Annotated in this window: 94 protein-coding genes and 8 pseudogenes (1 of these 102 running past the window's edge); 34 read left to right on the top strand and 68 right to left on the bottom strand. The window is 52.3% G+C overall.

The genetic code is table 11. The features are described from left to right. The first annotated feature begins 223 nt into the window (after positions 1-223). Together istA (RGU75_RS23320) and istB (RGU75_RS23325) are read left to right on the top strand one after the other, a co-directional pair. Complete coding sequence (gene istA, locus RGU75_RS23320; RefSeq protein WP_322240175.1) at positions 224-1,747, top strand: IS21 family transposase; 1,524 nt, start codon at positions 224-226, stop codon at positions 1,745-1,747. An 11-nt stretch (positions 1,748-1,758) separates the two neighbouring features. After that, positions 1,759-2,529, top strand: coding sequence for an IS21-like element helper ATPase IstB (gene istB, locus RGU75_RS23325; RefSeq protein ID WP_322232626.1), 771 nt, complete (start codon positions 1,759-1,761; stop codon positions 2,527-2,529). Positions 2,530-3,066: 537 nt separating this feature from the next. Here the strand turns inward: istB (RGU75_RS23325) and RGU75_RS23330 are convergent. Next, positions 3,067-3,357: pseudogene (locus tag RGU75_RS23330) on the bottom strand (ATP-binding cassette domain-containing protein); the annotation flags it as partial. Positions 3,358-3,427: 70 nt separating this feature from the next. Between RGU75_RS23330 and RGU75_RS23335 the strand changes: the two are divergent. Further along, complete coding sequence (locus RGU75_RS23335; protein ID WP_322240808.1) at positions 3,428-3,967, top strand: hypothetical protein; 540 nt, start codon at positions 3,428-3,430, stop codon at positions 3,965-3,967. Between the two features lie 503 nt (positions 3,968-4,470). Here the strand turns inward: RGU75_RS23335 and RGU75_RS23340 are convergent. Next, positions 4,471-5,370: a glycine betaine ABC transporter substrate-binding protein gene (locus RGU75_RS23340; protein ID WP_322240810.1), complete on the bottom strand. Its 900-nt coding sequence runs from the start codon at positions 5,368-5,370 to the stop codon at positions 4,471-4,473. Positions 5,371-5,419: 49 nt separating this feature from the next. Continuing rightward, on the bottom strand, positions 5,420-6,358 hold the full coding sequence (locus RGU75_RS23345) for an NAD(P)-dependent oxidoreductase (RefSeq protein WP_322240812.1): 939 nt from the start codon (positions 6,356-6,358) through the stop codon (positions 5,420-5,422). Between the two features lie 110 nt (positions 6,359-6,468). On the opposite strand from RGU75_RS23345, the gene RGU75_RS23350 reads away from it, so the two are divergent. After that, positions 6,469-7,386 carry a LysR substrate-binding domain-containing protein gene (locus tag RGU75_RS23350; protein WP_322240814.1) on the top strand — a complete coding sequence of 306 codons (918 nt, stop codon included), beginning with the start codon at positions 6,469-6,471 and terminating at the stop codon, positions 7,384-7,386. A 134-nt stretch (positions 7,387-7,520) separates the two neighbouring features. Here the strand turns inward: RGU75_RS23350 and RGU75_RS23355 are convergent. Further along, positions 7,521-7,814 (bottom strand): annotated as a pseudogene (locus tag RGU75_RS23355) (IS3 family transposase); the annotation flags it as partial. 38 nt (positions 7,815-7,852) lie between these two features. Continuing rightward, positions 7,853-8,545, bottom strand: coding sequence for an IS6 family transposase (locus RGU75_RS23360; RefSeq protein WP_322240816.1), 693 nt, complete (start codon positions 8,543-8,545; stop codon positions 7,853-7,855). Positions 8,546-8,604: 59 nt separating this feature from the next. On the opposite strand from RGU75_RS23360, the gene istB (RGU75_RS23365) reads away from it, so the two are divergent. After that, the gene (gene istB, locus RGU75_RS23365; protein ID WP_322240818.1) at positions 8,605-9,348 is read left to right on the top strand and encodes an IS21-like element helper ATPase IstB; all 744 of its coding nucleotides are present in this window, start codon (positions 8,605-8,607) and stop codon (positions 9,346-9,348) included. 369 nt (positions 9,349-9,717) lie between these two features. Here the strand turns inward: istB (RGU75_RS23365) and RGU75_RS23370 are convergent, their stop codons facing one another. From RGU75_RS23370 to RGU75_RS23425, 12 genes are all read right to left on the bottom strand, one after another. Beyond that, positions 9,718-13,590 carry a response regulator gene (locus RGU75_RS23370; RefSeq protein WP_322240820.1) on the bottom strand — a complete coding sequence of 1,291 codons (3,873 nt, stop codon included), beginning with the start codon at positions 13,588-13,590 and terminating at the stop codon, positions 9,718-9,720. A 163-nt stretch (positions 13,591-13,753) separates the two neighbouring features. After that, positions 13,754-14,794, bottom strand: a complete 1,041-nt coding sequence (locus RGU75_RS23375; protein WP_322240822.1) for an HD domain-containing phosphohydrolase — start codon at positions 14,792-14,794, stop codon at positions 13,754-13,756. 371 nt (positions 14,795-15,165) lie between these two features. Beyond that, entirely contained in the window at positions 15,166-15,288 is a 123-nt protein-coding gene (locus RGU75_RS23380) for a hypothetical protein (RefSeq protein ID WP_322240824.1), read from the bottom strand. Between the two features lie 557 nt (positions 15,289-15,845). Beyond that, the gene (locus RGU75_RS23385; RefSeq protein WP_322240826.1) at positions 15,846-16,475 is read right to left on the bottom strand and encodes a hypothetical protein; all 630 of its coding nucleotides are present in this window, start codon (positions 16,473-16,475) and stop codon (positions 15,846-15,848) included. After that, positions 16,475-17,470: an ATP-binding protein gene (locus RGU75_RS23390; RefSeq protein ID WP_322240828.1), complete on the bottom strand. Its 996-nt coding sequence runs from the start codon at positions 17,468-17,470 to the stop codon at positions 16,475-16,477. Before RGU75_RS23390 ends, RGU75_RS23385 begins: the two co-directional genes overlap by 1 nt. 39 nt (positions 17,471-17,509) lie before the next feature. Then, positions 17,510-19,522 carry a transposase gene (locus RGU75_RS23395; protein ID WP_322240830.1) on the bottom strand — a complete coding sequence of 671 codons (2,013 nt, stop codon included), beginning with the start codon at positions 19,520-19,522 and terminating at the stop codon, positions 17,510-17,512. A 7-nt stretch (positions 19,523-19,529) separates the two neighbouring features. Then, the gene (locus RGU75_RS23400; RefSeq protein ID WP_322240832.1) at positions 19,530-20,138 is read right to left on the bottom strand and encodes a hypothetical protein; all 609 of its coding nucleotides are present in this window, start codon (positions 20,136-20,138) and stop codon (positions 19,530-19,532) included. A 516-nt stretch (positions 20,139-20,654) separates the two neighbouring features. Beyond that, complete coding sequence (locus RGU75_RS23405; protein WP_322240834.1) at positions 20,655-20,897, bottom strand: hypothetical protein; 243 nt, start codon at positions 20,895-20,897, stop codon at positions 20,655-20,657. A 13-nt stretch (positions 20,898-20,910) separates the two neighbouring features. Then, positions 20,911-21,099 (bottom strand): hypothetical protein, encoded by a 189-nt coding sequence (locus tag RGU75_RS23410; RefSeq protein WP_322240836.1) that lies wholly within the window; start codon positions 21,097-21,099, stop codon positions 20,911-20,913. A gap of 52 nt (positions 21,100-21,151) precedes the next feature. Then, on the bottom strand, positions 21,152-21,553 hold the full coding sequence (locus RGU75_RS23415) for a type II toxin-antitoxin system VapC family toxin (RefSeq protein WP_322240994.1): 402 nt from the start codon (positions 21,551-21,553) through the stop codon (positions 21,152-21,154). A gap of 8 nt (positions 21,554-21,561) precedes the next feature. After that, positions 21,562-21,792, bottom strand: coding sequence for a type II toxin-antitoxin system VapB family antitoxin (vapB, locus tag RGU75_RS23420; RefSeq protein ID WP_322240838.1), 231 nt, complete (start codon positions 21,790-21,792; stop codon positions 21,562-21,564). Between the two features lie 85 nt (positions 21,793-21,877). Further along, positions 21,878-22,765: a DNA-binding protein gene (locus RGU75_RS23425; protein WP_322240840.1), complete on the bottom strand. Its 888-nt coding sequence runs from the start codon at positions 22,763-22,765 to the stop codon at positions 21,878-21,880. 432 nt (positions 22,766-23,197) lie between these two features. Here RGU75_RS23425 and RGU75_RS23430 point away from each other — a divergent pair, with 432 nt between their 5' ends. Beyond that, positions 23,198-24,379, top strand: a complete 1,182-nt coding sequence (locus tag RGU75_RS23430; protein WP_322240842.1) for a tyrosine-type recombinase/integrase — start codon at positions 23,198-23,200, stop codon at positions 24,377-24,379. 55 nt (positions 24,380-24,434) lie between these two features. Here RGU75_RS23430 and RGU75_RS23435 read toward each other — a convergent pair whose 3' ends face one another. The 8 genes from RGU75_RS23435 to RGU75_RS23470 form a co-directional block, all read right to left on the bottom strand. Continuing rightward, positions 24,435-24,905, bottom strand: coding sequence for an RES family NAD+ phosphorylase (locus RGU75_RS23435; protein WP_322240845.1), 471 nt, complete (start codon positions 24,903-24,905; stop codon positions 24,435-24,437). Beyond that, positions 24,902-25,393, bottom strand: a complete 492-nt coding sequence (locus RGU75_RS23440) for an antitoxin Xre/MbcA/ParS toxin-binding domain-containing protein (RefSeq protein ID WP_322240847.1) — start codon at positions 25,391-25,393, stop codon at positions 24,902-24,904. Before RGU75_RS23440 ends, RGU75_RS23435 begins: the two co-directional genes overlap by 4 nt. Positions 25,394-25,577: 184 nt before the next feature. Continuing rightward, complete coding sequence (locus RGU75_RS23445; RefSeq protein WP_322240849.1) at positions 25,578-25,763, bottom strand: hypothetical protein; 186 nt, start codon at positions 25,761-25,763, stop codon at positions 25,578-25,580. 506 nt (positions 25,764-26,269) lie between these two features. Beyond that, the gene (locus tag RGU75_RS23450) at positions 26,270-27,298 is read right to left on the bottom strand and encodes a tyrosine-type recombinase/integrase (RefSeq protein WP_322240851.1); all 1,029 of its coding nucleotides are present in this window, start codon (positions 27,296-27,298) and stop codon (positions 26,270-26,272) included. Between the two features lie 329 nt (positions 27,299-27,627). After that, positions 27,628-28,992, bottom strand: a complete 1,365-nt coding sequence (locus RGU75_RS23455; protein ID WP_322240853.1) for a replication initiation protein — start codon at positions 28,990-28,992, stop codon at positions 27,628-27,630. A gap of 1,032 nt (positions 28,993-30,024) precedes the next feature. Further along, positions 30,025-31,053: a ParB/RepB/Spo0J family partition protein gene (locus RGU75_RS23460; protein WP_322240855.1), complete on the bottom strand. Its 1,029-nt coding sequence runs from the start codon at positions 31,051-31,053 to the stop codon at positions 30,025-30,027. Beyond that, the gene (locus RGU75_RS23465; protein ID WP_322240857.1) at positions 31,050-31,733 is read right to left on the bottom strand and encodes a ParA family protein; all 684 of its coding nucleotides are present in this window, start codon (positions 31,731-31,733) and stop codon (positions 31,050-31,052) included. The genes RGU75_RS23460 and RGU75_RS23465 overlap by 4 nt, the downstream gene beginning before the upstream one ends. A 1,404-nt stretch (positions 31,734-33,137) precedes the next feature. Beyond that, positions 33,138-33,422: a hypothetical protein gene (locus RGU75_RS23470; RefSeq protein ID WP_322240859.1), complete on the bottom strand. Its 285-nt coding sequence runs from the start codon at positions 33,420-33,422 to the stop codon at positions 33,138-33,140. A 33-nt stretch (positions 33,423-33,455) separates the two neighbouring features. Between RGU75_RS23470 and tnpB the strand changes: the two genes are divergently transcribed. After that, positions 33,456-33,806 carry an IS66 family insertion sequence element accessory protein TnpB gene (tnpB, locus tag RGU75_RS23475; protein WP_322240861.1) on the top strand — a complete coding sequence of 117 codons (351 nt, stop codon included), beginning with the start codon at positions 33,456-33,458 and terminating at the stop codon, positions 33,804-33,806. A 183-nt stretch (positions 33,807-33,989) separates the two neighbouring features. After that, a pseudogene (tnpC, locus tag RGU75_RS23480) lies at positions 33,990-35,510 on the top strand (IS66 family transposase). Between the two features lie 245 nt (positions 35,511-35,755). On the opposite strand, the gene RGU75_RS23485 reads toward tnpC, so the two are convergent. From RGU75_RS23485 to RGU75_RS23495, 3 genes are all read right to left on the bottom strand, one after another. After that, positions 35,756-38,224, bottom strand: a complete 2,469-nt coding sequence (locus tag RGU75_RS23485; protein ID WP_322240863.1) for a DUF4238 domain-containing protein — start codon at positions 38,222-38,224, stop codon at positions 35,756-35,758. Between the two features lie 415 nt (positions 38,225-38,639). Further along, complete coding sequence (locus tag RGU75_RS23490) at positions 38,640-39,398, bottom strand: hypothetical protein (RefSeq protein ID WP_322240865.1); 759 nt, start codon at positions 39,396-39,398, stop codon at positions 38,640-38,642. A gap of 12 nt (positions 39,399-39,410) precedes the next feature. Next, positions 39,411-41,132, bottom strand: a complete 1,722-nt coding sequence (locus tag RGU75_RS23495; protein ID WP_322240867.1) for a P-loop NTPase fold protein — start codon at positions 41,130-41,132, stop codon at positions 39,411-39,413. A gap of 479 nt (positions 41,133-41,611) precedes the next feature. Between RGU75_RS23495 and RGU75_RS23500 the strand changes: the two genes are divergently transcribed. Then, positions 41,612-41,944, top strand: coding sequence for a hypothetical protein (locus RGU75_RS23500; RefSeq protein WP_322240869.1), 333 nt, complete (start codon positions 41,612-41,614; stop codon positions 41,942-41,944). 958 nt (positions 41,945-42,902) lie between these two features. Here RGU75_RS23500 and RGU75_RS23505 read toward each other — a convergent pair. Beyond that, on the bottom strand, positions 42,903-43,388 hold the full coding sequence (locus tag RGU75_RS23505; RefSeq protein WP_322240871.1) for a superinfection immunity protein: 486 nt from the start codon (positions 43,386-43,388) through the stop codon (positions 42,903-42,905). Between the two features lie 134 nt (positions 43,389-43,522). On the opposite strand from RGU75_RS23505, the gene RGU75_RS23510 reads away from it, so the two are divergent. Next, positions 43,523-44,002 carry a hypothetical protein gene (locus RGU75_RS23510; RefSeq protein WP_322240873.1) on the top strand — a complete coding sequence of 160 codons (480 nt, stop codon included), beginning with the start codon at positions 43,523-43,525 and terminating at the stop codon, positions 44,000-44,002. 674 nt (positions 44,003-44,676) lie between these two features. On the opposite strand, the pseudogene RGU75_RS23515 reads toward RGU75_RS23510, so the two are convergent. Further along, positions 44,677-44,934, bottom strand: a pseudogene (locus RGU75_RS23515) (SOS mutagenesis and repair protein); the annotation flags it as partial. 23 nt (positions 44,935-44,957) lie between these two features. Continuing rightward, a complete protein-coding gene (locus RGU75_RS23520; RefSeq protein ID WP_416186897.1) occupies positions 44,958-45,404 on the bottom strand; it encodes a LexA family protein in 447 nt (148 codons plus the stop codon). Between the two features lie 1,003 nt (positions 45,405-46,407). Between RGU75_RS23520 and RGU75_RS23525 the strand changes: the two genes are divergently transcribed. Then, a complete protein-coding gene (locus tag RGU75_RS23525; protein ID WP_322240877.1) occupies positions 46,408-46,875 on the top strand; it encodes a hypothetical protein in 468 nt (155 codons plus the stop codon). Between the two features lie 504 nt (positions 46,876-47,379). Here the strand turns inward: RGU75_RS23525 and RGU75_RS23530 are convergent. From RGU75_RS23530 to RGU75_RS23540, 3 genes are all read right to left on the bottom strand, one after another. Next, positions 47,380-47,808, bottom strand: a complete 429-nt coding sequence (locus RGU75_RS23530) for a DUF3293 domain-containing protein (protein WP_322240879.1) — start codon at positions 47,806-47,808, stop codon at positions 47,380-47,382. Between the two features lie 152 nt (positions 47,809-47,960). After that, entirely contained in the window at positions 47,961-49,223 is a 1,263-nt protein-coding gene (locus tag RGU75_RS23535; protein ID WP_322240881.1) for a HipA domain-containing protein, read from the bottom strand. Further along, positions 49,210-49,509 (bottom strand): helix-turn-helix transcriptional regulator, encoded by a 300-nt coding sequence (locus RGU75_RS23540; RefSeq protein WP_322240883.1) that lies wholly within the window; start codon positions 49,507-49,509, stop codon positions 49,210-49,212. The genes RGU75_RS23535 and RGU75_RS23540 overlap by 14 nt, the downstream gene beginning before the upstream one ends. Positions 49,510-49,740: 231 nt before the next feature. Here RGU75_RS23540 and RGU75_RS23545 point away from each other — a divergent pair. Next, positions 49,741-49,854 (top strand): annotated as a pseudogene (locus RGU75_RS23545) (IS6 family transposase); the annotation flags it as partial. 207 nt (positions 49,855-50,061) lie between these two features. Here RGU75_RS23545 and RGU75_RS23550 read toward each other — a convergent pair. Continuing rightward, positions 50,062-50,487: pseudogene (locus RGU75_RS23550) on the bottom strand (helix-turn-helix domain-containing protein); the annotation flags it as partial. A gap of 475 nt (positions 50,488-50,962) precedes the next feature. Here RGU75_RS23550 and RGU75_RS23555 point away from each other — a divergent pair. Together RGU75_RS23555 and RGU75_RS23560 are read left to right on the top strand one after the other, a co-directional pair. Continuing rightward, entirely contained in the window at positions 50,963-51,853 is an 891-nt protein-coding gene (locus RGU75_RS23555) for an ArdC family protein (protein WP_322240885.1), read from the top strand. Between the two features lie 249 nt (positions 51,854-52,102). Further along, positions 52,103-52,597 carry a hypothetical protein gene (locus tag RGU75_RS23560; RefSeq protein WP_322240887.1) on the top strand — a complete coding sequence of 165 codons (495 nt, stop codon included), beginning with the start codon at positions 52,103-52,105 and terminating at the stop codon, positions 52,595-52,597. Between the two features lie 326 nt (positions 52,598-52,923). On the opposite strand, the gene RGU75_RS23565 is transcribed toward RGU75_RS23560, so the two are convergent. Genes RGU75_RS23565 through RGU75_RS23575 form a run of 3 tightly spaced genes read right to left on the bottom strand, consistent with a single transcriptional unit; the run spans position 52,924 to position 54,419 of the window. Beyond that, entirely contained in the window at positions 52,924-53,307 is a 384-nt protein-coding gene (locus RGU75_RS23565; protein ID WP_322240889.1) for a hypothetical protein, read from the bottom strand. Between the two features lie 9 nt (positions 53,308-53,316). After that, a complete protein-coding gene (gene stbB / locus RGU75_RS23570; protein WP_322240891.1) occupies positions 53,317-54,030 on the bottom strand; it encodes a StbB family protein in 714 nt (237 codons plus the stop codon). Then, a complete protein-coding gene (locus RGU75_RS23575; RefSeq protein WP_322240893.1) occupies positions 54,027-54,419 on the bottom strand; it encodes a hypothetical protein in 393 nt (130 codons plus the stop codon). Before RGU75_RS23575 ends, stbB begins: the two co-directional genes overlap by 4 nt. Before the next feature lie 416 nt (positions 54,420-54,835). Here RGU75_RS23575 and RGU75_RS23580 point away from each other — a divergent pair, with 416 nt between their 5' ends. From RGU75_RS23580 to mobF, 3 genes are read left to right on the top strand one after another with little or no spacing between them, the layout of a single operon-like run. After that, entirely contained in the window at positions 54,836-55,228 is a 393-nt protein-coding gene (locus RGU75_RS23580; RefSeq protein WP_322240894.1) for a conjugal transfer protein TraA, read from the top strand. A gap of 3 nt (positions 55,229-55,231) precedes the next feature. Further along, a complete protein-coding gene (locus RGU75_RS23585; RefSeq protein ID WP_322240896.1) occupies positions 55,232-56,794 on the top strand; it encodes a type IV secretion system DNA-binding domain-containing protein in 1,563 nt (520 codons plus the stop codon). Next, positions 56,791-59,829, top strand: a complete 3,039-nt coding sequence (mobF, locus tag RGU75_RS23590) for a MobF family relaxase (protein WP_322240899.1) — start codon at positions 56,791-56,793, stop codon at positions 59,827-59,829. Before RGU75_RS23585 ends, mobF begins: the two co-directional genes overlap by 4 nt. Positions 59,830-59,868: 39 nt before the next feature. On the opposite strand, the gene RGU75_RS23595 is transcribed toward mobF, so the two are convergent. The 15 genes from RGU75_RS23595 to RGU75_RS23665 are packed head-to-tail and all read right to left on the bottom strand — an operon-like array spanning position 59,869 to position 71,401. After that, positions 59,869-60,144, bottom strand: coding sequence for a hypothetical protein (locus tag RGU75_RS23595; protein ID WP_322240901.1), 276 nt, complete (start codon positions 60,142-60,144; stop codon positions 59,869-59,871). A 57-nt stretch (positions 60,145-60,201) separates the two neighbouring features. After that, positions 60,202-60,756: a phospholipase D family protein gene (locus tag RGU75_RS23600; RefSeq protein ID WP_322240903.1), complete on the bottom strand. Its 555-nt coding sequence runs from the start codon at positions 60,754-60,756 to the stop codon at positions 60,202-60,204. Between the two features lie 9 nt (positions 60,757-60,765). Then, a complete protein-coding gene (locus RGU75_RS23605; RefSeq protein WP_322240905.1) occupies positions 60,766-61,389 on the bottom strand; it encodes a hypothetical protein in 624 nt (207 codons plus the stop codon). Continuing rightward, entirely contained in the window at positions 61,382-62,224 is an 843-nt protein-coding gene (locus tag RGU75_RS23610) for a lytic transglycosylase domain-containing protein (protein ID WP_322240907.1), read from the bottom strand. Before RGU75_RS23610 ends, RGU75_RS23605 begins: the two co-directional genes overlap by 8 nt. Then, positions 62,211-63,236, bottom strand: coding sequence for a P-type DNA transfer ATPase VirB11 (virB11, locus tag RGU75_RS23615; protein WP_322240909.1), 1,026 nt, complete (start codon positions 63,234-63,236; stop codon positions 62,211-62,213). Before virB11 ends, RGU75_RS23610 begins: the two co-directional genes overlap by 14 nt. 12 nt (positions 63,237-63,248) lie before the next feature. Next, on the bottom strand, positions 63,249-64,475 hold the full coding sequence (locus tag RGU75_RS23620; RefSeq protein ID WP_322240911.1) for a TrbI/VirB10 family protein: 1,227 nt from the start codon (positions 64,473-64,475) through the stop codon (positions 63,249-63,251). Further along, complete coding sequence (gene virB9, locus RGU75_RS23625; RefSeq protein ID WP_322240913.1) at positions 64,475-65,251, bottom strand: P-type conjugative transfer protein VirB9; 777 nt, start codon at positions 65,249-65,251, stop codon at positions 64,475-64,477. The genes RGU75_RS23620 and virB9 overlap by 1 nt, the downstream gene beginning before the upstream one ends. A 27-nt stretch (positions 65,252-65,278) precedes the next feature. Next, positions 65,279-65,953, bottom strand: a complete 675-nt coding sequence (locus RGU75_RS23630; RefSeq protein WP_322240915.1) for a type IV secretion system protein — start codon at positions 65,951-65,953, stop codon at positions 65,279-65,281. Continuing rightward, a complete protein-coding gene (locus RGU75_RS23635; RefSeq protein ID WP_322240917.1) occupies positions 65,953-66,813 on the bottom strand; it encodes a type IV secretion system protein in 861 nt (286 codons plus the stop codon). Before RGU75_RS23635 ends, RGU75_RS23630 begins: the two co-directional genes overlap by 1 nt. Before the next feature lie 3 nt (positions 66,814-66,816). Next, the gene (locus RGU75_RS23640) at positions 66,817-67,173 is read right to left on the bottom strand and encodes a hypothetical protein (RefSeq protein ID WP_322240919.1); all 357 of its coding nucleotides are present in this window, start codon (positions 67,171-67,173) and stop codon (positions 66,817-66,819) included. Next, entirely contained in the window at positions 67,166-67,381 is a 216-nt protein-coding gene (locus tag RGU75_RS23645; protein ID WP_322240921.1) for a hypothetical protein, read from the bottom strand. Before RGU75_RS23645 ends, RGU75_RS23640 begins: the two co-directional genes overlap by 8 nt. 34 nt (positions 67,382-67,415) lie before the next feature. Next, positions 67,416-68,075 (bottom strand): type IV secretion system protein, encoded by a 660-nt coding sequence (locus RGU75_RS23650; RefSeq protein ID WP_322240923.1) that lies wholly within the window; start codon positions 68,073-68,075, stop codon positions 67,416-67,418. Positions 68,076-68,077: 2 nt separating this feature from the next. Further along, on the bottom strand, positions 68,078-70,741 hold the full coding sequence (locus RGU75_RS23655; protein ID WP_322240925.1) for a type VI secretion protein: 2,664 nt from the start codon (positions 70,739-70,741) through the stop codon (positions 68,078-68,080). Further along, positions 70,728-71,027, bottom strand: coding sequence for a VirB3 family type IV secretion system protein (locus RGU75_RS23660; RefSeq protein WP_322240927.1), 300 nt, complete (start codon positions 71,025-71,027; stop codon positions 70,728-70,730). Before RGU75_RS23660 ends, RGU75_RS23655 begins: the two co-directional genes overlap by 14 nt. Continuing rightward, a complete protein-coding gene (locus tag RGU75_RS23665; protein WP_322240929.1) occupies positions 71,024-71,401 on the bottom strand; it encodes a TrbC/VirB2 family protein in 378 nt (125 codons plus the stop codon). The genes RGU75_RS23660 and RGU75_RS23665 overlap by 4 nt, the downstream gene beginning before the upstream one ends. Positions 71,402-71,943: 542 nt before the next feature. On the opposite strand from RGU75_RS23665, the gene mnmH reads away from it, so the two are divergent. Then, positions 71,944-72,969, top strand: a complete 1,026-nt coding sequence (gene mnmH / locus RGU75_RS23670) for a tRNA 2-selenouridine(34) synthase MnmH (RefSeq protein WP_322240931.1) — start codon at positions 71,944-71,946, stop codon at positions 72,967-72,969. On the opposite strand, the gene RGU75_RS23675 is transcribed toward mnmH, so the two are convergent. Both RGU75_RS23675 and RGU75_RS23680 read right to left on the bottom strand, forming a co-directional pair. Beyond that, a complete protein-coding gene (locus RGU75_RS23675; RefSeq protein WP_322240933.1) occupies positions 72,931-73,638 on the bottom strand; it encodes a fatty acid desaturase in 708 nt (235 codons plus the stop codon). The genes mnmH and RGU75_RS23675 overlap by 39 nt on opposite strands. A gap of 278 nt (positions 73,639-73,916) precedes the next feature. Next, on the bottom strand, positions 73,917-74,657 hold the full coding sequence (locus tag RGU75_RS23680; RefSeq protein ID WP_322240935.1) for an autoinducer binding domain-containing protein: 741 nt from the start codon (positions 74,655-74,657) through the stop codon (positions 73,917-73,919). Positions 74,658-75,453: 796 nt separating this feature from the next. Here RGU75_RS23680 and RGU75_RS23685 point away from each other — a divergent pair. The 3 genes from RGU75_RS23685 (at position 75,454) to RGU75_RS23695 (ending at position 79,009) form a co-directional block, all read left to right on the top strand. Then, positions 75,454-76,602: a Fic family protein gene (locus RGU75_RS23685; RefSeq protein ID WP_322240937.1), complete on the top strand. Its 1,149-nt coding sequence runs from the start codon at positions 75,454-75,456 to the stop codon at positions 76,600-76,602. Between the two features lie 524 nt (positions 76,603-77,126). Further along, positions 77,127-78,143, top strand: a complete 1,017-nt coding sequence (locus RGU75_RS23690; RefSeq protein ID WP_322234666.1) for an IS30 family transposase — start codon at positions 77,127-77,129, stop codon at positions 78,141-78,143. Positions 78,144-78,181: 38 nt separating this feature from the next. Beyond that, on the top strand, positions 78,182-79,009 hold the full coding sequence (locus RGU75_RS23695) for a DUF932 domain-containing protein (RefSeq protein WP_322240939.1): 828 nt from the start codon (positions 78,182-78,184) through the stop codon (positions 79,007-79,009). 934 nt (positions 79,010-79,943) lie between these two features. On the opposite strand, the gene RGU75_RS23700 is transcribed toward RGU75_RS23695, so the two are convergent. Beyond that, positions 79,944-80,438: a carboxypeptidase-like regulatory domain-containing protein gene (locus tag RGU75_RS23700; RefSeq protein ID WP_322240941.1), complete on the bottom strand. Its 495-nt coding sequence runs from the start codon at positions 80,436-80,438 to the stop codon at positions 79,944-79,946. Between the two features lie 777 nt (positions 80,439-81,215). Between RGU75_RS23700 and RGU75_RS23705 the strand changes: the two genes are divergently transcribed. From RGU75_RS23705 to RGU75_RS23715, 3 genes are all read left to right on the top strand, one after another. Further along, positions 81,216-82,058 (top strand): hypothetical protein, encoded by an 843-nt coding sequence (locus tag RGU75_RS23705; protein ID WP_322240943.1) that lies wholly within the window; start codon positions 81,216-81,218, stop codon positions 82,056-82,058. Positions 82,059-82,468: 410 nt separating this feature from the next. Then, positions 82,469-83,608, top strand: coding sequence for a glutathione-independent formaldehyde dehydrogenase (locus RGU75_RS23710; RefSeq protein ID WP_322240945.1), 1,140 nt, complete (start codon positions 82,469-82,471; stop codon positions 83,606-83,608). A 200-nt stretch (positions 83,609-83,808) separates the two neighbouring features. Further along, positions 83,809-85,047, top strand: a complete 1,239-nt coding sequence (locus RGU75_RS23715) for a DUF2252 domain-containing protein (protein WP_322240947.1) — start codon at positions 83,809-83,811, stop codon at positions 85,045-85,047. A gap of 113 nt (positions 85,048-85,160) precedes the next feature. On the opposite strand, the gene RGU75_RS23720 is transcribed toward RGU75_RS23715, so the two are convergent. The 5 genes from RGU75_RS23720 to RGU75_RS23740 form a co-directional block, all read right to left on the bottom strand. After that, entirely contained in the window at positions 85,161-86,813 is a 1,653-nt protein-coding gene (locus RGU75_RS23720) for a bifunctional metallophosphatase/5'-nucleotidase (RefSeq protein WP_322240949.1), read from the bottom strand. A 65-nt stretch (positions 86,814-86,878) separates the two neighbouring features. Continuing rightward, a complete protein-coding gene (locus RGU75_RS23725) occupies positions 86,879-87,529 on the bottom strand; it encodes a MotA/TolQ/ExbB proton channel family protein (RefSeq protein ID WP_322240951.1) in 651 nt (216 codons plus the stop codon). 169 nt (positions 87,530-87,698) lie between these two features. Beyond that, positions 87,699-90,014, bottom strand: a complete 2,316-nt coding sequence (locus tag RGU75_RS23730; protein ID WP_322240953.1) for a TonB-dependent receptor — start codon at positions 90,012-90,014, stop codon at positions 87,699-87,701. Continuing rightward, the gene (locus tag RGU75_RS23735) at positions 90,007-90,768 is read right to left on the bottom strand and encodes an energy transducer TonB (RefSeq protein WP_322240955.1); all 762 of its coding nucleotides are present in this window, start codon (positions 90,766-90,768) and stop codon (positions 90,007-90,009) included. The genes RGU75_RS23730 and RGU75_RS23735 overlap by 8 nt, the downstream gene beginning before the upstream one ends. A 6-nt stretch (positions 90,769-90,774) precedes the next feature. Beyond that, a complete protein-coding gene (locus tag RGU75_RS23740; protein WP_322240957.1) occupies positions 90,775-91,182 on the bottom strand; it encodes a biopolymer transporter ExbD in 408 nt (135 codons plus the stop codon). 266 nt (positions 91,183-91,448) lie between these two features. On the opposite strand from RGU75_RS23740, the gene RGU75_RS23745 reads away from it, so the two are divergent. Next, the gene (locus tag RGU75_RS23745; RefSeq protein ID WP_322240959.1) at positions 91,449-92,645 is read left to right on the top strand and encodes a YbfB/YjiJ family MFS transporter; all 1,197 of its coding nucleotides are present in this window, start codon (positions 91,449-91,451) and stop codon (positions 92,643-92,645) included. 35 nt (positions 92,646-92,680) lie between these two features. Here RGU75_RS23745 and RGU75_RS23750 read toward each other — a convergent pair whose 3' ends face one another. Both RGU75_RS23750 and RGU75_RS23755 read right to left on the bottom strand, forming a co-directional pair. Then, a complete protein-coding gene (locus RGU75_RS23750; protein WP_322240961.1) occupies positions 92,681-94,219 on the bottom strand; it encodes a cryptochrome/photolyase family protein in 1,539 nt (512 codons plus the stop codon). A 67-nt stretch (positions 94,220-94,286) separates the two neighbouring features. Then, positions 94,287-94,436, bottom strand: coding sequence for a DUF2256 domain-containing protein (locus tag RGU75_RS23755; protein WP_322240963.1), 150 nt, complete (start codon positions 94,434-94,436; stop codon positions 94,287-94,289). Positions 94,437-94,914: 478 nt separating this feature from the next. Here RGU75_RS23755 and RGU75_RS23760 point away from each other — a divergent pair, with 478 nt between their 5' ends. The 5 genes from RGU75_RS23760 to RGU75_RS23780 all read left to right on the top strand — a co-directional run bounded on the left by RGU75_RS23760 (position 94,915) and on the right by RGU75_RS23780 (position 101,078). Further along, a complete protein-coding gene (locus tag RGU75_RS23760; protein WP_168056805.1) occupies positions 94,915-95,838 on the top strand; it encodes a LysR substrate-binding domain-containing protein in 924 nt (307 codons plus the stop codon). An 82-nt stretch (positions 95,839-95,920) separates the two neighbouring features. Continuing rightward, on the top strand, positions 95,921-97,351 hold the full coding sequence (tcuA, locus tag RGU75_RS23765; protein WP_168056804.1) for an FAD-dependent tricarballylate dehydrogenase TcuA: 1,431 nt from the start codon (positions 95,921-95,923) through the stop codon (positions 97,349-97,351). After that, entirely contained in the window at positions 97,338-98,477 is a 1,140-nt protein-coding gene (gene tcuB / locus RGU75_RS23770) for a tricarballylate utilization 4Fe-4S protein TcuB (protein WP_322240967.1), read from the top strand. The genes tcuA and tcuB overlap by 14 nt, the downstream gene beginning before the upstream one ends. A 99-nt stretch (positions 98,478-98,576) precedes the next feature. After that, entirely contained in the window at positions 98,577-99,896 is a 1,320-nt protein-coding gene (locus tag RGU75_RS23775; protein WP_322240969.1) for an MFS transporter, read from the top strand. A 606-nt stretch (positions 99,897-100,502) separates the two neighbouring features. Then, the gene (locus tag RGU75_RS23780; RefSeq protein ID WP_322240971.1) at positions 100,503-101,078 is read left to right on the top strand and encodes a hypothetical protein; all 576 of its coding nucleotides are present in this window, start codon (positions 100,503-100,505) and stop codon (positions 101,076-101,078) included. 197 nt (positions 101,079-101,275) lie between these two features. Here the strand turns inward: RGU75_RS23780 and RGU75_RS23785 are convergent, their stop codons facing one another. Continuing rightward, positions 101,276-103,861 (bottom strand): PAS domain S-box protein, encoded by a 2,586-nt coding sequence (locus RGU75_RS23785; RefSeq protein WP_322240973.1) that lies wholly within the window; start codon positions 103,859-103,861, stop codon positions 101,276-101,278. 167 nt (positions 103,862-104,028) lie between these two features. Continuing rightward, positions 104,029-104,643 carry a recombinase family protein gene (locus tag RGU75_RS23790; RefSeq protein ID WP_322240975.1) on the bottom strand — a complete coding sequence of 205 codons (615 nt, stop codon included), beginning with the start codon at positions 104,641-104,643 and terminating at the stop codon, positions 104,029-104,031. Between the two features lie 157 nt (positions 104,644-104,800). On the opposite strand from RGU75_RS23790, the gene RGU75_RS23795 reads away from it, so the two are divergent. Then, positions 104,801-107,788 carry a Tn3 family transposase gene (locus RGU75_RS23795; RefSeq protein WP_322240977.1) on the top strand — a complete coding sequence of 996 codons (2,988 nt, stop codon included), beginning with the start codon at positions 104,801-104,803 and terminating at the stop codon, positions 107,786-107,788. A gap of 98 nt (positions 107,789-107,886) precedes the next feature. Here RGU75_RS23795 and RGU75_RS24025 read toward each other — a convergent pair. Then, positions 107,887-108,136, bottom strand: a pseudogene (locus RGU75_RS24025) (transposase domain-containing protein); the annotation flags it as partial. Positions 108,137-108,213: 77 nt separating this feature from the next. Further along, positions 108,214-110,466, bottom strand: a complete 2,253-nt coding sequence (katG, locus tag RGU75_RS23805; RefSeq protein ID WP_322240979.1) for a catalase/peroxidase HPI — start codon at positions 110,464-110,466, stop codon at positions 108,214-108,216. A gap of 812 nt (positions 110,467-111,278) precedes the next feature. Between katG and RGU75_RS23810 the strand changes: the two genes are divergently transcribed. Further along, the gene (locus tag RGU75_RS23810) at positions 111,279-112,010 is read left to right on the top strand and encodes an SDR family oxidoreductase (protein ID WP_322240981.1); all 732 of its coding nucleotides are present in this window, start codon (positions 111,279-111,281) and stop codon (positions 112,008-112,010) included. 191 nt (positions 112,011-112,201) lie between these two features. Here the strand turns inward: RGU75_RS23810 and RGU75_RS23815 are convergent. After that, positions 112,202-112,909, bottom strand: a pseudogene (locus tag RGU75_RS23815) (DDE-type integrase/transposase/recombinase); the annotation flags it as partial. 206 nt (positions 112,910-113,115) lie between these two features. Between RGU75_RS23815 and istA (RGU75_RS23820) the strand changes: the two are divergent. Both istA (RGU75_RS23820) and istB (RGU75_RS23825) read left to right on the top strand, forming a co-directional pair. Next, entirely contained in the window at positions 113,116-114,639 is a 1,524-nt protein-coding gene (istA, locus tag RGU75_RS23820; protein WP_322240175.1) for an IS21 family transposase, read from the top strand. Between the two features lie 11 nt (positions 114,640-114,650). Further along, positions 114,651-115,343, top strand: the 5' portion of a protein-coding gene (istB, locus tag RGU75_RS23825; protein ID WP_322232626.1) for an IS21-like element helper ATPase IstB. Its footprint extends 78 nt past the window's final position; only the first 693 of its 771 coding nucleotides appear in the window; the start codon lies at positions 114,651-114,653; its stop codon lies off the right edge, out of view.

The raw sequence follows: 115,343 nt of genomic DNA on the forward strand, positions 1-115,343 counted from the left end.
TGGCCGATCGTGACCACCGATTCTGGTCTATCGTGACCGACCATTCTGGCGCATCGTGACCGCTCATTCCGGTCTATCGTGACCGATTTCAAGCCCGACCAGAATCGGCGGTCACGATAGCAGAATCATCGGTCACGATACCGGAATGGTGTCGTACAGCACCGTGATGATGTTACGCATAGAGCAACCGAACGGGTACGCTTCCAGTTTGTCTGGAGACAACGTGCCCGTACAAAGGATCACTATGCGTAAGATAAAAGACGTATTACGTTTAAAACTGGATGCCAAACTATCGCACCAGCAGATTGCCGCAGCACTGGGGATTTCAAAAGGAGTCGTCACCAAGTATGTCGGCCTGGCCGCCGTTGCCGGTTTGGACTGGTCGGCGGTGCAAGATGTAGACGACACCGAGTTGGCGCACCGGCTTTTGGTCACGCCAGAACGGACCCGAGACCATGTCCAGCCAGATTACGCCAGGCTGCATCACGAACTGCGGCGCAAGGGGATGACGCTGATGTTGCTATGGGAAGAGTATCGTGCCGATTATGCCCAGCACCAGACCTATGCCTACTCACAGTTCTGCGTGAATTACCGGCAGTTTGCCAAACAGCTCAAACGCTCTATGCGCCAGATTCACCGGGCTGGCGAGAAACTGTTCATTGATTATGCTGGTCCGACTATCGGTCTCACTGATGGTAGCCGTGCCCACATCTTCGTCGCTGCTCTGGGCGCATCGAGCTACACCTATGCCTGTGCTACGCCGCGTGAGACGATGGCCGACTGGCTCACTTCGACAGCGCGTGCGCTGCGCTTCTTCGGCGGGGTACCGCAGTTGATTGTTCCCGATAATCCGAAGGCTATGATCGCCGACGCCAATCGCTACGAACCACGCAGTAACGACACCGTACGCGATTTTGCGCGCCACTACGGCACCTCCATCTTGCCAGCCCGTCCGCGTCATCCTCAGGATAAAGCGAAGGCCGAATCAGCAGTGCAGATCGTCGAGCGCTGGATCATGGCGCGTCTGCGACATCAGCAATTTAGCAGCGTCCACGAGGTCGATGTCGCCATCGCACCGCTGCTGAGCGTACTTAACGATAAGCCGTTTCAGAAGCTACCCGGTAGTCGCGCCAGTGCGTTTGCCCAACTCGATGTCCCGGCGCTACGGCCTTTGCCATTGCAATGTTATGAGATGGCGCATTTCAAGACTGTCAGGGTGCATAACGATTACCACGTTGAGATCGGCCGCCATCACTACAGTGTGCCGCAAGCCCTGGTCGGTCAGGTGCTGGAAGCCCGGATGACAGCGACGACAGTGGAAATCCTGCATCGCGGTCAACGTGTCGCCAGTCATCCGCGCAACAGTGGCGAAGGCGGGTTCACCACCGACACCCTGCATATGCCGGTGGCGCATCGTGCGCAATTGGAATGGACGCCACAGCGACTGATTCACTGGGGACAGACCATCGGTACGGCGACAGCGGAGGCGGTGACGCGTCTGATGGCCGAGAACAGACATCCCGAGCACGGCTACCGTGCCTGTCTTGGTCTGCTGTCATTGGCCAAGCGCTACGGCAAGCCACGTCTTGAAGCAGGATGCATGCTGGCCTTACAGCTCGGTGCCTGCCAATACCGCCACGTCCGTGACATTCTCAAAAATAACCGTGATCGCACACCGTGTGCCCCAGTTGGCGATTGGGTCAGTCCTGACCATGCCCATGTGCGTGGCCCTGATTACTATCAATGAGGATGTCAACGATGATGATGCATACCACTCTGGCCCAATTGCGGACCTTAAAACTCGATGGCTTAGCGACCGGACTGGAGGAACAATTGACGCAGGCCAGTATGGCGGCGATGAGTTTCGAGGAACGTCTGGCACTCTTGGTTGATCGCGAAGTCCATTGCCGCAATGACCGCAAGCTCCTGCGCCTGCTTAAGAACGCCCACCTGAAATACGCACAAGCGGCGATTGAAGACATTGATGCCCGCTCGGGGCGTGGCATCGACCGCCGTGAAGTGATGAGTCTGGCGCTGGGAGATTGGGTCAGTGCTGGCCACAGCATTCTCATTACCGGACCGACCGGTGCTGGCAAATCGTGGCTGGCCTGCGCACTGGCACAGTACGCCTGTCGGCGCGGATACTCTGCTGTTTATCAACGCGTACCCCGTCTACAGGAAGAACTACGCATCCGGCACGGCAGCGGCAGCTTTGGGAAATGGCTGCTCCAACTCGCCAAGATCGATGTCTTGGTACTTGATGACTGGGGCATGGGCGCGATCGACAGCACGACCCGTTCCGACTTGCTGGAGATGATTGACGACCGGGCGGCAAACAGAGCGACGATTATTACCAGTCAACTTCCTGTTGACCATTGGCATGCCTGGATTGGCGACGCCACTATTGCCGACGCCATCCTGGACCGCATTCTGCAGCGCAATCATCGGCTGACACTGACCGGCGATTCACTGCGTGGCGCAGAACGACCTAAAACCAGCAAAAAGGAGAAAACTATCGACCCATCGTGACCGCAGACATTACAATTTAACCGCGTAACAACATCGCAGGCGCAGCGGTCACGATCGGCCAGAATGAGCGGTCACGTTGACCAGAATACGCACCTATCGTTCGGTGACGCGAAAATACTTTGATTCCAAAGCTGTTTTCGCCTGTTACTCATTTACGTAGGAATCCTTACGGTCCCCCAATATGGTCGAACGGATCTGGTCGAAAGTGGTGGTGGCGATACGCGGCCTACGGACCTCGGTAAAAAGGAAGAAATCTGCGTATATCTTACATGCATTTCTAACGTTATAAAACGAGCTTTCGTTATATTTAAATTGCGCAATAATGGATAACTGCTATTTTTTTGCTATAACAATGCAAGAACGTGATTGGAAATCGGTTTCGGCCGATTGACAGCCCGAAAGGCTACTGAAAATGCCGGCTGCGACCCAGACAGCAAGTGATTGATTTATAAGGGGATTACTGGAGCGACCCCGCTGAAACCCGCATGGATACTAGGGGTGCCTATCGTCGTATATTGCAAGGGAATCAAAAGGACCCCTCATCGCAGCGACGTCTTGACCATCCACCCAGACGCTGCCCGCGCTCGGATCAACTAGGCGATTGATCAGACGGACCAGGGTTGATTTACCCGAACCGGAGAGCCCCATCAGCACAAAAATTTCGCCCTCTTTCACCTCGAATGAAACATCCTGGACACCGACGATTTGCCCTGTTTCAGCAAAAATCTTGTCCTTTGAGTATCCTTTTTTAAGCATACTCAAAGCCGCCCCTGGATTATTCCCAAAGACCTTGTATAGGTGGTCAACCACCACTTTTCCTGATTTCATCAACTGTCTCCTGATTGATCTAAGTCCCAAATATACCGATGCTTATAAAACAATTTCTGTAAAACAAGAAATGCGACTTCAAGACAGCGATTTTCAAGTTGAATCGGGCACTTTATTGCCAGATTTACGGCATCCAAGTGGGATGCCTCGCACGCTGGACGTATTCACCGATTTCCGCGACCCGATGTTGATCAGCATCGGCATGGTTGCCGATTTTGGCGAGGAATTTTATGCGGAAGTGCCCTTTACCGCCGCCGCGTGCAGTGCCTTTGTGCGGGAAGCGGTCATTCCGCTGTTGAACCAGTATCCACATGCCTACTGTCCGGTTACAGAACTTGGTATGCGCATCACGGCATGGATGAAAATCGTCAAGCGCAACAGTGAAGGCGTTGAAATTTGCATCGACTATCAAACCGATTGGGATTTGTTCGCCGACGCGTTAGACAATCGCGTGCCGCCATGGTGCAAGCCGCGCCATGGCGGACGCAATATTAACGAGTTGCTGCGTTACGCGTATCACAAGAAAAATGGTTTGCCAGAACACCACGCGCTCTACGACGCGCAGGCCGCACGCTACGCATTTCGTGAGCGCCCGCCTGTCACGATATAAGAGAAGTCATGCTGATCTCTTTAGACACCGAATTCACGGGACTCAGCCCAATTTTGAACCAGGAATAGCTGCGTCTATCGCCCATCTCAAACCAGAGATGTAAGAAGGCTAAAAACCAGCCCCTATTTGTCGCGACCTGCGTTTGAAAACGGTCCGACCTGCATTCAGCGGTTTTTTCGACCAGAATTAGCTGCGGCCAGCGTCCACCTCAAACCAGAGATAACTGCGAATGAACCTGCAATCAGCCGCGCCGACCTGTATTCCATCGCAGCGAACCAGCAAAAATTGCGACTGCGGCGCGGCCATAAACTCGTTGGTAGAACCAGTTCCTGGACGAGTTTCTTGGATTGAGTTCTTGGACGTTGCGTGCCGGGCATGGCAATCAGCGTGCACTGGCGGCTACCACGTCCAAGAAACCTCCGGTTTTTGCACTTTATCAAGCATGGCGCAGAATGTGTTCAGCAATCAGCTTGATCCGAAGCGATGGCTCATCGTAGTCGAGATCAGTTGCCGTAAAGCGGGAGCTTCCTTGCACCTGTGGTCCATTCAGCAATTTTCTCCGGGTGGGCTTTAAGATAGCGGCTAATCGCGCCATCGTAATCCGAACTCGCGTTGGCCTCAGCCATAATCGTCTGCAGGTCGGACAGCGGCAGCTTGTAGTGTTCAAGGAAATCCGCTGCGCGCGGGAAATCTTTGCGGAAACCTTTGCGAGAAAGCGCGTGTACGCCTTCGGCCCCACCCAACGAGGCCTTTGGATCCTCCAGATACCGTAGCTTCCATTTTCCGAACATCCAGTGAGGGGTCCAGCCCGTGACGACGATCCAGTCATTTTTTCGCATAGCGTGATCAAGTGCGATGGTCATCGCGGCCGCACTGCTGGGGACTAGCTTATAGTCCGCCAAATTGTAGTTTTTGATCGTTTCCTCGGACTTGCGCATCAGGCCAGTGCCGGCGTCGATACCCTGAATTTTTTCATTAAGCTTGCGCCGTACTTCGGGCTTCGCCAGGTCGGCGATGGTTCTGACTTCGTTCAAAGGAACATAGTCGGGTACGACCCAGCCGAGACGGCCCTCGTAGATGACGCCGAGATCATCGACACGGTTTTTGAACTTATCCCAATAGGCTGCTTGGGTATTCGGCAACCAGGCCATCAGCATCGCGTCAAGCTTACCTGTAGCAACGCCTTGGTACTGCAGTCCGAGCGCGACAGCCGACATGTCAACTTTGTAGCCGAGTTGCTGTTCGAGAACTTCCTTGGCCATTTTTGTGACAACCTCAGAGTCGGGCTCGGCAAACCAGCTCAGTCGCAAGGCCGTGCCCTCCGCCGCTTGGACGCCGAATGACATGAGCAGCACGCTAGCCAGCGTCAATCCCTTTAGGGAACCTATAAGTTTGAGTATCATTTCATCATCCTTTAGTTAGAAATTCGAATTTCTTGGGTGCTAGCCGGTGTTAGGCTAGTAACTGAGACCGTGTCGGCGTCACTTCCCATGGCGGGATCCAGTCGCCTGCAACGCGCAAAGCCACCCCAGCGTCCTCCTCGATGAGTCGGCAGACGCTCATTTCGCCAGCACGCTCACCGTAACGCTGCTTCGCTTCTTCGAAGCGCGCGTGTGTCGCACGGGTCAGCTCGCAACGTGTGCCGGTTTCATGCAACAATTCTTCGATCAGACCGAGATCTTTGAGACACAGCGCGAGCGGGAAGGACGGATCGTAGTGGCCAGCAAAGATCGATGGTACGTCATGTTGCATCACGAAACTATCGGCGGCACCGCCCTTCATCGCTTCCCACCAAACTTCGGGTTCCAGGCCAGCGACCTTGGCCGCAACCATGGCTTCTCCGATCGCAGCGGCGTGGATCTTCCAGAGTTGATTGTTGACCAGTTTAGCGACGTAGCCGTTGCCGTAGCGGCCGACCTTACGCACCACACCCATCGCCTCAAGCACGGGACGCGTTTTTTCAATGTGTGAATCATCTCCACCTACAAACAAGATCATGTCACCACGGATTGCTGAATCAACAGAACCAGTAACTGGCGAATCAATCGGAAATCCACCAAGCGCGATGAACTCGTCGGCAAGTTTCCGCATCAGAGAGGGACTGCTGGTGGTCAGATCGATCCAGTGCTTGCCTTTAACATCGGTTTCGAAAAAACCACCCACTCCGCGAACCACTTGCTCAATCTGCACCGGTCCGAAGACCATACTCACCACGACATCGACGCGCTCGATCAATTCGCGCGGGCTGTCTGCCCAAGCCGCTCCGTTAGCCAACAAGGTTTCAGCAGCTTCCCGGCGCAGGTCATACACGACCATCTCGAAACCTCGCTCCTGTATATTTCTGGCGGCTGGGAGTCCCATGGTTCCTAAACCTATAAATCCTACCTTCATAACATCTCACTCCTCTGGTTGACAGGCCAACATATGCCTAGGAATCAATATAGAATGCCGCTTTGTGACAAGCAAACGAATTGTTGTTATGCTGACGATCACGAAACGTGATGATGGGTGCCATGTTGAAATACCTTGATCTGACCTTACTCCAAGCTTTTGCAGCTGTCGTTGACAGCGGTAGCTTTACGCGCGCGGCCCGCTACCTGTGCCGTACTCAGTCCGCCGTGAGCATGCAGTTGCGCAAGCTGGAGGAGTTGATTGGCAAGCAAGTGCTCCAACGAGATAACCGTCACATAAGATTGACTGAAGAAGGCGAGGTGCTACTTGGCTATGCGCGCCGCATGATCCGCCTGAACGATGAGGCCCTTGCTGCGCTCGGTCAACCGTTCGCCGAAGGCCACGTCAGGCTCGGCATGCCAGACGATTACGCGCAATTTTTTTTACCTGCCGTCCTGACGAGCTTTGCCCATGCTTATCCACGTGTGCAACTGGAAGTAATCGGAGCGCTAAGTGGCGAGTTACTCGACAAAATTGAGGCTGGCGACCTCGACGTGGCCCTCATCACGCGACAGTCGAACCGCAGCTGCGGCCAAATATTGCGCAGAGAGCAACTGGTATGGGCCGGCTCACGTCAACATCTGGTGCACGATGAGGCGCCGGTTCCACTGGCTCTGTTTCCAGAGGGATGCGTATTCCGCGAACATGCGCTGGCTGCACTCGACGCCCACGGACGCCCTTGGCGTGTCGCCTACTCCAGCCAGAGCTTTGCTGGAGGAAAGATCGCCGTATCTGGAGGATTGGCTGTGACCGTGATGGCGCAGAGCATGGTACCGGTTGAGTGGCGGACTTTCGGGCTCGAGGAAAATTTTCCCCCGCTGCCCGAGGTCGAAATCGTTTTGCACCGAGCACCAGGCACGCTACCCACTGCGACGGCACTGTTGGAGGAACAGTTGATCAAAAGCGTTCGGACAGAATTCTGTGGAGCAGCCCCTGAAACATCGGACGCAGTCTGCCACTTGCCGTAGACGAGAGCAGTTAAAACCGGAGGCAGCCATTCGAGCAGATTTGGCGATATATTTATTGTCTCGCGAACAATCAGGGAGGCAATGATGCGGATGTGTGGTGGTCAAGTAATTTCGGACACAACAATAGGTTTTTTTTATGCCATTTTTCGCTCGTAGGCGACGGGCGACAGATTTCCCAATACTGAATTGAATCGCTCGGTGTTATAGAAGCCGACAATGTAAGCAGTAATGTCTTTGCTGGCCTCCGCGTGGTTGGCATATTGGCGTTGCCAGACGCGTTCCATCTTGAGATTGAGGAAGAAGCGTTCAGCAACGGCATTGTCCCAGCAGTTTGCACGGCGGCTCATACTGCAAACAAAGCCATGTTCATCGAGAAGGCTCTGGTAAAGCTGGCTGGCATATTGACTACGGTTCTGTCGCGTTAGCAAGGACAGATCGGATTTTTGGCTGGCTCTTGCCCCGGCCTTCAAACTGGACGGATTTGTCCTGCCAAAGCATAAAACTGGTCGGCAAAAGACATCGCATCGGAGTCTTCCATCATGAGCTGTCCTTTGCGGATCATGTGCATGAGTTCGATGCCGGCCAGGACGTTTCGGGTGGACCGAAATGATTTAAAGTTGAGCATCGGCTTGGTCACACGCTTGACGGCACGATGGTCTTGTTCGACGACATTGTTGAGGTATTTGACCTGCCGAACTACCATTGGCGTGTCCATGCCGGCATTGATCTTATCGATCGCCGCTTTGTTGGCACCGCTTTTATCCATCGTGACTTTTTCCGGGATACCGTTGGTCTGCATGGCCTTGTCGAAAAAACGTGTGGCTGCCGCCTTGTCCCGTCTGGCCGTCAAAAGAAAATCGACCGTCTTGCCCTCCTTGTCCACGGCCCGATAGAGATACTTCCAGACCCCTTTTACGCTAATAGACGTTTCGTCCATTCGCCAGCTGCCGCCAACCGGACGCTTGTATTTGCGGAATACTTTTTCCAGCAGCGGCAAGAATCTGATAGCCCAACGATTGATCGAAGAATGGTCGACAACCACACCACGCTCCTCCATCATTTCCTCAAGATGCCGGTAACTCAAGGGGTAGGCCGCGTACCAGCGGATACACACCAGAATCACGTCGATCGGAAATCGCATCCCTTTGGTATCCAGCATCTCGGTTCGCCTTTTTTCAAAGGAAGAAGTCTACTCGAATGCTTTGATGACTGCGCTTAATGCGACAGAATCAGTATGAGAAGGTCGGCGCCGACTGCGCGCGTGAAGGCGTAGATTACCCACGCTATTTATTACGGTTGTGCGAACTCGAACGTATCGACCGTGAACGCCGCACGATGGAGCGGCGCATCCGTCTGGCCAGGTTTCCGGTGACCAAGAGTCTGGATACCTTCGACTTCATGGCGATGCCAACCTTAAACAAATCCCTGGTGCTCGAACTGACACGCTGTGAGTGGATTGATAAGCGCGAGAACGTCATCGCGTTAGGACCTTCGGGTGTTGGCAAGACGCATACTGCGCTGGCACTAGGATTAGCTGCCTGTCAGAAAGGACACAGCGTTGCCTTTACGACGGCCGCCGCCCTGGTCCATGAACTGATGGAAGCGCGTGACGAGAAACGACTGCGTGCCTTGCAAAAGCAACTGACTAACGTGAAGTTACTGATTGTCGATGAACTGGGCTATGTGCCGTTCACAGCGGTCGGTGCGGAATTGTTGTTTGAGGTCTTTAGCCGACGCTATGAGCACGGTGCCACGCTGGTGACCTCGAATTTACCGTTTGACGAGTGGACCAGCGTCCTCGGTTCGGAGCGGCTGACTGGCGCCTTGCTTGACCGGCTTACCCATCACGTCCACATCCTGGAAATGAACGGCGAATCGTATCGATTGGCCACCAGCAAGAAACGGCAACAGCGCAATGTCAAACCAAACAGCACTGCTGAAAAAGGAGGGGCCAACCCGTAAAAGCAACGACTTGAGGGAACGGGCTACGCTGCGCTGCGCCCGCCACCCCAACTCTGCAGAGTATAGAAATGTGCATTGAAAAGAGAACAATTCAGGGCCTCAACGGCTCTATTTATTAACCCGGATTGGTACACTTTTAACGCGCCATTTGGTACATCTTTACTCCGGCATTGACAACTCAACACATTGACGGCCAATATCACTGCGAAAGCACCGACCTGCAAAAGTATCGACCATCAGGGGAGCCCACACTGCGAATAACAAGGTCTATGACGGCACCACCGCGGAAACCCTCAGCGGTGGTTCATTAATGGGCGTGCAAGCTGCCAATATTGGAAATGTCGCCTTGAACCAGATAACGCGGATGATTTACCAATGATACGACCGCATCGTCTGCACCAATTCTGCCAGCGCGATATCGAGTTCTTTGATAGGCTCATCGATATCCGCTTGGTCGGCTAATCGCTCAATATTCTGCACTGCCTGTATAGTACGTTCGGCTGAAAAAATACCTAATATTCCTCGTAATGTATGTGTACTACAGCGTACTTTGTCGACGGAATGCTGCGTTACTCCGTCCTTTATATGCTGCACGTGAATGGCTGCTTCCACCAAAAATAGCTGCACGACCTTGTCAAAAATTACGTGGTCATCATCAACATCTTTTCGTGTCTTAGCGAAATCTGCAACAGTGAGCGTCCTGACTGTAATTGCGGGCTTATCAATATGAACAGGCCGGCCTAATTTATTCAACTCACGCCATAATGCTTCGGTGTTAATTGGTTTTGACAGATAACTATCCATGCCCGCTTCCAAGCATTTTTCACGGCTGCCTTGCACCACATGAGCCGTCAATCCTATGATAGGTACACGTCCCTGCCTCTGCTGCTCAAGTTCACGTATTCGCATGGTCGCCGCGTACCCGTTTAGTAAAGGCATATCAACATCCATTAGAATCAGATCATATTGCCCGACTTGCCATTTGTCGACGGCCATAAGACCGTTCTCTGCGATATCGATGCTGTGCCCGAATTTTTGTAATAACACTGTGATCAAAGTTTGGTTAACACTATTATCTTCTGCCAGTAGCACATTGATTTTGTGTTTCTTTTCGCGCAAAGAGTGGCGCGGGAGCAACTGCGGTACTTTTCCATATGCTAGCCCGAGGGCCTTCATAATCGCGTCAAGTAAGTCAGATTGCAAATATGGTTTATTTAAATAGGCGACAACTCCCAACTCACTACAACGTATCGCATCGCCCCGCTGCCCATCGGAAGTAAGCATCATGACCGGTGCAATGGCATCTTCATGTTGAGCACGCAGATGTTCAATGACCGCAAAACCATCCATGTCTGGCATTCGGACGTCGAGTAACAGCAACTTATACGGCTCACCAGCATGTTTGGCACGAGCCAGTTCATCTAGCGCCTGCTGTCCGCCAGATACTGAAGTCGGGTGCATTCCCCACAGCCGAGCAATCTCCACTGTAAGTTGACGATTGGTCGAATTGTCGTCAACCACTAACATCCGCATATCCTTCAAATCCACTATTTCATCAGGCAGTAGCGTCTCATGCGGGGTGCTCCCAAGCATGATATTGACAAAAAACGTGGAGCCCTGGCCAACTTTGCTCACTAGTGTGATGGTCCCGCCCATCAGTTCAACGAATCTGGACGATATCGAAAGTCCTAGCCCTGTACCACCGTAGTGGCGTGTGGTCGAGCTATCTGCCTGTGAGAATGAGTCAAAGATTGCCTTGAATTTTTGGTTGGAAATGCCGATGCCGGTGTCGCGAATACTGATGCACAACGACAGCCTGTTGCGATTTGCCGATTGTGTATCCATCGTGACCTTGACCACTATTTCGCCGTGTTCTGTAAATTTGATCGCATTTCCAATTAAATTTACAATAACCTGTCGCAGTCGTCTCGGATCGCCAATCAGTATTCGTGGAATAGCAGGATCAATATCGAGGAGTAACTCCAAATTTTTTTGATGAGCTTGCAAGGCAATCGAACGTGCGGTTTGCGATAGCATGTCACGCAAATCGAATTCAATCTCATCAATATCCATCTTCCCGGCTTCAATTTTGGAAAAATCAAGAATGTCATTGATGATATGGAGTAACGCATCCGCGGAGGACTTGACCAACCCAAGATACTCCTTTTGTTCCTGATTTAACTCAGTATCGAGCGCAAGTTCGGTCATCCCGATAATGCCATTCATTGGCGTACGAATTTCATGGCTCATGTTGGCTAGAAAACTGCTCTTGGCAACGCTAGCGTCCTCGGCAACTTGCTTGGCCTGCCGCAATTGTTCTAAAGATTGATTACGCTCAGTGATATCGCGTGACGAATTGATCAACACAGGCTGTCCGTCCAGTTCATGCGCCATACCGTTAACCTCAACATCAATGAAGGCACCGTCTTTTCGCCTGTGACGTGATAAAAACTGGAATCTCTTGTTAACTTCGAACTGATTCTTTATTACCAGCGTAAGCTCTTCAACAGATAATTGCACATCCCAATGGCAAACATTGCATCCGATGATTTCATCACGCTGATAGCCAAGCATGGCAAAGAAGGAATCGCTCGCCGTGATCAAATTTCCATCAACATCAAGGATATGTATTCCATCGCTGGCATTACGTAAGATCGCCAGATTCTTTTCATTCTGTCTTTCCACATCCTTTTTCGATTGTTCCAATTGCTTGGTTCTTTCTTTGACCTCCTCTTTGATCCTCGATGTATACCCAGTACCAAGCAATAGCAGCGATCCCAGTAATCCGCTACCAAACGTACCCACGGCGAGTAAGGCCCAGCTTTGCCAGTTACGATGCAAAGTCCAATATTTTGGGGTTGGTGCGGTTGCCAGCTTGTAATGGCGGGAACCAAAATTGAAGAAGTAGTCGATTAATTCAGGATGACTTTCCTGATCAAAGTTATCGTAAATAATTTGTTTTTCATCAAGGTCGACAAGCCGGGTGTACAACATAGGACGGGTGTACTGGAGCAGCCTCTCCATAAAATCGCTTATCCGCAAAACGGTTAAAACGATACCTGATTTTGAATCATTTGGCTCTACTGATAACAGTAACAGAACACCTATCTGGTGCTGACGCTCCTGCACCAGTTTTAACGGTGCAGAAATAATTAACGCTCCCGACTGATTGGCCTTACGTATTGCCTGCAATCGTGTCTGACTTGAAGAAAGATCAAATCCTAATGCCAACTCATTACCGGCAAGTGGCTCAACGTAGGTAACCGGATAATATTGGCTGCGTTTTTTTGCTTGCTGCATCGTTCCTTGATCATCACGCTCGCAAATCCTAAACGTTGGTGATTCCTGGCGTTGCGTATCTTCAAAAGACTGACGGTGTATTCCACTGACTTCCGGTGCCCATTCGATTGCCTGTATCATCGGAAAACGGATCAACGACCTTGCCACGAAACGATGAAAACCTCCCCGTGTAATTGGGCTTTTTTGATCATGAGTCATTAAACCTGCCACTTGTTCCAGCAACGATTCCTGCTCCTCAAGTTTGGTTTGAACCTGGCTGTTGACCTGCTGGGAAAGTTGCCGAAAATCATTTAATGAATCGTGATATTCCCACTGACTCGTTTTGAGAAATATCGCGACAAAAATCGTAAATATAAACAGCATAGGTAGCGCCACTGTACCTAAACGTTTTTTCCAAAGAACACGCGGTTCACCGGCCAAGATCATAACCAGAGGGAAAAACACTACGACACCGAGCGTATCGCCTAGCCACCAGCTAGCCCAATTAATGAAAATGCTGCTTGAACCAAAAACACCAAAAGCAAACAGACTGCTCACGGATAGACTGGCACTGATGAGACAAATAGCTGGAGCCAGAAGCATAAAGCGTAAGATTTCCCGGACACGATCAAGGCTAAGCGGGTAACCTATAACTTTCCTGAGCAAACAGCTCCCCACACTAGCCTGCACTACTGACGCAGCGGCAATCGACGCAGCGAGAATCAACTGCATTCTGTCCATGGATTGACCGGCCGAATACGCAATCCATATATTAAGCAGAAGTGCTCCCAGAAAAACGGACGGTAACTGCCGTTTTCCAGCAATAAACAGGACAGCCAGAGCAATTCCGGCAGGAGGGAAAATGGTTGAGGCATAACCGACTGGAAGCGTCAGCAGCATTGCCAATTTACCGCTGATCACATAGGTGACCGTTATTACACAAAAAATAAATAGTGCTCTCATTTTTTCGATAACTTCTTCTGCTGGTTAGGCCAACCGCAATAATCACTCAGGTAAATGATTGAAGGCCGGTCTGTTGTGCGGGTCTCTGTAGCGATTTACGCGCAGAGTCAGCATACATTCGCTTGGTCAAGTCGTTAGACAATGCCAGTCTCGCCCTGGAGAGTTATTCTTCCTTGAAACGAGTGCGTATCGCTACCACTTCATCCCAGTTAAGTAAGAAGGCATCCACGCATGCGGGATCGAAATGATGGCCGGAACCCTCACGTAACAATGCTACGGCACGTACGTCGTCCCAGGCTTTTTTATAGGGGCGTTCGGACGTCAGGGCATCGAACACATCGGCCACAGCGCATATGCGGGCAAAGATTGGAATGGCATCACCGACCAAGCCTTGGGGGTAGCCACTGCCATCGTATTTTTCATGATGTGACAAGGCAATTTGGGCTGCCGCCTGTAAGATAACGGATTGGCTACCATCAAGTATGTTGAAGCCTAAAATCGCATGCTGTTTCATGATTTCAAATTCTGCGGCATCCAGCCGGCCAGGCTTGAGCAGAATGTGATCAGGAATACCTACCTTGCCAACATCATGCATCGGTGTAGCGTTGAACAACATTTGTTGATCCTGCTCCGACAACCCCATATTGGCTGCTATTAGTTTGGAGAAATGGGACACGCGTAAAATATGCGAACCGGTTTCAGGGTCGCGGTAATCAGCCGCCTTCGACAAGCGGATAATAGTTTCCCGCTCGCGCGCTCTTATCTCGGCCGTGGCCTTTTCTACTTCTAAGGCCAAGCAGGTTGCGTTGTCTATTAAGTTTCGCTGACTACGCCGCAACGACAGCATATTGCGAGTACGCGCTACAAGTTCGACCTTATCTATCGGTTTTGAAAGAAAGTCATTGGCACCTGCCTCCAAGGCACGATGGCGGGTTTCGACCTGATCGTTGGCCGTCACCATCAATACAGGGATGTCTTCACGTCCCGGGAAAGCGCGAAAACGACGGATAAACTCAATGCCGTCCATTTCGGGCATCATATAATCAATGATAATTAAATCTGGAACATGTTCAGCACACCATGCCAGACCATCTTGCGGGTTGGTAAATGATTTTGGAACACACCCATCAAATTTACTGATCAAGTGCGATGTCAAAAAAAGATTGACCGAGGTATCGTCGATAACAATGACGTCTAATTTCATGTACTTGTCTCCAGATTTGGAACATTACAAAATAAAGTCTCGGCTAGAGCCATCGGCAGCGATCTCAGTTCAGCGGCCTCCGAATGGCCATCAACATTCCAATAACAGCAGCTCCTACAAGTACGAATACGAGCACAAACACCAGTGACTTTGTCGCGTTATTAATCACAAGGTGAAAATTTTCACCAAAGAAATTGTGTATCTCAAACTAAGGGGTCCCGTTGAATCGGGGCATAAACTGGTCGGCGAATAATATTGCATCCGCGTTATCGGTCGTGTACTGACCCTTGCGGATCACAAACTCGCCATCGGCACACAGCTAACCGGCGCTGGAGGGCGATTTCGCCTCGAGCATCGGCCGGGTGACCCGCTTAATAGCGCGATAGTCCTGCTCGATCCACCAGGTGTTTGTAGCTCAACGGACCAACCACGTAACAGCAGATACAGAGCAGAATCACATTGAGCGGAATACCCATCCCTTCAAAGTTGGGCATATTGATCCGTCCTCACACGGATCAATAGCCGAACACCTAACCAAGTGTATTTTTTACATCTTTTGCAATATTCTATAACAATGCCGTATGGAAATATATCCTTAAATAATTATGCCAATACGAAATACTAAAAACGACATTTTTTTCATGATGTCGATTCAAAAAAGGTTGGCTAGTTATATTGGCAGACCAATATCAGCCAAGAAAGGGGACTGCATCAGAGTCAAGCTACAGACGACTTGATGCTCAGGAGGCTGGCAAGAATAAATTTAGCCGAATCCATCTGGATTCTATCTATGGCTCGGTGGTGGTGAGTGATAAGACAGATTAGATTAGATTAGATTAGCGTAGACGAAAGCAAATTTGTCCAAATTGTGACGGTAAATTTGTCCAAATCCTGATTTTTTCCGAAGCATCAGAAATTTATCCAATAAATTCAATGCGTTATCGGTTTTAGAAAGTAAATTTGTCCAAAATTAATTTCGCGCATTGCGGAAAGCAAATTCGTCCATCTGTTTTAGCTGTTTTTTTGATAAAAATTCACCGAAATGAACAATTCAATGTGCGAAATAATGCAACCGCATGCGCGTGATGGCGACCCGCGCCTTTAAATTTAGTGGTGTTCTTTCTAAAAAACGTGGATGACAGGTGCCGTAATAGCTTCGGCAATATCCGCATCGAAATGGCGCATCCAACAGAATGACATTGAGCCGATATAGTGTTTTGCTGTCGCAGCGAACGCATGCGTTTTGCAAGGCGTTGCCATGTATCGGACAGTGCGTGACCAGCGCTATCTGAGGCACCACACTGTGATAGCCGCGGCGCATGCAGCGTGGACAATAGCGAAAGTCGGGGCAACCCAACCCATCTGGCAGCAATGCATTGCGAATCAGCTTCGATGGCAAGCACAGCATCTGATGTACGCGCCGGATGTCAACTTCACTGCTACTGGGATTAATTCCCTCATAGGGATCTACCACCGTTCTGGAAATTTGCCCTGCAATGAGATGGCCAGCGATCAGATTCATCCGCGCAAACTTCCAGAGCATGGATACGATAGATTCCTGCGGATCCAGCCACGTCGAATTAAAGACGTATCCCAGTGCAGGGGTTAGGGCATGCGTATCGACCAGCATAATCGGATACGCAGTAAACGCGGGAATCTTGATCTCGCCGCGCTCTCGCACTAAGCCTCCCGCAGCGCCAGTTTAAGACGACTGGTAGCGATCCTGATTTGGGTATAACCGGAGTGTCGTATTGCTTGTTCCCAGAGCGCAGGCGGTGGCCGATAAGCCGGTGCATCATGAATCGCTGCGTCCTTAAGGACGATCTCGACGGCGCGGGTAAACGATTCCATCGGAATATCCATCGCCCCGCTGAATCCGGCTTTGTTATGGATGTTCTCGAAGGTTGTCCAAATTAACTGCGCATCATCAGTGAGGACATAGCCAGCATCCACCGCTTGCTGCAAATAGAATCGGGTAAAACTCCATTCCGAGCCGCGTGGATAGAAGGTCTGGCCGTATCCCGCCAGGCAGGTGGCCACTTCATTGACATCGCGCACGCCATAAAATGCCAGCTCTTCGACCATCAGACGGGCCACAATTTGCATCTTCCCGCTACGCTGGAAATTGGTTTTAATCGACAGCAAATCCTGCTGGCCGACTAGAAATGTGAACAGCTTGATTTCCATGCGATCCAGATGATCGTGAATGTCGCGTAACCACTCATATTCGTTTTCATCGAAGCGCTGGGCTTCATCGCAAAACAAGATGACGGTACCGCGCCCGGCCTTGATACAGGCTTCGCGAATTTTATTGATCAGGCGTTGCCGCTTGGCAGAATTCGATCCGCCTGACGCATCAGGGTAACCAACGGCTTCCAGCAGATTGGCGAAGAGCGGGCCTTCTGCATGGCGCGGCTTATGTTCAGCTTGCACATGATAGGTGGTGATGGTCGGCACTTTTTCAGCGAGTAACAAGCGGATGTATTCAATCGCTTTAGTCTTGCCTATTCGCGGTGGACCATAAATTAATGCACCGGTAATGCGGTAGCGTAAACAGCGAGAAATAAGTTCGTAAAACGCCTGGATGGCCGGGGTAGCGATCCGGTACTGGCCGGTAGCGAGTGGATGTAATTCCTTGCTGATGGGACGGGTCAGGCGGTTGTTATGGCTAGACAAAGGATCTCTCCTTGATGCAAAAAATCAGCATTCGACTTGCTAAATACTGGGTCCATATCCACTGCCGATGGTGAGTGGTATCGGGACGATTTTTTTGTTGATGTCGGTCGGTATCGTCGGTGTTGTGGTTGTTGCTTCACCTAAATTGCATAGAGCCTCAGTTTTGATTGGGGCGCTACCATGCTCGCACGGTGGTCCAGGCGGCGTCGCGGAAGTCGGGGCTTTCGCCAGTATGCGCATGGTTCTTTCCAGATCACTGGCCGCACGCCGACTGCGCTTGGCTTTGATTTTTTTATCCGCAATAAAATCATCAATAAACACATGATCGATTGTGACCTTGAGGCGCTTGTTACCGCGCTTCTTCATGATCTCGCGCCGCAGAGTGATATCGTGGCTGACCTCGCCCCATGCTCCCTGGGCTTTGAGTATGCCGAGCTCAGACCCATCGGCCAGAAATGCACGCACGGTGCGTAAATCATCGCTGTTGTAATACACGCGTAAATGACTTCCCAACAAAGAGCCGCTGCTGGCCAGCACCGCGCTGGTATAGCGCACCTGAAACAAATTGATATGCGGACGTGTGCCTTGTTGCAGATAACCGCGCACTGGGCAGCGACGCGCCTGTTGCATCAGGCACAGCGTGCGCCGTTTCGCTTCCGGTAACCAGGAGATCATGGCGGCTTTGCCGCGCACGTGATAGGTCATCGCTTCCAGTGGCGTGCGGCCATTTAAGCCGGAATGCGGCGTGGCATTGTAGGTCGCCAGCGACGCCTCCATCAATTCTTCCAACTCAGCAAGCGACAGGAATAACCGCAGGTCGCCTTTCGCAGAACTTAATGCACGTCGCACATCGTCCGGCCCGGACCCGGTGTAATAACCGGGCAAGCGTGACGATACCGTGTTGGCGATCGTGCCAAAGAAGCGCTCGATATACGGTCGGTCATCGGGATGGTACGGTGGTCCGGCATCCACGGCACAACCAATAAATTCACAGAGCGCAGCGATGGTTTCATTGGCGAGATTGGCTTTGGCGTTATCGAGTTTGATCCGTTGCCAGATGGCATAGCCAAGTTCTGGCAACTTCCCCGACGGAAATCCGCCAGCGCCGCCATAGCCCACACCCTGCAAGGTAAAACTGCGTGGCTGGTGCGGTGTCAATGCTTGCTCGATGGTTTTGATCACATCGTAGCGACTATATTCTCGCGCAATCACCAGGTGATAACCGAGTACGGCGCGGGTACACACGTCCAGAATCACCAGCAACCATATGCGTTCGATCTCCAGTTCTTGTTCATAGCCGAGCGGATCGCGAATCACAATTTTTAAGCGCAGGTCCAGTCGATGCCCATCAAATTCAACTGCCTGGAATGGACGCACAATCGCCGTAGCTGATGCGAGTGAAGTTGGTAAGCCTTTGAGGTGATGCGCACCGGCAGCACGCGCAGCAGCACCGAAATTCTTGAGTATTTCTGACTTGACATAGGCAGAGAGGGAGCGAATGCCCATGCGATCAGTATTTAAAGGATATTCCATTGCGGTGATGCCGGCTCTGCGACATTGCCGTAGGAATGATTCCTGTAATGCGACGATCCCGCTCAAGCGCGTTTTTAAACCCTCATCAGTGCTGATCTGGTTCAGAACAACAGCATGCTCATCAATCTGTTTGTGTAACCATTGCATGAGTGCCGGATAGCGTTCTAGCAGGGCACTGAACGCGCCCACAAAACCCTGGCCTGTTACGCTACAACCCGGTGCCAATGCGGCGGTTCGCATATACGATCCGATGCGTTGGTGCTTGAGCAGCCCACGCAAACCAAAGATTCTGCCATCGTCATCCACGCTCAAACAACGCTGAATCAGATGATAGAGTTGGCGACCACTAATGCCTGTTTGGGCATGGATTTTATGCAGCAATTCCCCACCTGCATACAACACGATCGCTTGATGGCGCGCTTGAAATACCTTGCGCTTGTCTTCTGAAAGAGCATTCACATCAATGCTCGACCACGTATCGATATCCATCCCCTGCAGAGTGTATCGACGAGGAATCATAGGAAACTCACACAGGTTCGAAGGGCGTCAAAAATGATAACGGTTCCAGCATTAACTGCGGTGCTGTTAATCGCCCTTGATGCAATAAGTGATACACGGTTGCACGCACCAAGGTCGGGTCACCCACCACTAATTCACGTTCTATGCGGGACAACTGCATCGGTTCCGTTACACACCGCAGTACCGAACGGATGAGCGGTTCTGTAATCAATCGCTGACACGAAACGATGCTCACTATCATCAACTCCCAGTTGCTAACCCACATCCGTGCTGCAGCGAGTTCCGCCAACGGAATTGCACGCACTACTACGCTGGTATCACCGACCATCACCGATGAAGATGCATGCTCTTCGCCAACGATCAGAAACATTTCAGCATCGGCTTGACGCACCCAATAATCAGCGACGCGATACTTGCCAGCAAAATCGATCATCGCAGGTCGCTCGCAAAACGTCTGCACGACAGGATCGGATTCCAGACGCAACCATTGTTTAAAGGCATGCTCGCCAAAACACTGTAAGCGGCGACCCAGTTTCGGGCTGCACGCTTCGATCAAACGTTCGTCACGCGACCTTTTTGATAACATCGCAGAGCGATATCGCGAAAAATTGTCCATGAATTCAACAGCATAGAATACTTTTTAGGCTTTTCAAGCTGCGTAAGGACAGATTTACTTTCTCATGCTGCCAAAGGACAAATTTGCCCACACAATTTAAAAAGTAAATTTGTCCAAATGTGTGAGTACTCTCCTATGAAAGCAGGGTGAAAAATTTGGACGAATTTACTGTTGTCTACGCAGGAGGACTGGTAAAAAGGCTGGGGTTTTAGGGAGCCGCTCGGCGTAAGCCCGTCCAAAAATTACGTTATTTGTGTTGAATACTGCAGCCCTTTTAACAGCCCCCTTTCTGATGCTTAAAAAACCATGATTTGGATGAATTTACCGTCACAATTTGGACAAATTTGCTTTCGTCTACGAGAGTCCAGTTAAAACCGGAGGCAGTCGCCATGACCATCGTCAATTCATGCCTCGATGATCGCCCGCATGACAATCTCCACAGTGGATCGTGAGGCAACAAATATATCGCTAAAGCTTTTTTATCGGCTGCCTCCGGTTTTAACTGCACTCTATAAATCAGTTTTTTGGTTGTGAATCTGAGCGCCAAACGAGAAGCATATGGTTCATCCATTCGGTGCCGACACGGTCAACCGCATAGGCGATGGAGTCGCTGGGAGCGAGTTCCCGCATACGACCGGAAGCGAGAGCTACGTACAGCACTTCACCCGTTGAAAGGACACCCACGCGGTCATATTTTCCCAACCAGGCTTCGCGCGCGATTTCGTCCAGGTATTCTAGTGATGATATTTGCGAACTCATTTATTTTCCTCGGTTAGCGATGTGAGAGTTGTTTCGGCCAATCGCGGACGTTAGCGAGCGAATTATCCCCGTCCGACGAGTGCGCGCCGAGCGACTTCAACTCATCTATGATCGATTCCAATTTCGGCCAGTGCTTGCCCGCTTGTTCGTGTAGCACACGAATCCGGTTGTCACGATCATCTTGAGTCTTGATATTTGCCATGATTTTATTTTCCTTTGCTGTATGTCGACGAGTTGTGAAGACAGAGTTTTCCTTAGTGAACCCAATCTTCATAAGACAGACCAGGAACGCGACTAAATTCACGCACATTGTTTGTGACCAGCACACAATCCGCAGCAATCGCGTGACCGGCTATAGCGGTATCATTTTCGCCGATTACGGATCCTGCCTTGGTGAGTTGAATCTTCACCTCTACCGTCGTGTCAACAGCGGCCTGGTCCCACGGCAAGATCTCATCGAGACGCTTCACGAATTCGTCAACCAGCGTTTTATGCTTGGGCGATGCCTTCTTGCCGATTTGCCCGTAACGCATTTCGGCGTAGGTAATGGCAGAAATGACGATCCGATTATTTTGCGCAACCTCTTCGGCTAATCGCTGCAAAACAGACACTGGGTGCTCGCGCATGATAAAAGAGCAAATGCAGGTATCCAGCATGAACGTGGTCACAGATTAAACCTACCTTCATCGCTAATAATGCTCTGACGTTCTTGCAGAAAGTCCACATCTGCCTTGGGCAATTCAACCAGCGATAGCCAACTCGGGCGCACAGGGCGAAGAGTGATGGTGTCACCGCTGCGCGTAATTTCCAGCTCCCCTACATTCTCGTAAGACATGTCCGTGGGGAGGCGAATTGCTTGATTCTTACCGTTTTTGAAAATGGAGACAGTACGCATAATCTCACTCCTACTATGGTTAACATCTTCAATGTAGCAGTCCCTACAGGCATATGCAAGACATATGTTTTTATGGTCATCGCGACTAACGTCGTTTAATTAATCCCCCAGCGCGCACTTTGCGCGATACCGAGGAGGCAGCATCATTGGCCGGACGCACGGTCATAGCCGCGGCTTCCAGTTGCAAGCAGCGCTGGCGTGATGCTGCCAGCGACTCTTCCACAGCACCCAGGCGCCCACGCACACCCGCGAGCTCGGCATCGAGCGCAGAAGCGCGCTGGCGATACGTCACGACGCTCGATTTGTTTTCAGCGTCGACCCGATCAAATTCCGCTTTCCAGTGGCGCGACTCAATGCGTGCTTCATCAATCTGCAGTAAAGCATGCTTGCGAACACCATCAAGCTCGGTGATCCGTGCAGCATATTCCGTTTCTTTCCGTGCGAAATCGGTACTCAGTGCGCTGATGCGCTCATCGCGCGCGAGTAGCTGGCCAGCGTGACGTTCCTCGATCGCGGCCGCGGTGGTGCGCATTTCAGTCAGTGACTCTTCCAGGCGCCGGATTGCTTCGCGGGCGACGTCGCATTCATGCTCCACCTGTTCAGTGCGCTGATTGGCTTTTGTGATCTGCGCGGCGGCCATCGCCACTTTTTGTTCTGCGGCGGTGACCAGGCCTTGATTTTCTGCGCGTTCGGTGTTTAAGTTCTCTGCCGCTGATTCACAGGCTTTGATCCACATCGCGCGGGCCAGGGCAGCGACTTCGTCTGGAAGGCCGGATACCACCAGTTTTTCCTGCTTTAACGCGAGGAGCTCCTGGAACCAGGCGTTGATGTCGCCCTGGACATCCGTATCAGAACCCTGTTTTTTGCCCTGGTTCGCCAGGGTCCATTCCCGTACGCTGGCGATCGAGGGCTTCTTGCCTGCGATCGCGATCGCGTCGCAGGCGGCATAGGTGAGGGTGCGACGGTCGCTCATGGCAACTCCTTATTCTGAAGCAGGTAGCAGCGTGCTGACACGCTATCCCTAAAGTGCGACTGGCCACCGACCAAATTGGTTTTATTCAGATCCTCGACCATGGCCATAACGTTTGTCTTGCCATTTTCGCAAGAAGCCTGGTTGGCGAACTGCTGCATAGAAATTTGTGGATCTCACGAATTTCCGCCCAAGTACGTTGCAACGATCAGAACCAGGCATTTTGGCTTCTCCAGAGGAGGGAAAACGCAGTTTAAGGGCGCCAGCGGCTACATTATGGCATTAATCGCGCCATTAGTAAAAATAATGACGTCATAATAAAATCATAATTATGACGTTAATAGTCTCTCATTCGACATTATGTTATATATTGTCGAATTAGGTGGCGGAGTGATAAAATGCCTGTATGGAGACTTTATATAGTGTGGAACATTGATGATTACCTTTGACCTGATCGATCTGACACCCGCGCCAGGACTGGCGCCGCCGGTGTTGGACGACACCTCAGAAAAAAATGAAATGTTCCACGGGCCGGCGCCGGACGCGATTACCGCGGCCCGTACCGATGCCGAAATCGCCAAAGAATTCCTGGGGCGTGGCGAGTTGTCGGCCGCCAGTCTGGCCAATACTCAGAAAGAACTGTTCCGCTTTCTGACCTGGTGTCGGGAAGAGGTCAATAAGCCGCTGCGGGCGTTGCGTGTGGCCGATCTGAACGCTTATAAAGCATTTTTGAAACACCCTCCTCCCGACTGGGTGTCGACGACCCGCTGGCCGCGCAGCGACGCGCGCTACCGGCCGTTTAGCGGGCAGCTGGCGGACGGCTCACGGCGCCAGGCGTTAGTCGCCGTCAAGGGCTTGCTGGCCTACGCCGAGAAAAGCGGCTACCTGCGGCGTGACCCCGGAGCGCTGGTCAAAAACATCAAGGCGCAGTCTGGCGCAAGGATTACCCGGTATTTGCACCAGGAGGCCATTGCGCTCGCACTGGCGACGATTGCGGCCCGGGTGCCTGGCTGTGAGTCGGAAATCAAACGGCAAGCGCTGGATCGCTTCCTGCTGACCGCTTACGCCTCAACTGGTGCACGGCTCTCGGAAATCGTTGGAGCGACGATGGGGGCGATCTATAACGAAGGGGATGGACGCTGGTGGCTGGATGTCGTTGGAAAAGGTAACAAATTGCGCCGGCTGCCGGTGTCAATCGGATTGCTGGAGGTGTTCAGGGCGTATCGAGTGGCATTTGGGCTGACGCCGCAGACTAACCGGACCGATGCGACGCCGCTGGTGTTATCGATCAGGCGCAAAGATTTGTCTGGTGTGACGAACGAGACTGCCGGTAATGCATTGAAGGGGATTTTTGCTGAGGCGGCAAACGCCGCTGAAGAGGATGGGGATCTTGATACCGCTGCAACGCTGAGAAACGCGTCGGCGCACTGGTTGCGGCACAGCATGTTGACTAATCACGCGAATAACGGGGTGCAGTTAAAGACCCTGCAGGACACCGCAGGGCATGCGAATATTGCGACCACGGCGCGCTATCTGCACAAAAGTGATCACGAGCGGCATGATGAGATCATGATCTCAACGAACAATCAGACTGCGATCCCAGAGGTTAAAAAATAATAGCCACTTTTTATCGATTACTTACGATGCCACCCACGCGTTCGAAGTTTGCCTGTCAGACAAAAAGCCGCCGGTCCAGAAGAAATGGTTGCTTATCAAAGACACCGACAAGCCGCATATCGGGATGTGAGGGATTCAGTATCAGATTGTTGTCGCTTGGGCAGACTACCGATGGCACGCACATCGCGAGCTGCTTTCCTGCATTGAGCCAGCTTCTTGCAATGTCGACGGTAGAAACAGGATCGCGGTCCAGCGCATCCCAGTCGGTGGGCAGTTCGGGAACGTAAGCAGTGGAAAAAATATCCTCTGGCACTTGTAATGTCACTAAAAAGAAGTTCGCAACGGGTAACAAACCGGATGCATGGACGCGTGCTTCAAGTACGGCTGTGGAGGCATGGCAGCACGTGTAGAGAGCCGCCATACCCCGCGGATTCCAGCGGCCACCGGCCAATGCTGCACCATTTCCGCTCAGATCATCTGCACGATATTTGCCTGGTTTTTCTTTTGCAAGACGAAACAACTTCATACACCGACGCCATGTTCGAGGCGGACCAGAACATCTCGCACGCGGTCAAAACCAGTCTGGGTGTCGAGCATGTCCAGCGGGCGTTCGCCGCGTAACTCAACGCTTGCGAGCTGGAGCCATTTGGCGGCAAGCTTGCCATCTTCCAGGACATCCCTAGCCTGTTCGTAGATGAGAATGGTGCGCGCAGCACGATCTGATTCGCTCGCACTCAGCCGCTCGCCAGAGGAAATTTTGCGGTTGATGGTACTGCTTGGAAGTCGTAAACTGGCGAGCAACGATTGCAATGGAATATTGAGCAGCTCGCTTGCGATACGACTGATAATAATGGCTTCCATGCCATCACGAATCTGGTGCGCCTGCCCGATTTGGTCCATGCCCATGAAAATTTCAAAATCATTCTTTGCCGCGCCTGATCCATTCGTTCCAACGGGCGTTGCCTGGATGGATTTAGCTTTTCGCTGAGATTGCCGCGTTTCAGTAATGCTCATGGCCTTATCCCGAATGAGAGTTTGTATTGGCCCATTATAGCAAAAAACCAAATGGGTATCAAACTCATCCCATTTGACTGACGTGTTGGCGCTTAATAGCTGTCAATATTATCGATGCTGTTTGCGCGCTGGGAATCGGAATGCTGTTTAATGTTCTGAAAAATGCCTGCCGGGTCCATGCACTTTAGCTTGGATCTATCATCTTTCTGTTTCGCGTGCCGTGTCTGCCGCCATCGCCTGATAGCCAGCGTCCAGCGAGTCTTCTTTCAAGACATAGGGAGGTGCCAGCTTTCAGAAACTGACTGATATTGCCGCGTCCAATGACTTTATGCAGACCGGCATAGACGGCCTCATCAATAGTAATTGTCATTTTGCGATGCATAGTTTCCCCTATTCTGATATGAGTACGTGTACATATTGCCCCTTTGCACACTCCGATACCTCCAGGATTGCACTTGATATTTTTCAACACAGTTTCCCTCCCGCACATAATCGTTTGGAAGGCTTGAATTCGCGGACGATTACAGCGACGATGACATCGGCAGCGATTCGTTCTATCAAGGAAGGAGTCACGTCCTCCAGTAATAAAAACAGGTGGTCTGCCAGCCACGTTTTTTTCCTGGCTGAACTTGATGTCATAAATTGTCTACGCGATGAGTAGACAATTGAGCTGGAGCCATTTCCGCAGCTTGATTTACATTGAGGACCCCTTAAACGCACGCTCTATCTGGAAATGTGTCGTAGAGAAGGCTGCGGGTGGTTAAAGAGTTGTTTGTGATTTGCAGGACAATGCTATACGTGTTTTAGTGATCCTAATCAGCAACCGGCGCGAGGTTTATTGTTATCACGAGCTTTTTCCGCGCTGCAATGAGAAACTCAGGGCTCGATCATGCCCTTATCAGGGCGATGATTCTTTGGAACTTCCAGAACATAATATTCTGTCGAACGCCGCTGTCGATGGCCCAGCAACTCTCCTACCTGTTCGATCGTTTCGGTTTTCAGTTCCCGGATGGCATAGGTATTCCTGAGGGTGCGCCCTCCTTTGCGCGGGATTGTAATATTTGCAAGCGCAAAAGTTTTTTTGACATTGCGGTACACAGTGGCTGGATTTAACGTGTCGCCTTGCCGGTTGGCAGGAAACAGTAAGGTCCCTGTTATTCCGAGCGCGTGGCGTTCGTCCAGCCAGTCCTGCACTTCGGTCACCGCGAACGCGCGTAGCATAGCGCAATGGGTCCGGGTGGTGCCACCCGTTATGGCGGTAATGGTAATCGGAATTTCGCCCGCTTCCGGCTGGCCGATCTGATGCACACGCAAATGGATGGTTTCAGACACCTTTAATCCGGCCCCGAGCATGATTGCCTGCATGGCACGGTCACGCCGGCGCTTCCAGTTCTCTGGTGCCGGCAACGCCTGCATGAACGCGTCTTGCTGCGAGTCGTTTAGGATCACTTTATCACCATCTTTTCCCAGAGGGGAGGAAATGCCTTCTTTCCATACATCAAACATGGCATTGCGTGCCGGATTGACCGGAACCTGCATGTATTCGTAGACTCTTTCGAATATTCTCAGGTATCTGAGCTTGATCAGACTTGCGCGCTCTGCCCTCCCCTGGTCGTCGCGGTCGTTAAGAAACTCGCGTAGCTGGGTACTACTTACCTCGAGCAGGCCCAGCTGCCGGGCAGCCAGCCATCGCAGGTATTTGGCCCACATGGCACGATAGACTTTGACCGAGCTGTTCCGAATCGGTGGCGGCACTGGCCTCTCCTGACCGGCCGGGGTCTGGTGTGTCCGGCGGCTGAGAAGCTGAAATTCTGGCAATGTCAAAAATGTTGCGAATGCCTTGTCAGGATCATTCTGCCAGTCATGTTGCGGATTGACGGGAACTGTCATTGGGTAAGTTTTCATTATGTCATCGTTATTGGTTACATTTTCAAAGCGTTCAAACTCGTTAGAGCTGCGCAACCGGTGCCGTTAACCGCTCCATGGAAACGAAGAGATTTTTAAAATGCAATTAACCATCGGTTAATAACAACCTACATGAACAGGTACTTGAAAAGTAGTTTGGCTTGAACTACCAGCTATATTAACAAAACCTGCTCCCAACACAGGCTTTGCCCTGTCAGGTACATCGTAAAGCTAATAATTTTAAATAGATGGTTAATTGCATTACTAAGGCTTTCATTTCCACTTTTCAACGCATGCATTTCAGATAGCGATTTTTGTGCTACCAATGATTATTCTTTGGAAAATGATTTGGGATTGGCAATCGCAAATTTGATCAGTTCGTTGGAAGCCGGTTCTTGCCATTGCTGCTGGGCAAACCAGTGATTGAACTCATTTCTGAAAATCGCTGAGCTCAGATTGTCGGTCTTTTCCACACGCGGTTTTTTTCTGCCGCTCTTGAACAACGTCAGCCAATGTACCTGCTCTGCATCTGTCATCTCCAAATAGAGCGAATAGGCTTCCTTCGCTCTTGATGCCAGATATCTGGCCGCCAGTTCTTCCGGCGTTTCCAGATTGTCTTGCTCTTTTTCCCGCTTTTCTATCGATTTCTTGATGATGGTTTCTGGAGCTGCATAGCCATTTTGCAGCGCTTTCTTGAAATAGGCTGCGGGCGACTCAATTTTTGATTTGCTAATACTGCTGACACGTTCTTCTACCAGGGCCAGATTGGCATCCAGTTTCGCTTCATCAGTCGTTGCCAGAATATTGGATGCTTCTTCCTGTGCAATGCCCAATCCCATCACACGTGCTAGCAAGGCACTGTCGATTACCGGCGGTGTCGGAAAATTCATGGTGGTCTGCTTGGCCTGAAACACTTTGAACTGAATTCCGACCACTTTGCGTCCCTGGGTATGTTCGATCATTTCGACATTGATGTCGGTAACCAGGTTGATTTCGGCAATGGAGGTTTTCAGCACGTCGCGCTTGAAATACTTGTACTGAGGAATGGCCTCGGTAATGGGATTACCGGTCAAGGCACCATACCACCACTGCCACTCCTGCCGGTTGGTCAGTTTTGATGGATTGGTCAGATATCGCCGGCAGATCTCATAGAGTGCCAGGCTGGCACCACTTCTGAGTAAAGTTTGATAATAGATTGCTAATTTTGTATATGAGCCCGGACTCATGACCAGGGTCTCTACTTCAGGAGGAAATGCAAAACCGAACCACAACTGCCCGCCTTTTTTCTTCAGGCCAAGCGGATTGACCAGCGTGACGGCTGAGACCAGACGCTGGGAGGTCCACTGGATGCCATCCTCCATGTGCACTCTAATGTTCTGTAATTCTTCGAGATGTATTTTCAGCTTTTCGGTATCGTTGCTGTCGTAGGCGGCATCGCGCGCTACTTCGGCAAGGGGCACCCAAAAATATTTTTTTCCGGCTTCAGTTGCTATCGGGGCGTTTTCGCCAGGCACTTTCATCTGCTGTGCATGGTAGACCATCACGTTAAAGAGCTTCCGGGACAGGAGTGACAGCCGCCCTTCCGATACACGTAGACCGATCGCCTCGTTGGTTTTCCGAAACTCTTTGAGCTCTCCGCCTTTCGATGACCCGGAGCGCGATTTTGCAGTAATTAATGTCTTTTTATCTACCATTTTGCAAGCATCAATAAATGTCTGATGCCATCATGCTCTAAAGGTGAATACTTTGCAATCACCATAGCATTAGCGATTGCTTAAGTTTTTTGTTCACCACCATCATCCGGTTCCCGCTAAAGCTCACCTTTGTGTCAGGAGCGACTATTAGGTTCCTGCTAAAGCTCACCTTACGCGCCAGTGACTTAAATGCAGACATTTGACTGTTCAAAGACCTTCCCGCGGAAGCTCACCATAGCAAATAAAGTGGTTCCTGCAAGTACTCACTTTGGTTCCTGAATCCACTCACTTCAGTTCCTGTAGAATCTCACCGAAATCTGCTTTGGTTCCCGTAGTAGCTCACCTTCCTTCCTGCAACAGCTCACCTTTCTTCCTGCAATAGCTCACCTCACCCTTCGGAGAGCAGCGCCAGCCGGGCTTCTGCAGTACCGTTAACTGTTTTAAGGGTTTTAAGGTGTTAACTTTAATTCTCTCAAGACGAAATGAGAGATGACAAAGATAAATTCCGACACCAAGTTCTATACCCCGAGCTGCCAACATGCATATTGACCCTGGTTCCTGTTTAAGCTCACCATGTAGTACATAGATTGATAAGAACAAGGCTATAAAAACAAAAATGCCCCTATTTTGTCAGCTCTGCTCTGAAAAGACCCTTACCCTGCTATGCGGATCATACCAGCGACATGTTTTACCCCCCGGTGCTGACCAGTTCCCGTAAAGGTTCACCTTATTTTTTGTTGAGTTCCTGCATTGTCTCACCATAGCCTGGGAAAGTTTTTCTGAATTATTCAGATGTCACTACTTATATGCCTAAAACAGTGAGCGAGTACTTACATTCGATGAAGTTCGCTTCCCGTAAAAGCTCACCTTAAGAATAAGCTGGTGATGTGCTTAGCTATTGACGTTCACGTAATACATGAACTTTTCTGACGTAGCCTGATAAGACAATCACTCATGTTTTCTGCGAGTTGCAAGGTTCCTGCTAATGCTCACCTTACATGTATATTTCTTCAACGGGATGGCTCAGCCATTTTAATTGGCTGGCGTATCGATCAAATTGAACCGCCGCTTGAGTTCTTCGACAAGTACTTCCCGCTCCTGGTGATTGACCATGTTGACCTCAAACACGACTTTACCGCTGTCCCATTCCTTGATAAAACCAATCTGTGTGATTCCGGAAGTGATTTTGTATTGGCGGCTGACTTCCTTTTTCTTGCGCGGTTTTGACTCTTCCAGTTTGGCCCGCATCTGTTCCAATGCCCTGGAACTCAGATCTTCGTTGACGATGCGTTCCATGAGACTGAGCAAAGGCCGCTCTTCCATGAACTTCGAAAATCGATATACTTCGTAACCAATGGCAACGCCGAACTTTGCGGGATTTTCGCGTATCCTGGCGATGGCGGCTTCCGGCAATTTAATGAAACTCAAGGTCTTCGCAATAGCGCTGGGTGATAGTCCGGTCAATTCTGCCACGCCCTCCCCGTCCAGTACCTTGCCGTCTTCCAGCATTTTTCCCCAGGCCAATGCGTTATCCAGTGGTGACTGACTATTACGTTCTTCATTGATGAGGTATGACATGCGATACATGTCCAATTCACTGCTTACCTCATGAATGATGACCTCTATCTCAGTTTTCCCTGCTGCAAGTAATGCCCGTTTCCTGTAATGGCCATCGATCAGTATGACTTGGCCGGGAAGCGTGGGGTGACTGACCGCAGGTGCCGGTACAAGCTGTCCGCGCGTTGCAATGGAGGCAGCCATCGACTTGATGACTTCGCCATCGTAAATCTGCCTGGCATTCATCGGATTGTCATGGGCGTGATCTATCGCTACCCTCAAAACCGTTCTCTGTTTATTGGAAAGTTTGATTTCCGCGCGGAAATCGGGAGCGACAATGTCGTGTGCAGGTCCGACCAGGCCTTGTGGGCGCCCTTCCAGAGCGTCTTCTGCATTGGCATATCGTTTATTTACGTCAGCTGCCGGAAATCGCTTTTCCACTGATACCGCTTCACTTTTTATTGACGACCTTAAAAGTGCTTTACGATCTGTTTTTGCGTTCATTTAGTGCCCCGTGATTTTGAAGTTACGCCTAATATTGTCAGCACTTCACTCACAAGGGCATCGATCTCTTGTGCCGCGACACTGGATTTTGAAAGACTATGCACGGTTGAACCCGTCAGCTGGCATTCCCTGAATGCGGATCGGGAACCGACATGCGATTTCATCACCGGTATTTCTTCGTCTTCCGCCAGTACGTCTAATGTATCTCTGGCAAGATTTGTTGTCTTTTGCACCATATTCGGAAGGACACGAATTATCAATTCTTCATTGGTCAGTTGTGCCGTTAATGCCAGTTTTTTGGCGGCAACCGATGCCCACATATCGGCTGGTGCGGGCACAATTGGAATGATGGCCAAATCAGAAATGAGCATGGCACTGGAGGGGGCCGGTGACAGTGCTGCGGGCGGACAATCAATAAATATAAAATCGTAGTTATTAAGTTGATTTTTGATTTCTCGATGCATTTTCCCTCCCATCGCCGCGAGATTCATCAAGGCTGCAGGAAAAGGGGCTTCGTCGGATGCTTGGCTTGCCCACCGCGTAGCAGTATTTTGATCATCCATGTCCACTACTAATGTTTTGTGTCCCTGGATTGCAAGCGTGCCAGCTATTTGCATGGTCATGGTCGTCTTACCACAACCACCTTTTTGGTTAAATAAAGTCACCACTTTTGCAACCATTAGTATTCCTCCGTTGGATAAGCTGATTTCCGCGCGGAAATCGCACAGAGACACTATTGCACTTTAGTGCAACTGTTAATACTAATCAAGTTATATTTATAATTTAATAAAAATATTTTATTTATTGAACTTTTTCTTAAAGCCCATTAGAGGATTTTTGCGATTTCCGCGCGGAAATCGCAATTGATTTTTTTGGGGCCGGGTCTGATGTATTGATGCGAAAAATGCATAAGCAACTCTAATGATTTTCAAAAAGCTGTGAAGATATTTCAATTGAGCCGGTTTTTGGAATTTCTGCTTCATATTTGTTGTTAATTGAATCTGGATGATTTTTTTGAACGAATGGAATGTCTGCTAGATCGATGTCCCTTTTCGTTAATTTCGGACCGCGCATTCATTGTTGGTAGTTAAATTAATTTAGTCAAATGTGTTTTCCTGAAACGGGAAAGTTATGTCGATTTCCGCGCGGAAATCACTATGTGGTTACGCGAGTTTTTATGTCGGAAATGCCAGGATTTTTGGCGGTTGCGGGATGTATGACCAGATTGGCTTATTTCGCTGTACATCTTTCCTATTTTTTTTGGTGTGATGCTGTCAATGCACAGGAAGAATTGGACCGGATTTTAAGCCCTTAGGTGGCATTATTTTTAGCTTAACTATCCAATCAGGCAGTTGATGGGTCAGCCAGCAATGACGCCATATCTGGCTGTAGCCTTCAACCTTGATATTTGGCCGAAGAGTAGGGGAGTAAAAATGATTAGCATGCTGCATTTTCTGAATTATGTCATTGGCATGGCAGTGACATCATAACGGCTTACTAGGTAGGTGAAGTAAAAATTATTATTTATGTTTTATTTATTTATTTTAAAATTTAATAAATTTGTATTGTCGAAGCATTTCCAGTTTGCATCTCTTGAAAATCAAGGTTTCCCAATGTTCGCTGATCGATGAAAAGTGTTGAATGCCGTTTGGCATATTTTTGTCCATAAATGGAAATTTTCTGATCTGGCCACTTGCCTGGCAAAACTTATCGGACTATGGTGTTCGGTTACTGCAGCGGTATCACGATGAAAATTGGTAGATCGGCCGATTATGCGCCGGACTCCATCCTGCCGACAAAATGCCAGCGCTCGTAATGTCTGCCTTCTGCACCGTACAAGTCCACAGAATTTCAGTAAAATTAAGTTTGAATTGCTCGATTGGCATATCGTCCGGATGCGTTTGCAACTAGATTTCGCTGATGATTGCATCACGCAAGGCAATGGTGATGATATTGGTCGTCGTCAATATTGAGCATGGTCTGTTCATCTTTGGTACGCGATCATTTGAGCACGTCTGGTAAAGCCAACCCAGAATCGTGATGATGGTGTTCACCTACAATAAGGGGACACCTATGGAAGAGAATCACTCAGGATTATCGTGCGCTTTGGTAATCAAGCGCCTTCGGGATGGTCGTGTCACTATGACCGTCGCGCCAAACGCGACAAACTGGCGTACCAGCATGCCCTGAATGCCAATTTGTTGCGCAAGTAGATTGTGCAATACCACCGCCAGGGTCCAGGCACTGAGTTCTGCATTTATCCCTGTGGTGGCAGCTAAGCCAGTAACGCCCGTACGGATGCCGACGCTGCGCGCCAGATTGCCCAACGGAATTGAAATCGATGTCCCTTGCGCGACCCGCGACGACATCGTGTCACTCCTTCAAATGCTTTGCCAATTGCCATGTTCCGCCTCGACCCGGGACTGAAGGTGCATGTGCACCGGGATGCAGTCGATGGTCGCAAGAGCATTAACGGTCTTGCCGCCATCGTCGAGCAGGCGCCGGGGTTGGATCCGTTTGCCCTGGCCGTGTATGTCTTCTGTAACCGTCGGCGTGACCGCATAAAATTATTACTGTGGGATCGCAACGGCTTCTGGTTAATGTTCAAGCGGCTTGAGGCGGACCGTTTTGCCTGGCCGCGGGAAGCCGCGGTCCTGGCACTGAGCGTCGAACAATTGCACTGGCTGCTCGATGGCATTGACCTGAGCGCCATGCACAAACATCCACAGCGCAGCTATGCGCGGGCGAGCTGATATCAAACAGCGTACTTTTGTCCGGCTGTTGTCGGTAAACAACGGGTAATGCCCTTATTTTGAAATGACGTAAACCTATTCGGCGCGACATTCCGGTATGGTGTCAGTCATGGCACCTACCCAGCTCCACTCCTCCCTTACTGCTGATGCAATGCAGACGCGCATCGCGAGCGCGATGCTGCGTTGGCCGAACGCGATGCGGTACGCGGGGAACTGCGTGTCATGCAAGTCGAGCGCGATTTGCTCAAGGAGCAGCTCAAAGCCTTTCAGCGCCGATTATTCGGTGCCAAAAGCGAAGCGCGTAGCGCCGAGCAACGTGACCTGTTTCTCAATGAGGCAGAGGCGCTGGCCGCAAACACTGCCCTGCCATCGCAAGAGAGCGACGTAGAAATCACCGTTCCCGGTCATTTGCGCAAGAAACCGGGCCGCAAGCCGCTGGACCCGGCATTGCCGCGCGAAGTCATTCGCACCACGCTGCCAGAATCGGCCCGTATCTGCGCGCACGATGGCGCGGTACTGGTGGAAATCGGCGTGGAAGTCAGCGAGCCACTCGATATTATTCCGCAGCAAGTTCGCGTGATCCGGCATGAGCGGGTGAAATATGCCTGACCGTGCTGTGATCAAAGTATCAAAGTCACGCCGGCCCGCTTGCGCATTATTCCCAAGGGATCGTTCACTGAAGTCGCGCTGGCCTGGTTCATTACCGCCAGGTTCATTGACGGCTTGCCGCTGTACCGGATTGCCGCGTTAATCAAACGCTTTGGCGGTGACATCTCGCGCAATACCCTGGCTGCCAGTGTGGTGCGCATTGGGATTGCCGTCCAACCGCTGATTAATTTATTGCACGATCAGTTGCTCGACAGTGAGGTCGTGTTTGGCGATGAAACGGTGGTGCAGGTGCTCAAGGAGCCCGGGCGCGCAGCGCAAACCCAGAGTTATATGTGGATTCAGATGAACGGCGGCGTTGGCCCGCCGGTACGGTTGTTCGGCTATGCGCCGGGACGCAGTACCCAACATGGGGCCGATCTCTGGGCTGGCATACGCGCGGGCGCAGCGTTAATGACCGACGGTTATGCACCGTATAACGCGATATCGGCCGTCAATAACCTTGTCCATTTGGCTTGCTGGGCGCATGTAAGAAGGTATTTTATTGAAGCCGAAGCGGTGCTGCCCAAAGAGGCGCGCAGTGCGCAGCAGCCAGCTACCCAATTCATTACCCTGATCGGTAAACTGTACGCAGCAGAATCTCGTGCCAGCACTTCAACGCCACAGCAACGGCAACGTTTGCGCATGAAATACAGCACGGCAGTATTGACCGCGATCAAAGCTTTGCTCGACCATCATCTGGCAACGACTGCACCGAGCGGATTGCTGGGCAAGGCATTGCAGTATCTGGTAGGGCAATGGCCGAAACTCACGCGCTATGTCGAGAACGGCACCTGGCCGATCGATAATAACGTGGCAGAGAACGCGATTCGACCGTTCGTGATCGGACGCAAGAACTGGTTATTCGCCGATACTGTTGGTGGCGCAAAAGCCAGCGCCAATCTGTATTCGTTGATTGAAACCTGCAAGGCGGGAAATATTGACGCTTACCAATATCTCACCGAAATGTTCACGGCACTGCCTTATGCCAATACTGTCGATGACTACGAAGCGCTGTTGCCGTGGAATCTGCAGCCAACGAGCCAAGCGCCTGCATAAATCAAATTACGCTGCAAGGGATGTGCTTGAATGACCGCTTACGAAACTTTGTGCAATCGCCAAGCAAACAGAACGATCGACCTTAAACAGATAGCCGACCGACTCGGTGAGATCATATCAAACGCCAAACAGGACATTGAGGTTCACGAACTGCATGGACAGCACTTCTGAAAAGACCAGAAGCCGACCGTCGCCGCATCTGCAGACGCGCGCAAGCGTCGTTGTCGTTGGCCGCGGCGTAGCAGCTAGGAAGGATCTTTGGCAGTGGGACTGTCACCCGGCCACGACGCCTCCTGCATATACCCAGCCTGCAAGACCGGTTCAAGGAACAGACCCAGTTGAACCGGCACCACGTCCTCTAGGCGACCGAAGGTCAGGACCAGTCGCGATACGTCGGTGCGTTGGAAGCCGTGCAGTGGCACGGATAATCGCAGTTTGTATGTGAGCGATCCTTCCTCCTCCGGCTGACGCGCGTCCCCTGCGGTGGCCTGCGCATCGACATCAAGCGCCACACCTGCCCTCAGTGCAACCGCCACCCGTCGCAGATGCGCTCGAATTTCACTCGCGCCTGACGGCTCGACCTGGTGTTGATATGTGAATGTGGGGACCGTGATGTAGAGGTTATCCAAACAACGAACGGCTTCCTCGGCTGCTGGATCCGGATCCGGCTTATAGAGATGAACGCCGTCCGTCTCGTGGAGCCGCGCCCACTGCGTGTCTGAGTCTGTATATACGATGGATCCAGTCAACGTGGCTACGTACAGACCAGTCTCGCGGGCAAAGCCCTTTGTTACCTTATACTCACCGCCATCATCAGACGACCGAAGCGGATCCAGCACAGCCAAGGGGTCTTCTTCGACTTCCTTTTTCCATAGGCTGACGACCGAATCAATTTCGGCTTCCGTCAACTGTTCTGCGTCTCCTGGAATGCGTTGCTTTATGTATGCTTTCAACTCGGCCGAGGGGAGCCGCTTGACAGCAAGCATCCTTTCGTCACGCATAAGCGTCCGGTAAAGTGCTTCGTCGATCGGTCCGAGCTTGACCTCGTCGCCGAACCTCTCCGTGATGGCCTTGATCTCATCCCGGAAGCCGGCGTCGTAGTCCAGCGGATCCGGTACGAGGTGAATTCGACCAGCTCTTATACCGGGCTCCAGAACCATTAGCAAGAACACACTGCGCAAGGTCTGATCTCGAAACTGCTCAGGGTGATGAATCGGACTAAACTCTGGCCGTACACTGTTTGCGTTGACGAAGGGGTGGACAAGAACAAGTTCGTCCACATACGCAAGCATGCCCGTAACGTTTGTTGAGAGCGTGCGCGCATCCATCATGCCAAGATACAGCGCGCGGGATCGCTTGCTCTGTGGACTTGGCAGAAGATCGACCAACTGAGTGTCTGTTGGCCAAAGCGCCGCAAAGATTTCGTGAACTCGGCGCACTTGGTCATTAGATAGGTTCCGGCGAACATCCAGCCAAGTTGTCTTCTCCTCGTTTAGCCCGAGGATGCGGTTGACGCCACGCACGAGGGCCAGGTTGCGCTCGCGGATACCCATCGCACTCCAGGAAGGTCTCCTTTGTGGCGCTACCTCCATACAGCAGTCGCGATATGGGATGCCACCGCCACAGCCGCATAAATCGTCTGGCGTCGGTTCCTTCGCTAGTGGTGGCTTCGCTAGGTACTCGTGCGCCTTGGAGGTCCGCCCGAACTTGTCGCGGTATGCCGAAGTGCCGTCCTTATATCCAATATACGTCTCGCCACCGAATCGCCACAGATCCTTACCAGGCAAAAGAATCTTTGCTATGCCCTCCCAAGGAAGGCAGCAGTGCCGCTCTGGGTAGAGCCAAGTCGGATTGGATGACGCCACATATTTCCTCGCGCGAGTCTTGAGCACCAGGTTGATGGCATGGACTTCGGCCTCGCTCAGTTCTCGACTGCGAATCAAGGCGTCGGTACGCACCATGGAGTCGCCGCGGAACCGAGCGTTCGTACGACGTGACAGAAGGGCAGCGTTCTCCGGATCCTCAGCGTATTCGAGGTTGGTCAGGATCAAACAATGATTCGAGTCCAACGCAAAGACTGTTTGCGAACCGACGAGCTCGATGCCCGGATCGCCCGGATATTGGCATTCGGTTGCGTCGGGGGGGAGCTTCGGGTGGTAAATGGTGACCGGGTGGTCGCTCACCAGAAACTTCACCGGTGACTTCGCGGCCGATACGATCTCTCGCACGCCTTCAGACCACATGGTGCAGTGCATCTGCCGCAGCGCCTGCATCTGTTTCATCAACTCCATCTGCGGTAGGCTCTGGTAGTGCTTCAAAATCCAGTCAAGACCCTTAGGGGTGCGTAGCTTCTGGGCATCCATGTACCCGAAGAAGTCTTGAAACCCGCGATGAATCTTGATGGGGTCGCCGGCGATCCAACCGCGCACAGCATCAGCACCGCTCTTATCGATTTTCCCAAAGAGAAACGTCTCGATGTCGTCGTTCAGCGTCTCTCCAAAGCGAGTCGTGTAGAGATCGAGTTCCTTGAATGCCAGCTTCGGGCCAAGTTCCTCGACCTCAGGCTCTAACGGCATCTGTGCGTTTGGCAATGATCTAGCGGCCGGATGCAGGTTAAGGACATACAACTTGTGCCGGCCTTTGGCTAGAAATCCTCGCTGGTACCACTGCGGTACGTAGTGATTGTCGCGGGTAATTTGCTGCTGGATGGACACCGTTGCCCCTCGGATGTTAGACGTCGACCACACCGGCACGACCAGTTTTGACCACTATTGGCCGAACCCGGCCATTTGTGATTGTCGCACGAGCGCGTACAATCGCCAAAGGCCGGGTTCAGCCAATTCCTGACGGTGAGTTGGTTCCACTTCACCGGCAACTTCAGACTGGGAGCGGTCATTGGGCTTTGATGAGAGACCAACCAGTTCTATGCAAGTGTATTTTCCGTCTGCATTGGAACGAACGGCGGCTTAAGACTATTGACCGGCCGTTGACCGAAATTTTTCAGCGAAGGGCTGTTTTTGAAAAGCATGACAGGCAGGTCTCGACCCGAAGCGGCCGTTGACGGGCTAACTAGGAAGGCGACGGGCGGGTAGCTGGCTTGCCGGCAGAGTGTCCCACTTGACCGAAGGGTTAGGTGCGCGGACGTATGCAGCCAAGCAACTCGTTTGGAGAGACAACTTTAATGCCATACTTTTCGCACACGCTTTTCAGATTGGCGCCACTAAAGATAGAAGATGCCCCTGCGCCACTAGCTTTATCGTTTGTACAAAAGTAGTCGATTCCATACCCGTAATGTGCCGCAATTGCATCACCGTCAACCCATTCCGCGATATTTTTTGCAAACTGCTTATCAGTTAGGCTGGTGTCATTTGTCGTCTTTTCCACCAAACCATTTCCAAGATTTTTCGAAATATCGCTATCTAATTTTGCTTTTCCAGCGCCGAGGCTCTCAATGAACCGGCCCACCTCAATTGTTCTACCTAAGCGCTCAGAAAGTGAAAACCTTATGTCTTTAGCTGCGTACTGTGCGAAGGGATCAATTCCGTGACCGCCAATCCTCGGAGTCCTTATGAATTTGAAACCCATACCGATAGCTTTTGGAATAGTTTTTTTCAAATATTCTGACAACTCTGGAGGCGGCGTTCCTTTAGAAATCCTCGGCTCCTCATCGCCAACTTGTATCGAAATAGAAGGTTTGAATTCGGCTATATGTTTTTTTCTGTCTTGTTTTTGAATTGTTTCTAGCGTGAGAATGCCTTCAAAAAAATAAGGATCAATTGCCTTTTGTAGGATTAGATCGTGAATTTCAACGAACCACGGCGAATCAATTCTCTTTGCATCATCAACGACACTTTCCCAGACATTTGAATCGAAAGTAACAGAAACCATACTATTTCACCTTTAGGGTTGCGTCTGTATTGACGGAGTGAGCTCAGCTTGCAGGGAAGGTCCCTCGAAAAGTCGTTTAATCAAGCCGGCGAGGCGAGGCGACGAAGCGTCGTTCGCGATGGCACGGCATGCTTCCACAAAGCGGTCTGTAGCCGAGCCGAAGTGTGCATCGTATGTGGTTCGTTGAATGCGCATTTCGATCATGCGGCGCATAAAGCGGCGCAGCTCGTCAATCTCCACTCCACGAATTGCCGTTTCGAAGTCAACGGCTGTAGCCTGTCTCATGGCCACCTCCTGTAACGTGCCCCATCCGCCGTTCTCGATGATGTAGGTGCACGCATCAATTACCGTGGCATTCGCCTGAGCATGAGCTTTAATTGCAGCGAACGCCGCTTTAATCGCTGGGTGAAGCGGCTGATTAAAAGGGTTCTCGTCATTCACTTCAATTGGATTGCCCGCTTGGAATGCGGTGATCCAGCCATCTATGATGGCCTTGCCAATGGGTCCACCTCCAGGAAGCTTTGCCAATGCCGCGTCAAGCTCAGTTGCTGCGAATGGATCAAGAGAGCCAGAAATCGCGGGAAGTGCAGCAGCCTCGGTTACCAGTTGAGAGTCGTCGACGCGATGGTTCCAGAAAACTCGACCGAGAAATTCCTTTGCAGTCTTCCTGGACTCCAAGTTCTGCTTTTCGGCAATGTACCCATCGATGACCTTCTCAATCTCGCCTGCGTCAAAGAGACCGGACTCTAGGAATTCAACCAGCAGCTTTTCAAATTCATCACAGCTATTGATGCCAAGTTCATGCATTAGCAGGCGCCAACGATCTTTTCGCTTCTCCTCATCTGTGGGCTCCTTGTTTTGATCGCGCCCAAAGTCCGCCCAATCAGGATTACCAGCGCCCAGCACGAATTTGAAGTCGGGACCGTCGTTCAAGCCTCGGTAGTAGATCGCCGAAAAAATTACTATGGAAGGTACCACCCTAATTAGGATGGCCTCTTCCAGGTCTCGACCGCCCAGTATCCGATTGGCCGCCTTGATCACCTTTAATACAATGCGTATGTTGGTCAAGTCACAGATGATCGATGCTTGCTTGAGCGCCTCTGCGTAATTCGATGGCACCAATCCAATCGCTATAGAGAACGCTTCTTCGGCAGAGGTGGATAACCTGACCTCGTGGTCGATTACCTTTTCTCGGAAGATGGCCCACAACTTCTCTTCATCTCCTGTGCTGGAGAGTTGGTCATCGTTGAGAACTAACACAAACCGGGCGCTGTATTGCTTCGAATACTCGTCGATGAACCCCAGTACCTCATCAATACCTAGCCTCGCGTGCTTGCGCTCGATGTCGTCGATCACGATCACTTCGTTTCGAAGCACGACCGGCGCCATTAGCAGCAGGTTCAGATCGTTTAAGGCGGCCAAGGCTTTGTAGTGCGTCGACAAGGCCTTTACACCCGCGCCGAACAGACTCTTAATTCCATCAAAAACGCCACCATGGGAGTCAACTCCGGGAATAGCGGACTCGATAAGCTTACGCTTAACCTGATCGACGCTTGACAGTCCAAACAGCGATACATAGAGGGCATTCTTGACCTTAACATCCTCGGCCTCGCTCTTGACTTCATTCCAAAGATGAGTCTTGCCCGTCCCCCATTTACCCGACAGCGCGATGACATTGTTGTCCGCTTCGCCGAGAAGCCGAATCAGTTGATCTTTTGTTTTCTTCAGCGACATATGTATTCAATCCGATAGAGTATGGGCAATCCACTGGAGCGCCCTAAATTATTTGTCCGATCCTATCCGATGGCTGACGGTGAAGCAAATTTGCGCAGTCGTCCGCTACGGACCCAAATCAGACGAGGGTCACAATCTAACTTTCGCGCTTACCAATAAACTTCAGTACTGCACGCTGGGCAGCAACTCGGAAAGATCGTCAGGATTGCAGCGCTCGCATTGCTGACTGTTCTCGTCGGTGAAGAAAAACGACTGCTCGTTGACGCGCCACATTCCTCAGGCTCAGACCCGTCCACCAGTACGAGGGTTATGAGTTGGGTGTCTTGAAGTAAAGAGTGGGCTGTTGCCATTGACGGGTGAAGTCACCGGATAGCGGCTGTGCGCGCATGTCCAGTGGAATGATGGGTTAGGGCGCAGGTGCGCGAGCAACTACATTGATGAAGTAGTCTGAACCAGCTTTACCATCGATAACCGATTCCTTGGCCCAAGCAATTACGGTTTGTTTCTTTGATTTTGCGTCTTGGAACTCGATCAACAACCCGTCTTTGCATGAAGAAACCGGGGTGAGTGTGAAAGCGAATGTTCCTGCTGTGAAGGCTAATTTCTCGGCAGACTACGTTGGAGACAATTTATTTCCAATCACCTGCAGATCATTCGCGATTATGGAAGCGCCACCATTTTTGGCACTTACCTTGATATTGATTGGACCAGCTTCGTGGATGGGTTTGCATCCATCGGCAGCAAATGATGCGAAAGGAATCGCTAGTAATGCCAAAATAATTAATGATTTCATGAAGTTTTCATTCGGTTGAGTTGTGCAAAGTGACTAGCGAAGTGCATAGGACATACTGCCACAGAAAAGTTGGCAAAGCAATATCAGATTCATGGGAGTGGCAATGTCGGCTTTTGGCCGTGAGCTGCCCACCTAAGGCAGATTTCGACGAAGGCGGACTTCCGTAAACGGCAATAAAAATGCCCACCATCTTTCGTGGCGTGCAACTGTGGGATTTTAGAAGTCGTAAAAGTATTATGCCGAACCTGTGTGGGCAATAAAGCTACACTGCAATCAGCTCGGCGATTTTCGCCGCGACCACCGCCATTGAATCTTATGCAGTGCTCAGCCCGCTTCGGGAGGCGAGCGTAGGCTGGCATTGAGGAGAGCGCAATACGTCGTGTTGTGCACGATTGGAACGAGCTGATTACGCATCAGCAGTACCGCAAGCTCTTTGTCGGCGACGCCCTCTCTCGGGAGGCAGCCGCCACGAGCAAGTCGCGCAGCTCTTTAGCTGCCCCCTGTCGGTCGTCCCGCGCGTGGCACAGGAAGACGTCACGAAGGTCAGGTTGCTGCGCTGCTCACGTTTAAACGGTTTCACGGATTGGCGTGAGTGACTGCACTTGGTCGGAAGTGTACGACAGGGACGAACCCGCGCTCGACCAGCGCGGCCGTGAACTGCTGCTGGAGCTATCACTGCTGCTGCCCGACGAGAAGTAGGAAGGGGCGGAGTAAGGTCTGCTGTTGCCATAGCCGCTACGGCGGTCACGGCATACAGGGCATGCATCGGCAGCTGAACTATGTCCACGTACTGGAGCTACGCATCTAGACATACGGTAGTCCTTGAAGAATAAGTATTGACGAAGTGCTTGGTCTATTCCGGGTCAATGTAATCAATTTGCCTTCTAAAAAGGTAGCTTAAATTGCTTCGCAGCACATACCATATTCATGGCAATAGAATGTCCGATCAATGCCATTTTAATATGGCCTATTTTAATTTATATGTACGGCGGAAGAAGTGTTAAATCTGCCTGACAATGTTTACATCTTATGGCTTCGAGTTTTATATCCTCCGCGCAAAATGGGCAGTTCTTCAACCCAGATAGTGACTGATTGTTTTCAGTATCACCGATATGCTTGGCTTTAACTGCCGCATCAGGTGCTCCGGGATTCACTATCACACTGGTCGATTTTTTATATGCCCATACAAGAGCAATGACCCACGGAATCAGAAGCCAGCCGAGTAAAAGATTTAAGACAAAAATTGACTTCTGGTCAGGATGTTTGAGATTGGTAGCCTTAATTGAGGGTAAAAAATAAACCCAAACGCCAAACGCGAATAACAATAACAATAGTACAAATCCCCCAGCATTGCTTCCATCATCGGCGTAAGCAAGCTGCATTGCAGATGACAAAAATACTGCTATCGTAAATTTATGGATTCCGCTTTTAAGCGCGATTTTATGCAGTACGTTCTTCGTCATCACAAATTCCATTTGAGTGTTTTTGTTGCGTCTATGGCAACAATAACACAGCCTGAGAGATCAAATGAATAAATGTTGTTTATTTTGAATGACGGCGAAATATCGCTAATCAGCCGGGTAGGGTCGATCGTAGGGTGGCCATCGCTGAGTGGCAACGTATCCAGTGTGGATTGGCGACATTGGAGTTGGCACTGCAGATTGGTAACCCGCGCCTGATGCCGCAATCGCCGGTCAAAGTCGCCGGTTTCAAAACGGCCATCGACAGCATTGAATGCCTCGCCGCTAAAGTTACGCACTCAATCGGCAGCAACGGCTATACCAGCAGCATCAAGCTCGAAACCAGAACCGAGGAAACCGAAGCTGAGCGCGAGAAACAGACTGATCCAGATGAAGGTATTACCGGCGTTATCGCACAGTGGCGCGATCAGGTTAGCAAAAAGACGAGGGACGTACTGGCGGGGTCACGGGGTAACGTGAAGGAACTCAAACATGCTTATGCCAGCAAGCAGAGTGCGATACCGGGGGGTGAAGCTGGAATGGGGGAAAAATACAGGAGCGGCGGGAAATTATTAAAGAAAACAGGGAAATTGACGGGGTTGACTGACCACTTTTAGCTCAGAGGAAATTCCAGTGTATGTTGGAACGCGAATATCAGCACTCGACGGCGGATTCGGTCTTACACGGATACGAAACCAGCCGTTCAAAAACCATTGGCGAGTAGTAGTCTTTTCAATCGACGAATTGCCGCAATGCGCAGGTGAGCGGACTCCCAAAATCCTATCCAAGAAAGCCAAATGCAATAGTCGCCAACGGTCGCCACGTTAATAGCCAACGGCAGCAATCGCTGCCTTTCGGACGCTCACGAAGTCCGCCTAACTGGCAGCAAAGGGCGAAACCGGCCGCAAGATCACTCGAAGATGGGTACTCCCGCGTCCCTGTGGACAAGTCAGGATATGTGGACAACGGTGAAGCACGTTGCCCACATACCCAAGACTTGCCCACAGGGGACCCTCGCGGCGTTTGCCTCCGGCCTGACGCGCTGCGCTTGCCCCAATTAGAAATAGAACCTTAACTTCATCACATGTCCGACCGTCCCGCCGTTCGCACACACTGGGGAACTTCTTCTGCACGACTTCCTTGACGGACTTGGCCAGTCACTGCCAACTTCGTTGAAGATCACTACTGGATCTATCAATATTCAAACGACCAAAACCAAGAAATTTCGGATGAACCAGAATCGTGGAACCAGACGCAAGAGGCTAACGCCGTGATTGCATGAATTGACACTCTTAATGTGTCTGTCGAGAAAATCGGCATAGAGGGTGTAGTTTGACGACAATGCAATGATGCCGTGCTGGCGCGCCAGATCCTGCAACTGGAACCAGGGCGCTGCCATCTTCACGCCGAGCGCCTTGACTTCGATGGAGCGCGTTACTGCGCAGCCGTCGTTATTCGACAGCACCACGACCGGTTTGCCTTCCAGGCGCGGGTTGAACACGCGCTCGCAACTGACATAAAAATTGTTGACATCCACCAGGGCAAACAACCGGGCAGGCGTGCTGTTCATGGTCAGACCGCAAACTTCCGTACCACCCCAGCCACCACGCCCCAGATCTGCAGATCATCGTCATCGCTGACAATAATGGTCTTGTAGGCAGAGTTTTCAGGGCGCAGTTCCACCACGCCATGGTGGCGGTACAGGCGTTTCAATGTGAATTCATTGCTGATCACAGCAACAACGATGTGGCCATGCCTGGGTTCGATCGAGCGGTCGACCAGCCCCCGGTCGCCAGCCAGAATGCCAGCGTTGATCATGCTGTCGCCCTCGACCGTGAAGTAAAACGACGCTGCCTTATGTTTTACAAGATACGTATTGAGGTCAAGACTTTCCTCGACATAGTCCGCAGCGGGGGAGGGGAAGCCGGCGGGAACTTTGATAAGAAACAACGGAACAGCGAATGCCAAAGGGCGGGTGAAACCTGGAGAGGACGCTGTGCCAGGCTGACTGGTGCGCACGCTTGCGTGCTTTTCAAGGGGCTCATGGAGAACTTAAATATACTGTATGAATGTACAGTATATTATCACCTCAGAGAAACGGCGTTCAGCTATTCTCATACGTATCTGGGTACAGTAGCTATCTGTCCAGTCCCGTTCCTACCAAATAGACGGCAAGTTTCGCGCACACTGGCATTCTGGATATGGGGAAGCAAGCCCAAATCATTAAGCGTTTGTATTCAGGGCGGGGCTGCCCAAGGCAATCTCGCCGACGACCATCGGATACGTGAGTGCAAGGTCTTCGTCAAGCAGGTTTGCATGCGGAAAAATCATAAATAGGGAAGCAAAAATAATTTAATCCCTGAATTTCTTTTTTTCACGCCAGATATCCTGCACAAATGGGGCAGTGGCCCCATATAACTCATGACCGCGGCGCATAATAATATGCGCGTCTGTTAGTCAGAGTGGCGTGGCTTTGCTTATAACCAGGCAGGTTTTTGACAACGTGTTTTGACCGTGCGACTTCTTTAATATTCGACGGCATTCTTAACCTGTGATCTCAGCCATACCTTTGGCTGGGCCTGATCGCATTTCCGGTTGGTGTAACCATAACGGTTTTGAAGACGACGCAAGATCACCACTGACATTTTCCGTGCAGTTGCAGAGTTTTCAATGGAATCAATGGCATAAGGTAGATTATGATGACTTATCCACAGACCTGCCCACACAATCTGGGGATAACTATTTTGAGCGCATGAAAATGCCAGATGCGTCGCGCTCATCTCGGTATAAATGATTTTGTTGTTTTAATAGCCAAGCAATTGCGAAATTTTTTGTGAGCTACGGATAAAACCATGATTTTTCATCTTTTTAAATCGGCTGGCTTTTTAATGTGCAACGCATGTTGAGTATCTGTTCACGAGGTGCCAACGTCCTGCGCGGCGCTCTGGTGTGCATCGACCAGAACAAGCCAAAGCCAAACGTGATCCCGTTCCGTTATGATCCGAGCATGCTCAGGCGCACCATGCAACCGCAGACGGGGGGCGCGGAACAGGGCGACCGCTCGGAAGCGATGCGCTATACCGGCGCACTAGTAGAGACCATCGACATCGAGGTTACGCTTGATGCTACCGATACACGAGAAAATAAGAACGCTGCCAGCCTTGGCTTACGCCCCCAACTGGCGGCTTTGGAGTTACTGGTGTATCCGCAAAGCCAGCAGGGCACGATGGGGGTGTTGCCGCTGACGGCTCCGCATCTGATGTTCATCTGCGGCACACAGCAAGGCTTGCCCGTGCGTCTGATCAATTACGCGATCCGCGAGAACAACTTCGACGCTAATCTGAACCCTGCCTGCGCTACCGTCACGTTGACAATGCAGGTGCTCAACGACACCGATTTGAATTCTGGCGCGCACGATTACCAACAGTTCCTAGCATATCAGCAGGAGCTGGAAGCAATCACAGTTGCAGCGCGGCCGCCAGCCAATTAGCCTGGAAAATTTGGCAAATCAGTTTTTAAAATAGTTCGATGGTCAGTAGGCATTGGCTGCAACGCACAGTCATTTTAATAAAATTGCAATGAAAATTCCAATCTCTCAAGATGATCGAATTTCTCATTTCCGCGCGGAAATCACAGGTTTTATTAAATTATTAATAATTTGATTATTTTCTTGAAGCATTTTCGGGCACAACTGTGCGCTAACCCTATTCAGGCTCACGGACAACCTGCTCGTACAACACCGGCAATCAGAATTGGAGAGGATGGAACTCATGGTCCGATTCCCGGCCGTGGTGCTGCAGATAAATTACTGGAAACCTTGTCTAAGGTTGGCAGGAAGAATTTTGTAAACAGGTGCTAGCTTCAGTCGGCCGTTTCAAAGCGGGTTGACGACCAGCACGGGGTGATTGTTCTTCTGGTCGTCAGTGTTGGAGATCAGTATGGTGAAGACCACGTGATGAAACAGCTCGCGTGCATCTCGATGGATGGAAAGTACCTACCTTAAAACAATTAGTTGGGGCACCGCATCGGCGCCGCACCAGACAATCGCGTTTTGTTCATATTGTTGTCCCAGCACTCTGGCAGATTCACGGGAAAGCCCCAATACGAAGTAGCTGGGTTCCCCGGGCCAGTTTCCGGTTGGATGCCTGCCGGTCCCGTGAAGATAGGTCAGGCTGCGTTTGTTCAGATCATGCGCCAGAACAGCTTGCCTGTTGGCGTTGACGGCATCTCCAAGGTTCTGGCTGAAGGGGTTACAGGCTGTCATGAACGCGCAGCAGTCGAATTTTGATTGCCGGTAGAGCTTTTTCAGCGCGTCATTGACGACACCTATCTGTATCACAAACGAAGGAGGACCATCGACACAGTAGTGTGTTTCCAGGTAGGCCTGGATTATTTGCGGATCGATGTTGCTTGCAGAAATCAAAGGATTTTCTCCTGAATGGCCGACGCCTGTTCGATTGTGCTTGTCATGGAACCGCGGATATATAAATCTGGTATGGGAGAAGTCAGTGTCAGTTCACCTGTTTTGTTCTTGAGCAGGCAGCAGTACCCGCGATTGCCTGTCATATCTGGCATTTACGATTCATTTTCCGACAGCAACGTGCAGTTCGTCACCAACCGGGTCTCCATTACACTGCGAAGGTCATTACCCAGCAAGCGCGCGACCTGGTCGAAGTTTGCCTGAATACGCACCAGAAGTTCGTCCAGATGCGTCGCAGCAGCCTGGTGCGATGCAAATCCGAATCGTGCAAAATCCTTTAACAAGGCAACCCGGGAAATATCCGATCTGCCGGAACAGACTTGCATGACAAGCCGTTTCGGGGTTTCATCCGGATTGGGAACCACGTCAAAGGCGGGTGCAAGGCGCCAGCGCTTCTCGTCGGCAGCATAAATGACCGCATGGTTGCGCGGGTGGTCATCATCGTTGCCCACTACCGCATTGAATACCATCCGGCCAAACAGCTCTGTCCAGTCTTCACGGGGAGCCCCGATGCGGCGCAACTCTTCGGCCAACCGGGGGTAGCTTGCGCCGCTGCTGTCTGCCGGACTGGTCGGCGGGTATTCGACCTGCAACAGCGATGCGCCGCTCACAGCCATGACGCGATGGTGACCATGACGGTCGAACCGCAGAACACGCACGATGCTGCGGCCTCCCATGAAAACGTGGAGACGGGTATCGGCAAAATTAAACCCTGCGTGACGCCCCCATTGCTGGGTGGCGTGCTCCAGCAAGGCGATATCGACAGTGTCCGTCAGCAGACCAGGCTTTACCAACCAGTAGGTGTCGCCATCCTGTATGGTCGCTTTCGGCCTTGCGCCACCCAGGCTCGGGGTTGCAAACAGGCGCTTCCTGAGTGCTGCGTTGAGCGGTGGTCTGTTTTCAGCGATCGCCAGCAGTTCCTGGACCAACGCTTCCAGCTGAGGCAAGCGTGGGCTGGAAAGACTGGCGACGTTTGGCGAAGCAGAGGTGCCAACGGCCAGGGCGCCCCAGCGATCTCCATTTCCCGACAAGACGAGATAACGCAGCGCAGTGCAACCCTCAGGCAGACCATGCGCGCGACGAAGGAGCGTTTGCCCCCAGGAATCCGGGCATGCGTCCCGCAACACATCGTGCAGGCCTCCATAACGCTGAAGTTGTCTTATTTCACCCGCAATAAACGGCAGGTTGACCGGGTCAATTGCCCAAGAAAGACCTGCCTCGACATAGCTCGGGGCATACCGGAACAGGCCGGCACTGGTCACCGGATCAGTCTTGTACCTTCCCACGACCACCCATTGTCCATTGTCGGGACGCTGGAGATAGACGTACAAGGGTTTGTTTGCGCTAGAAATATTCATCGTCGTGCCCGGTTTCAGGGCGTGCCCTGCCAGCAGGGTTGTCCATGTGCCAGAGGTCATTCCTGATGGCTGGTGCCGCATGTTCCAGGACGCCTAAAACATTCAGTGCTGCGAGGTACGCTCCCGCACTCACCGTGAACTCACCACGTTCCATCCGCTGAAGGGTGGGGTGCGAAATGCCAAGACGATCGCACAGGTCGCGCGCTGTGATCCGTTGCGCGATGCGCTGCTTGCGCACACACATTCCCCATGACTGAAGGCGTTCGGCAACTAGGGAGGGGGCCACTGTATGAGCAGGAGTTTTCTTTGCCATGGATACGCTGTGGGTGAACGTTATTTTTATATTATACGTATTAAATATATTTTTATGTTATATAAAATTACAGATGTTTGAACATAAAATTTATTTTAATGAATTTAAAATAAATTTCATGTTCATTATTTATCAATGCCATGGGTTATCTGGTTCTGTTGTGTAAGGCGGTTCTGATAGGGTTGCCGGTTTAATTGCGGAAGAATGCCAATGAACGACGCCTTACACAAGGTTCTCAAACGATTGCATTATCCACTCGAGATCATGCTGACCTGCGTGCGCTGGTACGTCGCCTATCCGCTGAGCCTGCGACACATACATCTCCTGGCAAGTACCACGCTGCTCGCTCTTCAACCATCCTGCGATCTGTCCTGGAGACCAGTTTGATAACAGCTTTTCTTCTACAAGGATCCTTAAGTCTGGGCGATTGCCCAACAACATCGATTTGGGGCGTTTCGCCCGTTTAAGAGAATTTTGTTCCGCTATACTGGCGCGATATTTCGCCACTCCGCCATTCCGGGCTATTTCTCGAGAAATAGTCGACGGTGAACCATTGAGCTTTCTGGCAATACTGCGAATGCTGCAATCACGATATAAAGCTCTAGATATCGTTTCGCGCTCTTCAAATTTCAGGCAAACCGCACGACGAAGCCTCGGTCGTGGTGCGATGCCACCATAGTAAAGCGAGTAAGAGTAAACCGTTGCTGCCGGTTTCTCGATGGTTCGAGATATGTCGCTCATCAGATGTCCTTGTTGCCACAACTGCCAGATCCTGGCTTTGCGATCATCGGTCATTGCTCCGTAAATACCTGGCATCGCACACCTCCTCGATTTTAATCGATGAAAAAATTTGGTGTTGCAACCACCGCTTGAATCCGCCTGTCTTAAAAATGGGGGGATTACCATATGACTTTTAGGCGTAACCGCAGTTTCTGTTCCATTACTCTCCATACCCCTATGACCGCATAGCGGGAGCAACACCACATTCCCAGAGCAGCAAAAACAAATCCACCAGACGCCGTTCAGGCGGCGTTACTACACAAGCAATTCACAAACAGAGAAACAGACGGCGCTTAGCGCCGTCTGTTTGATGGGTAGCATTCTTTTTCTAACCATCGCGTACAAAAGAGTTTTTCGCAGACTGGCAAAAATAGCCTGGTGCGGCGATTGTGCAATGCATCGCTACGCTCAATGACTCCCCCGTTCAGATTCGCTGCGCTCACTTAGCATGCGGCCTCCCCATTGGCATTGCACAAGCACCTCATGCACCAGGCCCCGCCAGCCATACCGCGAAAACTCATTTGAACCGATGCTCACAAAAAGAGCAAAAGACGCTACCCGACAAAACAACGTCACCATCAACAACCAGGTCCCGCTTCAAATCTATTTAACCCGATATGTGCAGGGCAACAACAGGAGAAACATCATGGATATTCGCCAAGTCATCACAGATAAAATCATTTTTATGCTCGAAAACGGTACTACACAATCAAACTCGCGCTGGACTAGTGGCGGACAGGGCGGGTTGCCAAAAAATGCAAGTACTGACGTTGCTTACAATGGGATTAATGTTTTGTTGTTATGGGCAGCTGCTGCCGAAAGTAGTTATACATCAAGCCGCTGGATGACCTACAAGCAAGCCGCAAGCGTTGGCGCGCAAGTGCGTAAAGGCGAAAAATCAACTATGTGCGCCTATTTTGAAATGATGAAATCAAAAACCGATGAAGTCCCAGCCAGCGGGGAAGATTCGCGCAAAGGGTTTTTCCCCATGTGCAAACCGTTTTTTTTATTTAATATCGCGCAAATGGACAATGTTCCAGAGGCTTTGTTACCGCAAGCCGCCCCGGTTAAAAATTTTTCGATTAACGAAACCGCCGAACAACTGATTATTTCCACTGGTGCGACTATTAATCATGGTTTTGATAGCGCTTTTTACACCCGTAGCAAAGACGCCATTTCTCTGCCGAACCGTGAACAATTTCGGTCTCCCGAGGCTTATTACGCCACAGCGTTGCATGAGTTGACCCACTGGACCGGCCACGAAAGCCGCTTAAACCGTGAATATGGAAAGCGTTTTGGGGACAATGCCTATGCTTTTGAGGAATTGGTTGCCGAGATCGGAGCTGCTTTCATATCGGGGCATATGGGTTTTGTTGATGTGATGATGGAAGACCACGCAAGCTATGTCGAAAGCTGGCTAACAGTTCTGAAAAACGATAAGACCGCGATTTTTACAGCTAGTAAACAAGCCAGCAACGCTTACGAGTTTATTCTTGCTAAAGCAGCTCGGGAACAACCGGAGCACGCGGAAATCTAACGACCATGGGATGGAACAGAAATTTCTTTTCTGTTCCATCCCATAACATGCGCAAGGAGGCCAACCAATGACCAAGAAAAAATCCTTTCCCGTAGGTTATCGTGAGGAATTCCGGCCACGATGACGAAGACATATGGGAAGATTTTTCAACTTTTTCGGAAGCGGAACCCGCACGTAACCAAGTCCCCAGGCAGGCGCTATGAAGCGCCTTGCCGATGGTACATTGATGTCAGAATATTGAAAGCGAAAATGGCAAATCCGATTACCAAAAATAGTGAAGCAAAAAAAATCCTCGCGGAGATGCGGGAAAAATTAGAAAATTTGGGATTGTTGACTATTACGCCAATGGAGGCGGTCCCCCGCGCCAAATCGTTATTTTTTTTGCTTATCGCAGAAAATCAACATGATTTACAGTCAGGCAGGGCCATCATTTCTGATGGCGTCATCGAGGCCCATATTAATCCACAAACATTCAACGTCAAAGTCGATTTTTATGTTGCTGAACAAATCGCGCATACAATCAAGCCGGCAAAGCACGGCAAAAAATGGACAGAAGAAGAGGACGCTGAATTGTCGACATTATGGTGTTTGCCAACGACGACGATTAACTATTTGGCCGAATATTTTGCGCGTAGTGCAGTCTCTATCACAGCAAGATTGGAAAAAACCGGGAGCACAGCAAGCCGCGAAGCAGCGCGGAACATTAGCAGAGAAAGAGAAATCAGTCTTCCATCGTCAGACTGACCGTCTGACGTGAAAAACCGCAACGCCGAAATCGGCCAACGGTTGATAACGTTGTCGGCATTTTCGGGGCAACGTTGGGCGCAAAGCCTGGACTATTTTTTATCCGTTGACCTGCTGATTGATTGTCGAATCCTAGCTAGTCTTAATAATCGAATGTGATTATTTTTTCTCTTTTGTTCGGCTGAGAGAGCCAAGGCCAGCATCTCTCCATCAACATATCCAGAAAACTTTGAACACGCCCTGAGAAAGGGGTGCCGTCTAAAAATCTCTATCCTCAACGACTCCAACGTGGATTGCATACCCTTACCCGCATATAAGAAGGGCTCTCAGAGGCTTAACATCTTTACAGCTACAACACCGCCAATGGCCCCGCCAATGACTGTAAGCCCGGCCAGTAGGGCAATGAGTCGCCATAATTTGCGTTCCAGCGCCTCATTGACCGCGACTAACTGCGTCACGCCAGTGCCCAGTTGCACCCTGATTGCGGCAGACGCGTTCCGGCCTGCAGCGACGAGTTTTCGTTCCTGCTCTGTGATCATGGACTCGAAGCCCATGCGCGCCGCTAGGAATGCCTTGCCACTTGCCTCCTTTATGGCTTGTTCAACGTTCGCTGCCAGGGACGCATCCAATGCTTCCACGCGCCCAATTAAGCCGTCTACATCGATCATCAGTTCTGCCAGGAGCGCTTCCCGAGCGGTTGCAATTCCCATTGTTATTCCTTACTTGAATAAGACCTTGAACACGTCATCGAGATTCTTGTTGGCCGACTTCGCTAATCGCTTGGCCGAAATCATGCTGATCGCCACATCTTTGGTCTCGTCATCTTTGGCGTCTTTGAGTAGCGCACGATAGTCAGTGTCATCGGCGACCAGGGCACCGACCGACATATTCAATACCCGCAAGCGATCAAAGATCTCATTGGTAAACACCACCGCCTCGGGGCGCAAGGTAAATTTCTTTTCCGCTGCATGAAAGCCCCAGACCAGGCTGAAGTGGCTGGCGACATCGTCCGCATCGTCGATCGCGACTTTATTAAAGACCACGCGGATTTTCTTGGGGGGCACGCCGAGGCCCGCTAACGTTTTAATCGTATTGATGGTGTCGGTTTGTTGCTTCTTGTCGCTGACCACGGGGACAATAAAATAATCGAATTCTTCATGGGAGCCATCAAACTGCCCCATTAATTTCACAAACTCATCGACGTTGGAGGCCCCGATATCGACAATGGCGGCGTCTGTGCGCATCATTTCTTCCTGCAAATGCCCGAAGTCTTTGCCTTTGAGGCGTGCTGACGCGGTACTTTCTCCGGCACCGGCGTTGATGGTTTCCACCGTAAATTCCTGCGCCTGCATGCGCGGCGCAAAGAGCTGTTTGGCTAACGTCGATTTACCGACGTTACCCGAAAAGTTAATGATCGCAATTTTGGAGTTCATACCGTTTTTTTCTCTTTCCGTTGTTGTTTCGCTATCCGTTCGTAATGCGCGATGTCCGTTGCTTCCTGGTGCGCGTCCGGTTGCATGAGACGCGCCAGATCCTGCACCGAGACCGGTTGCGCTGTGACCGACTCTTGCGCCGATGCCGGTGGAGCGGCGACGACATTGGTGATGACGACGGCAGGGTGGGGCGCTACTTGCCGAAAACGGTACAAATAGGTTTTCAGGGTCGTGAGCGTTAATTCGAGCCCCCCGCTGAGTAATGCCGCCTGGATCGCTTTGAGTTGTATGCCGGCGGCAAGTTGCCGTTCGATGTCCGGCAGGAGGGCACGCAGACGGGCGGCTTTGGTGGTCGGCTGCAGTTTGTTCAGGGCGTCTTTGATGTCCATGTTTCTCTTCTTTTTGCTTCTTTCGTGTCGCGCAAGAAATACTTTACGGCAACTATCTGCATTTGTCTACTTTTTGTATCCACTTTGTTTTATGTTTGATGATGCGTTGATTCCTTATTGATTCCCCTATGTTCTCGCTTTAGTCGCTATTTGTCGTTAAATAGTCTCCTGAATGCCTACGGACTGCGTCCTGCGTGATAGGGACGCCCTGACCCCTGGAGATTGTGCTCCTTAACCCGAGCAAAATCTCAATACACAAAACGCACCCCTTCCGGGGGATAAAACACCGTACAATACCATTGCCACATGGAAATATTCGTATATTCGCTTCCGACAAATGTAGGACAAAACTGTCTGGACGCCTTATCCCTGCTCAAATAACCGCATGACAATTGTCATACATCAGAGAGGACCCCATGCGCGACGGAAAAACGGTCTCGATTCGCTACAGTGACGACGAACTCAACCGGCTCGAACAGGCCGCCGCCATCGCCGGTTATGCCAAACTGTCGCCTTATCTGCGTGACAAAACATTGGATAAAATCAGCTTATCCAACAGCGCTCGTGATGGCGTGGAAGCCTGGTCTGAACGACAAGAAGTGACAGGCCGGTTAGCGGACATCGAACGCACGCAACACGCGGCCCATGCCATGCTCACCACGCTGCTGTATCTCGTGCATCGCAAGGCCTCCACCGGCGACATGCAGGACTTACAGGCTGCCGTGGAACACGCCGGCCTCTCTGCCAGCACGCTCGACAAGATCGCGCCGGCGTTGGGTAAATTGATCCAGCAACTACAACCGGAGTAGTCCATGCAGAAATTAGAAGCAGAAAATGCGACGCTGTTGTTGGGTGTGACGCTTCCCGTTGTTGGCTGGATTGCCGGCACGTATGCCGGACACGTACCGCTATCACCGTTTCCGCATGCCATTACCAACGCATTTCATGCCACGCCACGCGATCCTTTTATCCTCGCTGGCCTGGTCGCCGGCCTCGGTTTAGCGGCCAGTGCGGCCTATCTCTTGCGTGCGTATGGCGACGATGGTTATCGCGGCGCACCGTATAGACGCTGGTTACGCGGCTCCCGCATGGCGAACTGGCACAGCGTCAAAGCGAAGGTCAAGGCCGCCAACCGGCAGGAAAACGCCCGGCGCAAGAAGGAGGGCAAAGCCCCCTTGGCCCCGATCATGATCGGCGCGTTACCGATGCCGCTGCATCTGGAAAACCGCAATACGATGATCTGCGCGTCGGTCGGCTCCGGTAAATCGGTCACGATGGAAGGCATGATTGCGTCGGCGATTGGCCGACGCGACAAGATGGCGATTATTGACCCGAATGGGACGTTTTACTCAAAATTCAGCTTCCCAGGCGATATTTTGCTCAACGGCTTTGATGCACGGTCGGTGGGCTGGTCGCTGTTTAATGAAATCAAAGGGGTACACGACTACGACAGTGTGGCGAAAAGTGTCATTCCGCCGCAGATCGACGCCAGTGAAGAACAATGGTGTGCCTACAGCCGCGATGTGCTGGCTGACACGATGCGCAAACTCCATGAAATCGGCAACCCCGATCAGGACACCTTAGTCAATTTGCTGGTGCGCGAAGACGGCGATGTGATTAAAGCCTTTCTGGCGAACACTGATTCACAAGGGTATTTTCGGGAGAACGCGGAAAAGGCCGTCGCCAGCATTCAGTTCATGCTCAACAAGTATGTGCGGCCGTTGCGCTTCATGAGCAAGGGGGACTTTTCGATCCACGAATGGGTGCATAACCCCGACGCCGGGAACCTGTTCATTACCTGGCGCGAAGACATGCGTTCGACCCAGAAGCCGTTGGTGGCAACCTGGATCGACAGCATTTGCCGCACCATCCTCAGCTATGAACCGTTGTCCGCCACCGTGGACACGCGCCTCTGGCTATTCCTGGACGAACTGGAGTCGCTGGGGAAGCTCGAATCGTTTGTCTCAGCCGCGACCAAGGGGCGCAAGCATGGCTTGCGCATCGTCGGCAGTATTCAGGACTGGGCGCAACTGGACGAAAACTACGGGAAAGATGCCACCAAGACCTTGTTGTCCTGCTTTCGTAACTACATCATCTTCGGGGCATCGAATGCGCTCAATGCCGACAAGGCCAGTGAAATCCTGGGTAAGCAGCACGTCGAACGTCTCCAACTCACCACCACCGCCCATGGGGCCAGCCGCAATATCGTTGCCAGCGCACCAGAACCGGTTGTCCTGGATTCCGAAGTCTCCAATCTGAACGACCTGACCGGCTATGTCCTGTTTGCCGAAGACAATCCCATTGCGAAGATCACCGTACCCTATCGCGCCTATCCACAGCGCGCGGTCGGGATCGTGCTCAAAGGCAGCGCATGATCAATCTCACGCCGATCCGGGGCAACAATCAATATGCCGCAGCCCACTATTTTTCTTCTGCCGATGATTATTATGGCAAAGAAAATCCGGGTACCTGGCAGGGGAAGGGCGCGACTGCACTGGGCCTCACTGGCCCGGTAGAACAAGCGCAGCTGTCGCGCCTACTCAACGGCGAACTGCCCAACGGCGAGCACATCCAGACCACCTTTGATCCGGCCGAAAAAATGAAACGCATGGCGCTGGACGTCACGTTTTCTGCGCCCAAATCGGTGTCCATGCAGGCGCTGGTTGGCGGTGACCTGGCTGTGACCCTCGCCCACGACACGGCAGTCAGCCGGGCGGTGGAAGAAGTCGAGAAGCTGGCCGAAGCGCGTAAAAAAATGCAGGGGAAAAGCACCCGTGAGCGCACTGGCAAGTTGGTGGTCGGCAAATTTCGGCATGAGATGAGTCGCGCCAAAGACCCGCAGTTGCACACGCACGCCGTGATATTGAACATGACCCAGCGCGCCGATGGGGCCTGGCGCGCCGTCTCCAATGAAGACATCTTTCGGGTGCATCATCAGATAGAGGCCATCTACAAAGCGGAACTTGCCAAAGAACTGCAGGGTATCGGTTACGCCATCCGCTTAGTCGACGACAAGGGCAATTTCGAGCTGGCGCATATTACCCGTGAACAAATTGAGGGCTTTTCCGGTCGCAGCAAAGTCATTGAGGAAGCGCTCGCCAATCAGGGCAAGACGCGGGCGACGGCAACATCGCTGGAAAAACAAGTGATCTCGCTGGCGACCCGACCGCGCAAAGACGAACGTGACCGCGAGATCGTCAAACAGTATTGGGTAGAAAAAAGTCGTGCACTCCATATTGACTACGGCCCCCGGTCGCGCCTTGACGGTCTCCACTACAACACCGACGACAGTACCAACGCGCCGCCCACCCCCGATAAACAACCAGATAATCCGGACCGCATCGACCCCAGCGGCGAAGTCCATGTTCAAACACTCCCGGACAGCATCACGCCCGCGCAAGCGGTGGTGCACTATGCGATCAACCATCTCACCGAGCGCGAGGCGGTCGTCACAGAAAGTGCGTTGATGACCGCTGCCACACGGCGCGCCGTGGGTCTTGCTGGCTCCGCAGAAATCGAAAACGAAATCAACCGCCTAGTGCGCCAGGGCACACTGATCGAAGCCGTCCCCACGTACCGGATTGCGGACCATAATAGCGGCATGGCGCTGTCGATCGCCGGATGGAAATCGTACCTGCAAGAATTAAAAGAATGGACACCGGCCGAGACCGCCCGCTATGTGCAGTATGCTGTTACGAAAGGATCGCTGGTTCCTGCTGAGAAACGCTATACCACCCAAAAGGCGCTCAAACGGGAGCAGGCGATACTGGCGATTGCGCGCACCGGGCGCGGCGCCGTCTTGCCCATTCTGGCTGCAGCGGACGTGCGCGCCGCGCTGGAAAACACCTCTTTGAATGCCGGCCAGCGCGCAGCCGTCGAAACCATGGTCTGCACGACCAACCGGTTTGTGGGGATTCAGGGCGATGCCGGTACCGGTAAAACCTATACCGTCAATCAGGCGGTTGCCCTGATCCAACAGGCTACCACCATCACGGTAGCGGAGTGTGGCAAGGGTGGGGAAGGCAGCGGCTACCGCACGGTGGCGCTGGCTCCTTACGGGAATCAAGTCAAAGCGCTCAAAAGCGAGGGACTGGAAGCGCACACGCTGGCGAGTTTCCTGCGCACCAAAGACCAACCGATCGACGCCAGGACCGTCATCGTGTTAGATGAAGCGGGGGTCGTCGGGGCACGCCAAATGGAACAACTGATGCGGGTGGTGGAGAAAAGCGGCGCGCGAATGGTCTTGTTAGGAGACACCAAACAAACCGAAGCGATTGAAGCCGGTAAGCCCTTCGCGCAGCTGCAAATGGACGGCATGCAAACAGCGCGGATCAGCGACATTCAACGCCAGAAAAATCCTGAGTTAAAAATCGCCGTCGAACATGCGACCGAAGGGCGCGTGGGCTTATCGCTCAATCATATCAAGCATATTGAAGAGTGTCCCGATGCATCAGAACGGCATCGCGCCATCGTCACCGACTATATCCAGCTGAGTGAGCCGGATCGGCGCGCCACGCTGATTATCGCGGGCACGAACGCGGCACGGCGGGAAATTAACGACCTGGTGCGGCACGCATCCGATCTAGCAGGCAAGGGCCGCCAATTTGAAACGTTGACACGGGTCGATATGACGCAGGCCCAACGCCGCTTTGCCCCCAGCTATGTGCCCGGCGTGGTGATCCAGCCGGACAAAGATTATCCCCAATGTGGTTTAGTGCGCGGCGACATCTATACGGTCAAAGAAGCGCTGCCTGGCAATAAACTGATCGTCCAAAGACCGGACGGCACGATAGCAGAAATCAATCCCCGGAAAACGACCCAGTTAAGCGTCTACCACCTGGAAAAAACGGAACTGTCGGTGGGCGACACCATCCGCATCAATCGCAACAATCCCAGCCTGGATCTGACTAACGGGGACCGCATGCGCGTCACCGGCATTCTTGGTGGCATGGTGCGTCTGGAATCGGTCGAGCAGAAAGACGGACGAGCGGTGCGGTCATTAGAACTCCCTGCCAACAAGCCTTTACACCTGGAGCACGCGTATGCCTCCACCGTGCATAGTGCCCAGGGTCTGACCAATGACAAGGCCCTGATTGCGCTCGACACCACCAGCCGTACCACGTCACTAAATTTGTACTATGTCGCCATCAGTCGTGCCCGACATGAAGCGCGCATTTATACCAATTCTGTCGCGGCCTTGCCGGCGGCAATTGCCCGGCGCTTCGATAAAACGACTGCGCTGGCCGTTCAGCAGGAGCGGGTGGTGCAGCGGCGGGAACAAGGATTACAGCGCATGGGGAGCGCAGATGGAAAGCAAGCGATGCAGGGCAAACATCGGGAAGAAAAACGTCCCACCACGCCTGCGGAGGGGAACGACAGCAAGGGTAAAGAGGGATTGGGACGGGTGTAATAATTACCATTGCCGATAACGTCGCTTCCTTTCGTCACCCTATCGTTTCCGTTGACCGCTATCGGCCTCATCACGGATTTTGGATTGTGCCCAGCGACCAGCGAAGTCGGCACACACAGACACTGCACAAAAAAAGACCATCATTCCAGCCAATGGACCGCCCACCGTTTCAAGGCGCATCCTGCTCACCCCAATATAAAAGGTGATCTCGAAGATCAGCATGATCACAAAGACAGCAAAAAAACCGCGTTTCGCTGCCCGGGACCCTGACTTACAGTAACGCTCCATCCCTTGCAATTGTTTCAATCTAGTCATCGCGGTTTCCTCCAATGTTGATGCTGCGTCCGATGCGCACTGGGTGGGCTGTCGGCCTCAGTAGCTCGCGCGGTAATCGGTGCCTTGTTGCCAGCGACTTTGCCAATGATCGAGGTATTGTTTGGCGATCCCTGGATTGTTCCAGATCACCAGCACATTTTCACTATTACGCTTCGCAGCCGACGCCGTATAGTTAAAGCTGCCTGTCTCCACGTGACGCCCATCGACCACAAAATATTTATCATGGTGGATCGGGTAGGCGCTAATCGTGCGGGTCGGAATACCCGCACCGACCAGCAGATTCAGCGCCTGTCTGGGTGCATTGTTGCGCGCTTCCTGCAGGTTATTTTTATCGTCCACCAAGACAGCAACATCGACGCCGCGCCGTCTGGCATCCATCAGTGCACGTACGACGGGCACGGAGGTAAACGAATACGCTGCCAGCCGAATCGACGTTTTCGCAGATTTTAAGGTCTTGAGCACCAGCGCCTCGCCCCCGCCCTCCGGGGAGAAGGCGACCTCGATGGTTTGCGCAGCAGGGGCGACAACCTCGCGCCCACTCGCGAGTGACACCGCGATCAGGCAAGAACACAGTAATATTATTCGACGCATACCGCTCCTCTACCAGCGAACACGTTGAACTAATTTGTGTTGATTGAATACATCGATGGCGCGGGGAGACTGCGCTGGTTGCCACAGGACCTGGTGAAACACCGTGACCAGATAGCCATCCTCTGCACCGCCGACCGGATAGGAACCCACGCTCTCGCCGACACAGGCGCGCGGTCCGACCATGCCCGTCTCGGTGGTCCGCGCAGACTGCTGCGGGCTGCCCACGATGTCGAACACGGTGCTTTGAAAGTGTGACGAGGAAGCGGCTGTCCGAGGAACGCCCTGAACCACCACGGCCTGATTCTCAGCGACCTGCAAGGGAGCGGGGCAGGGGTCATACGGATCACTGACCGGCTCCGCATAGTTACCCCCTTTATTCGTCTGATTGGCCTCGTCACATTGTGGAAAAGGCCGGCCCTCATGCAAGTCCCGATACAGCCGGTCAACCGGTGGCCGACATGCGGCGACGGCTTTGGGTCCCTGGGGATTGCTCAAACAGAGTAATACCGTGCAACCATATTCGCTAGCACCGACCGGGACCATTGCGCCGATCACCCCGGTCATCAGCACCGCCCACCCTATTTTTCTCTTCATCGATTGCTCTCTTTTTGACGGATTAAAACGCTCATTCATTGATCACCACAAACGCATCGTCCTGCCGGGTGGCGACGGCCTCCTGCTGCAACGGCGCTACAGGCGGTGCGAGGGGGCGGTAGTCGGTCAATGGAGCGACCACCGGCACACCCTCACCGAAACTAACCCAGTCGCCCGCGGGAGCGCGGGTCTTTGCTGTGGGGGAGGCTGCACGATGCGTCACCGCAGACACGATGACCGCCGCATCACCGCTGTGTGGTGCGACCGCAGGCACTATCGGACCCGGAGCTGCGCCCAGCGCATTGGTCACCACTTTTTGTACGTAACTCGGTTCACCCGGATGATCCGGTTTAAATCCACGCGTAAAATTGCCACTGTAATAACAGGAGAATGCAGCCCGCAGCGCCTGCTGCTCATCCTTGAGTTTCACTGTGGCACGGACAAAGCAGTCCTTGAGGATCGCCGCACCGGCCCTGATATTGCGGCACGGATCAAAGATGGTTTCGTAGGTTTCGCCATAGCGGGCCAGGTTGTACCGATTGACTTGCGTCAGCCCCAAGGAAAAATTGTAGCCGGCCTTGTCCAATGCCCTGGCGGTTGCTATAGCTTCCTGCTGCGTGCGCGGCGCGCGCACGGTCCCATTGACTACCCCAATGGCATATGGATGAAACGTCGACTCGGTGGTGACCAGCCCTTTGAAGGTTTGCGGGTGGATGGCCGGTGCACACTGGGCCACCAGCGTTTCAAACGGCGTGAGTGGCTCTGCCGTGGCACCTACAGCGGGTATAACGGGTATCGAAGGTGGGGCAGCAAGACTGATCGGCAGCGCACCGGCGATGCCGATCGTGACCAGCAGGCGTTTAATGGCCGTCATACAGAATCTCCGAGATATACCGCCGTCCCGAGCGTTTATCGTAAGTAAACTGCACGACGACCTGGATCAGCGATTTGGCATACGCGACCACGTGCGACTGTTGCAGCGGTATTCCGGCCCGTAACACCATCATCGATAGCCGCTCGTACATCATGGCCGGGCTGTTCGCGTGGATCGTCGTGATCGACCCACCGGCCCCGGTATTGAGCATTTCCAGATACGAATAGGCTTCTGCGCCCCGTAACTCGCCCATGATGATGCGGTCGGGCGTCAGCCGCAGCGAAGCCTCAAGTAAATCAATGGCCGAGATCTTCGATTCGCCCTGGCCGCCACGGGAGTACAGCAAATGCAGACAATTCGGTTGTGCGGGGGTGATCTCGCGCGCATCTTCTATCGTCACAATGCGCTCATGGTCCGGCACCGTTTTTAATAAGGCATTTAAGAACGTGGTCTTACCGGTATTGGTGCCGGCCGAAATCATGATGTTTTTGTGCGCTAAGACCGCGCCACGCATAAAGCCGTCCCAGTCGCGGGCTTTGCAGAGCGCCAGTAAATGATCGTTCGAATACTCAGTGCTGCCTCCTGGGGCGTTGACGTGATCAAACGCGCCCTGTTGCTGGTAGTCATCCAGCGTGAAATCGCGCAACGACGGCTTACGGATACAGACCGCAATCGATTTTTCTTCGACGGCAGGGGCGCGCACCACCTGGACCCGGTAGCCGCCGCGTTCGGTGTCATCGATCCCCTCAGTCAGATCAATGGGCATCGTGGCCGACAATAACGGGCGCTCGCGGTCCGACTCCTGATGGGTGAAGGAGGCGGTCACATCGGCTAACGACTCCAGCAGCGCCAGGGATAAGTCCGGCATGGCAACGCGCGTCATATAACCGTGACCTTGTCGTCCGACAAACATTTCATAGGGCTTGTTGACGGCCAGCTCGGTGACCGTCGGATCATCCAGAAACGGCTGCATCGAGGCCAGTTTCGAGCGAAACGAGGCGATTTGGGACATAGGATACTTTCCTCAATCGATCAGCACGGCACCGTCTTGCTGCCGGGCGGCGTCCTGTTGCTTTTTGTAGATCTCCGAAAAGTCCAGATCGCGGTTCACAAAAATGCGGATGCGTGAGCCGGCCGGCGTCGTGATCGTGGGCGGAATATTAATAATCGGTGCCAGGATCGACTGCGAGGTCTGGGCGGCCGCCTGCTGAACCGATTGCCGGTATTGCGCCGAAGAATTGTTCTGATCGCTGGAACTGACCCCGGTATTGACGGCCCCGGCCCCGATGATCGACAGCAGTGCCGAGGTGCCAAAAATTTCCGCAAAATGGGCGTCCACGATCCCGCCCATGCCCGCCGTCCCAAGCTGGTCGGAGCCGATACTGTCTAACGCGACTTCGGTGATCGATCCATCCGGGTTCGCCGTGCGCAGCGTGTTCCACATGGTAAACAGCCGGCTTTGCCCCTTGCGTACTTCAGCGCTGTAGACACCACACAGGCGTGACCCCCACGGAATCAGTTTTAAGCGCCCGCGTTCGGCATATACGTCGCGCTGGATCAGTGCGCAGATTGTGCCCGGTAAATCCGAAATCGCCCGCGGGATCGTCACGCCTTCAATGACCTTGCCCTGCAGAATTTTATACTCCAGGTTGGTCACATTGGACGCCTGACTCAGTACCACGCCGTTGCCCGAGACGGCCCGCGCAAAGCGGGAATTCGGGTCTTGTGCACCGCGTTCGGTACCCGCCTCACTGGTCCCACCGAGCGTGCCCATCAGGGCAGCGGGGGTGGCATTCTGCGCGGCACCTTGCGCAGGTCCCGTGGAAGGCGCGCCCGTGCCACCGGGTTCGATCGCCGACTTCCTGCGGGCGTCGAGTAACAACCGGGCTTTTTCTTGTTGCTGCAGCGCCAGTTGCGCGCGTTGGGCGACTAAAGGATCTACCGCCGGCGTGGCGGGCGTGGCCGTTTTGACCGGTGGCACCACCGCAGCTGGCTGGTCATCGTTCAACACAGGCACGGTTTTACGCGGTGCCACGGTTAGCTGGGACTCCGCTGTTGTCGTGTCGCTCTTGGCCGCGCCACCTTTGACCCAAAACACCACCCCGAGCGCGGCGGCAGCGACTACCGCGATCGCAACGCCATTAAATTTCTTCTTGCGACTGGCCGCCACCAGCGACGCACTGGTGGTGGTTTCCCAGTCGTGCAGTACCTGGTCGCGGGTGGCATCCGGCGGGGGCGTCAACGTTGCCATCAATGCCCCCGCGCCGTCATTGCCACGGTCTCTTTTTTACTACCGGTGTTTTCCACGCAGAGGTGGGCGTCGCCATTGCGTAACGTGAATAAATGACCGATGCGCTCGACCACCATATACGCGCCTTCGCGGCGCGTATTGACCACCGATTCGGTGCCATCGCTGCCCACAATATAAAACGCCGGAATCTCACTGTTTTTGTCAAACTGGAAATAGGTAAATTCGCCATCATCAAACGCGCGCTGCAGTGGAATGGCCTGCTTGTCACCGGACGCCGCATAGTGCAGATTCAATGTGGCCGGGTCGAACCCTTTGCCGCTGCGCTCGTTTCCGCTATTTGGCATGCCGGAAGCAGCGTTCAGCATGCTGGCATTCGGGTAGATAAAACGCACCAGAAAGGTCATGTCACGCTGTCTGGCGGTGCTGTTGAGTTTAAAAAAGTAAGTGCGCTTGTTGGTGATGATGGTCATGTTAGTCGCCGCATTCGGCTCCACCGGCTTCACGAACAAGCGGCTGCCATTGATCACCGTTTGCCACGCAATCGAATCGCCCAACGTGCGCACCTTGATCTGCTCATCGGGTGCAAATTCAATCGTGGTCTGATAGCCATAGGTGCCCATTAGCTCGTAGACCTGATTGGGGTCATAGGCCACCTGCTTGATGCGCTGGTCCGTCAGTAACGGGCGCGGCAGTTTGGCGGCATAGACCGGCACAGCGCACAAAGTTGTTAACAAAGACACTATGGCGACGACAAGGGCGAACGGCGTGGGTTTCATCGGCTTTTCTCTTTCCTGTGGAGCAGGCTACTGATTGCTCAATTTTTGGTTTTTACTGTACGACGTGGCGGCAAAGCCGAGCGGATTTTCCCAGCGGTCACCCAGTGCTAACGGCTGAAACGTGAAGGTATTGCGCACCAGGGCGGTAAAATAATCGATTCGGCGCTCGCCACCCGGCCGCTCAGTGATACTTTGGAATTCGACCTGATAGGCATTTTTGCCAAGCGAATTGATGGCGGTGATTTTGGGATAGCGGCGTGCCCCTTTGCCGATCACGTAATACGGATTGTCCGGATTTTCTGCAGCGGTCTCCTGGTCGTATTGCCGTGCCACCGCATCGGTCGCGTGTAAACGGCATAAATCCGCATTACGTTGCCGCCAGTCAGGATCGAACGTATTGCACGCGGTAATGAAATCATTGACCTGACTTTCGACAAAGCTGTCCAGGCCGGAAATGGTGTCCGCGTTGACCACTTGCTGTTTGACCACATGACCGTTGGCATCCATGACGGCGATCACCGGAATGACGGTATGGATCTTCGAGAGTACCGTCACCGAGGAAGACAGCCCAGCCACTGCGATCAGCAACAACACAATAAAAAGATAAGCGCGGTTGCGCTCCTGCTTAATTTTATTTGCCCCGCCCAGCTGGACCTGCTGCGTCGTCGTCGGGTCGGTATCAAAGGTATGTTTGCCGGCCATTACTTGCCTCCTTTGATAGTTCTCACCGCCATCATCAACAACGATGCACCCTGCACAGAAGCCCCACCAGCAAGGCCCGCAGCCCAGCCTTTGACTTGCAGCATAAAAATAATCAAGACAAGCTCCAGCACATAGAGCGTATTGATTTGCTCAGCGCTGATAAATTTAGCTTCCGTAGCGGACGATGCGTTTTGCACTTCCTGGAAAAAGTCACCAAATGCCACAAAGCCAAATTTGACAATCGCAATGACTAAAATGTAAATCAGCGCGAAATTCAGCATTTTGCTGACCCAGTTCATGAACCACTGCCGTGTTTCCGAAAACATGGCGAAGCCAATAAACAGCGGCAGGAGAACCATCGTCAATGCCAAACCAAATTTAGCAATGGTCATGTAGAAAAGGGCAATAACAAATAACAATGTATTAAGCACTAACACCAGCATGCCATCCAGGATAGTGCCGACTGATTGCCAGCCTGAATTCCTAAGAGTCTTAGAAATCTCATTAGCGTTAACATAAAGCGCATCCAGCATGCTGGTACTAGACTTCCCCGCCATAATGGTTCCTGCTGCCGAGTCCATAAAAGAGACGAATACGTTATAAATGACTGACGCAAATCCACCCCAACTCAATGTGCCAAAAACTGCACAGGTCATGATGGTTTTCGCTAACAACTCACGTGCCTGAAAGGGAGCATGTCCTGCGTACACCTTGTACCCCAGCAACACCCAATACAACACAGCGGCGGAATACAGTGCCGGAGAAATAGCGTTCGCCAGTGCAGGATAAATTTGCGTTAAAAATGAATTGGTGTAAGCATCTGACGCGCCAATCATTCCCTGAAGATTAATGGTTGCCATTATTTACTTTCCCGTTTTTTTCCAATGATCAGCAACCGCAGGGTCAAGAATGTCCCCCTCTGTCAAGCGCACACCGGTACTTTCTTCCACTCGCTTCGTAACCGCTACCACACACACTTTTCTGCTATGCGTTTCTTTTTTTGTAATGAAAATATCAGCCTGACAATAATTAGGAAACCACGAGTAAAATTGCACGGAGGTTGCTGTCAATAACGGATTCCCCGATTTTTGCTCTGGCTGAACAATTACTTGCGGGGGCATCCCTGGCGTATTAGCTGGTGACGATGGAAATACGTAGTAAACAAGACCACCAACTGAAACGACTATCGCAAACGCGGTAACAAGCATCCATTTAGGCATGATTTTTCCCTACATCAGGAGTGCTATTGAGAGGCTGAAAATCGCAGGCGCACGGCGACATATCCAGCTTGGCCGAGTTAACAGCACACCCGCCGATTACCGCACCAATAAACAAAATAGCCAATACTTTCCAGCATTTCATAAATATCCAGAATGGTATCCAGACAGGGGCAAAAACAATTTTCAACAACAATAAAAAGAATTTCATAAGCCGTTCCTCTTCATAAATTTGACGACTGCGGTTACGGGGCGACACGTTTGTAGCGTTGCTGATCGTTCGCCGTCGCCTGATTTTGCTGGTTCAGCATGTTCGCCTGCAGATTCATATTCATCACGTTGAGCTTGGCCATCGCGGTTTGCAGCATGCCGTTTTCGGTCGCAATACGATTTTGCAGGTCAGCGGCATCTTTGGTATTGGCGGTGCTGTCGACTTGCCCGGCCATCGTCGATAAATTGTTCAGGTTGGTCTGCACCTGCGCATACAGCATGTCACCCCCGGTCATCGCCGCCCGTACCGAATCGGTACTCAGCTTGTAACTGGTGGCTCCCTGGCCCCGGGGATCCTGAAACAGCTCTTGCGGCATCGTCTTTAATAATTTTTCATAGCCGTTTTGACTGGCACCAAACGCCCCGCTATTTTGCTGCGAGACCACCTCCTGCCATGAGCCGGGGACCACCGACGAGGAGCGAATGGTGTCATTCAATCCGATGGCTCCCCGCTGGTACGACCCGGTCACGGCGGCATATTGATTTTTCATCGTTTCGTACTGTTGCTGCATTTGATTGAGCTGGTTCAACAATTGCGCCTGGGTGAGGATGTCGGTGGTTGGAATCTGGGCGATTGCGGGAGTCGCTGCAGAAAGGAACCACCCCATGGCAATGAGTAATAAAAATTTTTTCATGATCAGGTTCCTTTGGGGGTTAAGTTGTGGGTGTTTTCTGCCAGTGAGCGTTGCATGAACACCGGCACCCACTGTTCGGGCGCGCTGCTGCCCAGTTCGGCAATAATGGTGTCCATCAGTGCGACGCCCTTGTCGTTCGACGACAGCACCGGGATGAATTCTGGCAACTCCGACAGATCAAACACCGCTTTAATCGATTCATTGCCGCGCCGAATCAGGAATTTGCGGGCTTCCGGCGGTGTTTCCCGGATAAACGTGAATTCGGCTTCTGTCAGGCCCAGCTGACCCACGTAATCGGCGTGACTGGCTTCGCCATTTGGCAGGTAAATCTTGGTGGCGGTCTGCTTCTGGATCGAATCGGTTTCACAAAACAGGTACTTGGCGTCCGGCGTCACAAAAATCAGCAGTCCGTTCTTGCGCCGGATCTGCATGATGTAGGCATCGATTTTTTCACGCCAGTACGCGTGCTTGACCAGATTTTGGCCTTCTTCCAGCACCAGGATGAACGGTTGTCCGTTCATCGCCTGCTCGATGCGGTGAAATGGATAACTCAGCATCACCGGCAGCTCGGGCCGCGCGTCCGTCCCTTTGATCAGTTGCTGCATCTCAAAACAGTAGTGGCGGCAAGTACCCAGATCAATGCCATCATTCGGGTTATCAAACACGCCCCAGTTCGCGCCCGGCACTCCCTGTGCACCATGCCAGATTGCCATCGCGTCGGAGAGACTGCCCTGACCAAAGCACCAGGCCACATTGCGCAAGCGCCGGTCGGCCTCTGGTAACGTGTAATTTTCTTCCACGGCCTTGTGAAAGCGCCGCATGTCGTCGGGCGCAATCAGCCCGCCGTAACAGGTACGCATCAGCGACAACAGTTCAATCAAATAGGCCCGGTTCTCAGGCGTATCGGGCAGCTTGAACGGATTCCAGCCGCTGTTGCCCATCACCGACAAGGTTGTATGCTGGCCGCCCATGGCCGCCATAAACACCTTGGCCCCGTGCCGGTTATCGAACCAGAACACACGGGGTGCGGCCTTGTCGGCCATCGTAATCAACGCTGACAGGATCGTGGTCTTTCCGGCCCCGGTGTCGGCACTGACCGCCGTATGGCCGGCCACCATGCCTTCCATCTCGCGATGAAAGTTAAAATGATAGGCGGTGCCACTTTCGGTCTCGAACGGCATGATCGCCGGACCCCATAAATTACCTTCCATCTTGCCCATAGAAAAGTTATGCAACGACGCGAACCCGGCGAAATTGCGTGACTTGATCTTGCCGCGCCGCCCGATGAATTTCTGCGGTTGCCCCGGCAATTGCGACCAGAAAAAGGTTTCCATTCCGAACCATTCGCGCACCGCTTTCACACCCAGGCCGACAAAGGCTTTTTTGAGGTGGCCGACCGCGGCATCCAGGTCACTAATGGTCTGTTGTTTGTTGTCTATCGTGCCCGGTAGATGGACCGGTACATGCACCAGCATCGTCAGATGATGCAAGCCATTGACAGAGCGGCCCCGGCTGAGATCCTGCAAGCCCTGCTTAATGTCCGCTGTGTCTTCCTCGGCCACGCCCTCGCGGTCATTGACCTCGATGCGGCGCTTTTCCAGTTTCATGTCGGCTTCGGCGTGAATCCGGTCGGTAAAAAAGAACGATTGGGTAATAATGAATTCAACGGGTAACTTTAAGAACGCGTCCAGCATGTGCGAAGGGGTGCGGGTCGGCCACTCAGCCATGCTGAGGACCGCTGCCGCCCGGTGCTGGACTAACCCCTGCGTTTCCATTGTGTTGCTGACTGCCTTGAAATGCAGGCGCGACATCGCCAACGTCTGGTCCAGTGCCAATGCGGTCACCGGCACGCGTTCCTCTTCCAGATTGATCAGGTAATGAAAAAAGCCGCCGAGTTCGGTAAATGCTTCACCCAGATAATCGAGCAAGTCACTGGCTGCATAGGTAGCGCACTTGCCATACGTCGTCTGAAAGAGCGCCCAGTCCAGCTTGAAGCGCGTCACAGCGCTGTTGGCCTCCACGCTGGTGACCGTCTCAGACGTCAGTATCGGCAAGCGCTGGATCGACAGACGCCGCGCGCCATAAGCGGACAACGACTGCAGCAGCTGCTGCGACGCCTCATAGACATCCTTGGCCTGTTCTTCGTAGGACTCCAGATCTTTCTGGGTGACTTTGTTGCCAGAGAAGACATTGACGACGCGATCAATCAGACCCGGTGCCCCTTGTCGGAAGCGGTTGCGCACAATCGAGATGTAAATCTCGTTGATGTAAAAATGGCGTTTGTCATAGCGTGCCCGCCACGCGGCATTGAATTGACGAGAAAACCACGTGTGTCCCTCGCCGCCCGGATAACTATTCTGCTGGCGCCGCACCAGATGCACATAGATGCCCCGGTCGCTATTGGCAATCGAGCGTAGGATGGTATTGCGCTGGTTCTCGAACTGTTTGATTTGCTGCGCTGAGAGCGATTCGTAATACAGGCCATCGAGTTTAATGACCTGCACCAACCCATCATCTTTGGTAATCACGGTATGGTCGTCGTAGTGCACCGTGTACGGAATCATGTCGCTGAGCGCCATGTCATCGGCGTACTGCCGAGCGCCCTTCGGTAACGGCGTTGTCAGCGCCATATCGAATTGCTGCTTCAAGGTGTCAGCGAGGCGCATAGCTCCGGCACCCCCAGTGGCGTTTGTTGACGCAGGCTTTTACGTGGCTATAAGCCCCGACAATGCCGAACAGATAGACATCTTTTAGGCACACCAAGTAGGAGATAAAAAGAAAAACGGGGATCAGACCAAAGAAGAAAATTGACCGCGTGACCATCGCCCCCATGCCGGGGATAAACACGCTGATCCCAATACTGGTGAGCGTCAGTCCCCCTAACATGGAAGGGCGGGTCATCGCGATCACCAGCGTTTCCCCTTCATCATGAGCGTGCACGTCAACCATCATGCAATGCTACCGGCGCGGCTTTTGAGATCGCCGACGATCGATGGGGCAAAGAACACCAGACCAATTCCAAGACCCCAGCCCCCAAGCTGCATCAGGTCGATGCGGCCGGTCTTCCAGCGATAGCCCTGAATCGCCAGCGTGATAATACCGATGTAGTAGCCCCACTCAAAAATCAGCAGGTTGGTAATGCTTTTGAGGAAATCGGTGATGCCACCAAACGGACTGCCGCCCGCTGATTGGGCATGGGCAAATTCAGGTAAGAAAATGAAGCCCATTATCAGCACATTGACGGTAATGCTGAGAATGACATCTAACTTATCCGCTTTTTTTATCAGAATGACTGTTGGAGCAAGTAAAGATTTGTTGCTATGCATAGCGGTCCTTTATTAAAAATAATCACGAACGGGTTGATATCAGCGCGACTCTGAAGTTGTCACTCAGTCGCGTTAATTTCCAGTCCCCGACTTCCACAAAAACATGTCTAGCGGCTTTGCAATGGTTTTGCACGAACTGAATGACGTGGCATAAGTCTCTCCATGCCTTGACAGCTCCTCTTGTGGTTTGCATTAAATACGTTTGTTCATTCCGAATAAATGTCACATGAATAGTCCAGAATCCTTCCTCGGTTTGTCGTACTGTCACGTCGTAATTGTCACCAACCGACGCAGTCAGTACCTGTAAATCACGTTTTGTTAGTTTCAAATCAGGCATGGATTGACTTTTAGTAGATTGACTAATTACAAAGAAATAATTATTTTTCAATTTTGTTTAAAGAAAAGCTATGCGGCGATGTACATCGCAAAACTGTGAATTGATTGTCTTTTATTTCTCACAGAACACAAATTGGGTAAATTTTTAGGCGTTTTTAAAAATTGGCGTTATGCTGACAGGTTTGCCAAAATTAGACTCTATACAAATGTACAACTTCTCAGACTATGACTTAATCATTGACGCCCGTTGCCAGCGCGAGTACGAGGAGGATCACATCCCCGGCGCTGTGAACATGCCGGTGGTGAATAATGATGAATATGCCGAGGTGGGTACCTTGCATCGCACCGATAAAATGGGCGCGTACCGAATTGGTGTAGCGTATTCGCTGAGAAATATTGCGCGCTATCTCGAAGAGGAGATGCTGCAATACTCACGCAAAAGCCGTATTCTTGTGTATTGCTTTCGTGGCGGAAAACGCAGCAAACTATGGATCGACGCCCTTGAAACGATCGGCTATAGGGTCGATAAGTTGGAGGGTGGTTGGAAAGGGTACCGGCGATGGGTCAATGCGCAGCTGGCATCGGTACCGACCGAATACCATTATCACGTGCTCAGCGGGCCTACCGGATGTGGTAAAACACGCTTGTTATATGCATTAGAGGACGCTGGTGCGCAAGTGCTCGATCTGGAAGATATTGCCGTTCATCGCGGGTCTGTTTTAGGCGAAGTACCCGGCCAAAAGCAGCCGTCACAAAAATATTTCGATAGTCTGTTATTGCGGAAATTTAGCGCGTTTGATCCTAAAAAACCGATTTGGGTAGAGGCTGAGAGCAAAAAAATTGGCAACGTTCAGTTGCCAGATGCGCTGCTCGAATCGATGCGTAAAGGTCAAACCATTGTGATCGAAACCGACATGGCCCAGCGTGTTTTGCTGTGGCGTGAAGACTACCGGCATTTTGAAGAAGACCCGTTTTCGATGTTAGAGCGGTTAGTCTTCCTAAAACCGCTGGTGGGGAATAAGGAATTTGCCGCGTGGGAAGCGTTGGCCGAAGAAAAAGCAATGCCGCAGTTATTTGAGCAACTGATGCGTAACCATTATGACCCTACTTACCGGAGATCGATCTTGCGCAATTATCCAGAGATTGATGCTTCCCCGGTCATTCCGCTACACGACTTATCACCATCTGGTTTGTCAATCGTGGCCAAAACCCTGTGTGGTCAATTCCGCTAAACGGCGGTCCATCACGCTACACCAGAAGGGTGGCAGCATCGCGAGCCAGATCATGGTGAAATACCCGGCAGGGAGTGTCAAGGGTGAGGGTCGCAAGTGGCCGTACCAAAGCAATGGTCGCTTATGGTGCATGTTATGCAAGGGATTGTTGATAAGCAGTCTGTTGGATAACCAGAAATCACCATCCCACGCGACTTCGGATCTGTGGTGACCAGTGCCCCGGACCAGACCATAATGCTGTACGTAACCGATTAACTCCAACAGGAAGGTCACGACAACAGCCTGGCCCACGTACAGTACAAATCCATAAATTCCGCTCAAAAGGGAAAACACAACGACACATAACAATGTCAATACGCAACGCTGCATGACTCTGTTGCGCCAATCTAACCCGCGAAGACGGGTTTCATAACGCCATGCAGTCAGAAAGCCATTTATATATGACGGAACTAAAAACTGCCAAAAGCTAATGCCTTGCGCGGGGGCAGATCCGACATGTGCGATACCTACTTTCGCATGATGGATAGGATGGGTAATAGGATAGGTGGGATAACCCGCGATGCAATAGGTTATGTTGGCAGCAGTAGTAGAGTACCTACTGGAGCGGTGACCTAATTCATGCGCGTGTGCGGCGGCAACCGCGCCGACAACGCCGCACATCAACGCCATACACGTCATCCTAAATGGTGAAACACCTGCGCTGTATTGTATGGAAATAAATAAAAGTAATACCCACAAAATTAAAAAGAAGTGCGGAATATAAAAGGCGACTGTGGATGCGAAAGCAGAATTGTTGACCTTTGCTGGGAATTTAGTACGCCCTATCAAGTGGTCCAGAATAGGAGCGCAGCACAAAAACACGAGTAAGTAGATACCTTCGTTGTGTGTGTAGACAGCGCCTATGGCGAATAGTGGCACCAGCAACGCCAGCAAGAAGCTCAACACCTCTAGCCGAGTAACCCGTTAAGGTTCGCTTCGTGTACCGCATCAGTGATTTTGTCGACGTTGAATTTTTCTTTGATGAGGCCGAACTGACTATAAATCGCACTCGATTTCAGGTTTAGTTTTGCGGCAATCTCAGCGGTAATCAACCCGTTTTTTGAGAGTTGAAGGAGATAAATCTCCGCTTCGGACAGTTTAAATTTGCGCGCCGACTCTTGGTAGAGATGCCGCATCCACCAATCAAGCAACTCCATCCCAAGTGCACGAAATGTAATGCGGCTGCGAAGAAGGATTTTTTCGCCGGTTTGCTGGTCAGCATCGAGACCGACATATAACATCCCCATACGCTCACTAACATTCGCACTACTATGCGTTGGGATGACCATGCCACTGCGAAACCCGTAGGAAGCCGCGACCTCTAACATATCAATTTGGCCAGCTGTGACAGCGTGAATTTCCGAGCCGACCACAGGCGCCGTATTTGAGCGCGCATATTCGACAAATGGATCATTCATAAACCATTTGCGATCATTGTAAATTTTGCACCATTCGGGTTGGCAACCAATGAAATAGCGATACGTGTCCCGCTCCGCACTACGATCATCCTGGCGTAGGGTTGAATAAACGAACGATTCCCCACCAGCCTCCCCCACCACAAATTTACTGATATCAAAAACGTCTTTTTCGGTTTCACAACAAGCTATTTCGCTGATTGCGGAGAATACATTTTTATCCGTGAGATCCATCGGTATCCATGTGGTGAAATGTTCATTCTGCCAAATCGACATCCTTATCTGAACCTGGTTGATGGTAAGAAGTTCCGCAGCTGCCGCAAATCAGGGCATCTGTATCCGTCTTAATCGGTTGCGTTGTCCACACAAATACGGACTCCTCGGTGCATGCCTGGCATTCTTTGTTTTGCAACCAAAAAGGTTTTTTGCAACTCTCGCAATTGAAATTATGCATTTCATTTGCTGGTAAAAATTCCCAATCATCGACGTACTGATGGTTGCAATGAGGGCAGTCAAAATGGAGGTCTGTGGTCATTAAAGGGGTCTTTTAAATGTGTAGCAATAAAAATGACTGCTAGTTTAACGGCATTGTATGCTTTTTGAAAAAGATCAATGAATTCGTAAATTGCGCTGGATTTCAAGCGCGCACTATTTAGCTATAGGGTTGAGATGCATTTTGGTGACGTTATTGTTGTCTTTGAAAGGGCAAAAAAGTCTTGTTACTTCGATTTTGGCTGTTTCTGACAGCCGCATTCCGCATGTGATATCCATATAGCTTTGAGGTGCCATCATCGTGTACTTTACGACCTGCAATGATGTTTACATGCCGTCCCGGGGAAAGCGCTGGATGAATTTACCTTTACGACGGTCGGATAATGGGCGTCACCGGAGTCCGGTAAATTCCTGACGAGCGATTTCACTAACGCCTGAAACTGGACGGACTTATGCTGCATTAAGTTGGTTTAAACACCTTGCAATCATATTAAAGAATGCTTTAATATCATATCAACATATTAAAGAAGACTTTAAAATGCACCGATCCGCTGGCACCTACGTCATCACAACAACATTAGGCGAAGCGATTCGCGCTTTCGTTCCGCACGCTTTGCCGCCGGCTGATCCTCCGCTCTCTCTGGACTCCTATGCTGCACAGAACCGTGCAGCGGAACTGGCACTTGCCCGTTTATCCGGTGTGTCAGGGTTAGTGCCATCGGTCGATTGGTTGTTGTATAGCGCTATTCGGAAGGAAGCACTGCTCACCTCCCAGATCGAGGGTACACAAGCCACTTTGACCGATTTGTTTGATGAAGAGGCTGGTCTCGAGGTCAACAACAGCGACGACATTGAGGAGGTAACCAACTACTTGCGTGCATTTCGTTTGGTACAGGATAATCTTCGCGATACCAACGGGCTGCCAATCAGCGTGCGTTTGATTTGCGATGCACACAGGTTGCTGCTAGATGGAGTGCGAGGAACTGGCAAGCAGCCGGGCGAACTTCGACACTCACAAAACTGGATTGGCGGGAGTAGGCCCGGCAACGCTGTATTCGTTCCTCCACCGGCCGATCAGGTCGCCAACTTGCTGGGTGACGTGGAGCGCTTCATCCACGCCGAACCGGCGGCGCTTCCTCCTATGGTTAAAATTGCATTGGTGCATGCGCAATTTGAAACAATCCATCCTTTTCTTGATGGTAATGGGCGTATTGGCCGCCTACTGATCGCCGCCCTGCTGGAGCAGTGGGGATTGCTGCAAGAGCCGCTGTTATATTTGAGCGGCTATCTGAAACGGCATCAGGCCGAATACTACCAATTATTGTCTGGCATTCGGACAGAGGGTAATTGGGAAGCCTGGGTTGTATTCTTCCTTGACGGCGTAACCGCTGCTGCTGCGGAAGCAGAACGCAGCATCGTTGAGATCGCGAGCTTAGTCGCTGCTGATCGCCGTCGCCTACTCGACTCGCCCAAGTCCGGCTCTGCTGCCTATCGTTTGTTCGAGTTGCTGCCCATGATGCCGCGTTTTACTGTAGAGCGGGCACGACAAAAATTAGCTACTAGCTTTCCAACCGCAAACGCTGCGGTCAAGATGCTCACTGACCTGGGTATCGTCATTGAAATGACCGGGCAACGGAAGAATCGTAGTTTCGGATATCAAGCGTACATTGAATTGCTGGCGAAATAAATACCAGTCACGAACGCCGGACCAGAATACAGTTTATTTGAGCATCTTAGATGAGCTCATGTGAGAAGAGGGCGGTTAAAGCCGGAGGTACTCTGTACAAGGAAAGCGGCTGTCTTTTGCCGACCAGTTTTAAGCACTAGCGGGAGGCTGGCGATATGACTATCGTGCGACACGAAGTCGCTTGTGGAAGTTGTTCCCACTTCAGCGGAGGGAACCACCAGTATCACTTGATGAATGTCCACCCCCTGGATGGTGAAATTAAATCAAATGATGCGACAGATAGGGTGACACAGGGGGTAAGCCGCATACCACCGGATACAGACCAGGATGACGTCGATCGGAAAACGCATTCCTTTGAAGCTGAGCATGGCAGGCCGTCCACAGTTATGGGCTTCAAAGTCTACCTGGTCCCCTTGACGGCTCCGCTAATGCGACAGAACCTACAGAACCCACATCGATAAAATTACTTAAAAGCGGGCGTTCTCAAAGACCAAGTGCAACACCTTCTGCTGTAAGGTGCCGCCATGGCGAAAATTTACAAACATTTAACTACTCAGGAACGCGCCGTCGTCATGACCATGCGCGACGACCTGTGCTCCACCCGATCCATTGCTAAACGCCTTTGCCGTTCAGCCAGCACGATTAGCCGCGAACTCAAACGCACCAGCGGTGCCGGCGTCTACGATGCCAATCTGGCCCACGCACAATGCCAGGCGCGTCGTGTCCTGCCGCGACGTCTTCCCAAACTGCACGCGGACGGGGCCTTGTTCCAGGTCGTCCGGCATCAGCTAAAACTCCTCTGGTCGCCGCAGCAAATAGCGCGCAAACTCAGGGCCCTTTGGCCCGACAATTCTGAGAAATCTGTGTCCCACGAGACCATCTACAACGCCATCTACTTGCACCCACGCGGCGAACTCAAGCGTGAGCTGATTGCCTGCCTGCGTCACCACAACCAGGTCCGTAAGCCACGCAGCCGTGGCACCGATCGCCGGGGTCAGATCCCAGATATGCAGAGCATCCACATCCGGCCTCCAGAGGTCGAGGACCGCCTCATTCCCGGCCATTGGGAAGGGGACTTGATCAAGGGTGCCGGCAACCGCTCATCGGTGGGCACGCTGGTCGAGCGCACGACCGGCTTTGTGGTGCTCGCCAAGATGGACAACGCAACCACCAAAGCGGTCGTCGACAGCTTCTCGGCGGTGCTCAACCGCGAGCCGGCAGCGATGCGCAAGACCATGACTTACGACCAAGGGCGCGAGATGCACGGCCACAAAATCCTCACCGAGCGCACCGGTGTTCAGATCTATTTCGCCGACCCGCACAGCCCTTGGCAGCGCGGGTCAAATGAAAATACCAACGGCTTGTTGCGCCAATACATGCCCAAGGGTTCGGACCTGTCGATCTACTCTCAGGACGAACTCGACGCCATCGCCTTGTCGCTCAATACGCGTCCAAGAGCAAGGCTCGATTATGAGTCGCCACTCGTCGTTTATACTCAGCACATCGCGTTGCTACAACATCCGACTGACACTGTTAATTAACCCAGTGTTGCGCTTGGTATTTGAAACCGCCAAATATCATGCAATTATCTTCCCGATTTGGCCGTAATCAACACGTTTTGCGCTCGAATTTCCCCCTGACAGACGATCAAATTACAGCAGTCGCTCCTTCGATTTTCGCGGAAGAAAAACACGCCAGCCGGTCAGAGCGGTACACCTACATTCCGACAAGTGATGTGCTGCGCGGTTTGCGTAAAGAAGGATTTAGCCCGTTCATGGTTTGCCAAACTCGCACTCGTGACGATGCGAAGCGCGACCATACAAAACATATGATCCGCTTGCGCCATGCAAGCCAAATCGACGGCAAGGAAGCCAACGAAATCATTTTGCTGAATAGCCATGATGGTTCATCGTCGTATCAAATGCTATCCGGTGTTTTTCGCTTCGTCTGCTCGAATGGCATGGTTTGCGGCGACATATTAAGTGATATCCGCATTCGTCATAAAGGCAACATCGTTGACAACGTGATCGCAGGTGCTTTTCGTGTCCTAGACGATTTCGAGCTGGTCAATGGACAAAAAGACGGGATGAAATCCTTAACGCTCAACGAGGGAGAGCAAGGAGCATTTGCCCGCGCTGCATTAACTTTGAAATACGATACTGAATTGACACCGGCACCTATCACCGAAAATCAAATTCTGCGCCCAAAACGAATGGAAGACCGTTCTGATAATTTGTGGACAACTTTTAATTGTGTTCAAGAAAACTTGGTTAGAGGTGGTTTGCGTGGTCGCAGCGCTACCGGCCAAGTCAGTACGACACGCGAAGTAAAAGGGATTGACCAAAACATCAAACTCAATCGCGCCTTATGGGTTCTCGCGGAAGAAATGCGCAAAATTAAAGGGTAAGAAATTTAAACGAGGCGGATTTCGCCGCCTCATTTTACAAGTCAAATTTCGTCATGACGAAAAAATGACTTGATGGAGCGGATGAGTCTGGAAACCCTAGGGGTAGGGCGCCTTGGTTCTACAAGCCCCGGTGTTTTAGAAAGGCGATGAGGTAGGGACTTATATGCAGGTCACCCATGACCCCTTTGGTGGTAATGCAGGTCACCCATGACCCCTTTGGTGGTAATGCAGGTCACCCATGACCCCTTTGGTGGTAATGCAGGTCACCCATGACCCCTTTGGTGGTAATGCAGGTCACCCATGACCCCCTTTGGTGGTAATGCAGGTCACCCATGACCCCTTTGGTGGTAATGCAGGTCACCCATGACCCCTTTGGTGGTAATGCAGGTCACCCATGACCCCCTTTGGTGGTAATGCAGGTCACCCATGACCCCTTTGGTGGTAATGCAGGTCACCCATGACCCCTTTGGTGGTAATGCAGGTCACCCATGACCCCTTTGGTGGTAATGCAGGTCACCCATGACCCCTTTGGTGGTAATGCAGGTCACCCATGACCCCTTTGGTGGTAATGCAGGTCACCCATGACCCCCTTTGGTGGTAATGCAGGTCACCCATGACCTCCTAAAGAGATAGAGAGGTTTAGTTTTAAAGAGAGCGAAGCCGCAATCTCGTTGATATCTTCAGGGACTGTAATATGGCAGACATCAAATCACAGCCCAACCACAAAAGTGTGCATTACTGATCATTTAGCTCGATTCGTTCCTATTTAATTTTTTTTGAGTAGTTTTCATGGATTTTTGGTGTAGCAGCAAATGGGTTTATGTCGTCGAACGAGAAAAAAATGGACCCTACTTCAGCCGCCCGCGACGATATTTTTTTCCGTAGGAGCTTATGCATTTCTTCGTCATGACGAAGAAATGGTTTGAGGTAGAGGCTAATGCCGTAGGAGCTTATGCATTTCTTCGTCATGACGAAGAAATGGTTTGAGGTAGAGGCTAATGCGGGAGTTGATGGTGACGTTTGCGAGCGCTGCTACATTGGCGTCCTTGGCCCCTCCGGCCTTTTCTGACTTTTCTGACTCAGCTGCCCCTTTGCTCTCAGTTCCGATAGTGATAGCACGGGTCGTTACCGGCCCCGTGTCCACATGGACCGCCTGCTCTATAGGTGGTTGTTTTCCAACCGTAATCACTAGCGTGTAATTCCCTGGCGGCAAATCTTTAAATGAGAATTCGCCGTCGCTGGCACTAGAAGTGCTGTCACCGGTCTCGCGAATTTCCAGCCGTGCATTTGCTACCGGGCGCATGTCCGCATTAGATTGAAGATGACCCTGTAAACCACCTGAAGTCGCGGCAATAGCAACATGTGCGATGACGTTGGTGGTGAGCCCCAACAAGATGCATACTCGTTGTGCTCGTTTTTTACGTAGCATTATAGATTCCTTAACGAATTCGATATCACTATTACAGCAACCCGCGGAGGTGCGGGATTGCAAAGAGTGCTCAATATCTACTCGTTTTGTTACCGGAGAATTACAATGCGATGCATTCCGTTGCAATCAAACACGATCATCGCTGGCTAAGTATTGGATAAGTATTCAGTACTAGAATCATGCACCCCAGGTTATTTATGTTAATAAAAAGAAAAGTATTTGCGGGATCCTGGGCCTCAGAAAAATCGTCCATACGCACCAACTATATTTTGTAAAAGTGCTTGATGGACAGCTTGTGTATTAATCGAAGCTGGTTCATTAGGTTTGTCTTCCTTGCGCTCGATTTTATGCCACTATTTTTCCCCTTCTCTTGCCCCCTTACCCATAATTCCGAACGCCGGATTGCGTTTTGTCCGCTGATCGCACCTTGCGAAGTGCCGCTATAGTCCGCTTGCCGCCATTGTCAATTTGCGACTGTAAGAAGAAATTTAATGAATTACTAAAGCAGAATTTCAACTTTCAGTCGGTAAGATCCCATTGAAAGTGACTATCAGCCTATATTATTAATTCAATGGAAACTATCGCCATTCCTATGGCTATACTGACGCGCCATCGTTTGCAACGGTATAGCCGTCCGCCTTTGCAGCAGAGCAAATGGTACTGAAGTACCGCGCGTTACTGTTACTACTTTCACCACATCACTGCTATCAAAACACTGTCACCGCTCTCACACGCAGTTCCGCATAAACAAAGCACATCACGGTACAAAGAGGAAAAATGTTCAATTTCAAAAAAAACCTTAGAGGGTCACGCGCTGTGTTCCAGGCAAGCGCTTCCAAAAGTCATCCGCGCGCGTGGTTTGTGCGTAGTTTGTTGGGGTGCACATGCGCAGTGAGTGCAGGTTTTTCATTACCTGTCCAGGCTGCACCAGAAGAAGTTCAAGTCTACATGGACGATTTAAGTGGTCCCGGTCATTTCGGTCTCGATGTGCATAACAACTATGTGATTTCTGGGGCTGATACCCCAGCCTATAAAGGTGAGTTGCCTCCTCGCCATGTGTACCGTCTGACGCCTGAATTTTATTACGGCCTTACCAAGACAATTGAATTGGGCCTGTACGTTCTGACCACGCGTGATGCGCAGGGTGGCACGCACAACGAAGGTGGAAAGGTACGCATTAAGTACATCGCGCCTCACGATGCAACAACGGGGTTTTTTTGGGGCGTTAATCTGGAAGCAGGGAAAACTAATTTACGTGTATCGGAAATGGCTTGGAATGCTCAGTTAAAAGGTATTTTGGGTTATCGGACAGGTCCGTGGACATTGGCCATCAATCCAAATCTGGATTGGAGCCCATCAAAAGGTGGTGGCCCGGTGGTAGGGTCGCTTGATGGAAAAGTAGCGTATAGCTTGGCAGAAAAGACGCAGATTGGCTTCGAAATATACAACGAACTAGGTCCTGTGAGTAATCCTCAGGCACTCAACAAAAACAGCAAAACATTGTATGCGGTGGTGGATCAGGAGGCGGGCGGATTTGATATTAACGCGGGGATAGGTCGAGGTCTCACCAACGATGCGGACCGCTGGGTACTGAAATTTATTGTCGGTACGCACTTCTGATTGATGCAGTTGTAACGGTTTACTTCAAGGCTGCATTACCGAATCGGTCTGTCGCATTTGATGTTGATGTAAAACGACTGTCTACCTCCCGTTACGCTAAATTTTGGGTGAGTTCGCGGCAATAAGACCGCAATTGGTGCGGAACTATTTTTTCATAACTTTATCTACCAAATCTTGAGAAATATTTTTTATTACTGCAAATATTAGCAATGTTTTAGAGAATCATTTTTTCAAAAATTCTCAGTAAATGCGCCGAATTTTGAATGTTTATCGTGTTATTTAACCTGTTGTCTGTAGCAAGATAAACGTATTAGTTGCGTAAGCTCAAGAGACGTTTTTTGCGAGCAGCGTCTTTTTTGTGTCTGGAGTAACCGCAACCCCGATGTGACCACCATACAGAAGGAGTCGTTATGAAAGCAGTCATCTATAAAGGTCCACGCGATGTCGAGGTGAAAGAAGTTCCTGATGCCACGATTGAGAAAGCTACCGATGTGCTGGTGAAAATTACCACCACCAATATTTGCGGATCGGATCTTCATATGTATGAAGGGAGGACCAATTTCGAACCGGGAAATATTTTCGGGCATGAAAACCTGGGTGTGGTGATTGAAATCGGTAGTGCCGTAGAGCGCATCAAAGTGGGCGATCACGTCTGCATGCCCTTTAACATTGGATGTGGTTTTTGCGAAAACTGTGAACGTGGATTGACCGGATATTGCTTGATCGCAAATCCTGGTTCTGCCGGGGCAGCGTATGGCTTCGCAGGGATGGGGCCGTATAAAGGAGGGCAGGCAGAACTGTTGCGCGTTCCTTATGCGGATTTCAATTGTCTTGTTTTGCCGCCCGATGCCGAAGAAAAAGAAAATGATTACGTCATGCTGTCAGATATATTTCCCACCGGCTATCACGCCACGGAACTCGCCGGCGTGCAGGTGGGCGATTCAGTGGTTGTGTATGGCGCCGGACCTGTCGGTCTGATGGCGGCCTACTCATCAATCATTAAAGGCGCAAGCAAGGTGATGGTTGTTGATATCCATAAGGACCGACTAGATCTTGCTGAAAAAATTGGGGCGATTCCAATCGATGATAGTGACGGGTCCGGTATAGAGCAGGTATTGGCGTTGACGGACGGGATGGGTGCTGATCGCGGCTGTGAATGTGTTGGTTATCAATGTTGCGACCATAAACGGCATGAGGTGCCGAATCTGACGATGAATAGTCTGGTGCAGACCGTGCGCGCTACAGGTGGCATTGGCGTAGTTGGCGTTTTTATTCCGGAAGACCCGGGCGCAGCAGATAAGCTCGCCAGGGAAGGAAAAATTGCTTTCGATATGGGGCAGTTCTGGTTTAAGGGCCAACGTATAGCGACCGGGCAGGCCAACGTAAAAGCCTATAACCGCAAGTTAAGTAAATTAATCGCGGTCGGTAAAGCGACGCCATCATTTCTCATTTCACATGAACTGCCGCTAGAGGAAGCCCCTAAAGCCTATAAACATTTCGATGCACGCAAGGACGGTTGGACCAAGGTTGTTTTGAAACCGGGGATGTAAAACCGGAGACTACGTTCTTGCCAAACGATCCTTACAAGGATGCTCATGGCTCTACTTTAGTTATTCAGTCATGAGCAGGTCACAATGTGTTGGCAAGAGGGAAACGTTTACATCTGGGCTTGTGTTGTGCGTCCATCCATCACAAATTGCTCTGCAATTTCGATATGATGTGTGTAATTAGCCATCGATCGGACAGCCCAATGACCAAGAAAAATTCCCCGTATTCATCCGTTATCATTGACGCCATCCAGCGCAACAATGCAGGCCGTGAGCCCGAGCGGCTGGCGATGAAGTACGCCAAGATGTCCCAGAACCCGTTCATCTTCCTGCGCGGTACCTGTCATCTGTTCTACGATGCATTGCCGGATACTCCGCTATTTCGGGATGCGCCTCTGGCATGGTGTTGCGGGGATTTGCATTTTGAGAACTTCGGCAGCTACAAGGGCGACAACCGGCTGGTTTATTTCGACATCAATGACTACGACGAGGCCGCTTTGGCTCCCGCTACTTGGGATATGGTGCGGTTATTGACCAGCGTCCAGTGCGGCGCTGATGCGCTGCGTGCGACACGCGCGGAAGCGTTAGCGGTTAGCCAGAGCTGTCTGGATGCTTACCGCAGTGCCCTCATTACCGGCAAGCCGCTCTGGGTCGAACGAGAAACCTCCAGTGGGCTGGTAAATACGCTGTTAACGGCCTTACAGGGTCGGGAGCGTGCTGCGTTCTTGAACAAGCGGACAATTTCCAAGGGCCAGCGACGTAGCTTGAAAATAGATTGCGTAAAGGCGCTGCCTGCCTCTGATTCTCAGAAAAAGACGGTCATCAAGTTTATGGATCGTTATGCATCCAGCCAGCAGAACCCGAATTTTTTTCAGGTACTCGATGTGGCACGCCGTATCGCAGGTACCGGTAGCCTTGGGGTGGAACGTTTTGTCGTGCTGGTCAATGGAAAGGGCTCTCCGGACGGCAACTATCTGCTCGACATTAAAGAGGCCAAACCGTCCGCGCTGGTACCTCATCTCAACCGCCTAGGGATCAAACAGCCGGTTTGGGCGGATGAAGCGAGCCGTGTAGTGGCGATTCAAAAACGGATGCAAGCGGTTGATCACGCATTTTTACAGCCGGTAAAACTGGCTGGATTGTCGTGCATCCTTAAAGGCTTACAACCCTCAGAAGATCGGGTGGCGATCGGCGACTGGGGCAAAAAGCTCGACCGCCTGAAGGAGGTCGTATCCACGATGGGCCGCAATCTGGCATGGGATCAACTTCGCGCATCCGGACGATCAGGCGCAGCTAATGCAGATGCGCTGATCGCCTTCGCACAAGGGGATGACTGGATGCAAGAGATGCTGGATGCGTCGCTAGAAATGACGCATACAACGCAGCAGCAATGGCAAACTTTTGTAGCGTGGCGAAGCAGTAATCCAACACCTGCTGATTGAAGTTTCAGGAGCAAAGCCACGCCAGTGATTGAGAGCCTTAACCTTTCATGCCGGTCGTACTTCAAAGAAGCCCGGTGTGATCCTTTTGGATTTCCCGCGTTTTTTGAAAATCATCAGTGCACGCGCACAATCCGATAAGCTGCGCGTGGTAGTCCTGCCGGATGTCCATCGCGTTCGCGTGCAATCAAATACCTGCTCAGCGCATCCAGATCATTGATGCCGGTATCCAGACGTTCGGTGCCTTGGGTTAGCACACTGAATCCGTCGCCGCCCTGGGCAATGAAGCTATTGAGGCTGACCCGGTATTGCTGATGCGCGTCTATAGCAATCCCATTGAGCGTCACGCTGCCTAATACCACGCGGTGTCCGACGGGTTGTTTCAGGTCCCAGCGATACTGCAGACCATCCGAAATTTGCAGCATGTTGTGACCCCAGCCCTGTTGCTCGAGCAAGGCTAATAGCTGAGCGCCACTGAGCGATTCCACGATCAGCGTATTACCAAATGGCATAGTGATCGCGAGCTGCGCATAGTTACTGCCATTGGTACCGCTTTCCAGATCCTCGCGGATGCTGCTTTGGTTAAGCATTGCGATTTTTGCGCCAAATTCGCGGGTCGCCGCAAGTTGTGAATCGGCGATCACATCGCCCAATGGCGACTCTCCGGCATCGTTCATCGCGCGGTCGATACGCGGCAACGCGAGGTGTGCAATCGGTTTTGCCAACACCGCTTCGCTGCGTGCCTTTAGTTGTTGTAGAAATAGAGAAAGGGCAGGGTCAGGCACGTATTTATTAGTTTCCATCAAGACGTTATGCGCAGTGATAGCAGTAATTTTTTTTGATAAGTCAACAATTTTGGGATCAATCGTCAATTTAATGCGCGTTAGCATGTGACCGTAAGATTCCCCCTGTGTCACGGTGCGCCCATCAACCTGGCAGGTGTAGCCATGATGCGTATGCGCGCTGATGATCAGCTTGATCGCCGGGTCCAGATGTTTGACGATCTCGACTATCGGACCGCGCAGCTGCGAACAACCGGTCTGGTCGAATGGCTCCTCCGTTTCGCCACCCTGATGAATCAAGACTACGATAGCGCTGACACCTTGGGCCTTAATCTCGGGTACCCACCGATTGATGGCATTTGCTTCATCGGTAAAATGTACGTTAGCGATACCGCTACCGGATACAATCCCTGCGGTACCTTGTAGAACAGCGCCAATAAACGCGATCTTGATGCCATGTGTCTGTTCGATGCGATACGCTGCCAGTATGGGCTGGTTGCTGGCGTTGTCGATAACGTTAGCGGCCAGATAGGGGAACTGTGCGCCTGGAAAATTACTCTCAAAACGACAAGCTTTGTCTGGACGGGTTGATTTACAACCGCCATGTTGATAGCGCATTAACTCTGCACTTCCTTGATCAAATTCGTGATTTCCAACTGAGCTTACGCGTAGTTTGAGTTGATTGAGCGCCAGAATAGTCGGCTCATCGGCCCACAGCGAAGATAGTGCCGGAGTGGCGCCAATCATATCGCCAGCACCCACGAATAGTAATTGTGGATCTTCGGCACGCCAGACATTCAAGGCACCGCCGATTGTATCGATGCCGCCAACTTTGATCTTGCGTGCAGCCGGTTCGCCAGCAGCGATAAAGCTTTTCGTCTCTGATTCAAGATGGCCATGTAAATCGTTTATAGCGACAAGATTGACTTCAACCGGCGCTCCCGACGAAGCGTTTTGTAACGCGCTGCATGCTGTTATTGCAATCAAAACAGCGCTACAAAAAATAAGCTTCCAAGTCAAAGGCTTTGTACGCATAGTGTTTAAAGATTCCATCAAGCGATATGCAATTTATTGGGCTCGGCCGCAGCCTGTATCTGGGTGCGTTTGTCGGTGATCCCGCCGACACAGGCGCGTAGCATCAACACTTTCAAATGATCGTTAATACGTTCAATACGCTCCTGAAACATATTAAAGAAAAACATCCCCACTACAGCGATGCCGATACCCAGCGCTGTGGCGTAGAGCGCCGTACCGATCCCTTGTGACACCTGACCTGGATCAGATACGCCGGACACAGCGAGCGCTTTAAAGGTATCGATGATACCTAAGATCGTACCAAGCAGGCCCAACAGGGGGGCGGCGGTGACGATCGTATCGAGAATCCATAGCCGATGCTGGACTGCACCGCGGTTGGCAATATATACCGACTCACTAAAATCTTCGAGGTCTTTTTCGGTAGTCAATTGATGTTTTTCGGCCAAAATATCGGACACTAACGTGAGCGGTAAACTAGGCTGCGCGGTCAGTTCCTGTGGCAATTCTTGTACATGCTGTACCGCATGCGTCATCGCTTTTTCTAGTCCAATTGCCTGACGCAGCGTGTAATTGAAAAACAATCCGCGCTCGATAATCACGAAGATTGCCAAGGCAGCGCACGCGTACATCACATAGAACGCCAGCTGGTGAAATAATTGCATGTTCATGCGTGAACCTTTTTACATAAATTAAGTGAGGTTATGCAAGGTAATAGAAGCGAAAGCTTGATAAAACCCGCAGACAAAGACAGTTTTGCGTGTAGCCGGACCGTCCTTGCTGCCCGGAAGCCTGTAGCGGCAAGGACGAGCGGCAAGGACGATTTATGGTGGGTCCCGTTTAGAACGAACCCGCCAAGGTTACCGTTGCGGCACGGGCGCCACCGACAACGTAATTGGGCACGCCAGCGGCTACTTTGCCGTAGGCTATCGCATTGGTGGCGACGCTATTGACTGCGGCAAGATACTGTTTGTTAAACAAATTCAAGCCGGACAGCGTGATCGTTGCGCCCTTCATGAAACCGATTTTTTCAAAGCGGTAACCAGCGCTCACATCAAACAACGTATAGCCACCGATCCTCTCGTTGTTCGTCATGTCGCCGTAGACACTGCTGGTGTATTTGCCAGTCAATGTTGAAAAGAAACGCTTGTCGTCATAGCCCAGGCTGGCACTCAACATTTGCCGTGGCGTATTGGTGAACTGCTTCCCTTGGGTTGGCAGCGCTACGCCGTTGGTAACGAAGTTATCCTGTTGAATCGCGCTGGTAAAACTATATGCACTGTGCACATTAAGAGTCTTGCTCAATGCGTAGCTGGCTTCGAGTTCGAAGCCTTTATTCACGACGTTACCGACGTTGAAGTTAAAGCTGGTACCGTCGGTATCGACAACCTGTGCCATGCGATTGCTAAAACTGATGTAAAACAGTGTCGCGCCAAATGCTGCCCGTTCTGCGCTATAACGCCAGCCTAGTTCTTGCGACCACGACGTCTCCGGCATTTGATCGGCCTTGCGCGTAACGTTACCGTTAGGCAGTAAGGTGAAATCGTACAACGTATAATTTTGCGGCGCGCGGAACGTGTGGGTCAGGTTATAAAACGTGCTATTACGTTGGTCGATCTGGTATTTCAGACCAATACTAGGCAAAAACTCCTGATAGTCCTTACTGGCTTTGACATCCTGACCGTTGGTATTTGCCAAGGTGCCGTAATCATCTCCGCTACGGCGGACGTGGTCGTAGGCCACGCCAGCTAAGACACTGAACTGGTCGCTGAAAATGACCGAGTCTTGCAAGAAAAGCTTCTGTGAAATTGTTGTGGTGTAGCGATTGCGGCCGCTGGCTTGAACGATGTTGCCGTTCTTGTCCACCAGCGCGTTCGAGTGTCCCCACGAATCAGATGGGCTACCACTTTGATCGATAGGAATGAAAGGACCAGTCTGCATTTGGCGCGACCGCTCCATCCAGTAACCCAGGCTCAGGTCATTTGCACCCAGACTGGTTTTAAGGATGGTCGTTATGCCTGGACGATAAGTGACAGTATTCGAAATCTTATAAAAAGCGTCAGTGCGCGCACCGCTGGGTAAAGTCTGGGTAGTTACAGCGCCAGCAGGGAAGCCGATCTGTCCACTAGAGCCGCCGCCGTTACCGTACCAGAAATATGGATTAACGATCAGTTGCAGATTATCGGCTAGTTTAAATTTGCCATTAAGGACGGCCAGATAGTTCTCAAAAGGATTCTGGTGAAACTGGTAGTAATTGGTGTTGACCTTGCCATTGCTACCCAGCAGTGAACTGGTGTAGAGGGCATTACCGGTCTGATACTGCGCCTTGGTCAAGCTACTGAACTGATCATTGTTCTGATGGTTATACTTGAATGTAAAATCCAGGCTGTTATCCGGATTGATATCCAGCACCGATTTCATCTCAAAGCGATTCGTGCGTAAGCTGCCAGGTTCACGCCATTTGTTTTCGCCAGTATGCGACGCTGAAAACCAGGTGCGCATTTTCCCAATGCCCACATCGTGCTCACCGGTATTAATACGGACAAATTCTTTATTCAGTCGGTTGTTGCCCACTATCTGCTCAATATACGCGCCAAATTCCCTGGTCGGCAGCATCGTCACTAAACCGATATTGCCGCCGCTGGCGCCGATATGCGGTGCATCGGTATCAGTCGAACCCTGCGTAACAAAAATTTGCTGCAAGTTTTCTATGTCGCCCAGCTCGGTTGGATAAATAGCGAAATTACCCGAGTCGTTAACTGGTGCACCATCGACAGTAAAACCGATCTGATCTGAGTTAAAGCCGCGCATGGTAAAGTTGGCGTCTGCCAAACCGGCGGCGTCACTCGACGTGACATGCACGCCCGGCACTGTAGAAAGCAGTTGTACCGCGTTATTTGTTGCAGGCCTTTGTTTCAACGCTTCACCAGTGATGGTGGAACGCGACTTCGGCGCATCTTCATCCACCATCAGGCCACCGCTACGCACATCGCTTTGGACATCGATATTACCCAAATTTACGTCATCGGCAGCAAATGCCATGGTCGTGCAACCAGCCAGTCCAGCGACGATCATAGCCAGGTATAAAGGGCGATATTGCAGTCTTTTAGGACTACTATGATTGCCGTTGCTCTTGCTTTGCGCCTTGTTATTCATGCGTTTCCCCTTGTAAATCATTTGGTTCCCTGTGTGTATCAGTGCTGTAAAAGAATGTGACGATAAAGCGTTTTTGGTCTATGCCTCTAAACGCGTCCGATGGAAATTTTTCGACTTGTTTCAGCCGTCTTAAACTACTTTCTGCAGCCCTGTTCAACAGCATGCTTGACGCTGGCGTGTCAATTCCCGATCCGTTCACCTCTCCATTGCGATTGACCTCCAGCCATACCACCACCTTGCCTTGCGGCTGCTCCATAGTGGCTTCACGCGAATGCGGATAGGTTTTTTGGCGCTCTACATCTGCCTTCAATTTGGCGTAATAATTTTTCTCAAGCGAGATATCGACGCTCGGCTTGGGAGTCGGTGCTGGTGTCAGCGCAGGCGTTACAGGAGCAGGAGTCGGCACGGGCACGGCGACTTGCGTCGCGGTGGGGTTACCCGGCACGTGGCTCGGGCTTACCTCGGCGATTGAAGTTGGCGCAGCCGCTTGAAGAATCGGACGATTCTGCGGGGGAGGTTGCACCACGCTAGCCTTCATCGGCGGCGCCGACTTGGGGGGAGGGGGCGATGGAAGATTTGGCACCAGCACCGCGGCAGGTTCCATCAAGGTAATCTTTACGAGCGTATCATCCTGATGCGGTGCGATGCTGATCGCCTTTTGCAGGCCTGTAACCACCAGAATGACAAGCAAAAAAATTGCCGGAAGGCTTGCGGCAGCATTTCGAAAACGGAACAAAAATGGCATCGTCATCATGGCACGCTAACGCTTACGGGTGGCGATAGAAATCGATTCAAAGCCGTTCTGCTTTAAGATATCCATGACATCTACCAACCGTTGTACTTCAACCCCGCGATCACTATTAACAATGACGTTCAGTTGTTCGCCGGACTTCTTGCTACTGTTCAGGCGCGCGACCAGTTCAGCCATCTTGATAGCGATACCATCAACTTGTAACGCATCGTTTAATCCAAGCGTGATGACGGCCTTATTCTGCGGCTTTAGTTCTTGTGAATTGTTGGAGGTTGGTAAATGTGTTTTTAGGCCTAGGGCCGGGATCACGTTCAAACTTATCAGTACAAAAAATACCAGCAAAAACATCATCACGTCGATCATTGGAATAATTTCCACGCGTGCTTTCCGTTTTTTTGGTTCATCCCAACTACGCATGGTGTTACTCCGATTAACGATTTTTTAAAAAAAGAGGTGCTAAAATTATAATTTTTTGATTAGGCGGAGCATATAGAGGATTTATTTCAGCGGTATTACATCGGCGGCCCGAAATGTAAAATCCCGCTGAATGGGTGACAAACAGCTTGGACGTTGTTCCTGCTAAAATGGCAACTTAAAAAAAATTAATCAGACTATTCGACCATCACCTCTGCGGCCTGCGCCTCCAGTACATCAAACGAAGGAGTCGGTTAGCCGACAGCGAAATGCGCCATCCCATTTTAATAGCAGTCTTTTTGTCCTTTGGTGCTGCGGTTGCTTTAGGCTTATCACGCTTCTCATACGGCTTGCTACTGCTGCCTATGCGGGCCGATTTAGGATGGTCCTATTTGCTCGCGGGAGCGATGAATACCGGTAATGCGTTCGGTTACTTTCTGGGTGCGCTGGTCACCCCAAGCATCATACGACGGGTCGGACCGCAACGATTAATGATCATCGGCGCAGTGTTAACAGGCGCGTTCATGTTGCTGTCCGGTTTTATGACGAACGCTGGCGTGCTGTTATTTCAACGTGTTTTGGCGGGTATTTCCAGTGCCTTCATCTTTATCGCCGGCGGTGTACTGGCCGCACATCTCGGCGCATTGCGTGGCAAGCAGGTGGGTTTGCTGCTCGGCCTGTACTATGGCGGCACCGGCGTTGGTATCGTGCTGTCCGCAATCGTCGTCCCGATCACCTTAACCGCGGCGCAGATACATGGCGCTTCTCATGCATGGCAGTGGGCATGGTATGCACTGGGAGCGATTTGTTTTCTCGCCACACTCCTCATGCGCTTTGCAACCAGCAGCATCCCTCAGACATCGCAACTTAAGGGTGGGCATGATCACTTTAAGGTACGTTTGTTCGGCTTTGGTTTGACATCGTATTTCTTGTTTGGCGTGGGCTATATCGGTTACATGACGTTCATCGTCGCACTCCTCAAGGAACAGGGCATGCGGCCCTCAATGATCACGCTGTTTTATACCGCCTTGGGGATAGCGGTGATGGCGTCGTCGTTTATCTGGGCGCGCATGCTGGACTACTTCAAAGGTGGTCAAACGCTGGCGATTTTGAATGGCTTGCTTGGTGTAGCGACCCTGTTGCCGGTCTTGACGGTATCGACGCCAGTGCTATTCATATCGGGAATATTATTTGGTGGCGTCTTTTTGTCTGTAGTCAGCTCAGCGACCGCATTGGTACGTCATAACTTGCCCAGTGCCGCATGGTCAGCAGGCATCAGCGTCTTCACGATCGCATTTGCGCTGGGGCAAATCGCAGGTCCGACGGTCACCGGCTGGATTGCCGACGGCCCTGGGGGACTAGCGACGGGATTCGTGTTTTCGGCACTGGTGCTTTTTGCAGGTGCCGCGCTAGCGCTGTGCCAGCGTGCGCTGCTCCCCATAACCGATGCCGTGTTGTGCGACTAAAGTCTGATGACGGATACAGATACATTGATTTGTCATCAAAGGTCGTCCAGCTGGCCCAGTAACCCCTCAGCCTGCGCTTGCATGGCGGTGTATGCGGTAATGTCCATTTTGCGCAATTGTTGATACACCATGCCAAGGCGCGGATTGGTTCCGAGGTGCTTTTGGTTGCGAGAAAAAAAATTCCAGTAGAGGGCGTTATAAGGACAGGCGCGCTCGCCTAAACGTAGCTTTTTATCGTAGTGACACCCTTTGCAATAATCACTCATCCGGTCAATATAGGCTGCGCTCGACACATAGGGTTTGGTCGCCATTAAGCCACCATCGGCAAACTGGCTCATTCCTATGGTATTGGGCAACTCCACCCATTCAAATGCGTCAATGTAGACGCCTAGGTACCAACGATGCACCTCGCCGGGGTCCAGTCCAGCCAGCAAGGCAAAGTTGCCGATTACCATCAGACGTTGAATATGATGCGCGTGCGCTTCTTTTAAAGAATGCGTAATGGACATTGAAAGGCAGCGCATTTTGGTCTCTCCGGTCCAAAACCATTTTGGTAACGGGCGCTCGTGAGCGAATACATTTTGCGCTGCATAATCGGGCATATGATGCCAATACATGCCCCGCACGTATTCACGCCACCCCAGGATTTGCCGGATAAAACCTTCGGCTGCTTCCAGGGGTACGCTTCCGGCACGCCACGCGGTCTCAACCTTCGTCACCACCTCGCCCGGACCGAGCATCTTGGTATTGAGCGCGAACGACAGCATGGAGTGAAATAAGCGCCACGCTTTACTACTCATGGCATCCTGAAACTGGCCGAAATACGGAAGCGCGCTGACCAAAAAATCGTCAAGTTGTTGCAACGCCTCGGCGCGATTCAATGGCCATGCAAACTGTGCTGCATTTGGCTGACCTAAGCTTTTAACGCCTGCCGCTTCGATCGTCCTCCAGAGTGCGGAATGATCATGCCGGATGCGACCATCGGGTGGCTCGGCAGGCAAGCCCGGCCAGGACTTACGGTTATCGTGATCATAATTCCACTGCCCACCCACGGGCTTGTTACCGGCTTCCATCAATACACGGTGTCTGACCCGCATATGGCGATAAAAAGTCTCCATCATCCACTTTTTTCGCCCACCAAACAGTGTGCCGACCTCCTCACGTTTCGTGTAAAAGTGTTCGCTATCCACCATCTGCGACGGTATGGATAACTGCTGCACATAGTCGTCCATTTGCCGGTCAAGTCGCCACTCGTCTGGCGCCAGATATTCAAAGGCGCCAGCATCAAAATGCGCAATTATCCGGTCTATATTTGCGGGTAACGATTGTAGATTGTCCGGATCGTCAATCGCCAGATAATGCACGTGATGCCCCGCCTTAGTCAGGCGCTGGGCGAAGTCGCGCATACCTGCGAAAATGGCGATAATTTTCTGGGCGTGATGCAGGACGTAATCGGTTTCTTGTCGCACCTCCATCATGAGGATATGCACGTCATCCCGCGGCAAATTGAACCAGCTATGCAATGGATTAAGTTGGTCACCGAGGACTAATCGGATGGTGGACTTGTTGGTCATGTAATCTCCGTCGTTACGATTTATGCGGCGAGATAGTGAGGGGAGGGGCTGACGTTGTCAATGGTATTTATGTTCCGCTACGTTTAGCCTTGCGGCATCGCGCTGAGCAATATTTGACCTCATCCCACACCGTCGCCCATTTTTTGCGCCACGCAAACGGCAAGCCGCAACTGAGACAAACCTTACTCGGGAGGTTAGATTTTTTCTGCATTTTCATAAGCACTCTCGAAGCAACTGGGTAGGATACGGAATGATGATCGGGTTGTGAGGTTGTGAGGGACTGCGCACAGCGTTAGAACGGGCAGAAAAGTATAGGCAAACATCGGTTAAGCGGTATGTAGATCATGCCTGCTGCGGTTTATTACGCGCCTTGAAGTCATTGATCTCCACCGGCCAACACATGCCAGCGCTAAAAATACCCCTGCGTGCACCACCTGTTGTAATTTTATCAGATCGATTTGAGCAGAAGGGTGCTCGGGAAGAACCGTATGCGTGATAAATTTATTTTAAGCTGTGCTGGATTACGATCTGTTGCACAACCAACGCAATTCGGGACTCCCTTTTTCTGGCATTATTCGCATGGACCTAAAAAGCGCGCAGAATAGCCTCACTTTTGTTTTTGTTAAACGCAGCGTGGGTATCCGCTCGACGTAAAAGTACTAATTTCACCATCCCCGTTATACATTGGAACCGCTATGGAACTACGGCAGTTGCGCTATTTTGTGCGCGTAGTGGAGCAGGGTAGCATGGGACGCGCTGCCCGCGAACTTGGGGTTGTTACATCCGCCCTGAGCCAGCAAATAAGTCGACTTGAAAGCGAATTATCGACGCGCTTATTGCAGCGTACGTCAAGTGGGGTCACGCCTACCGACGCCGGGCTTGCCTTCATGCATCAGGCACAACTAGCATTGCGGCACGTTGATGATGCGGCGCGCGCCGCACAGCAGGCGCGATTGTCGGGCCATGTCAGCGTGGGAATGGCACCCAGTACCAGCGGTGTGCTCGGACTGCCCTTTATGCGCGCGATGCGCGAGCGCTATCCAGATGTCCGTCTCCATATGGTAGAAAGTTTATCGGGTCATCTCACGGCCATGCTGACGGCCCGACAAATCGATCTGGCGATTCTGTTTCATGCCGACCCGGCGCAACGCTGGAGTGTCATGCCCTTGCTGGAAGAACGCTTGTTTGTCATCGGCGCAAGCGATGTTATCACCATGCCATCGGGAAAGTCGGTGCGCTTGTCCCAGCTCGCCAACGTGCCTTTAATTCTTCCCAGTGGACCGCATGGCTTGCGTTCTTTGCTCAGCGCTGCGTTTGCGCGCGCGACATGTACACCGTGTGTCGTGGCGGAAATTGACGGTCTGGCAATGTTAATGGATGCCGTACGCGCCGGTTTCGGTGCGACGATCCAACCCGGAGCGGCGCTTGCCCGGGGGGACGCAGAATTGCTTACAGCAGTGCATATATCCGACAAACATGCGCGTCGATCCAATCTGCTGGTGAGCTTGTCGGACAATGAGTTGTCGCCGTCAGGATTAGCTGCACGGGTGGTACTGGCAGATGTGACGCGCACCCTGGTATCTGAAGGTCGCTGGCCGGGCGCCACTCTTCACAAATAGTGAAGACCTGTTGTCTGATTGTCCGCTAGTGCGTGAAGACCCGGGCGGTTATAGTGCGTCAAATGGCCGGGAGACAATAGTAATGTTCGATGTACTGATAATCGGGGGTGGAAATGCTGCTTTATGCGCAGCGCTGATGGCGCGCGAACAAGGGGCATCGGTGTTACTGCTGGAATCGGCACCGCGCGAATGGCGCGGTGGCAATTCTCAACATACGCGTAATCTACGCTGCATGCACGATGCGCCGCAAGATGTGTTGATCGAGACTTATCCGGAGGAGGAGTACTGGCAGGATCTGTTAAAGGTCACCGGCGGTCTGACCGACGAAAAGCTCGCACGACTGACCATACGTGCCTCCGCGACATGTCGCGACTGGATGCGTAGTCACGGGGTCCATTTTCAGGCGCCTATTTCGGGCACGCTCCACGTTGCCCGCACCAATGCTTTTTTTATGGGTGGCGGCAAGGCACTGGTCAATGCTTATTATCGCAGCGCCGAAAAATTAGGTATCTCGATCCGTTATAACGCCGCCGTTGATGCGCTCGATATCGATAATGATGGCCGGTTTCTTGCAGCGCGAATCGGCACCGAGCGTATCGAAGCGCGCAGCTGTGTGCTGGCCTCCGGAGGGTTCGAGTCAAACCGTGAATGGTTACGGGAAGCGTGGGGACAAATCAACGGCGAATGGGTTGCTGACAATTTTCTGATTCGTGGCACACGATTCAACATGGGCGTATTGTTAAAGTTCATGCGCGATGCCGGGGCAGACATGATCGGCGATCCATCACAGTCGCACTGCGTTGCTATCGATGCACGGGCACCACTTTACGACGGTGGGATCTGTACCCGCATCGATTGCGTTTCACTGGGCGTCATGCTGAACAAAAATGCACAACGTTTTTATGACGAAGGCGAAGATTTCTGGCCGAAGCGATACGCCATCTGGGGCCGGCTGGTGGCGCTGCAGCCGGGCCAGATTGGCTACTCGGTCATTGATTCAAAAGCCATAGGACGCTTTATGCCGCCGGTTTTCCCGGGGACGAAAGCCAATACCTTACACGAGTTGGGGCTATTGCTGGGTCTGGATCCGGTTGCCTTCGTGCACACCATAGAAGAGTACAACGCCGCTTGCAGGGTGGGCACTTTCGATCATGGCATATTGGATGATTGCCACACCGAGGGTTTGACTCCCGCCAAAACCCATTGGGCGCAGCCCATTGATCAGGCGCCGTTTTACGCTTACGCGCTGAGGCCTGGTATTACATTTACTTATCTTGGCCTCAAAGTCGACGAACGTGCGACGGTCCATTTTGATGGCAAGCCAAGTGCCAATTTGTTCGTTGCCGGGGAAATGATGGCTGGCAACGTGCTGGGTAAGGGATACACGGCGGGCGTGGGAATGGCGATCGGTACTGCTTTTGGTCGGATCGCCGGCACGGAAGCCGCCAACGCCGCCGGATTTTCAAGGCAGAAAAAAAATAACCAAGAGAAAGTGCGCAATGGAGACGCTTGAAGGTTTGATCAATGAGGCGCGAGGCCTGGCTGCTAATGAACTCGAAGTGAGCCGCGTAATGACCATTTGTAATTCTTGTCGTTATTGCGAAGGATTCTGTGCAGTGTTTCCGGCCATGGCGCGACGGCTTGAATTCGGTAAGTCCGACATTCACTATCTCGCCAATTTGTGCCACAACTGTGGTGCATGCCTCCATGCATGCCAGTACGCGTTACCGCATGAGTTTGCGGTCAACGTACCGAAGGCTATGGCTACAGTACGTTTGCAGACTTACACGGATTATGCATGGCCAGCTGCATTGGGGACACTGTATCAGCGCAATGGATTGACGCTTGCCCTTGCTACCGCTGGCGCGCTTTCGTTATTTCTTGCGCTGGTGATGATTATGCGCGGAACACTTTTATTTACGCCGCTGCACGGAAATTTTTATGCAATTTTTCCGCATAACACGCTGGCATTAATGTTTGGCACCGTGTTTCTATTTGCGATGTTGGCTCTGGGGATTGGCGTGCGGCGCTTTTGGCGCACCGAATCACCCGGCCCGGCTTCCGCTGGTGCGATGGCAGAGGCGAGCGGCAATGTGTTGCAACTGACCTATCTCGGAGGTGGCCATGGAGAGGGTTGCAACAACGCCGACGATGCATTTACGCTGTGGCGGCGACGTTTCCATCACTTTACTTTTTACGGTTTCATGCTCTGTTTTGCGGCCACCAGCGTGGCGACCCTGTATCATTTTTTTGGCGTGCTGGAAGTGCCTTATCCATTCTTCAGCTTACCGGTTTTGCTGGGTGTCGCTGGCGGGATCGGATTACTGATCGGACCCACCGGATTATTATGGCTAAATTTGCGGCGCCATCCGATGCATGGCGATCAAGCGCAAAAGCCGATGGATCGTGGCTTCATCGTACTGCTTTTGGTCACCAGCGTGACCGGGCTGACTTTGCTGTTGTGGCGCGATACCGGCGCCATGACGCTGCTGCTGGCAGTGCACCTTGGCGTCGTCATGGCACTTTTTCTGACACTGCCTTATGGTAAATTCGCACATGGGATTTATCGTAGTGCCGCGCTACTTAAGTGGGCAATTGAAAAACGCCAGCCAACCAAACTGCGAACAGCCGACGAATGATGCGGCGGGGCGCAGTGTGGTGCTTATGTACCACAAAGATTCCCGTTTTCTGCACCAAAAATATAATAATTATTAACTTCCTTTTTCAGGAGACTAGTCATGACCGTGCCATCCCCCGATGTAACGGGTAAATCATCCTCAAAATGGGGCGCAATTTTACGCGTCACTAGTGGAAATTTTCTCGAACAATTCGATTTTTTCTTATTTGGCTTTTACGCTTCACAAATTGCCAAAACATTTTTTCCGGCGGGGAGTCAGTTTGCTTCTTTGATGCTGACTTTTGCAGTCTTCGGTGCAGGATTTCTGATGCGCCCGGTGGGGGCGGTGGTGCTGGGTTCCTATATCGACAAGGTGGGGCGGCGCAAGGGATTGATTGTCACGTTGTCGATTATGGCCAGCGGAACTATCCTGATCGCCTGTATGCCCGGTTACGCGACCATCGGTCTGATGGCGCCGCTGTTAGTCTTGATAGGGCGTTTGTTGCAAGGATTTTCAGCTGGCGCAGAACTTGGTGGCGTCTCGGTTTATCTGTCCGAAATGGCGACACCCGGAAATAAGGGCTTTTATACCAGCTGGCAATCTGCCAGTCAGCAAGTCGCTATCGTGGTGGCTGCCGCACTGGGTTATGGATTGAACGCCTTTATGTCCGCCTCGGCGATTGCCGACTGGGGCTGGCGAATTCCGTTCTTTATCGGTTGCGCCATTGTGCCCTTCATCTTTTTTCTGCGTCAGTCTTTACAGGAAACTGCAGAATTCAATGCGCGTACCCATCATCCCAGTACGCGTGAAGTCTTTCGCTCGATGCTACATAACTGGCGCACGGTAGTTGCCGGTACATTATTAGTGGCGATGACCACGACCACGTTTTATCTGATCACCGTTTACACGCCGACGTTTGGCCGGACAGTGCTTAAGCTAAGCACTGCAGATAGTCTTATCGTGACTTTTTGTGTCGGGATTTCGAATTTTATCTGGCTACCGATTGGCGGGGCGTTGTCGGACCGCATTGGCCGCCGGCCGATTTTGATTGGCATTACCCTCTTAGCCATTTTTACTGCTTATCCCACTTTATCCTGGCTCGTCAGCGCGCCGAGCTTTGAGCGTATGCTCATTGTGCTGTTGTGGTATTCATTTTTCTTTGGTGTCTATAACGGCGCGATGGTCGCAGCGTTAACGGAAGTAATGCCGGTCAATGTGCGTGTTGCAGGCTTTTCGCTCGCTTTCAGTTTGGCTACCGCGATTTTTGGTGGCTCTACGCCTGCAGTCTCGACTTTCCTCATTCAAATCACAGGTGACAAGGCCGCACCCGCTTATTGGATGAGCTTCGCTGCTGTTTGTGGCCTGCTAGCAACCTTGATGCTGTATAGGGGGCCAAAAGGATCCAGGCATGCATTCAAAGACGGCCGGGTTCCCGGTTAACGCTGAAAAATGGTCAGTGTTGATGTGCAGGGAATGTACGCTGCGAGACGTTAATAAAAATTAACCGCGTCTTGTAACGCACCACAAATTTAAAAAGTGCAAAGGCCTTAGAACAAAGTCAAAAATACGAAAGCCTTGCAGCCATGCAAGGCTTTATTTATTTGCACCGCTTGCCGAATCAGGCAGTGTTTGATATTTTCGTGCTGTATTCGAGAATCCCTCCTGATGCTGCCATGGTTTGCCACATTAAAGAATGTGCCATAAACACCGTGTTCACCGCAGGTGAAAAGGGGAAAGTTATCCGCAGGCAATGTGCGGTGCAGTAGTGCCGGAATTACCGAAGAGTCTGCTGGTGTTGATTGGAGCGGGTTCACAGTTTTTTACGAAGAAGTAGGATGAAAAATCTGGACAAAATTGCGGGCGTATAAGATATTCTGATGACGAGGTCTAGATAAAACGGTACTATCAAGCAACATGCAACGTTTGAATAAAAGAGACTATGCTGACCCAGAGCTGAGGAGCACTGTTTAATCGTCTTTCCTTCAGGTTGTGAACCCATGTTGCAAAATTGCAATCCTGTCCCAAAATCGCCGGTACCGCTCGGATATGCGCCACTACAACCAAGAAATCCTCGGCGACTGCGTCTCGGAAGTACTTAAAGAAGACGCCAAATCATTCGCATGGTCGCTGGAATGGCTGGATATTCTTTTGGGTTATTACGACGACCCCAAGCAGGCGCTACGCATGCGTCGCTATTTCCTGGCGGCCGGGACGTCCTTCTTGGCGATCGGCCTGTTGTTTGCCTGCTATTGGCAAGATGTTCTTTCAAGCACCGCATTTTATCGCAGTGCCACGCTGGTATTGCTTGCAGTCATCGCTTTCTATATTCTTTTTCGCTTGGGCCTCAATCTGCGGTTCAACGATCCGAATCTTGCCCTTCCACAAATTTTGGCTTCTTCCCTCATTACTCTGTACGCGATGTACGAGGCTGATGGTGCACGATCTGTGTTCTTAATACTCCTGCTGATGTCTTATTTGTTCAGCGTGCTGCAACTTACGACGCGGGGATTGCTGATTTACGCTGTGGGTATTTTGGGCGCCTATGGGTGTGTAATCGGGCTGCTGTGGCGCTTCAAGCCGCTGTCATTGGGGGACCGTAAGGATTCCTACGTAAATGAGTAACAGGCGAAAACAGCTTTGGAATCAAAGTATTTTCGCGTCACCGAACGATAGGTAACGCCCCATTGCGGCCATTGAACATGCATGTTAGACGCAGTAGTTTCTTGAATTCTTTGAGCCGGGATTCAACAGCGTAACGACGAAACCTTCGAAGCGATTGAACTTTCCCAACTATAGATCACTAGCAGCCCGGCCGGTCATCATTCATCTTCAAAGCGGACGGCATTGCGGCCGGACTCCTTGGCAAGGTACATGGCTGCATCGGCTTGGCGAAATAATTCCATCTGGTCCGATCCGGTGGGCGAAAAAAGTGCGACGCCAATGCTGGCGGAACATCGGTGCGAAATTGCAACTTCACCCAGCCCCTGGTGCACTGTAAAGTTGTAGATCTCGGAAAGGCGGTTGCGAACTTTCTCAGCAATTTGCACGGCGAGTTGGCGCGAATCCGTCTGGCTTTCGCTCAATCCCCCCAGCGCGATAACGAACTCATCACCTCCGATACGGGCTACGGTGTCGTCTTGGCGAACACTATCCTTAAGCCTGTTGGCGACTTCCTTGAGCAAGAGGTCACCCACTGCATGGCCAAATTGGTCATTGAGGGGCTTGAAGTTGTCTAGGTCGATTACCAGCAATGCGCCGTAGGTTCCACTGCGCTTGTTGCTGGCGATGGTCATATTGAGGCGCTCTTTCAGCAGGCGCCGGTTAGCAAGCTTGGTCAGGCTGTCATGGAAAGCGTAGTCGTACATGAGGGTTTCGGCTTCTTTGCGATCCGTGATATCGACATGAACGATCACTGCGCCCCGGTCGCCAGTGTGCATGGGGGTGACTTTCATGACAAACCAGCGCTGCTTTTCTGGTGTGTGGCAGGGATACTCACAACTGAATTTTGGCAACTTGCCGTTGATGACGGCCTCGATCCCTTCACGGATGTTGACGCTATCAGCAGGCTCGGGCGGCAAAGTGCTTAGGGCTGCGAGGTAGTTGGCACCAACGTCGACGTTATCGCTGCTAGGGCTGTCAAGGCAGCCGCCATTGTCTGCGGCGAATCGTCGCCAGGCCTCGTTGGTCGCCATAATGACCCCGGACTCGTTCAACACGACAATCTCGCTGGACACCGAATCAAGGATGTCCTTGGTCAACAGCCGACCTTGTTCGAGGGCCCATTCGGCCTGCTTGCGTGCAGTGATGTCGCGTGCCGACGCGTACAGGAGGTCCACGCCGTCCAGCACTACGCCCTTGGCATTGATCTCCACATCAAGGATGATTCCATCCTTGCGCCGATAACGGGTCTCAAAGGCCCGCGGCTGCGCAATTAGTCGACCTATTTCGGCAATCAGTTCCTGGGGCTCAAACATGGCGTCCCAATCGCGGACGTTGAGCCGTGCTGTTTCTTCTGCGGTATAGCCAAGCAACAGGGTAAAAGATTGACTGAACTGCAAGACATTGCCGTCACGGTCTAGAATGTGGATACCATCACTGGCGGTGTCGAGCAAGGTCTGTAGGCGCGCAGTCAAATTTTTTTTATCGGTAATGTCCTGAATCTGGGATACAAAGTGAACCGGCGCACCGTCCCGCGTGCGCACCAGCGACACATTGAGCTGGGCCCAGATGGTTCGGCCGTCTTTGTGGAAATAACGCTTTTCCATTTCATAGGTTTCAACAACGCCCTGTAGCAATTCTTCAACGTGGTGCAGGTCCAATGCCAGGTCATCTGGGTGGGTGATTGTTTGGAAATCTGTCACGAGCAGTTCCGCTTCGCCGTAACCTAACAACTTGCATAATGACTGGTTGACCTTGAGAAATCTTCCGTGGACGGAGACCAGCGCAATGCCATGCGAAGCCGCCTCAAACGATCCGCGAAATTGCGACTCACTGATCACGAGCGCCGCTTCGGCAAGGCGGCGTGCGGTAATGTCTTGAAACGCGCCCACCAGGCGCACGGGCTTGCCCTGTTTAAATTCCGCCACACCCAAGGCACGTACCCAAATTTCGGTACCGTTTTTCTGAATAAACGGCAACTCAAGGTCCCAGCGCTGGCCGGTTGCGATGGACTGTGTAACTGCGGCCTCAATCACCGGTCTAGCCTGTGGCGCGTAAAACTCGATCGCTTCGCTCAGCTGGGGCAAATACCCCGGCGCAACCCCATGAATACGGCAGGTTTCATCGGACCAAAATATCGTATTTGCGACCAGGTCAACTTCCCAACCACCGACCCCAGCCATGGCCCCAGTACGTTCCAGCAGCGTTTTGGTACGCCGCAGTTCAAGCTGCAAGGTATTTCCATGCTGTACTGCTTGAGACCCTTCGATAATTTTGGCGACAATGGCCGCCAGAGCTACCAATTTGTGGGCCTGGCTAGCGTCAAGCAAACGTGCTGTGCGATCTGCAACACACAAGGTACCCGTGCGCTCCGGTTGGTGTCCCAACAGTATCGGCGCACTGGCAAAAAAACGGATTCCGATTGGTCCGGTAACCCAGGGACTGGCGAATAATCGAGGGTCCTGCGCAGCGTCGTCCACCACGACTAGTTCTTCACTATCCCTTGCAAGGGCCAGAAGCGTCTCGTCGCTCAGCAGGCCAGCTAATGCGACTGGGTCGGCAGTGGCGACATAGCATGGTCGCGTACCATCAGAAAAGTCAATCCACGCCACAGCCACCCCCAACGCGGCCGTGACACCCTCCAACAGGGGCTGTGCCTCGGGCAGGGTGGCAGCATCCGACACTAGGGGTGGATGTGCCGAAGTGAACGGCGGCTTGAGTAGCGAAGCAAGCAAGAGGTCCTCCATGGGCCGGTATTCCGTTGTCAAATATGGGTTAGGGCCGACAAAGCCTTAATTGCGTGAATACTACCCGCTTGGTCGAACAGCTAGCATTTCCTACCGCCAGACTAGGGAACCAATCATCTACAGCCCGATTACAAGTGACGGCGTCTGGCCGTTCTCTGTCGATCCAGCTACGTTTTAATCAAAATCTTCTGCCCTGCTTCCTTCAACGTGCCATCCCCATTCACATATGCATAAAGGGTCGTGGTCGTAATATCCAAACGGCGTGCCACTTCGATGGCATTGGCTTTCGGGTCAGCCATCGCGGCCATCGCCATCATCACGGCTGCCCGATCCATCTTCCGCGGTCGCCCGCCTTGGCGACCACGCGCTCTTGCCGAAGCAAGCCCCGCATGCGTGCGCTCGGCAATCAACTCCCGCTCGAACTCGGCCAGCTTCGCAAAAATTCCAAAGAATAGCCGTCCGTTTGCCGTCGTCGTATCGATCTGTGCACCAGCCCCGGCCAATACTTTCAAACCGATGTTGCGATTACGCAATTCGTCCACTGTCGTGACCAAGTGCTTCAAGTCACGGCCCAGCCGATCCAGTTTCCACACTACCAAAGTGTTGCCGGGCTGGAGGGCCTTGAGACAAGCATTCAATCCAGGCCGATCATCCTTGCGGCCGGATGCCAAATCCGAATAAATCCGCTCAGGCTCCACGCCGGCAGCAATCAGCACGTCGCGTTGCGGCGCCAGCGTCTGGCTACCGTCGCTTTTCGAAACGCGAACATATCCGACCAACATAATGCATCCAATGTACAAGAAAAGCTAAATCCAATGGTGCAATATTGTGTAGTTTTTCTCAATGAGTTTTCTTGTAGTTTTTCGGCCCTGTCCGGGCATTTTCCTGATCGCAAGATAAACGGTCGTTTTTCTTGCACTACATCTCCAACTTGCCAAATTGCAACCAAGCGACACCGCCTATCCACGCTTCAAAAGTCGCCTGTCGCCCATCGAGCTGGAGCGCTTCTACACGCTGACCGACGCCGAACGTGTTTTTTGCGAAGGTGCGACCAGGTCGGATGCAACCCGGTTGGGATTTGCGTTGCTCCTCAAGACCTACCAGCGGCTCGGTTACTTTGTCACGTCTGTTCAGGTGCCAGGCGCGATTGTTGATCATATCGGCGCGGTGATCGGCGCATCCTGCGAGCGCGACAAATTGCGCAGCTACGATGTATCGCAAGCCAGGCGCAAGCATTTGTCAGCAATCCGCCAATTTCTGTCGGTCAAGGCGTTCAGCGAATCAGGTAAGCAACTGCTGCGGCAAACGCTGGCCGACGCATCACTGACCAAGGATGATGTAATCGATATCGTGAACATCGGCATCGAGACACTGGTGCGCCACTGTTATGAATTGCCGGCCTTCGACACGCTGGTGCGTGAGGCGCGGGCTCAACGGGCCGCTACGACGCAGGCGATGTATGCGCGCATCGAGGCAGCTCTGGGCGAGAGCGGGCGCGCTTTTCTGGATGCGCTGTACGTGGTGGGCGATGATCCGCGCCATGTCAGCGCCTGGAACGATATCAAGCAGGATGCGGCCATGCCGACCATCGACGGCATGCGCGCCCTGGTGGCGCGTTACGACCAGCTAACTGGACTCGCATGCCATGCCGATCTACTCAAACCGATTCCTTTTGTGAAGATCAAGCAGTGGGCGCTCGAAGGCAATAGCCTTGACGCGACCAGCATGATGGACATGGCCGCACCCAAGCGCCATGCAGTGACGTTGGCCCTGATTCGGCAGCGCCTGGCGCGCGTGACCGACGACCTGTGCAATATTTTCTGCAAGCAGATGAAGCGAGTGGAACATGCCGCCGACGAGGCCCTGGAAAAGTACCTGGCCGACAATCAAGAAAAAACCGACGAGATTTTGCGGCGGTTCGCAGCGATGGAAGCGCTGCTCAATTCCGACCAACCGGATAGCGAACAATTGCTGGCCATCCGTAATGCGGTCACGGCTCGCCCGGACTTATGCGAGTTCTCCCGCCTGCATGCCGAATATGGCGGCAAGAACCAATGCCGGTTCTTCTGGCATTTCTTCAAGCCGCGTCGCGTCGAGGTACTGCGCATTCTCAGCAAGTTGCCGCTGGTCGCGACCAGTCAGGATGCCGGCGTCGAGCAAGCGTTGGCCTTCGTGCTGGAAAATCGGCATCGGCACCACGAATGGATAACGCTCACGGCTGCCGACAGCGCGCGCCTGACGCTGACGAACCTTGCCTGGATTCCGGAAAAATGGTGGAAGCTCGTGACTGGCGAAACCCAGCGCAACGTTGCGCTGACGCGCATCAACCGGCGCCAGTTCGAAGTCTGTTTCTGCACGCAGATGGTGCGGGAACTGAAGTCTGGCGACGTTTGTGTGACTGGCAGCGATGCCTATGCCGACCATCGTGATGAGCTGGTGCCAATGGAGGAATGCGAGCGCACGCGTGCAGACTATGGAGAAAAAGTCGGTATTCCGGTCAGCAGTACCGAGTTTGTCGCCCACGTGTGTGCGCTCCTGACGCAGGCAGCACAGCAGGCCGACCAGGGTTATCAGGTGAATCTGCATTTCAATATCGTTGACGGACGACCGAAACTGGACCGGTACAAGAAAAAAATATTGCCAGCCGGATTCAAGGAGCTTGATGATGCGCTGCGGCGCAAGCTCGACAGCCTGGAACTTTCATTGCTCGATGTACTGGCCGACACGATGCAATGGCTGGGCTGGGGCAAGCACTTCGGGCCACTGAGCGGCCACCAGGGAAAGCTGCACGACGAAGCCCGGCGCAAGATTCTGACGGTATTCGCTTATGGCACCGGCATGGGGCCAACCCAGATCGCAAAAAATATTACCGACGTGAGCGCGCGCCAAGTGTCCTTCGTCAATCAGCGCCAGATCACCACCGAAAAGCTGGAGGCCGCAATCAGCACGGCGATCAATGGCTACAACCAATTTCAGCTGCCGCAGTATTGGGGTGACACCAAGCGTGCCGCCGCCGACGGCACGCAATGGAACCTGTACGAAAACAATTTGCTGTCGGAGCGGCATATTCGCTACGGCGGTTACGGCGGTATTGCCTATTATCACGTCAGCGACACCTACATTGCGCTGTTTTCGCACTTCATTCCCTGTGGCGTCTGGGAGGCCGTGTATATCCTCGACGGACTCACCAAGAACACGTCTGACATTCAGCCCGACATACTGCATGGCGACACGCAGGCGCAAAGCGCACCGGTCTATGGACTGGCATTTTTGTTGGGCATCAAGCTGATGCCTCGGATTCGCAACTGGAAAGACCTGAAGTGGTTTCGCCCGGACAGCGACACAGCCTACGAGCACATCGACACTCTGTTTTCAAAGGACGTGATCGACTGGGATCTGATCGCGTGCCACTTGCCGGACATGCTGCAAGTGGCGCAATCGATTCAGGCCGGCCGCATTTCGCCGTCGACCATCCTGCGCAAGCTGGGCACTGCCAGCCGGAAAAACAAGCTGTACTTCGCGTTTCGCGAACTGGGCCGTGCCGTGCGCACGATGTTCCTGCTGGAATATATCGGCGACCAGGAACTGCGACAGACCATCCAGGCGGCCCAGAACAAGTGCGAAGGCTTCAACAACTTCGCCCAGTGGGCATATTTCGGCTCCGACACCATCGAAGACAATGTGCGCGACAACCAGTTGAAGATCATCAAGTACAACCATCTGGTCGCCAACCTGCTGATTTTTCATAACTGCCACACAATGACACAGGCATTCAAGGAACTGGAAGCTGAAGGCATGCAGTTGACGCCAGAATTGCTCGCTGCATTCAGCCCGTATAGGACGCATCACACAAATCGTTTCGGGACGTACGAGTTGCGCGACCGGCCGTCGGGGCCGATTGATTACGGCGTGATGTTCAAAATTTAGCAACATCGACGATGTTACTCATTTACGAAGGAATCCTTACGCTACCCCTTTTTTGCACAACTTGATTGCCGACATCAGAATCGACATGGTTATCCGGCTCATGCCACCCCCGTTGCCGATTCGGGCATCATGGCGCCGGCATCGAGTACCTCCTGCGTCAAATCCCCATTCCACGGCAGCAACGCCTCCCCCATCCTCAGCCGTTGTTGCCTTTGGCAAGTCGCGCATGACGCGGCACAGCCAGTCATACGGCTCCAGGCCGTTGTGCTTGGCCGTTTGCACTAGAGAATACACCACGGCGCTGGCGTGCACGCCTGCCGCCGGGTCGGCGAACAGCCATGATTTGCGACTATGGGAATATTTCCATAGCCGCAAAGTCTGGCGTTTATGGAGCGCCTACAACTGTACGACTCGGCAACCCCATCTTACGCGATGTCGAAACGGTCGAGGTTCATCACTTTGGTCCACGCTGCGACAAAATCGCCGACAAACTTTTTCTTAGCATCGGCCGTGGCGTACACCTCGGCGATCGCGCGCAGCTGCGCATTTGAGCCGAAAACCAGGTCGACCCGCGTCGCAGTCCACCGCGGCTCACCTGTCTTGCGGTCACGCCCTTCGAACTGGTCGGTGGCGGCCGACACGGCGTGCCACTGCGTGCCCATGTCGAGCAGGTTGATAAAGAAGTCGTTGCTCAACGTGCCCGGCTGTTTGGTGAAGACGCCGTTCGGCGTCTGGCCGACATTGGCGCCCAGCACCCGCAGACCGCCAACGAGCACGGTCATCTCCGGGCCCGTCAACGTCAGCAGTTGCGCCCGGTCGATCAGCAGTGCCTCTGCCGGTACGCTGTAGCGCGTCTTCTGGTAATTCCGAAAGCCGTCTGCGATTGGTTCGAGCGGAGCGAACGAATGCATGTCGGTCTGCTCCTGCGAGGCATCCATCCTCCCGGGAGCGAAGGGGACGCTGAGCTCGTAACCGGCATGTTTAGCTGCCAGTTCTACACCTGCGTTACCGGCCAGGACGATCAGATCGGCCAGCGACAGCTTTTTACCACCGGACTGCGTGGAATTGAAATCGTTGCGGATACCGTCGAGTACTTTGAGCACCTTGGAGAGTTGCGCTGGCTGATTGACGGCCCAGTCCTTCTGCGGCGACAAGCGAATGCGCGCCCCGTTCGCGCCGCCCCGTTTGTCGGAGCCCCTGAACGTGGACGCGGATGCCCATGCCGTCGCCACCAGCTCGGCAACCGTCAAGCCGGACGCCAGCACCTTGTTTTTGAGGGCCGAGATATCCTGATCATCGACCAGCGCGTGGTCAATGACGGGAATCACGTCCTGCCAGATGAGCTCTTCGGCCGGCACCTCGGGGCCGAGATAGCGAGCGCGTGGCCCCATGTCGCGGTGGGTCAGTTTGAACCAGGCCCGCCCAAAGGCATCCGCAAACTGGTCGGGGTTTTCCAGAAAGCGCCGTGAAATTTTTTCGTAGGCCGGATCCACCCGCAACGACAGGTCGGTCGTCAACATGGTGGGACGGTGACGCTTGGACGGGTCGTGGGCATCCGGGATGAGTCCGTCGCCGCCCTTGGCAATCCACTGCTGCGCGCCGGCAGGGCTCTTCGTCAGTTCCCACTCGAAGCCAAACAGGTTCTCAAAGAAGTTGTTGCTCCACTGCGTTGGCGTGCTGGTCCACGTGACCTCCAGACCGCTGGTGATGGTGTCGCCGCCCTTGCCGGTGCCGAAGCTGTTTTTCCAGCCGAAGCCCTGGGCCTCGATGCCAGCGGCCTCAGGCTCTTGCCCAACGTGCTCCGCTGGCGCCGCGCCGTGGGTTTTCCCGAAGCTGTGCCCACCAGCGATGAGCGCGACCGTCTCTTCGTCGTTCATCGCCATGCGGCCAAACGTGTCGCGAATGTCGATGGCTGCAGCCAGCGGGTCGGGCTTGCCGTCCGGGCCTTCGGGATTGACGTAAATCAAGCCCATCTGCACCGCGGCCAGTGGATTCTCCAGGTCGCGCGTGTGCGTCGCTTCGCTATCGTCGTCCTTCACGAGCACGCCATGGTTCTCTTCAACCCCCGGTGAACCCTTCGAGTAACGCACGTCGCCGCCAAGCCACTTTGTCTCGCGCCCCCAATACACATCATGGTCCGGTTCCCAGACATCTTGGCGACCGCCCGCAAAGCCAAAAGTTTTGAAGCCCATGCTTTCCAAAGCAACGTTACCAGTAAGGATAATCAAGTCTGCCCATGAAATCTTTTCACCGTATTTCTGCTTGACCGGCCACAGCAGGCGGCGCGCCTTGTCTAGGCTCACGTTGTCGGGCCAGCTGTTGAGCGGCGCGAAGCGCTGCTGGCCGCGGCCAGGGCCGCCCCTGCCATCGCCGATGCGATAGGTGCCGGCACTGTGCCACGCCATGCGCACGAACAGCCCGCCGTAATGCCCGAAGTCGGCAGGCCACCAGTCTTGGGAATCTGTCATCAATGCGGTCAAATCTGTTTTCACCGCCGCCAGATCGAGGCTCTTGAACGCCTTGGCGTAGTCGAATTGCTGGCCCATCGGGTCGGACTTGGAAGAATGCTGGTGCAGCAGATCCAGGCGCAATTGCTGCGGCCACCAGTCACGGTTCGTCGTTCCAACGCCCGCGGCTGCACTGAACGGGCACTTCACTTCGGTCTTTTCGGTACTCATGTCAGACTCCTATTTTTCACAATGAATTGGTTAAAGTAAAAGCTGGGAAAATCATGTTGAGTGCATCCTCGATCCCGGCCGCCATCGATGACACAGACAACTGAGTATACACAGGGACACGCGATTACGAAAATTCATCGCACTAATCGAATCGATTATCAATTCCTATTTTTATGGGATTTGTGAAGGGGAAACGCGTGATAGACGTCAATCTTTGCACATTTCTTGAAGTTGACAGGCAACATCAAAAATAGCCTGTGAACCACTATATAATTTGAAAATACGCTGTCAATGGTAAGAACAGAGGGAGTGCGACCAAAATAGGCATGGCTTGTCAGTATCCCATGATAAATAATTTTCCCCATGAGCGCTGCGCTCACGTGATATGGGCGGCAGGACCCATGCAAAACCTGCCTCAAGCGTCTGATGGAAGTTGCGGATGACGCCGGCGGCCGGCTGTCGGTGACCTGGCCGTTCCCTCCAAGCTGCGCAACGACCTGCGCAGGCCTGCGATGGAGGAACTCGGCAGGCGGTTAATTCGAGTTGAAAGCACCGTTAACAGGCTGTTGAAAAATCATTCCTCGGTAGGAAATTTTTCAAAACACACTCAAGAAATACGTGAGATTTGAGCTGAAAAGCATATTTTGCTAAAAAATTAGGCAGCCCAATCTCATTTTCTAAGTATTTTTCGTCGCTCAGTGGGAAGAGATTTCTTTTTTCAACAGCCTGTTAAGCTACATTATCGTAATTCTTTATGTACGCATTTCGCCTTTGCCATCCGCAGTGACTCATTAACAATTGATTGGAAATTTATGAAAATGCAGGACCTCAGCGGAAAAATTGCCGTCATCACCGGCGCATCGAGCGGCATAGGGCAGGCAGCCGCCCGTTTGCTGGCGGAAGAAGGAGTCCACGTCGTGCTTGCAGCGCGGCGACGTGACCTACTTGATGCGCTGGCGCAGGAGCTTGGTGCTTCGGCAACCATCGTGCAGACCGATGTTACCGACGGCAGCCAGGTGCAGGCGCTGTTCGAGCTGGTGCGGGAACGCTTTGGCGGACTGGATCTACTGTTCAACAATGCCGGCCTGGGCATCAGCGCACCTTTCGCAGACAGCACGCGGGACCAATGGAAGACAATGATCGATGTGAACCTGTACGGGGTGTTCAACTGCACGCATGCGGCCATTGCGCTCATGCGCGGACGCCCAGGCGCGATGATCTCGTCTGTCTCCAGTGTGGGCGGGCGGTATGGCGTTGAGAACTGGTCCGTTTACAGTGCCACCAAATATGCTGTTGTAGGCTTTCATGACGCCTTACGTAAGGAACTGGGACCAGACGGAATTCGCGTATCGGTGATCGAACCTGGAGCCGTCTGGACCGAGTTTGGCCATAACGTCAGTGTCACGCTCAATGAGCGGCGTGAGAAGCTCAATGCCCTGAGCGCTCAGGACGTTGCTCAAGCACTCGTCTATGCGTTCGCGCAGCCGGCCAACGTACTTATAGAAGAAATCTTGATGCGGCCAGTCCTTCAACTCGCCCCTTAACGCATTAATTGCGCGTTTCTTTCTCCGCGGCCCTTGTTGCTAGTAATGGCTGCTATGGATCGATTGCTGTCACCCAGGATTGTCGGTCGTTTTGGGAAGAACACAGGATTCGGAAAAAATCGGGCGCTAAGGTAACTGTCAAGTTCCGTTCGGTCATAAACCCGTTTGGCAAATAAATCGGGCTTTTTCTGCTACCACTCTTTGAGCGCTTGTATCGGCGTGTTGCCATCGATGGCGCGTTGCGGAATATGGTGGTTGTACAGCTTCCAGTAATTCTGTAGCGTGGCTTCAAGTTGTTCGGCCGCGCTGGCGAAATGAGTCTGTCTGATCAACTCGCTGATGCGGCCATTGAAACGCTCGACCATGCCGTTTGTTTGTGGATGCCGGGGCGGCGCCTGGTGCTCCACGGCGATGCTGGCACAGGCAAGATCGAAGGCAGGCTTGCCGGTCGGCTTCTTGTTTTTGGACGTGAATCGGTCGGTAAATTGCGATCCGTTGTCAGTGAGTATCTTGGTGATCTTGACGGGCGAGGCAAGCTTGAGCCGGCGCAGGAAATCGACGCTGCTCACGTCGGTCATGTCGGCGTAAGTATGCAGAAATACCCAGCGGGTGGCGCGGTCGATAGCGACGAATAAATAACGACGCGACGATTCGTCGGCCATCTGCGGCAAGTACTTGATGTCGATGTGAATGAAGCCCGGCACGTAGCTCTTGAAAGTCTTTTTCGGTGGCGCCGTTTCTCCCTCTGCTTTCGGGATGACATCGGCCAATTTCGACATGTCGTGGCGTTTCAACAGGCGCGCCACGCCCGAGCGCGACACCTCGGAATTGATATATTGTTTGGTGATGTACAGCAAGTCGTCGAGCGGCAGGTGGGTATTCTGGCCGATCGTGACCACCGATTCTGGTCTATCGTGACCGACCATTCTGGCGCATCGTGACCGCTCATTCCGGTCTATCGTGACCGATTTCAAGCCCGACCAGAATCGGCGGTCACGATAGCAGAATCATCGGTCACGATACCGGAATGGTGTCGTACAGCACCGTGATGATGTTACGCATAGAGCAACCGAACGGGTACGCTTCCAGTTTGTCTGGAGACAACGTGCCCGTACAAAGGATCACTATGCGTAAGATAAAAGACGTATTACGTTTAAAACTGGATGCCAAACTATCGCACCAGCAGATTGCCGCAGCACTGGGGATTTCAAAAGGAGTCGTCACCAAGTATGTCGGCCTGGCCGCCGTTGCCGGTTTGGACTGGTCGGCGGTGCAAGATGTAGACGACACCGAGTTGGCGCACCGGCTTTTGGTCACGCCAGAACGGACCCGAGACCATGTCCAGCCAGATTACGCCAGGCTGCATCACGAACTGCGGCGCAAGGGGATGACGCTGATGTTGCTATGGGAAGAGTATCGTGCCGATTATGCCCAGCACCAGACCTATGCCTACTCACAGTTCTGCGTGAATTACCGGCAGTTTGCCAAACAGCTCAAACGCTCTATGCGCCAGATTCACCGGGCTGGCGAGAAACTGTTCATTGATTATGCTGGTCCGACTATCGGTCTCACTGATGGTAGCCGTGCCCACATCTTCGTCGCTGCTCTGGGCGCATCGAGCTACACCTATGCCTGTGCTACGCCGCGTGAGACGATGGCCGACTGGCTCACTTCGACAGCGCGTGCGCTGCGCTTCTTCGGCGGGGTACCGCAGTTGATTGTTCCCGATAATCCGAAGGCTATGATCGCCGACGCCAATCGCTACGAACCACGCAGTAACGACACCGTACGCGATTTTGCGCGCCACTACGGCACCTCCATCTTGCCAGCCCGTCCGCGTCATCCTCAGGATAAAGCGAAGGCCGAATCAGCAGTGCAGATCGTCGAGCGCTGGATCATGGCGCGTCTGCGACATCAGCAATTTAGCAGCGTCCACGAGGTCGATGTCGCCATCGCACCGCTGCTGAGCGTACTTAACGATAAGCCGTTTCAGAAGCTACCCGGTAGTCGCGCCAGTGCGTTTGCCCAACTCGATGTCCCGGCGCTACGGCCTTTGCCATTGCAATGTTATGAGATGGCGCATTTCAAGACTGTCAGGGTGCATAACGATTACCACGTTGAGATCGGCCGCCATCACTACAGTGTGCCGCAAGCCCTGGTCGGTCAGGTGCTGGAAGCCCGGATGACAGCGACGACAGTGGAAATCCTGCATCGCGGTCAACGTGTCGCCAGTCATCCGCGCAACAGTGGCGAAGGCGGGTTCACCACCGACACCCTGCATATGCCGGTGGCGCATCGTGCGCAATTGGAATGGACGCCACAGCGACTGATTCACTGGGGACAGACCATCGGTACGGCGACAGCGGAGGCGGTGACGCGTCTGATGGCCGAGAACAGACATCCCGAGCACGGCTACCGTGCCTGTCTTGGTCTGCTGTCATTGGCCAAGCGCTACGGCAAGCCACGTCTTGAAGCAGGATGCATGCTGGCCTTACAGCTCGGTGCCTGCCAATACCGCCACGTCCGTGACATTCTCAAAAATAACCGTGATCGCACACCGTGTGCCCCAGTTGGCGATTGGGTCAGTCCTGACCATGCCCATGTGCGTGGCCCTGATTACTATCAATGAGGATGTCAACGATGATGATGCATACCACTCTGGCCCAATTGCGGACCTTAAAACTCGATGGCTTAGCGACCGGACTGGAGGAACAATTGACGCAGGCCAGTATGGCGGCGATGAGTTTCGAGGAACGTCTGGCACTCTTGGTTGATCGCGAAGTCCATTGCCGCAATGACCGCAAGCTCCTGCGCCTGCTTAAGAACGCCCACCTGAAATACGCACAAGCGGCGATTGAAGACATTGATGCCCGCTCGGGGCGTGGCATCGACCGCCGTGAAGTGATGAGTCTGGCGCTGGGAGATTGGGTCAGTGCTGGCCACAGCATTCTCATTACCGGACCGACCGGTGCTGGCAAATCGTGGCTGGCCTGCGCACTGGCACAGTACGCCTGTCGGCGCGGATACTCTGCTGTTTATCAACGCGTACCCCGTCTACAGGAAGAACTACGCATCCGGCACGGCAGCGGCAGCTTTGGGAAATGGCTGCTCCAACTCGCCAAGATCGATGTCTTGGTACTTGATGACTGGGGCATGGGCGCGATCGACAGCACGACCCGTTCCGACTTGCTGGAGATGATTGACGACCGGGCGGCAAACAGAGCGACGATTATTACCAGTCAACTTCCTGTTGACCATTGGCATGCCTGGATTGGCGACGCCACTATTGCCGACGCCATCCTGGACCGCATTCTGCAGCGCAATCATCGGCTG

Source organism: Glaciimonas sp. CA11.2 (assembly GCF_034314045.1).
In the GTDB taxonomy this organism is placed as follows: Bacteria; Pseudomonadota; Gammaproteobacteria; order Burkholderiales; family Burkholderiaceae_D; genus Glaciimonas.

Coding starts and splice junctions, on each gene's coding strand:
- istB (WP_322232626.1), top strand. CDS start 1,759: ATGATGATGCATACCACTCTGGCCCAATTGCGGACCTTAAAACTCGAT.
- RGU75_RS23335 (WP_322240808.1), top strand. CDS start 3,428: ATGCGACTTCAAGACAGCGATTTTCAAGTTGAATCGGGCACTTTATTG.
- RGU75_RS23340 (WP_322240810.1), bottom strand. CDS start 5,370: ATGATACTCAAACTTATAGGTTCCCTAAAGGGATTGACGCTGGCTAGC.
- RGU75_RS23345 (WP_322240812.1), bottom strand. CDS start 6,358: ATGAAGGTAGGATTTATAGGTTTAGGAACCATGGGACTCCCAGCCGCC.
- RGU75_RS23350 (WP_322240814.1), top strand. CDS start 6,469: ATGATGGGTGCCATGTTGAAATACCTTGATCTGACCTTACTCCAAGCT.
- RGU75_RS23360 (WP_322240816.1), bottom strand. CDS start 8,545: ATGCTGGATACCAAAGGGATGCGATTTCCGATCGACGTGATTCTGGTG.
- istB (WP_322240818.1), top strand. CDS start 8,605: ATGCGACAGAATCAGTATGAGAAGGTCGGCGCCGACTGCGCGCGTGAA.
- RGU75_RS23370 (WP_322240820.1), bottom strand. CDS start 13,590: ATGAGAGCACTATTTATTTTTTGTGTAATAACGGTCACCTATGTGATC.
- RGU75_RS23375 (WP_322240822.1), bottom strand. CDS start 14,794: ATGAAATTAGACGTCATTGTTATCGACGATACCTCGGTCAATCTTTTT.
- RGU75_RS23380 (WP_322240824.1), bottom strand. CDS start 15,288: ATGCCCAACTTTGAAGGGATGGGTATTCCGCTCAATGTGATTCTGCTC.
- RGU75_RS23395 (WP_322240830.1), bottom strand. CDS start 19,522: ATGATTCCTCGTCGATACACTCTGCAGGGGATGGATATCGATACGTGG.
- RGU75_RS23400 (WP_322240832.1), bottom strand. CDS start 20,138: ATGGACAATTTTTCGCGATATCGCTCTGCGATGTTATCAAAAAGGTCG.
- RGU75_RS23405 (WP_322240834.1), bottom strand. CDS start 20,897: ATGAGTTCGCAAATATCATCACTAGAATACCTGGACGAAATCGCGCGC.
- RGU75_RS23410 (WP_322240836.1), bottom strand. CDS start 21,099: ATGGCAAATATCAAGACTCAAGATGATCGTGACAACCGGATTCGTGTG.
- RGU75_RS23415 (WP_322240994.1), bottom strand. CDS start 21,553: ATGCTGGATACCTGCATTTGCTCTTTTATCATGCGCGAGCACCCAGTG.
- vapB (WP_322240838.1), bottom strand. CDS start 21,792: ATGCGTACTGTCTCCATTTTCAAAAACGGTAAGAATCAAGCAATTCGC.
- RGU75_RS23425 (WP_322240840.1), bottom strand. CDS start 22,765: ATGAGCGACCGTCGCACCCTCACCTATGCCGCCTGCGACGCGATCGCG.
- RGU75_RS23430 (WP_322240842.1), top strand. CDS start 23,198: ATGATTACCTTTGACCTGATCGATCTGACACCCGCGCCAGGACTGGCG.
- RGU75_RS23435 (WP_322240845.1), bottom strand. CDS start 24,905: ATGAAGTTGTTTCGTCTTGCAAAAGAAAAACCAGGCAAATATCGTGCA.
- RGU75_RS23440 (WP_322240847.1), bottom strand. CDS start 25,393: ATGAGCATTACTGAAACGCGGCAATCTCAGCGAAAAGCTAAATCCATC.
- RGU75_RS23445 (WP_322240849.1), bottom strand. CDS start 25,763: ATGACAATTACTATTGATGAGGCCGTCTATGCCGGTCTGCATAAAGTC.
- RGU75_RS23450 (WP_322240851.1), bottom strand. CDS start 27,298: ATGAAAACTTACCCAATGACAGTTCCCGTCAATCCGCAACATGACTGG.
- RGU75_RS23455 (WP_322240853.1), bottom strand. CDS start 28,992: ATGGTAGATAAAAAGACATTAATTACTGCAAAATCGCGCTCCGGGTCA.
- RGU75_RS23460 (WP_322240855.1), bottom strand. CDS start 31,053: ATGAACGCAAAAACAGATCGTAAAGCACTTTTAAGGTCGTCAATAAAA.
- RGU75_RS23465 (WP_322240857.1), bottom strand. CDS start 31,733: ATGGTTGCAAAAGTGGTGACTTTATTTAACCAAAAAGGTGGTTGTGGT.
- RGU75_RS23470 (WP_322240859.1), bottom strand. CDS start 33,422: ATGTCGTCGCGGGTCGCGCAAGGGACATCGATTTCAATTCCGTTGGGC.
- tnpB (WP_322240861.1), top strand. CDS start 33,456: ATGTTCCGCCTCGACCCGGGACTGAAGGTGCATGTGCACCGGGATGCA.
- RGU75_RS23490 (WP_322240865.1), bottom strand. CDS start 39,398: ATGGTTTCTGTTACTTTCGATTCAAATGTCTGGGAAAGTGTCGTTGAT.
- RGU75_RS23495 (WP_322240867.1), bottom strand. CDS start 41,132: ATGTCGCTGAAGAAAACAAAAGATCAACTGATTCGGCTTCTCGGCGAA.
- RGU75_RS23505 (WP_322240871.1), bottom strand. CDS start 43,388: ATGACGAAGAACGTACTGCATAAAATCGCGCTTAAAAGCGGAATCCAT.
- RGU75_RS23525 (WP_322240877.1), top strand. CDS start 46,408: ATGCAACCGCAGACGGGGGGCGCGGAACAGGGCGACCGCTCGGAAGCG.
- RGU75_RS23535 (WP_322240881.1), bottom strand. CDS start 49,223: ATGAATATTTCTAGCGCAAACAAACCCTTGTACGTCTATCTCCAGCGT.
- RGU75_RS23555 (WP_322240885.1), top strand. CDS start 50,963: ATGGATATTCGCCAAGTCATCACAGATAAAATCATTTTTATGCTCGAA.
- RGU75_RS23560 (WP_322240887.1), top strand. CDS start 52,103: ATGGCAAATCCGATTACCAAAAATAGTGAAGCAAAAAAAATCCTCGCG.
- RGU75_RS23565 (WP_322240889.1), bottom strand. CDS start 53,307: ATGGGAATTGCAACCGCTCGGGAAGCGCTCCTGGCAGAACTGATGATC.
- stbB (WP_322240891.1), bottom strand. CDS start 54,030: ATGAACTCCAAAATTGCGATCATTAACTTTTCGGGTAACGTCGGTAAA.
- RGU75_RS23575 (WP_322240893.1), bottom strand. CDS start 54,419: ATGGACATCAAAGACGCCCTGAACAAACTGCAGCCGACCACCAAAGCC.
- RGU75_RS23580 (WP_322240894.1), top strand. CDS start 54,836: ATGCGCGACGGAAAAACGGTCTCGATTCGCTACAGTGACGACGAACTC.
- RGU75_RS23585 (WP_322240896.1), top strand. CDS start 55,232: ATGCAGAAATTAGAAGCAGAAAATGCGACGCTGTTGTTGGGTGTGACG.
- mobF (WP_322240899.1), top strand. CDS start 56,791: ATGATCAATCTCACGCCGATCCGGGGCAACAATCAATATGCCGCAGCC.
- RGU75_RS23595 (WP_322240901.1), bottom strand. CDS start 60,144: ATGACTAGATTGAAACAATTGCAAGGGATGGAGCGTTACTGTAAGTCA.
- RGU75_RS23600 (WP_322240903.1), bottom strand. CDS start 60,756: ATGCGTCGAATAATATTACTGTGTTCTTGCCTGATCGCGGTGTCACTC.
- RGU75_RS23605 (WP_322240905.1), bottom strand. CDS start 61,389: ATGAATGAGCGTTTTAATCCGTCAAAAAGAGAGCAATCGATGAAGAGA.
- RGU75_RS23610 (WP_322240907.1), bottom strand. CDS start 62,224: ATGACGGCCATTAAACGCCTGCTGGTCACGATCGGCATCGCCGGTGCG.
- virB11 (WP_322240909.1), bottom strand. CDS start 63,236: ATGTCCCAAATCGCCTCGTTTCGCTCGAAACTGGCCTCGATGCAGCCG.
- RGU75_RS23620 (WP_322240911.1), bottom strand. CDS start 64,475: ATGGCAACGTTGACGCCCCCGCCGGATGCCACCCGCGACCAGGTACTG.
- virB9 (WP_322240913.1), bottom strand. CDS start 65,251: ATGAAACCCACGCCGTTCGCCCTTGTCGTCGCCATAGTGTCTTTGTTA.
- RGU75_RS23630 (WP_322240915.1), bottom strand. CDS start 65,953: ATGGCCGGCAAACATACCTTTGATACCGACCCGACGACGACGCAGCAG.
- RGU75_RS23635 (WP_322240917.1), bottom strand. CDS start 66,813: ATGGCAACCATTAATCTTCAGGGAATGATTGGCGCGTCAGATGCTTAC.
- RGU75_RS23640 (WP_322240919.1), bottom strand. CDS start 67,173: ATGCCTAAATGGATGCTTGTTACCGCGTTTGCGATAGTCGTTTCAGTT.
- RGU75_RS23645 (WP_322240921.1), bottom strand. CDS start 67,381: ATGAAATTCTTTTTATTGTTGTTGAAAATTGTTTTTGCCCCTGTCTGG.
- RGU75_RS23650 (WP_322240923.1), bottom strand. CDS start 68,075: ATGAAAAAATTTTTATTACTCATTGCCATGGGGTGGTTCCTTTCTGCA.
- RGU75_RS23655 (WP_322240925.1), bottom strand. CDS start 70,741: ATGCGCCTCGCTGACACCTTGAAGCAGCAATTCGATATGGCGCTGACA.
- RGU75_RS23660 (WP_322240927.1), bottom strand. CDS start 71,027: ATGATGGTTGACGTGCACGCTCATGATGAAGGGGAAACGCTGGTGATC.
- RGU75_RS23665 (WP_322240929.1), bottom strand. CDS start 71,401: ATGCATAGCAACAAATCTTTACTTGCTCCAACAGTCATTCTGATAAAA.
- mnmH (WP_322240931.1), top strand. CDS start 71,944: ATGTACAACTTCTCAGACTATGACTTAATCATTGACGCCCGTTGCCAG.
- RGU75_RS23675 (WP_322240933.1), bottom strand. CDS start 73,638: ATGGCGTTGATGTGCGGCGTTGTCGGCGCGGTTGCCGCCGCACACGCG.
- RGU75_RS23680 (WP_322240935.1), bottom strand. CDS start 74,657: ATGGATCTCACGGATAAAAATGTATTCTCCGCAATCAGCGAAATAGCT.
- RGU75_RS23685 (WP_322240937.1), top strand. CDS start 75,454: ATGCACCGATCCGCTGGCACCTACGTCATCACAACAACATTAGGCGAA.
- RGU75_RS23690 (WP_322234666.1), top strand. CDS start 77,127: ATGGCGAAAATTTACAAACATTTAACTACTCAGGAACGCGCCGTCGTC.
- RGU75_RS23695 (WP_322240939.1), top strand. CDS start 78,182: ATGCAATTATCTTCCCGATTTGGCCGTAATCAACACGTTTTGCGCTCG.
- RGU75_RS23700 (WP_322240941.1), bottom strand. CDS start 80,438: ATGCTACGTAAAAAACGAGCACAACGAGTATGCATCTTGTTGGGGCTC.
- RGU75_RS23705 (WP_322240943.1), top strand. CDS start 81,216: ATGTTCAATTTCAAAAAAAACCTTAGAGGGTCACGCGCTGTGTTCCAG.
- RGU75_RS23710 (WP_322240945.1), top strand. CDS start 82,469: ATGAAAGCAGTCATCTATAAAGGTCCACGCGATGTCGAGGTGAAAGAA.
- RGU75_RS23715 (WP_322240947.1), top strand. CDS start 83,809: ATGACCAAGAAAAATTCCCCGTATTCATCCGTTATCATTGACGCCATC.
- RGU75_RS23725 (WP_322240951.1), bottom strand. CDS start 87,529: ATGAACATGCAATTATTTCACCAGCTGGCGTTCTATGTGATGTACGCG.
- RGU75_RS23730 (WP_322240953.1), bottom strand. CDS start 90,014: ATGAATAACAAGGCGCAAAGCAAGAGCAACGGCAATCATAGTAGTCCT.
- RGU75_RS23735 (WP_322240955.1), bottom strand. CDS start 90,768: ATGATGACGATGCCATTTTTGTTCCGTTTTCGAAATGCTGCCGCAAGC.
- RGU75_RS23740 (WP_322240957.1), bottom strand. CDS start 91,182: ATGCGTAGTTGGGATGAACCAAAAAAACGGAAAGCACGCGTGGAAATT.
- RGU75_RS23745 (WP_322240959.1), top strand. CDS start 91,449: ATGCGCCATCCCATTTTAATAGCAGTCTTTTTGTCCTTTGGTGCTGCG.
- RGU75_RS23750 (WP_322240961.1), bottom strand. CDS start 94,219: ATGACCAACAAGTCCACCATCCGATTAGTCCTCGGTGACCAACTTAAT.
- RGU75_RS23755 (WP_322240963.1), bottom strand. CDS start 94,436: ATGAAAATGCAGAAAAAATCTAACCTCCCGAGTAAGGTTTGTCTCAGT.
- RGU75_RS23760 (WP_168056805.1), top strand. CDS start 94,915: ATGGAACTACGGCAGTTGCGCTATTTTGTGCGCGTAGTGGAGCAGGGT.
- tcuA (WP_168056804.1), top strand. CDS start 95,921: ATGTTCGATGTACTGATAATCGGGGGTGGAAATGCTGCTTTATGCGCA.
- tcuB (WP_322240967.1), top strand. CDS start 97,338: ATGGAGACGCTTGAAGGTTTGATCAATGAGGCGCGAGGCCTGGCTGCT.
- RGU75_RS23775 (WP_322240969.1), top strand. CDS start 98,577: ATGACCGTGCCATCCCCCGATGTAACGGGTAAATCATCCTCAAAATGG.
- RGU75_RS23780 (WP_322240971.1), top strand. CDS start 100,503: ATGCGCCACTACAACCAAGAAATCCTCGGCGACTGCGTCTCGGAAGTA.
- RGU75_RS23785 (WP_322240973.1), bottom strand. CDS start 103,861: ATGGAGGACCTCTTGCTTGCTTCGCTACTCAAGCCGCCGTTCACTTCG.
- RGU75_RS23790 (WP_322240975.1), bottom strand. CDS start 104,643: ATGTTGGTCGGATATGTTCGCGTTTCGAAAAGCGACGGTAGCCAGACG.
- katG (WP_322240979.1), bottom strand. CDS start 110,466: ATGAGTACCGAAAAGACCGAAGTGAAGTGCCCGTTCAGTGCAGCCGCG.
- RGU75_RS23810 (WP_322240981.1), top strand. CDS start 111,279: ATGAAAATGCAGGACCTCAGCGGAAAAATTGCCGTCATCACCGGCGCA.